Below are 112085 nucleotides of genomic sequence, written 5' to 3'. Positions count from 1 at the left end.
CGGTCAACCAGCCCGGCACGTCGATCGTGCTCCACCCGCCGGCCGCGGAGCCGGGCATCACCGACGACGAGCGCCGCACCATCCTCGAGCTGATCGCCAAGGGCAGCTACGGCGCCATCACCCTGGCGACGGACGACCTCGACGGCGTCTTCGACCGACTCCAGGCGAGCGACGCCGAGGTCGTGCAGGAGCCGACGGACCAGCCGTACGGCGTCCGCGACTGCGCATTCCGTGACCCGGCCGGCAACCTCGTCCGCATCAACGCCCTGACCTGAGCGGCCCGGTCGCGGCACCTGGTTGGATCGAGCGAGACGACGCCGCCGACGACCTCGGCGCGCCCGACAGACGGAGACACGATGAGCACGGACACCCGGACCGCCGCGGCGGCGCCGGCGCGGCATCCCGCCGACAGCCACGACCTGATCCGCGTGCAGGGCGCGCGGGTCAACAACCTCAAGGACGTGAGCGTCGAGCTGCCCAAGCGGCGGCTGACGGTGTTCACGGGCGTCTCCGGGTCGGGGAAGAGCTCGTTGGTGTTCGGCACGATCGCCGCGGACTCGCAGCGCATGATCAACGAGACGTACAGCGCGTTCGTGCAGGGCTTCATGCCGACGCTCGCCCGGCCGGACGTCGACGTGCTCGACGGGCTGACCACCGCGATCATCGTCGACCAGGAGCGGATGGGCGCCAACATCCGCTCGACCGTCGGCACCGCCACCGACGCGAACGCGATGCTGCGCATCCTGTTCAGCCGGCTCGGGCAGCCGCACATCGGCTCGCCCCAGGCGTTCTCGTTCAACGTCGCGTCGGTCTCGGGTGCCGGGGCGGTCACCTTCGAGCGCGGGGGACAGACCACGAAGGAGCGGCGGGAGTTCACCGTCACGGGCGGCATGTGCGCCCGGTGCGAGGGCACCGGCAAGGTCAGCGACATCGACCTCAGCCAGCTCTACGACGACTCCAAGTCGCTCAACGAGGGCGCGCTGACCATCCCCGGCTACAGCATGGAGGGCTGGTACGGCCGCATCTTCGCGGGCTGCGGGTTCTTCGACCCCGACAAGCCGATCCGCGAGTTCACGGAGCGGGAGCTGCACGACCTCGTCTACAAGGAGCCGACGAAGATCAAGGTCGAGGGCATCAACCTCACCTACGAGGGCCTCGTGCCGAAGATCCAGAAGTCGTTCCTGTCCAAGGACGTCGACGCGCTGCAGCCGCACATCCGCGCGTTCGTCGAACGCACCGTCGTCTTCGGCACGTGCCCGGACTGCGACGGCACCCGGCTCAACGCGGGCGCGCGGTCGTCCCGGATCGGCGACGTCAACATCGCCGACGCCTGCGCCATGCAGATCAGCGACCTGGCGGAGTGGGTCCGCGGGCTCGACGAGCCGTCCGTGGCGCCGCTGCTGGTCTCGCTGCAGGAGACGCTCGACTCGTTCGTGAGCATCGGGCTCGGCTACCTGTCGCTGGACCKGCCGTCAGGCACGCTGTCGGGTGGCGAGGCGCAGCGCATCAAGATGATCCGCCACCTCGGCTCGTCGCTGACCGACGTCACCTACGTCTTCGACGAGCCCACGATCGGCCTGCACCCCCACGACATCCAGCGGATGAACGACCTGCTGCTGCGCCTGCGGGACAAGGGCAACACCGTGCTCGTCGTCGAGCACAAGCCGGAGACGATCGTCATCGCCGACCACGTGGTCGACCTCGGCCCGGGCGCCGGCACGGCGGGCGGAACCATCTGCTTCGAGGGCAGCGTCGACGAGCTCCGGACCAGCGGGACCCTGACCGGCCGCCATTTCGACGACCGCGCCCAGCTCAAGAACGACGTCCGGACGCCGACCGGAGCGCTGCAGATCCGGGGCGCGACGGCGCACAACCTGCGCGACGTCGACGTCGACATCCCGCTCGGGGTGCTCGTGGTCGTCACCGGTGTGGCGGGCTCGGGCAAGAGCTCGCTCGTGCACGGGTCGATCCCGGGTGGCGCGGGCGTCGTCTCGATCGACCAGGGCGCGATCAAGGGGTCGCGCCGCAGCAACCCCGCGACGTACACCGGCCTGCTCGAGCCCATCCGCAAGGCGTTCGCGAAGGCCAACGGGGTCAAGCCGGCCCTGTTCAGCGCCAACTCCGAGGGCGCGTGCCCCACCTGCAACGGCGCGGGCGTCATCTACACGGACCTCGCGATGATGGCCGGCGTGGCCACCCCGTGCGAGGAGTGCGAGGGAAAGCGATTCCAGGCGTCCGTGCTCGAGTACAAGCTGGGCGGCCGCGACATCAGCGAGGTGCTGGCGATGTCGGTGGTCGAGGCCGAGGAGTTCTTCGGCGCGGGGGAGGCGCGGACCCCGGCGGCCCACACGATCCTCGACCGGCTCGCCGACGTCGGGCTCGGCTACGTGAGCCTGGGGCAGCCCTTGCCGACGCTGTCCGGCGGCGAGCGCCAGCGGCTCAAGCTGGCGACGCACATGGGGGAGAAGGGCGGCATCTACGTCCTCGACGAGCCGACCACGGGCCTGCACCTGGCCGACGTCGAACGCCTGCTCGCCCTGCTCGACCGGCTGGTCGACTCGGGCAAGTCGGTGATCGTCGTCGAGCACCACCAGGCGGTCATGGCGCACGCCGACTGGATCGTCGACCTCGGCCCCGGCGCGGGTCACGACGGCGGCCGCATCGTCTTCGAGGGCACGCCCGCGGACCTCGTCGCCGCCCGCTCCACGCTCACCGGCGAGCACCTCGCGGGCTACGTCGGCGCCTGAACCACCCACCCCGGGAGAGTGGTCCGCCACCCTCCACCGTCCGAGAGGCAGCGAGCCATGGCAGAGACGAAGAAGGGCACCACGTCCGAGGGGTTCTCGGCCGAGGAGCGTGCCGCGATGAAGGAGCGCGCCAAGGAGACGCGGGGCAAGAAGTCCGGCGACGGCGAGGCCGACCTGCTGCAGAAGATCGCCGAGATGGGCGACGCCGACCGCGCGATGGCGGAGCGGATCCACGCCGTCATCACCGAGGCCGCCCCCGGCCTCGAGCCCAAGACCTGGTACGGGCAGCCGGCCTACGCCAAGGACGGCAAGGTCGTCGTCTTCTTCCAGGCAGCCTCGAAGTTCAAGACGCGGTACGCGACCCTGGGCTTCAACGACGTGGCCAAGATCGACGACGGCACCATGTGGCCGACCTCGTTCGCGCTGACCTCGCTGACTGCCGCCGACGAGAAGAAGATCGCCGCGCTGGTCACGAAGGCGGTGAGCTGACCGCCACGGGCTCGATGGCCGCCGGGAAGCGCCGGGCGAGCTCGGTGCGGAGCTCGACGTAGCGCGCGAGGAAGGCGCGCTCGTCGAGACGCTTCCGGCGGATCCAGCCGGTGACCTCGTCGTTGCACTTGCTCGTGTTGCACGACCGGCACGCGGGGACGACGTTCTCCAGCGTGTAGCGACCGCCGCGGGAGATGGGCAGGACGCAGTCGCGCTGCATCGGTCCGTCGGTGGCGCCGCAGTACGCGCAGCCCGCCCAGGCCTCCTGCAGCGCGGCCCACTGTTCCGGCGTCAGGTCGTGCTCCACGCCGTCCATGCGGCGCTTCCGGCGCCGCGCCGCGCGGGCCTTGCGACTCCCACCGACAACCATGCCGGGAGCGTACGGTCGACCGGCCCCAGGTCGGAGCAGGCGCTCCGACCCCACGACGCAGACAGGGAGGACGATGAACCCCATCGAGCTGGAGACTGGCGCACACCTCGACGCGCTCGAGCCGTGGCGCGCGGCGGAGTTCGCCGCCCACATGGAACGCGCGCGCGAGCACATCCGTCCGTGGGTCGGACCGTCGTTCCTCAGCGACGACGTCGCCGGCGCGCACGCCACGCTGACCCGGTACGCCGGCCAGCTCGCGCTCGACGGGCAGCGCATCTACGGCATCTGGGCGGACGGCGTCCTGGTGGGCGGCGTGATGTTCGTGGCGTTCTCCGCGGCGGCCGGCGTCTGCGAGGTGGGCTGCTGGTCGGAGCCTGCGGGGGAGGGTCACGGGCACATCACCGCCGCCGTCACACACCTCCTGCGGTACGCGTTCGAGGTGCGAGGGCTCCACCGCGTGGAGTGGCGCTGCCGCAGCGACAACCTGCGCAGCATCGCGGTCGCGCGACGGCTCGGCATGGTGCACGAGGGTGAGCTGCGCGAGGCATGGCTGGTGGACGGCACGTTCCACCACAAGTCGGTCTGGTCGCTGCTGAGCCACGAGTTCGACGAGCAGAACCGTCCCCAGCGTGGCTAGGTCTCGCCAGAGTCAGAGCTCCCGGACGGTCAGCAGGCTCCGGCCGTGGATCGACGTGCGCGCCACGCGGCCCGTCTCGCGGAACCCGAGCTTGTCCAGGACTCGCCGCGACGCCACGTTCCAGTCCCAGACCGACGCCCACAACCGGGGAACGCCCGCCTCTGCCGCCGAGTCGACCACGGCGTGCCCTGCCTCGGTGGCGTACCCGACGCCGTGGACGGCGCGCAGCAGCTCGAAAGCGAGCTCGGGCTCGTCCAGCGAACCGCTCCCGTGTGCCGTGAGCCCGCAGTACCCGATGACGTCGCCCGTGTCCTTCCGCACCACCGCGAGGAGCCGCGGCCCCGGCTCGTCACCCTCGACGCGGATCTGCGCAGCGATGTCGCCGACCGTCGGCCGCCCCTCGGCATCGATCCGCCGGTGCACGGGCACCCGTGGGTCCCGCTCGGTCCACAGCCCGTGGTAGACGTCCGCCTGGCTGGCGCTCCGGGGCCCGAGGACCAGGCGATCGGTCTCCAGGGAGTCGGGAAGGCGGAAGCAGGGCATCCCTCGATTATGTCAGCCGAGGCGGCGATCTCGCGCTCGTCGGCGAGCCACGCGGCCGGGTTCCCGTCGTCACCGAGCTCGATCGCCCGAGCGCGAACGGCCCGCAACCTTCAAGGACACGAGTCGAGTGCGGGAGCCATCACGCCGCGCGGCCCATGATTGCCTCGTGGTGATCGTCTGGCGTGTGCCCGGGTCAGACGCGGATCAGCGTGAGAGACCTGACGTCGGGAGCATCCGCAGCCACTCGTGCAGCGTGGAACCGGGGCCGTCGCAAGGATCCTGAGGCGCAGTCCCGTGTATCCAACCCAGACATGGGTTCTACGCCGATAATGCACATTATGACATTCCACCGTTCGGAAGGCCCCCGAACGACTCTCCCGCACCCAGGGGGTCCACCGACCGCACTCGTGCTCCCAGGGCTCTCCCGCGCCAACCGGAGGCAGTCCGCGTAGCGTGCGCGTCGTGCGCTACGTGATCATCGGGACCGGAGCCGTCGGCGGCGTCATCGGCGGCTTGCTTGCGGCGGCCGGCCGGGACGTCGTGCTCGTCGCGAGGAACCGTCAGCTCGACGCGCTGACYACCGGCGGGCTCGAGGTCGCCACGGCGGACGGCGTCCTGCACGTCCATCCTCCGACGGCGCGCGTCCCGCAGGACGTCGACCTCAGCCCGGACGACGTGCTCGTCCTCACGGTCAAGAGCCAGGACACGGCCGCGGCGCTCGAGGCGTGGGCGGACCGCCCCGTGGCCGGCGGAGGGACCGCCGCGACCGTGCTGCCCGTGGTGTGCGCCCAGAACGGCATCGACAACGAGCGAGCCGCCTTGCGCAGGTTCGCCCACGTGGTCGGCATGTGCGTGTGGCTGCCGGCGACCCACCTCGAACCGGGACGCGTGTCGGCCGGCAGCACCCCGGTCCCCGGCGTGCTCCGGGTGGGCTCGGTGCCGATCGGCGGCCCCGCCCCGACGCAGGTCGCCGCGGACCTCGAGGCGGCGGGGTTCCGCGCTCCCGTGGTCGACGACGTCATGGCGTGGAAGGCCTACAAGCTGCTGACCAACCTGGGCAACGCGATCGAGGCGCTGTGCGGGACGGAGCGCGACGCCGCGGCCCGCGAGCTGGGCGCTCGCGCGGACGCCGAGGGCCGTGCCGCCCTCGCCGCGGCGGGCGTCCGTGTGGTGCCCGACGCCGAGCACGACGCAGCGAGGGCCGAGTTCCACATGGGCCGCCTGCCCGGCGACGAGGGCGGCGGGTCGTCGTGGCAGTCCCTCGCCCGCGGCACGGGGTCGGTCGAGGCCGACTACCTCAACGGCGAGATCGTGCTGCTCGGGCGCCTGCACGGCGTGCCGACGCCGGTCAACGCGATGCTCCAGCAGCTGGCCCGCCGGGCCGCTGCCGCGGGCTCCGCGCCGGGCTCCTTCGACGCGGCCGACCTGCTCGCGCGCGTGGGCTAGGAGGCCTCGGCAGCACCGAGCGTGAGCACGTAGCGCTCCTCGGTCTGCTCAGGGTCGCGCGGCACCACCTGCCGCTCCCCCGTCCGGGTGAACCCGGCGCGCACGTACAGGTCGCCCGCGGCGTTGTTCCCGTCGACCAGCCACAGCGACACCGTCCTGGCGTCCTGCGCCGCGGCGGCGTTGCGCACGGCGTCCAGGAGCGCCCAGCCGACACCGTGCCGGCGCGACTCCGGTGCCACCCACAGGGAGACGATGTGCCGGTCGTCGGTGGGCGATCCCGGCTCCTGCATCATGGTCACGATCCCGCGGCCGACTCCCCCGTCGTCCACGGCGATCCACGTGGTCGACGTGCGCAGGCGCATGCGCCAGTGCGACTCGACGAACCGCTCCTCCCGGGCCAGGGACGCCCCGAACACGTCCGGGTCCTCCCGCAGGGCGCGCAGACGCACCTCCTGGACCAGACGCCAGTCGTTCTCCCCCACCTGTTGGACGATCACGTGCACAGGATGCCTCACGTCCGGCGAAGTCGCCCTCAAGGCTCGTCGCGTGCCGTCCGGTCGTCCGGCGTGCCGCCGTGGCCCTCGGGGTCGGGAACCGCGCGCGCGACGTCGGCGATCTCCTCCTCCGGGCGCGGCGGGACGCTCTCGTCGTACTCCAGCTCGGGCACCTCGTGCCCCACGGGCTCCGTCACGGTGATCTCCTTCCGACACGTGCACGACGGCCGCCCGCGGTGTGCGGGCGCCGGAGAGCTCAGAGGTCGATGCCCTCGCCGGGGTCGAGGGACACCGGGTCGCCCGCGCCGCCGATCCGGCCGAGCAGGCCGATGGCCATCCCCTGCCCGATCGCGCTGAGCAGGGCGTCATGGATGACGACGAGCCGGCCGGGCTGCACGCTGCGCACGTAGTCCACCACCTCGCCCAGCTTCAGCCACGGCGCTCCGACCGGCGTGCAGAGGACGTCGACCTGCGCACCCGCCGGGTCGACGTACGCGTCGCCCGGGTGCAGCACGCCGGCGACGAGGTAGCCGACGTTGTGCACGCGCGGGACGTCCTGGTGGATCAGGGCGTGCCACTCCCCCAGCACGGCGACGTCGAATCCGCCCGCCGTGATCGCGTCGCCCGCGGCCACGACGTGCACGCGGTCGGCCGGCGCTCCCGCGGCGACCAGGATGTCCACCACGGGCTGCGGGGCCCAGACCTCGACGCCCGCCCGGACGGCCTCGGCGACGGGCTCCGTCGCCACGTGGTCGGCGTGCTCGTGCGTGATGAGGACGGCCGAGACGCCGTCGAGCGCTCCCGGCAGCTCCGAGAAGGCCCCCGGATCGATCACCAGCCGGTCGTCGCCGCGGTCGAGTCGGATGCAGGCGTGTCCCCAGCGGGTCAGTCGGGTGCTCATGGGTCCAGTCTGTCCTGACCAGGGCGGCCGTGCCCCCGGGACGGGCCGCCCGGGTGTCGGGGCGCCGGTTTTCGTCGTGGAGACCTCGCCCGGATACGGTGTCGCACGTGCTGGTGCTCGGGGTGTGCAGTCTCAAGGGTGGCGTGGGCAAGACGTCGATCACCCTCGGCCTCGCGTCGGCTGCGCTCGAGCGCGGCCTGCGCACGCTCGTCATCGACCTCGACCCCCAGGGCGACAGCACCATGGCGCTCGGCGCGCGCCCGCAGAGCGGGGACGTCGCGTCGGTGCTCGACGCCCCCAGCGCCGCGACCATGGCGGACGCGACCGTGCTCTCCTCGTGGGCCGACGACGGCCTGGACGTGCTGGCCGGGTCCGAGCGGTCCGCAGCGCACGACCGGCTCGACGGCGACGACGTCGACCGGCTGCGCTACGCGCTCTCATGGGTGCACGGCTACGACCTCGTGCTCGTCGACTGCCCGCCGTCCCTCGGCGGTCTCACGCGCACCGGCCTCGCCGCCTGCGACCGGGCGCTCGTCGTCACCGAGCCCGGGCTGTTCGCGGTCATGGCGGTGGGCCGGGCCATGCGCACCATCGACGAGCTCCGCCGCGGGGCCGCCCCGGCCCTCCAGCCGCTCGGCATCGTCGTCAACAGGGTCCGCGCACGCTCGATCGAGCAGGCGTTCCGGCTCGAAGAGCTGCAGACGCTCTACGGCCCGCTCGTGCTCACTCCCCCGGTGCCCGAGCGTGCGGCACTGCAGCAGGCTCAGGGCGCGGCCCAGCCCGTGCATGCGTGGCCGGGCGCCGCGGCCGCCGAGCTCGCCCGCACCTTCGACGCGCTGCTCGACCGCGCGCTGCGCGCTCCCCGCCACTGACAGCACGAGAGCGGCCACCCGTCGGGGCGACCGCTCTCGTCGAGGCGCTTCGTGCTCAGCCGGCCGTGCGTGCCTGACGCCGCATCGCGAGCTCGTCGTGCGGGGACGGCTCGCTCGTGAGCTCGTCCTCCTCGTCGGCGCGCTCGGAGGGCAGCTCGGCAAGGGTGCCCTCGACCTCGCGCCAGACGCGCCCGACGGCGATGCCGAACACGCCCTGGCCGCCCTGGACCAGGTCGATGACCTCGTCGGCCGAGGTGCACTCGTACACGCTGGCACCGTCGGACATGAGCGTGATCTGCGCGAGGTCGTCGACCCCGCGCTCGCGCAGGTGGCTCACCGCGGTGCGGATCTGCTGCAGCGAGACGCCCGTGTCGAGCAGCCGCTTGACCACCTTGAGGACGAGGATGTCCCGGAAGCTGTACAGGCGCTGCGTGCCGGAGCCGGTGGCCGGGCGGATCGACGGCTCGACCAGGCCGGTGCGGGCCCAGTAGTCGAGCTGCCGGTACGTGATCCCGGCGGCGCGGCAGGCCGTGGGGCCGCGGTAGCCCGTGGCGGTGTCGAGGTCGGGGAGGTCGTCGTCGAACAGCATGCCCTGAGCGCGCTGCGGGACTGCCCCGCCGACGCTCTCGGCACTCTCGATGCTGGTCACGAATCCTCCACTCGTTGCGAGCCGGTCGGCGGACGGCTCCCCCGGCTGCTTGTCAGACTAGGCCCGTGGCGCGGCGGACGCCATGACGCCCGCCGGGCGTGTCGCGACCGGCGAGTCTCACCTTCGACCTGAAGGCGAAGGTTTGTCCCGGGCAACCGGCGGCACGCCTCACGTGCCCGGCTCGTCGTCCGGTTCCGCCCCGGTGCTGAAGTCCTCGGGCGTGACGAGGTCGAGGAACCGGCGGAAGCGCTCGAGGTCCTGCTCCGACGTCGTCGTGCGCACCTCGACCCCGGCCACCGCGACGACCTCCGCGGAGCACAGCACCGGGCAGCCGAACCGCAGCGCCAGCGCGATCGCGTCGGATGCCCTGGAGTCGACCCGTGGCCCGGTCCGGAGCACGAGCTCCGCGTGGAACACCCCCTCTTCGAGGCGCGTGATCTCGACCCTGGTCAGCCCCGATCCCGTGGCGATCAGCACGTCCCGCAGGAGGTCGTGCGTCATCGGTCGGGGCGGCACGATGCCCGCCTGGGCGGACGCGATCGCGCTGGCCTCGGCCGGACCGATGAGGATGGGGACCAGCAGCTCCGAGTCCGGATCGAGCAGGAGCACGACGATCTCCTCGTCCGCCAGGTGCTGACGCACCCCGACGATCTCGACCGGCACGAGCTCGGCGTCCTCCCCCATGCCGCCCACGCTACGACCCCGACGCCGATCCGGCGCCCCTGGAGGGCGAGCAAGTGTGCCGACCGCGCTACGGGGCGAGGTCGGCGACCGCCGCGCGAACCAGGGCCGTGTGCATCTGGTTGCAGAGCTCGCCCACCTCGGCCGCGAGCGTGCCCGCGCGTGCCCGCGACGAGGCGCTGCGCTGGCCGCGCCAGGGGGCGACCACCTGCTCGACGAGGTCGGCCTGGCGCTCGGCGGCGGTGCGGAACTGCCGCAGGTGCCGCGCGTCGATGCCGTGCTCGGCCAGGGCGGCCGCCGCCACGACGATGTCGCGCGCCCACGGGTCGAACGACGACGACGCGCCGTGCGGGCGCAGCACTCCCGCGGCGACGAGGTCCTCCACGAACGTGGGCTCGACGCCGGCCTCGCGGGCCAGCGCGTCGACCGTCCAGCGGGTGCCGGCGGCCTCGCGCACGCCGTCGCGGGTGGCCAGCCGCGCTCGTGGCGCCGCCTCGTCCTCCTCGCCCGCGTCCAGCGCCGCCAGGCGGTCGCCGATGACCTTGAGCGGCATGTACCGGTCGCGCTGCTGGCGCAGCACGAACCGCAGCCGCTCGATGTCCGCCGGCGAGTACTGGCGGTAGCCGGCGGCCGTGCGCACGGGCTCGACGAGGCCCTGCTCCTCGAGGAAGCGCAGCTTGGACGTGGTGACCGCGGGGAACTCGATCTGCAGAGCCGCCAGCACGTCGGAGATGCGCATCGACGCGCGGCGCGAGATCCCGCGGGGCCACGGCTCGTGCTCGCCGGCCGGGGTAGCGCCCGCCGAGGAAGCGTCGGTCGCGGACGCGGGCAGCGCGCGCTGGGCGCGGGCGCCCGTCACGCCGCGCTGCCGGTCGGACTCGGCACCCGCTGCCCGTCGCGCGTCAGCTGCGCGCCGGTCACGCGCCGGCCGTGTCGCGGTGCGGGCTGGGGTGGAACGTCATCCGGTACTTGCCGATCTGCACCTCGTCGCCCGCCCGCAGCACCGACTGGTCGATCCGGGTGCGGTTGACGTAGGTGCCGTTCAGCGAGCCGATGTCCCGGACGACGAACGTCTGCCCGTCGCGCACGAACTCGGCGTGCTTGCGGGAGACCGTCACGTCGTCGAGGAAGATGTCCGCTGCCGTCGAGCGACCCGCGACGGTCCGCTCGGCGTCGAGCAGGAACCGGGCGCCGGCGCTGGCGCCCCGCTGCATCACCAGGAGCGCCGACGTCGGCGGCAGTGCGTGCACGGCCGCGACCTCGTCCGGAGTGAGCCCGACGGGCGCCGATGCCTCGATCTCGACCGGTCCGACCGCTCCGAAGCTCATCGTCGTGTCGGGTCCGCTGGCGGGACGTCCGACCTGCGGATCCTCGCCGCTCATGCCACCTCCCGGGCCCGTTCCTCGCGTCGACCACCGGCGTTCCTCGGGGTCAGGCACACCCTATGCGGACCGGGCCGGTCGGCGCAGCACGTCCCGGAGCGGGTTCGCGCTCGCGTCGGCACGGACGCCAGACAGACCGGGATCAATCGCCCTCGGGCGGCACCGGCGTGGCGTAGACCGGGTCCGGCACGTCGCGGATCGCGTCGACCTCGACCTTGTCCGAGCTGTCGACCGTGCCTCTGCCGCCGTTGTTGCGGACCTGCGCCATGGCGCCGCCGGGGATCTGCAGCGCCGGCGCGATGATGTCCGGGTCGCCGATCGCGATCCAGCGGTAGGGCGCGGTCAGCACGACCCCGTCGAGGACGACCGCCCCCGGCGTGCCGGTGAACGAGCTGCTCGCCGTGACCCGCTGGTCGTTGAGCTGCACGGCCTCCGCGCCGGCGTTGCGCAGCTCCTCGAGCATGTTGAGCATGGTGAAGGGTCGGATGGCGCCGTCCGGCTCCGTGAGCGTGATGATCACGCCGGGCCCCTCGGCCGGCAGCCTGCCCGTGAGGATGCCCTGGGTCTCCGCGCTGCGCCGCAGGGCGTCCAGCGCGGCCTGCCGGCGGTCGGACCCCGACAGCAGGTCGTCACGCTCGCGCGCCAGGTCGGCGGACTCCCGGGCCAGCGCGTCGCCGCGGTTGGTCGTCTCGTCGAGGATCCGCACCAGGTCGCCCTGGCGCATCCCCGCCAGGTCCGCTCCCGCGGACTGGCGCACCTGCGCCACGAGCGCGAAGCCCAGCACGGCGCAGAGGATGCCGGCCAGCACCTGCGCGGTCGTCAGCCGCGGCCGCAGCGCCCGGCCGAGCACCACCCAGCCGCTCGGCGGCTCGGCGGCGGTCGTGCCCTGTGGGACGCCGACCTCCTCGCCCGGTCCGGGCCCGTCGACACCGGCCGGGTCGACCTCCGGCTCGTCCCCCGCCGTCGGCGGCTCCGGCTCGTTCTCCCCCGACGGTTCGTTCTCGGCGGGCGGTTCGTTCTCGGCCGACGGTCCTGGCTCCGGCACGAACACCGTGGGGCCGGGCGCGTCGTCGCGAGCAGGGGGCCCGTCGTCGGTCGCGACGGCGTCGTCCTCCGGCACCACCGGCGGCAGGCTGAGCGGCTCGTCGGCGCGCGGCACGCTGAGGCGCTCGTCGTCGGGCACCACGGGCTGCGCACCGACCGGCTCGGCGTCGGACCGGACCGGGGGCACGGCCGAGGGCTCGCCGTCCGGAGTGGGGTGCGGCGCGTCCTGCGGTCCGTCGTGCGCGGGGGTCACGCTCATGCCTTGAAGAGGTGCCGGCGGATCGAGGCGGCGTTGGAGAAGATCCGGATGCCGAGGACGACCACGACGGCCGTCGACAGCTGCGTGCCCACGCCGAGCTGGTCGCCCAGGAACACGATCAGGGCGGCGACGACCACGTTGGAGAGGAAGGAGATGAGGAACACGCGGTCGTCGAAGATGCCGTCGAGCATCGCGCGGAGCCCACCGAACAGGGCATCCAGCGCGGCGACGACCGCGATGGGGAGGTACGGCTGGAGCTCGGTGGGGACGGTGGGCTGCAGGAGCAGGCCACCCACGACGCCGATGACCAGACCGATGACTGCGATCACGTGCCGTCCCTCCCTGTCGGACCTGCGGACTCTGTCATACCGGCCTCGTCCTGCACATCCTCCGACGGTGGCGCGTCGTCCCCGGACGTCGCGCTGTCGGACGGGACGGTCGCGGCGTGCAGGGCGACCAGGCCGGTGCCCGGCAGGTCGAGCGAGCTCTGCGAGGAGAGCTGGACGCCGATGCCGAAGTTGCTCCGCAGCGTGGCCAGCTGCTGCCCGGCACTCGACCGTGCCAGCGAGGTCTGCATGTCGACCGCATCGCCGATCGCCTCGACCGTGTAGGGGCTGCTGAGGGCCACCAGGTCCACGAGCACCGCGTCCCCGGCGCTGCGGATCGCGGTCATCGCGGTGAGGCGCTGCCCGTTGACCGCGATGGCCTCGGCCCCGGCGGCCCACAGCCCGTTCACCACGACCTGCAGGTCGGCGTCCTGCACGCGCAGCTCGGGGTCCTCGGTGTCGGGGTCGTCGGACGGTGCGTCGGTGAGGACGATGCGCAGTCCCCGGCCGGTCACGGGCATGACGCCGGACTCGACCGCGTCGGCCGCCACCTCGTCGCGGAAGGCCTGTCCCTCGTCGCCGAGCAGCTGCCCCTGCAGCGTGCCGATCTGCGTGGTCATCGCGGTGATGTCCGCCTGGGTCGCGTCCGCCTCGGCGCTGCGCTGCTTGATCTGCTCCTCGAGCAGCGAGCGCGCCGCCTGCACCGAGCCGGCCGGCTGCCGCAACGCGAGCGTGGCGGCGGTCGCGCCGAGCCCGAGGGCCATGGCGAGCAGGACGAGGCCGACGGTGGACCGGGCCGTCGGACGCGGGCCCGTGCCGGCGGCGGCCTCGGCGTAGCCCGGGTCGAGCGGGCGCCGGTAGAACTCGGTGATCAGCGTCATCGACGCGTCCGGCGGCCCCGCGACCGCCCGCGGGGGGCCGGAGCCGTGACGGGTGCTCATGCCGGCTCGCCCGCGTCGCGCAGCAGGTGGCGGGCCTGGGCGAGATAGAGCACGGCGGAGAACCAGTAGAGAGCGACGCCCCACAGCGCGAACGCCCAGCCCGCCACGCCGGCGACCGTGCCCACCCACGAGTCCCACTGCGCGAGCAGCAGCAGCGGGAAGGCGTACAGGAGCGCGAAGGTGCCGGCCTTCCCGGCCAGGTGGACCGGGAGCGGCGCGTAGCCGGCCCGGGCGAGCACGACGAGCATCACGGCGAGGACCACGTCGCGCAGCACGAGCACGCCGAGCAGCCACCAAGGCACGACGTCGCGCCACGCCAGGGCGACGAGCGTGACGATGATGAAGAGCCGGTCCGCGGCCGGGTCGAGCAGCTGGCCGAGGCGCGAGACCTGGCCGAGCCGGCGGGCCAGCACACCGTCCAACCAGTCGCTGGCCCCGGACACCGCGAGCACCACCACGGCCCAGCCGTCGTGCCCCTGCACGAGGAGCACCGCGAACACGGGGACCAGAAGCAGCCGCACGAAGCTGATCGCGTTGGGGACGGTCAGCACCCGCGTGGAGACGACGTCGTTGCTCGTCACTGCGTCCCCCGTCACCGTGCCGCCCTTCCGTCCTGGCGGCGTCGATCCTATGCGTCGCGCGGGACCACCCAGGACGTCGGCGCGCACATCCCCCGTCCGGGTGCCAGAGTGCGGGAGTGGCCCACAGCAACGACCCGGACGTGATCACCCGACTGCTGACCGCGCCCGGCCGGTGGGCGGTGGTCGGCCTCTCGGCCAACAGCGCCCGGGCCGCGTACGGCGTGGCCAGGTACGTGCAGTCGCTCGGCCACACGATCGTGCCGGTGCACCCCCGGGCGGACACCGTGCACGGCGAGCCCGGCGTCCGCACGCTCACCGAGGCCGGCAGCCCGATCGACGTGGTCGACGTCTTCGTGAACAGCGCTCTGGCGGGCGAGGTCGTCGACCAGGCGATCGCCGCGGGGGCCGGTGCGGTCTGGCTCCAGCTCGGCGTCGTGGACGAGGGCGCCGCCGAGCGCGCGCGTGCCGCGGGCCTCGACGTCGTGATGGATGCCTGCCCGGCGATCGAGGGTCCGCGCCGCGGTCTGTGACGGCGTTGTGCGCGACGTCACCCGCGCCCTCCCGCCACGGGACACGTCCGCCCGGTAGACTCCTCGGTGAATCTGGAGTTCGTCGCGTCCCCCTTCGAGGCGTCGCCACCACCGCTGAGCCGGTCGGGGCCCGCCTCGCGTCGTGTGGTCTAGGCATCCGCGTCAGCGGTTGCCACTGGGTGGTCCGGGGCTGCGACCCGCTGTTCGCCGACCCGGTGCACGGTTCAGGGCTCCGCCCCGCGATGATCGGTTCCCCCTCTTCATGAGTTCTGTTGCGCCTTCCGCCATGCCCGAGAACGGCACCTTCGACGAGCTGGGTCTTCCCCCGGCACTCCAGGCCGCGATCGCGGACCTCGGCTTCACCACTCCTTCCGCCATCCAGGCGCAGGCCGTCCCCGCCCTGCTGAGCGGCCGCGACATCGTCGGCGTCGCCCAGACCGGCACCGGCAAGACCGCCGCGTTCGGCCTGCCGCTGCTGGCCGCCATCGACTACGACCTCCCGGCCGTGCAGGCCGTCGTGCTCACCCCGACGCGCGAGCTCGCCATGCAGGTCGCCGACGCCATCCAGTCGTTCGCGACGCACCTGCCGGGGCTGAACGTGCTCGCGGTGTACGGCGGCTCGCCGTTCCTCCCGCAGCAGCGCGCGCTGTCGCGCGGTGCCCAGGTCGTCGTCGGCACCCCCGGCCGCGTGCTCGACCACCTCGACCGCCGCACGCTGAAGATGGACCAGGTCCGCTTCCTCGTGCTGGACGAGGCCGACGAGATGCTGCGCATGGGCTTCGCCGAGGACGTCGACAAGGTCCTGTCCGCCGCGCCCCGGGAGCGTCAGGTCGCCCTGTTCTCCGCGACGATGCCGCCGCAGATCCGCCGGGTCGCCGAGCAGCACCTCAACCGACCCGTCGAGATCACCGTCTCGCGTCAGGCCTCCACGGTCACCAGCGTCCGCCAGACGTACGCCGTCGTCCCGCACCGCCACAAGACCGGCGCGCTCGCCCGCGTGCTCGCCGTGTCCGAGGCCGACGCCGCCATCGTCTTCGTCCGCACCCGTGGGGCGGCCGAGGAGGTCGGCAGCGCGCTGATCGAGCGCGGCATCTCGGCGGCGTACATCTCCGGCGACGTCGCGCAGACCGAGCGCGAGAAGATCGTCGACCGCCTGCGGACCGGCGCGCTCGACGTGCTCGTCGCCACCGACGTCGCGGCGCGCGGCCTCGACGTCGACCGCATCGGCCTCGTCGTGAACTTCGACGTGCCGCGCGAGCCCGAGACCTACGTGCACCGCATCGGCCGGACCGGCCGCGCGGGCCGCGAGGGCGAGGCGCTGTCCTTCGTCACGCCGTCGGAGCAGTCGCGCCTGCGCCAGATCGAGCGCACCACGCGCCAGTCGCTCCAGCAGGTGGAGATCCCCTCGCCGGCCGAGGTGTCCGCGCACCGCGTGCAAGCGCTGCTGGCCCGCACGGGGGCCCGTGCCGAGCTCGGTCGCCTGGACCTGTACCGCGAGGCCATCGCGGTGCACCTGGCGCAGAACCCGGACGTCGACCCCGTCGACCTGCTCGCCGTCGTCACGGCGCTCGCGGTCGGCGACGAGGGTCCGCAGGCGGTCCAGCACGGTGACGACCTCGACGACGCCCTCTCGCGCGCCCACCTCACCGGTGGCGGCCGCGAGCGGGACGCCGAGCGCAGCTACGACCGTCCCGAGCGCGGCGAGCGTCGTCGCGCCGACACGCACATCGCCGGGGGCTCGCCGCGCTGGCGCGTCGCCGTCGGGCACCGCGACGGCCTCCAGCCGGGCGCCCTCGTGGGCGCGCTCACCGGTGAGGGCGGGCTGACCGGCAAGGACGTCGGCAAGATCGACATCTTCGGCAGCTTCGCGCTGGTCGACATCCCGGCCGGCCTCTCCGCCGACACGATCGACCGGCTGGCCCGCACCCGCGTCGCCGGCCGTCCCCTGCGGATCCGTCTCGACTCGGGCCCGCGCCCGGGCCACGGCGCCTCGCGCCCGACGCACGGCCCGGCCCGCGGCCGCAGCTGATCGCACCGCGTCTCGCCCCTGTCTCCCGTCCGGGAGGCAGGGGCGTCGTGCTACCTGAGCACCGATCCCGGCCTGGACTCCGGCCGGCCGGAGCGCGACGCCCCGCGCAGCAGGGTGATGTCCGCCTCGCGGAGCACCTCGCCGACGTCGCGGAAGCCCCGGATGCTCCCCAGCACCCCCACGGCGACGCGCTGCCCGAGCTCCTGGCGCAGCTGGTCCAGCAGCAGCGAGAGCCGCGCGGGCAGGCCGCCCGGCCCGACGTCGTCGAGGAGCACGACGAAGTCGTCCTCTCCGATGCGCGCCGGCGTGTCGCCCTCGCGCAGCGACCGCCGCAGCCGCCGGACCAGCTCGCGGTGCAGGTCCAGGCGCTCGTCGCCCTCGCCGCCGTGGTGGCCCTGGGTCGGGAGGGTCGGGCCGTCGAGCACCCGCACGAGGGCAAGCGCGCAGTCGTACCCCGGCGAGCGTCGGGTCCGCAGCACCGCCGCCCCGAGCCGGTCCAGGAAGAGCAGCCGGTTGACCAGGCCTGTCTCCGGGTCGCGCAGCGCGTCCCGCTGGAGTGCCATCTCGGCCTCCTTGCGCTCCGTGACGTCGACCAGGGCGCCGACGAGGCGCGCGGGACAGCCCGCGTCGTCCAGCACGGTCACGGCCCGGCACAGCATCCAGCGGTAGTCGCCGGACGACGTCCGGACGCGGTGCTCGAGCTCCAGCGGGGAGCCGGCGCCGGCCAGCTGTGAGGCGATCGAGGCCGAGAGCTCGTCGCGGTCGGCGGGGTGCACGCGCTCGAGCCACTCCCCCGGCGAGTCGCCGATGACGTCGTCCGCGTAGCCGAGCGTCTGCTTCCAGCGGGGCGAGTAGTAGACCGTCCCGGCGGAGACGTCCCAGTCCCACGTCCCGTCGTGGGCGGCCATCGACGCGAGCGCGTACCGCTCCTCGCTGGCCCGCACGGTGTCCGCGAGCGACCGCTCCCTGGCCGCGGCCTGCTCGAGGGCCCGACGCTGCTCGCGCAGGTTGGCCAGCAGCCGCTCCTGGTCGAGCGCCACGGCGAGCAGCGCCGCCCAGTGGTTGAACCGGTCGCGCGCGCTCGTCGCCCGCGTCTCCACCGTGCCGTCGATCGCGAGCAGCCCCCAGTCGCTGCCGCCGAACGTCACGGGCACGACGAACGTGAGCTCGTTCGAGCCGACGGTCCCGGCGCGGGTCAGGGCGGTCGGCGGGAACTGGCTCGCGGTGGTGCGCACGCCCACCAGGCGCGACAGCGTGCCCGACGTGTCGTGCACCCCGACGATCTCCATCTCCCGGTCGCCCGGGCCCCGGTCCGCGCCGAGCCACAGCCCCAGGCAGGCGTGCCCGCGGACGCCGCGCGGCAGCCAGCCGAGCGCGCGCGGGCTGGCGCCGTCACCGCGCAGCAGGTCCATGTCGACCTCGTACTGGTCGACGATGGTCCGCTCGAGCTGCCCGCTGCGCGCGAGCATCGACCGGGTGCAGCCCTTGGTCACGGCGAGCAGCACCTCGGTGACCGCGCGCCGCACCGCCATCTCGTGCTGGGGCCGAGAGAGCGCTTCCACGATGTCGCTCTCGACGGCCCGCAGGCAGATCACCAGCTGCTCGAGCGCCTCGGGGTGCGGCTGCATCGCGGCCGTCAGGTCGGCGAGCCGGCCCAGGGTCGGCCCGCCCGGCAGCGTGCCCCGCTCCGCCGCCGTCTCGATGGGCTCGACCACGGCGTGCCACCACGCCTCGCGCGGCGCGGCCCCCGGGCGACGCGCCCCGCCGACGCCGGACGGACCGACGAACGCGGTCTCGGCGAGCGCGCGCAGCACCTGGTAGCCGCCGCGACCGTCGGTACCCGCCGACGTGGCCGACGCCGACTGGACGGCCTCCGAGCACCCGCAGGACTCGCGCAGGACGAGCGTGGACGCGGCGCGGTACTCCCCGCCGGGCACCTCGTCGCCGCGCATGCGGGACAGCAGCAGCGAGACCGCCGTCTCGCCGACCCGGTCGTAGTGCGCGTCGACCGTCGAGAGCCGGGGAGTCACCCGGGCGCCCGAGTCGGCGTGGTCGAACCCGATGACCGCCTGGTCGCGCGGCAGGACGAGGCCGGCGGCCCGCAGCGCGCGCTGGAAGCCGATCGCGTTCCGGTCCGTCGCGGCGACGACCGCCGTCGTCGGGGTGCCGAGGGTGAGCATGCGCGCGGCCGCGTCGGCGCCGCCCTGCTCGTGGTTGTCGGACGCCTCGAAGATCCAGGCGTCGGGTGCCTCGATGCCGTGCTCGGCCAGCGTCGCGCGGTACGCGGCGAAGCGCTCGCGCATGTCCCGCTGCGTCAGGCACCCCACGAAGCCGATCGCGGAGTGCCCGTGCTCGAGCAGGTGCTCGACGGCAGCCTTGACGCCGCCGACGTTGTCCGGCAGGACGACGGCGTCGTCGGCGGACTGCGGCTCCTCGCTCACGAGCACCACCGGCAGGCCCCACTGCTGGACCGAGGCGAGCCGGTCGCTGCGCAGCGCCTTGCCGACCACGACCAGACCGTCCACGGCTCCCAGCGCGACCGGGGCGTCGAGGACGGACTCGTCGGGGTACCGCTCGCGGTCCAGGCCCGCCGGGTACGTCTGGACCGCGACCACCCGGTGCCCGGCGGCTCGCGCAGCCCGCGCCACCCCGGCGATCAGGGCCCCGAAGTAGAACCCGCCGACCACCGGCGAGAGGACGCCGATCGTTCGTCGTGCCGTCGGCGAGACCGGCCCGCGTCGCACTGTTCCCATGACCCCACATCCCTCGCCCACGTCGTCGGAGCCGAGATGATGCATTTCACCCGCATCGGGCGACACACTAGGTGATCGTGGTCACACCTGCATATGACTCTGGAGTACCCGGCTCTTCCGCGTCGCCCTCGACGCCGTCGTCCGGGCCGTCCTCCCCCGCCCCTGCGCCGGCCCCCGCGCGCCGCCCCACGATCACCGACGTAGCCCGCGCCGCCGGCGTCTCGATCGCCGTCGTGTCGTACGCGCTGAACGGTCGGCCGGGGGTCTCGGCGGCGACGCGGGAGCGCGTCCTGCGGGTGGCCGACGAGTTCGGCTGGCGGCCCAGCGCGGCCGCGCGGTCGATGCGCACGGGCCCGCGCGCGGTCGGCCTCGTCTTCGACCGCGGCGCCGCCGGTCCCGTGGCCCAGGCCACCGGCGTGCTCGAGTTCGTCATCTCGCTGCAGGAGGTGCTGGCCACCCGCAACCTCGCGCTGGTGCTCCAGATCGTCGACGGACCCGAGGCGGCCGTCGCGCTCTACGGCGAGTGGTGGGCGGAGCGCCGGTTCGACGTCATGGTCGTCACCGACATCCTCGCCGAGGACCCGCGCATCGACGCGCTCCGCCGGCTGCGTGCGCCCGCCGTGGTCGTCGGTGCAGGTCAGAGCGACGTGGACCTTGCTGCGGTGAGCCTGGACGACGGCGAGGCGTTCCGCCGCGTCGGCCGGTACCTGCTCGAGCTGGGGCACCGGCACGTGGCCCTGGTGAGCGGTCCGAAGGAGCTCGTCCGCACCCGCGCGCGTCTCGGCGCCCTCTCCGCGGTGCTCGACGCGGCCAGCGGAGTGCTCGTGCACGAGGCCACCGGAGGCACCGCGGAGGAGGCCGCGGTGGCCACCCGACGACTGCTCACGAGTGGTCGGGCGCCCACGGCGATCGTCTACGACTCGGACCAGATGGCGGTCGCCGCCCTCGACGTGGCCCGCCGGACGGGCCTCGCGGTGCCGTGGGACCTGTCGGTGGTGGCGGGCTCCGACTCGGCCCTGTGCCGCCTCGCGACCCCCTCGATCACGACCCTCCCGTCGGCCCAGCGCGACCTCGGCACGGCCACCGGCGAGGCGGTGCTGGCGGTGCTGGACGGCGACCTGCGCGCCCGCCGGGAGCTCCAGATCGGGGGCCTCGCGGTGCGCGGCAGCACCGGCCCGCGGTCGAGATGAGAACGCTCTCATGCGAGTCACAGTTTGGTAACGCACGGGGCCTAAACGATTCGCCCCGTGCCGCCCGGAAAGTCCTCGTGATGCTCTAGCGAACCAGTCGCCGTGGACTTCCCCGGGCGACCTGCGCCCGGGCGGGACGGCCGGCCGGGCACGCCGAACGACATCCGGAGGACTACGTGTCCACACACGGCAAGAGAGCGGTGAGGCAGCGTTTGCGCGCGGCGGCCACCGCAGCGGCAGCGATGGCGCTGATCGCAGCACCTCTGTGCATCACCACGAGCGCGAGCGCCGCGGAAGCGCACGTCGACAACCCCTACGCCGGCGCCACGCAGTACGTGAACCCCACCTGGGCAGCGTCTGTTGAGAGCGCTGCCACGCGTGCCGGCGACGCCACCCTGGCGTCCAAGATGCACACGGTGGCCAAGCAGCCGACCGCCGTCTGGATGGACCGGATCAGTGCCATCGCCGGCAACGCCGACGGCAACGGCCTGAAGTTCCACCTCGACAACGCGCTCGCCCAGAAGGGCTCCGGCCCCCTCGTGGTCAACCTGGTCATCTACGACCTGCCCGGCCGCGACTGCTTCGCCCTCGCGTCCAACGGCGAGCTCCCCGCCACCGACGCCGGGCTCGCGCGCTACAAGACCGAGTACATCGACGCCATCGCCGCCCTGCTCTCGGACAGCAAGTACCAGAACCTGCGGTTCTCGCTCACCATCGAGCCCGACTCGCTCCCCAACCTGGTCACCAACAACTCCGAGCCCCTCTGCCAGCAGGCCGGCCCGTACTACCGGGCGGGCGTGAAGTACGCGCTCGACAAGTTCCACGCCATCCCGAATGCCTACAACTACATCGACATCGGCCACTCCGGATGGCTCGGCTGGGACAGCAACGCCGGGCCTGCCGCCCAGCTGTTCGCCGACGTCGCCAAGAGCACGACGGCCGGGTTCGCGTCCGTCGACGGGTTCGTCTCCGACACGGCCAACAGCACCCCGCTGGTCGAGCCGAACCTGCCCGACTCCAGCAAGCAGGTGGGCAGCGGCCAGATCAAGTCGGCCGACTTCTACGAGTGGAACCCGGACCTCGACGAGGTCCACTTCACCGCCGACATGTACACGCGGCTCGTCTCGGCGGGCTTCCCGTCGTCGCTGGGCATGCTCATCGACACGTCGCGCAACGGCTGGGGCGGCCCGAACCGTCCGACCGCCGCGTCGACCAGCACCGACCTGAACACCTATGTCAACGCGTCCAAGGTGGACAAGCGCGTGCATCGCGGCGCGTGGTGCAACCCGCTCGGCGCGGGCATCGGCGAGCTGCCGCAGGCGAGCCCGTCCGGCTACACGGCGTCGCACCTCGACGCCTTCGTCTGGATCAAGCCCCCGGGCGAGTCCGACGGTGCGTCGACGGACATCGCCAACGACCAGGGCAAGCGGTTCGACCGGATGTGCGACCCGACCTTCGTGTCGCCCAAGCTCAAGAACCAGCTGACCGGGGCCACGCCCAACGCGCCGCTCGCCGGCCAGTGGTTCGAGGACCAGTTCAAGACCCTCGTCGCCAACGCCTACCCGGTCATCGGCGGCGGCACCACTCCCCCGCCCGACACGACGGCGCCCTCGGTGCCGGCCGGTCTGACGGCGGGCACGCCGACCTCGACGAGCGTCCCGCTGTCGTGGACGGCGTCGACCGACAACGTGGCCGTGACCGGCTATGACGTCTACCGCGGCACCACGCTGGTGGGCACGTCCACCTCGACGAGCTACACCGTGACCGGCCTGTCGGCCGCGACCGCGTACTCGTTCACGGTCCGCGCCAAGGACGCCGCCGGGAACGTCTCGGCAGCCTCCACGGCCGTCTCGGCCACCACGGCGTCCGGCTCGGTCACCGACACGACGGCGCCCTCGGTGCCGACGGGTCTGGCGGCGGGCACGACGACGACCACCACGGTCCCGCTGACGTGGAACGCGTCGACGGACAACACCGGCGGCTCGGGCGTCGCGGGCTACGAGGTCTACCGGGGCAGCACGCTCGTGGCGACCACCACCTCGACGAGCTACACCGTGACCGGCCTGTCGGCCGCGACCGCGTACTCGTTCACGGTCAAGGCCAAGGACCTGGCGGGCAACGTCTCGGCGGCGTCCGCGGCGGTCTCGGCCACGACCAAGACGTCCACGACGACGGACACGACGGCGCCCTCGGCACCGACCGCACTGGCGGCCGGCACGACGACGACGTCCACGGTCCCGCTGACGTGGGCCGCCTCGACCGACAACGTGGCCGTCACCGGCTACGACGTCTACAGCGGCAGCACGCTGGTGGGGTCCTCGACCACGACGAGCTACACCGTGACCGGTCTCGCGGCCGGGACCGCGTACTCGTTCACGGTCAAGGCCAAGGACGCCGCCGGGAACGTCTCGGCAGCCTCCGCGGCGGCCTCGGCCACCACCAAGACGTCGACGACCACCAGCAGCTGCTCGGTCAAGTACTCGGCCAACAGCTGGAACACCGGGTTCACCGGGTCGATCAGGGTGACGAACACCGGGACGGCCGCGATCAACGGCTGGACGCTCGGCTTCTCGTTCGCCAACGGTCAGGCCGTCACGCAGGGCTGGAGCGCCGACTGGGCGCAGTCCGGCGCGGCGGTCACCGCGAAGGGGCTGTCGTGGAACTCCACGCTGGCGCCCGGGGCGTCGACCGACATCGGGTTCAACGGCTCGCACTCGGGCACGAACAACGCGCCCACCGCCTTCACCCTCAACGGTGCCCCGTGCACCGTCGTCGCGTGAGCTAGGCGGCAGCACGACGGCGGGGGCCCTCCGGCMGGAGGGCCCCCGCTCGTCCGTCAGGAGACGGCGTCCTTCACGGCGACGACGAGCTCGTCGACGTCCGCCTCGGTGGTGTCGAACGAGCACATGAGCCGGACCTCGCCGGTCTCCACGATCCAGTCGTAGAACCGCCAGCGCCGGCGGAGCACGTCCGCGACGCCGGGCGGGAAGATCACGAAGATGCCGTTGGCCTGCGTCGGCCGGGTCACCTGCACGCCCGGCAGACTCTCGATCCCCGCACGCAGCCGGCCGGCCATGGCGTTCGCGTGCGCGGCGGACCGCAGCCAGAGGTCGCCCTCGAACAGCGCGACCAGCTGGGCGGAGACGAACCGCATCTTCGACGCGAGCTGCATGTCCATCTTGCGCAGGTACGTCAGGCCGCCGTCCGCGGTGGGGTCGAGCACCACGACCGCCTCGCCGAACAGCAGGCCGTTCTTCGTGCCCCCGAGCGAGAGCAGGTCGACGCCGGCGTCCGTGGTGAACGCCCGCAGCGGCACGCCGAGGCTCGCCGCCGCGTTCGAGATCCGGGCGCCGTCCAGGTGGAGCCGCAGGCCGAGCTCGTGGGCCTGGTCGGCCAGGGCGCGGACCTCGTCAGGCGTGTACACGGTGCCCAGCTCGGTCGCCTGGGTGATGGACACCACCCCGGGTTGCGCGCGGTGCTCGTCGCCGAAGCCCCAGGCCTGCGTGGCCACGAGCTCGGGCGTGAGCTTGCCGTCCGGCGTCGGGACGGTCAGCAGCTTCAGGCCGCCGACGCGCTCGGGGGCGCCGTTCTCGTCGGTGTGGATGTGCGCCGTCTCGGCGCACACGACCGCGCCCCAGCGCGGCAGCACGGACTGCAGCGACAGCACGTTGGCGCCCGTGCCGTTGAACACCGGGAACGCGGTGGCCTGGTTGCCGAAGTGCTGCTGGACGACCTCCTGCAGGCGGGACGTGTAGACGTCCTCGCCGTAGGCGGTCTGGTGACCGCCGTTGGCCTCCGCGATCGCGGCGAGCACCTCGGGGTGCGCGCCCGCGTAGTTGTCGGAGGCGAAGTCTCGGCGGTCGGCATCATGCAGTCGGGTCACGGGGAGCAGTCTCTCCCGACGCACCGCGGCGCAGCACGTGCGGGCGCGGCGTGCCGTGCGGCATGATCCCTGCAACCAGCGAGGAGGCGGACAGTGTCCGAGATCGACGCGAAGCCCGACGACGGTCGTTCGGAGACCCACAACGAGCGCGCGGACCGCAACTGGAACGAGCTGCTCCAGGAGCTGCGGGTCACCCAGACGGGCACACAGATCCTCACGGGTTTCCTGCTGACGATCCCGTTCCAGCAGCGCTTCGCCGACCTGGACGACTACCAGAAGGGCCTCTACCTGGTGCTGGTGGTCCTCGCGGTGCTGGCCACGGCGCTGTTCGTCGCACCCGTGAGCCTGCACCGCGCACTCTTCGGCCGGCGGCTCAAGCCCGAGCTGGTCGTCGCCGGGGGCCGGTTCGCCCGGGCCGGGCTCGTGGTCCTCGCCCTGGTCATGGCGGGCAGCGCGATGCTGATCTTCGACGTCGTGCTGTCGCGCGAGGCCGGCCGCGCGGTCGGGATCGGCTCGATCGTGCTCCTCATCGCGTCGTGGTGGGTGGTCCCCCGCCTCATCGCCCGGCGCGCGCGGACCTAGCCGGCTCGGTCAGGAGGCGGCGGCGGCCCGGCAGGCGGCGCAGGTGCCGACCAGCTCGATCGTGTGGTCGACGTCGTCGAACCCGTGCGCGGCACCCACCTGCGCGGCCCACGCCTCGGCCTGGCCCGCCTCGATCTCGACCGTCCGGCCGCAGACGCGGCAGACCAGGTGGTGGTGGTGGCTGCGCTGCTCGCAGCGCCGGTAGACCGACTCGCCGTCCTCGGTGCGCAGCACGTCGACGTCGCCGTGCTCGGACAGGCTCTGGACGGCCCGGTAGACGGTGGCCAGCCCCACGCTCGACCCGCGGGCCCGGAGCATCTCGTGCAGCTGCTGTGCGCTGCGGAACTCGTCGACGTCCTCGAGCAGGTCCAGGATCTCGGCACGCTGGCGCGTCTGTCGCGGCACCACCACCATGACCGGCCTCGCCTTCCTGAGAGTGGTTCCCACTATAACGCGGCAGAGCCCCCGGTCCCGAAGGACCGAGGGCTCTGCCTGTCGTACTGAGGTCAGCCCTGGACGGCGCGCTTGAGGGCGCTGCCGGCCGTGAGCTTCACGCGGTAGCCCGCGGGGATCTCGAGCTTCTCGCCCGTCTGGGGGTTGATGCCGGTACGGGCACCGCGCTCGGCGCGCGCCACGGCCAGGAAGCCGGGGATCGTGACGGCCTCGCCGGCGGCGAGGTTCTCGATGAGGACCTCCTGGAAGGCCTTGAGGGCCTTGTCCGCGTCGGTGTTGGTGAGGCCGGTCTTGGCCGCGACGGCCTGGACGAGCTCGGTGCGGTTCACGCTCACTGGATGTGCTCCTCTGTATTCACTCGGGACTTGCCGGCCCACGTCCGGGCCGTGTTCCCGGCGCGCGGCAGGACCGCGGCAACCGGGGACGATCGGCTGACACTAACCCGTGAAACCGTGGGATCCGTGCACCGGGCGTGTCGCGTCACGCGTGCGTACGGGCCAGGAGCTCGTCGACGGGCAGCGTGGTGATCACCCGGGACGGGTCCAGGTCGTGCTGAGCGGCCCGCGCGCAGCCGGCCATGAGCCAGTCGAGCTGACCGGGCGCGTGGGAGTCCGTGTCGATCGAGAAGTCGCAGCCCGCGTCGATCGCGACGGCCAGGAGCTCGTGCGGCGGGTCCAGGCGGTCGGGCCGGCAGTTGATCTCCACGGCGACGCCGTGCTCGGCGCACGCGTCGAACACGGCGCGCGCGTCGAACTCGCTCTGGGGGCGGCTCTTGCCCTTGATCTGGCGGCCCGTGCAGTGGCCGAGCACGTCGGTGCGCGGGTTGCTCACGGCGGCGATCATGCGCCGCGTCATCGGTCCGGACTCCATGCGGAGCTTGGAGTGCACCGAGGCCACCACCACGTCGAGCCGGTCGAGCAGGTCCGGGTCCTGGTCGAGGGTCCCGTCGTCGAGGATGTCGCACTCGATCCCGGACAGGACGCGGAACGGCCCGACCGCGCGGTTCAGCGCCTCGACCTGCTCCAGCTGGGCGCGCAGCCGAGCCGCCGACAGGCCGTTGGCCACCGTCAGGCGCGGCGAGTGGTCGGTGATCGCGAGGTACTCGTGGCCGAGCTCGAGCGCCGCCAGCACCATCTCCTGGATGGGCGTCGCGCCGTCCGAGGCCTCGGTGTGCGAGTGGAGGTCCCCGCGCAGCGCCTCGCGGAGGGCCACGGCGCGGGGGTCGGCGTCCGCGGCCGCCGACGAGGCGTACTCGGCCTCGAGCGTCTGCAGGTACTCGACGGGCTTCCCGCGCAGCACGTGCGCGACGACGTCCGCCGTCCGCGCGCCCACGGCCGGCAGGTCGGCCAGCGACCCCGACGCGGCGAGCGCCACGAGTCGGTCGGGGTCCTGACGCTCGACGCTGACGGCCGCCTTGCGGAAGGCCTCGGACCGGTACGGGCTCGCCTGCGCGCGCTCCAGCAGGAAGGCGATGCGCCGCAGCGCCGCGACCGAGCCCGCCTGCCTGTCGGCTGCCTCGCTCACGAGGCCTTGCGACGCGTCTTGCGCGGGGTCGGCTCGTCCTCGTCGGACTTCGGCTTCTTCGCCTTCGCCTTGGGCTTCTCCTTCTCGTCCTCGGCCGCCGGCGCGTCACCGCGCGCGCCGCGCGCCTTCTCCACGCTGCGCTGCAGGGCAGCGAGCAGGTCGACCACGTCGCCGCCGCCGTCGGCGCCGGCCTCCTCGCCGGGGGGCACCGGCACGGACCGGGTGTTGCCGGTGGAGACCTTCGCCTCGATCAGCTGCTCGAGCGCACCCGCGTACCGGTCCTCGTACTGCGACGGGTCGAAGTCCGCGGCCAAGGACTCGACCAGCGAGGCCGCCATCGCGAGCTCCTGGGGGCGCACGGACACGTCGTCGTCGAGCACCGGGAAGTCGGCCGCCCGGACCTCGTCGGGCCACAGCAGCGTCTGCATCACGATGACGTTGTCGCGCACCCGCAGGATCGCCATGGACTCGCGCTGGCGCAGCGCGACCTTCACCACGGCCACCCGGTCCGCCTGCTCGAGCGCCCCGCGCAGCAGCGCGTACGGCTTGGCCGCGGTCTTCTCCGGCTCCAGGTAGTACGTCTTCTGCAGCAGGATCGGGTCCACCTGGTCCACCGGCACGAACTCGAGCACCTCGATCTCGCGCTCCGTCGACAGGGGCAGCGACTTGAAGTCCTCGTCGGTGAGCACGACGAGCTCGCCGTCGTCGGTCTCGTAGCCCTTGGCGATGTCCGACATCTCCACGGGTTCGTTGTCGATGCTGCAGAACTTGCGGTACCGGATCCGACCGCCGTCCTCCTTGTGCACCTGGTGCAGCGTGACCTCGTGCTCCCCGGTGGCCGAGTACAACCGCACGGGCACGTTGACCAGCCCGAAGGCGACCGCACCCTTCCAGATCGCTCGCATGGTCGTGACCTCCGTGGGTCGTTCGTGGGCGTGTCGGCATCCGGCCGCGCCCCGCGCGGCCTTCCATGGGCAGGATGGACCCGTGGAGCCCATGCTCGCCACCCCTGCGACCGGTCCGGCGGAGCTTCCGCGCGGGCCCGAGTGGGCGTACGAGGTCAAGTGGGACGGCGTCCGTGCCCTCGCGGACACCAGGTCGGGCCGCCTGCGCCTCTGGAGCCGCAACGAGCGGGAGATCACCCTCGCCTACCCCGAGCTGACCGGCCTGGCCGCGGTGCCGGACGCGGTGCTGGACGGCGAGATCGTCCTGATGGCCGACGGGATCCCGTCGTTCAGCGCCCTCGCCGACCGGATGCACGTGCGCGATCCCCGCCGCGCCGAGGCGCTCGCCGCGCAACGCCCGGTGACGTTCCTCGTGTTCGACGTCCTGCGCCTCGACGGCGTCGACCTCACCCGGAGCAGCTACGACGAGCGCCGCGAGACGCTGTCCCGCCTCGCGCTGCCCGACCGTGTCGAGCTCTCCCCCGTCTACCCCGACGGCGCGGAGCTGTGGGGCATCACCAAGCAGCTGGGGCTCGAGGGCGTCGTCGCGAAGCGGCGGTCGTCGGTGTACCAGCCCGGCCGCCGGTCACCCGACTGGGTCAAGGCGCCGCACCGCAGCACCCGGGCGGCGCTCGTCGGCGGCTGGCGCGAGGAGACCAATGGCTCCGGCCGGCTGGGTGCCGTGCTGTTCGGCGCCCGGGACTCCGCCGGCGCCCTGCGCTACCTCGGGCGCGCCGGCAGCGGGCTGACGGGCAAGCGGGCCGCCGAGCTGGAGCGTCTGCTGCAGCCGCGGGCGGACTCCCCGTTCGACGACGAGGTGCCCGCGATCGACGCGCGCGGCACCCGGTGGGTGGAGCCGACCGTGGTCGTCGACACCCTGTACCTGACCCGGACGCCCACGGGCCGGCTGCGTCAGCCGGTGGTCCGGGGCGTGCGCACCGACACCGACGCCGACCCATGGGAGCAGCCGTGACACCCGAGCGACAGATGGTCGACGTGGGGGGCCGGCAGGTCCGGGTCAGCCACCTGGAGAAGGTCATGTACCCGTCGACGGGCACGACCAAGGCCGAGGTCATGAACTACCTCGTGCAGGTGGCGCCCGCGCTCCTGGCGCAGCTGAAGGACCGTCCGGTCACCCGGATCCGGTGGCCCGACGGCGTGGCGGGCGAGAAGTTCTTCGAGAAGAACACGCCGCGCGGCGCTCCCGACTGGGTGCGCCGCCAGACGCTGCGGGCCGCGCCCAACTCCGACGACGAGGGTGCCGAGCTGGAGCTGCCGTTCCTCGACGACCTGGCGGGGCTGGTGTGGGCGGCCAACCAGGGCGCGCTCGAGCTGCACACGCCCCAGTGGCGGGTGGGTCCGCGGGGCAAGGTGCACAAGCCCGACCGGCTCGTGGTGGACCTGGACCCGGGCGCGCCGGCCGGGCTCGCCGAGTGCGCGGAGGTGGCGCACCTCGTCGCGGACCGGCTCCGCGCCGACGGGCTCGGGACCACCGTGCCCGTCACCTCGGGCAGCAAGGGGATGCAGCTGTACGCGCCGCTGCCCGGCACGCAGACCGTCATGGAGGTCCGCCAGTACGCACGCGACGTCGCGTACGAGATCGCCGCGGCCAACTCACGGCTGGTGGTGGCCGTGATGAAGAAGGACCTCCGAGGCGGCAAGGTGCTCATCGACTGGTCCCAGAACCACCCGGCCAAGACGACGATCACGCCGTACTCCCTGCGCGGCCGCGACACCCCGCACGTCGCGGCGCCGCGGTGGTGGGACGAGATCGGCCCGGGGCTCACCCAGCTGGGGCCCGACGAGGTCGCGGCACGTTACGCCGAGCGCGGAGATCCCTTCGCGTGAGACGTCTCGGATGGCGAGGTGGTCCCACCTTTGGCAGCGTGGACGCCAGCCGGGAAGAACACCCCGCGGACCGCACAGGAGGAGCCGTCATGGCGCTGCCCAAGTACACCGTCCCGTCCCTCACGCCCAAGGAGGGTGCCGACGTCGCCGCGATCCTGCAGGAGCGCCTCGACGCGCTCAACGACCTCGCGCTGACCCTCAAGCACATCCACTGGAACGTGGTCGGCCCGCACTTCATCGCGGTGCACGAGATGCTCGACCCGCAGGTCGACGCCGTCCGCCTCATGGTCGACGCGATCGCCGAGCGCATTGCCACCCTGGGAGTCGCACCCGTCGGTACCCCCGGAGCGCTGGTGAAGAACCGCACCTGGGACGACTACTCGATCGGACGCGACAGCGCGATCGCCCACCTCGGGGCGCTCGACGTCGTGTACGTCGGGGTCATCGAGGCGCACCGCAAGGCCGCCAAGGACACCGAGGAGCTCGACGACGTCACCAACGACCTGCTGATCGGGCACCTGCACGAGCTCGAGCTGTTCCACTGGTTCGTCCGGGCCCACCTGGAGTCCGCCGGCGGCGCGCTCACCACGGGCGGCTCCGAGACCGAGAAGACCTCCGCGCGAAAGGCGTCCACCAAGGACGTCGCGTGACGGGTTCCCCTCACGCCCGGCCCGTCGTCGGCTCGTCCGGCGGCGGGCCGGTGCTCCGTACGGCGCGGCCGGCCGGCCCGGCGTCGTCCGTCCCCCGCACGCACCTCGCCGCCCGCCTCGAGGACGGGTTCGACCGTGCCGTGGCGTACCAGCTGCGGCGCCGCGGGTGGACCGTGCGGATCGAGCCATACGCCGGCTACGGCGCGCCGGGCTGGGTCAGGGTGCTCGCGCGCACCATGCTCGCTGCCCCGCACGTGGGCGACGAGGACCTGCCGGGCGCGGGCGCCGACGCCCAGGCKGGTACGCGGTCGGCCACCGCGCTGCGGGGCTGGCGCAGCTTCGCGACCGCCCAGGTGGCGGGCGCGGAGCTCGAGGTGCACGTCGGCGACCGGACCCACCACGTCGTCACCGACCGGGGTGGCTACGTCGACGCGGTCCTCGAGTCCGACCTCGCGCCGGGCTGGCACGACGTCCTGCTCACCACCGCCGACGGCAGGACGGCGACCGCGCCGGTGCAGGTCATCGGCCCGGAGACGCGCTACGGCATCGTCAGCGACATCGACGACACGGTGATGGTCACGCGCCTGCCGCGCCCGTTCGTCGCCGCCTGGAACGTCCTCATGCGCCACGAGAACGCGCGCGAGCCCGTGCCCGGCATGGCGCGGCTCTACGCGGAGCTCAGGTCCGGCGGCGCCGAGGTCCCCGTCGTCTACCTCTCGACCGGCGCCTGGAACGCCGCGCCCACGATCGCGCGGTTCCTGCGCCGCAAGCGCTACCCCGCGGGACCCCTGCTGCTGACCGACTGGGGACCGACGAACAGCGGCTGGTTCCGCAGCGGGCCCGCCCACAAGGTGGCCCAGCTGCGACGGCTCTTCACGGAGCTGCCCGACGTGCAGTGGGTGCTCGTGGGCGACGACGGGCAGCGGGACCCGCAGATCTACGCGGGCGCGGCGCAGCACTTCGCCGACCACGTCCGGGCGATCCTCATCCGTCAGCTGACGTTCAGCGAGCACGTGCTCGCGCACGGCGTGCCGGCGCCCACCACCGAGGCGCTGCGCGCCGAGCAGCAGGCGGCGCGGCGCCCGGACGGCATCACGGTGCTGCAGGGCCCCGACGGGCAGACGCTGCTGCAGCGGGCCCGGGAGTACGGCCTCGACCTGAGCTAGAGACGCTCCGGGTCGTCCCACTCGTCGTTGCTGGCGATGGCCTCGTCGTCGGCCGGGAGCTCGACGGCGTGCAGCGACCGCGGGCCGCGGTCAGGGTTCCCGCCGGAGCGGGCGTCGGCAGCATCGAGCTCGGCCTGCACGTGCTCGCGGTCGGCGAGGTGCTCGGCTGAGGGGTCGGACGTCAGGTCGCGGTCGCGGCTCATGCTCCGGTTCTACCGCCCAGGCTCCCCCGCCGCACGCGCGGACCAGCCCGTGGTCGCGCACGTCCCGCGGCGGCGAAACGATTCGCCCCCTGCTGCGGGTTCGAAGCGCTTCGATACGGTCGCGGCGATCGTCGCTCGGCGGCGGTCCCCAGGGTCCCGGCAACGCCGCCCGGAGCCCTCCACCGCCACCACGAAGGAGTGCAGCGGATGTCGCTCGCCACCCGCCCACCGGCCCGGCTCGCGGCGGTCGCCGCCGCGGGAGCGCTGCTCGCCGGCCCGCTCGTCGCCGTCGTCACCCAGGAACCCGCCCACGCCGCGGCGCCGCCCTACACCTGGGGGAACGTCGAGGTCGTCGGCGGAGGCTTCGTCCCCGGGATCGTCTACAACCAGTCCGAGAAGGGCCTGGTCTACGCCCGGACGGACATCGGCGGGGCGTACCGGCTCGACCAGACCACCAAGCGCTGGGCCCCGCTGCTCGACAGCATCGGCTGGTCCGACTGGGGCCACAACGGCGTCCTGTCCCTGGCCACCGACCCCGTCAACCCCAACAAGGTGTTCGTCGCCGCGGGCATGTACACCAACAGCTGGGACCCGAACAACGGCGCGATCCTGCGCTCGGCCGACCGGGGTGCCACGTGGGCGAAGACGACCTTGCCGTTCAAGGTGGGCGGCAACATGCCCGGCCGCGGCATGGGCGAGCGACTCCAGGTGGACCCCAACGACGACCGCGTCCTCTACCTGGGCACCGAGGGCGGCAACGGCCTGTGGCGCAGCACCGACTCGGGAGTGACGTGGGCGAAGGTCTCCACCTTCACCAACGTCGGCACCTACGTGGCCGACCCCACGGACGCGAGCGGCTACCAGACCACCAACCAGGGGGTCGTCTGGGTGACGTTCGACCCGACCAGCGGGACCAAGGGATCGCCGACGAGGACGATCTACGTGGGCGTCGCCGACAAGGACAACACCGTCTACCGGTCGACCGACGCGGGCGCCACCTGGGCGCGGATCGCCGGCCAGCCGACCGGGTTCATCGCGCACAAGGGCGTGTTCGACTCCGTCGGCAAGCAGCTCTACCTGGCGACGAGCGACACGGGCGGCCCCTACGACGGCGGCCACGGTGACCTCTGGCGGCTCGACACGGGGACGGGCACCTGGACGCAGATCAGCCCCGTGCCCTCCAGCAGCGGCGACAACTACTTCGGGTACAGCGGCCTGACGATCGACCGCCAGCACCCGAACACGATCATGGCCGTCACGCAGATCTCGTGGTTCCCGGACATCCAGGTGTTCCGGTCCACCGACCGCGGCGCCACCTGGTCGCGCATCTGGGACTGGAACGGCTACCCCGACCGGACCCTGCGCTACTCCTTGGACATCTCAGGGGCTCAGTGGCTCGACTTCGGCAAGCAGGCTGCTCCCCCGGAGCCGAGCCCGAAGCTCGGCTGGATGACGGAGTCCTTCGAGATCGACCCGTTCGACTCGGGCTCGTTCCTGTACGGCACGGGCGCGACGATCTACGGCGGCAGCAACCTCACCGCCTGGGACACCGGCGGCAAGGTGGCCATCGGGGTCAGGGCGCAGGGGCTCGAGGAGACCGCGGTGCTCGACCTCGCGTCGCCCCCCGGAGCCACCCAGCTGATCTCCGGGCTCGGCGACATCGGCGGCTTCGTGCACAGCGACATCACCAAGGTCCCGCCGGCGTACTCGTCGACGGCACCGGCGCTCGCCTCGGTCACCGGCGTGGACTTCGCCGAGAAGGCGCCCGCGACGATGGTCCGGGTGGGCAAGGGCGACGCCGGGGTCCCGCGCATCGGCATCTCCACCTCGGCCGGCAGCTCGTGGTGGGCGGGCCAGGAGCCCCCCGGCGTGACGGGTCCCGGCACGGTCGCGATGGGCGCCGACGGGAGCCGCATCGTCTGGAGCACCGAGGGCGGCGGCGTGTACACGTCCTCGACGCTGGGCTCGAGCTGGACCAGGTCGACGGGGGCGCCGACCGGTGCGCGCGTCGAGTCCGACCGCGTCAACCCGCTGAAGTTCTACGCGTTCTCGGGCGGCACGTTCTGGACCTCCGTCGACGGTGGCGTGACCTTCACGGCGTCGAGGGCGACGGGCCTGCCCGCGACCGGTCCGGCTCGCTTCTCCGCGGTCTTCGGGCGTGAGGGCGACGTGTGGCTGGCGGGCGGGGACGACAAGGGCGGCGCCTACGGGCTGTGGCACTCGACCGACTCGGGCGCGACGTTCAGCAAGATCGCCGCGGTGGAGCAGGGCGACACGGTCGGGTTCGGCAGGGCCGCTCCGGGTGCCTCCTACCCGGCGATCTACACGTCGTCGAAGATCGGCGGGGTCCGCGGGATCTTCCGCTCGATCGACGCCGGCGTCACGTGGGTGCGGATCAACGACGACGCCCACCAGTGGGGCTGGACCGGCGAGAACGTCATCGGCGACCCCGACGTGTACGGCCGGGTCTACGTCGCGACGAACGGGCGCGGCATCGTCGTCGGCAACCTCACGGGCACGGACCCGACGCCGACCGCGACGCCGACACCCAGCCCGACCACGCCGAAGCCGACGTCCACCCCGCCGCCGACGCCAACCGTCACCCCGACACCCACGGCMACCMCGACGACGCCGGTCGCGGCGTGCACCGTGACCTACACGACGTCGGACTGGAGCACGGGCTTCACCGCCTCCGTGAAGATCACCAACGGCTCGTCGTCGGCGGTCACCGGCTGGAAGCTGGCCTTCACGTTCGCCAACGGCCAGCAGGTGACCAACGGCTGGTCGGGCGTGTACAGCCAGACCGGGTCCGTCGTGACGGTGACCAACGCCGCGTGGAACGGCACGATCCCGGCGGGCGGGAGCGTGGAGCTCGGCTTCAACGGCTCCCACACGGGGACGAACGCCCGGCCGAGCGCGTTCACGGTCAACGGAGCGGCCTGCGCTCGGGGATGAGCCGCGGGGTGGGTGACGCGTGACACGGACCTGTCACCCACCCCGCCGACAACGGCCCGGAGCCCGGCCGGCACCGCATCGCCTCCCGGGCTCCGGGCCCGCGTGGGCAAGATCACACGCTGGCGGGCTGGAGGTATCTCGACGTCAACATACGATCGAAAACGTGCCAGAACGCGAAGAGATCGTCGACGTCGTCCTCGTCGGGGGCGGCATCATGAGCGCCACCCTCGCCGCGCTCCTCACCACCCTCGAGCCCTCGTGGACGATCGAGATCCACGAGCGGCGGCCCGCCCTCGCCGAGGAGAGCTCCAACGCCTGGAACAACGCGGGCACCGGGCACGCCGCGCTCTGCGAGCTCAACTACACCCCGGAGCGCGCGGACGGCACGATCGACATCGCCAAGGCCGTCGCGATCAACGAGCAGTTCGAGCTCTCGCGCGAGCTGTGGCACCACCTGTCGACGCACGACCGGCTGCCCGGCGGCGACGGCTTCCTGTCGACGACGCCCCACATGACCTTCGTGCGCGGCGCCGACAACGCCGACTACCTGCGGCGGCGGTTCGAGACGCTGCGCAAGCACCCCTTGTTCTCCGACCTCGAGTTCAGCACCGACCCCGCGCAGATCGCCCGCTGGGCGCCGCTGCTCGTCGACGACCGCGACCCGTCGGAGCCCGTCGCGGCGACGCGCGCCGCCGCAGGCACGGACGTGGACTTCGGTCGCCTGACCCGGGCGATGGTCGCCGACGCCGTCTCGCGCGGCGCGCGCCTGCACCTGGAGTCGGAGATCACGAAGCTCCGCCAGAAGAAGGACGGGACCTGGTCGCTGCGCGTGAAGGACCGGCGCTGGAACGGGCACCTGCGCAGCCGCAAGGTCGCGGCACGTTTCGTGTTCATCGGCGCGGGCGGCGGCGCCCTCAGCCTGCTGCAGAGCTCCGGCATCCCCGAGGCCAAGGGCTTCGGCGGCTTCCCGATCAGCGGCCAGTTCCTCAAGACCACGAACCCCGACATCGTCGCCCGGCACCAGGCGAAGGTCTACGGCAAGGCCGACATCGGCGCTCCCCCGATGTCGGTGCCGCACCTGGACACGCGCGTGGTGGACGGCGGCACGGCGCTCCTGTTCGGGCCCTACGCGGGCTGGAGCATGAAGTTCCTCAAGAACGGCTCGTGGACCGACCTGCTGCGCTCGATCCGGCCGGCCAACCTCGTCCCCATGCTCGCGGTGGGGATCCGCAACCTGGACCTCGTCAAGTACCTCGTCGGCGAGGTCACCGCCACGGACACCGACCGCCTGCGCACGCTGCGCGCGTTCATGCCGACGGCGCACCCGCGTGACTGGGAGCTCATCACGGCGGGCCAGCGCGTCCAGGTGATCAAGAAGGACAAGGCCCAGGGCGGCGTCCTCGAGTTCGGCACCGAGCTCGTCACGTCCGCCGACGGCTCGATCGCCGGCCTGCTGGGGGCCTCCCCGGGTGCGTCCACGGCCGTCGCCACGATGCTCGACCTGCTCGAGCGCTGCTTCCCGGAGCACGCCGCCGCCTGGCGGCCGCGCCTCCGCACGATGATGCCCAGCCTCGGCGGCGCCGAGTGGGACGAGTCGTTCGAGCTCGACCAGCTGGTCGACGACGAGCAGATCCGGGCCGACAGCTGAGCTCGAACCGCCAGGATGGGCTCATGGCCGATCCCTCGGAGAACACCGTCCTGCCCGTGAGCGCGGAGATGCGCCACGCGAAGGTCCGCGCCGCCACCGAGCACACGACGGTCGGTCAGGTCACGACCACCGCGGACGGCCGGGTGACCATCGAGTGCGCGTGCGGCATGCAGCTCACCAACGGACCCACCTGGTCCCTCGACGAGCACATCCGCCTGCACCGGGCCGAGGCTCGGTTTCTGGCGCTCGCGGCCGTCGCACCCGACGGCATCCCCCGCCTGGTGCGCTGGCCCCTCTAGACGCGCGCCGGCACGTGCACGTGCACGTGGTCGTCCTGCTCGTCGTCGTCGTGCTCGTGCGGCAGCCCCAGCTCGTGCGCCCGCTCGTGCGCCTCCCGGGCCGCGATCCTCGCCTGGACGTCAGCGCGGCGCAGCGGGGGTACCGTCGTCGGCGGCTGACGCCGGGCGGGCAGCTCGTCCAGCAGCCGCGCGGTGAGGGCGGCGACCTGGCGGACGGCGTCCTCGAACGGCTCCCGGGTGGCGTCGCTGAGCGACTGCACCCCGGTGACCTTGCGGACGTACTGCCGCGCCGCGGCCTCGATCTCCTCCGAGGTGGCGGGGGGCTCGAGCCCTCGGAGCGTGGTGATGTTCCGGCACATGACGACGACGCTACGCCGCAGCGCCGACGCGCGTCTCCAGGTCGAGCAGCGTCAGCTTCGCGTCGGCGCCGCCTGCGTACTGCCCGGGCGAGCCGTCGGAACGCACCACCCGGTGGCACGGCAGCACCAGGGGCAACGGGTTGAGCGCGCACGCGGTGCCGACCGCCCGGACGGCGCGCGGGCTGCCGGCGAGGGTCGCCATGGTGGCGTAGCTGGCGGTCCGGCCGTAGGCGATGTCGGGCAGGTGGAGCACCACGTCGCGGCGGAACCCGCGCAGGAGCTGCAGGTCGAGCGGAACGTCGAACGCGGTCCGTCGGCCCGCGAAGTACTCGTCGAGCTCGCGCGCCACGTCGTCCAGGCGTCCCGGTGCCTCCAGGATGCGCGGGCTCACCGACGCGGCGAGGGCGTCGAGCACCGCGGCGTGGTCCTGGACGGCGAACGCGACCCGGACCAGGCCGACCGGGGTGCGGGCCAGCAGGAGCGGGCCGACGGGGCTGTCGACGGTGCGGTAGGCGATGTCGAGCAGGCCGTCGGCGGCTGCCCGGGCGGCGAGGACGCCGTGCAGGCGCGCGAGGTCGTCGGCGCTCACGTCGGGAAGCTCGATCATGACTCCTCCTGGTCGGTCACGGTCCGCCGCAGGGTGGCGATCCCGTCGGCGGCGGCGCGGCGGGCGGCCGCGGCCGTGCCGCCCACGAGGGCGGCGACGTCGTCGTAGGGCAGGCCGCCGAGGTGGTGGTACGCCACCACCTGGCGCTGCTTGGTGGGCAGCGCGCCGACGGCGGCCCACAGATCCAGGTCCCGTCCGAGCGGGGCGGCGACCCGTTCCGGCACGTCCGCGACCGGCACGGCGTGCCGGGCGGCGCGGCGCACCACGTCGATCGCCTTGCGGTGCGCGATGGTCACCAGCCAGGCCTCGACGTTGGCGTCCGCCGGCAGGTCCGGGTAGGCGCGCAGGGCGGCCAGGAAGGTCTCCGACCAGGCGTCGTCGGCGTCGACGGGTCCTACCACCGCGCGGCACACCCGCAGCACGGTGGGGCCGTGGACGGCGACCACACGCTCGAAGGGTTCCTTCACGCTCACAGTGTGCAGACGCGCGGGGTCCCCCGGGTGTGAGGTCCGACTTCTAGGGTGGGGCCATGACCAACCTCGAGGTGCGGCCGGTGCCGGAGGTGTGCGACCTCGTGGCCTCGCACGGACCCGTCGTGGAGCTGCACGAGGCACGCGACGTGCCCCTGGGCGGGGTCCGCGCGATGCGCGTGCGCCGGACGCTCCCCCAGCGCGCCCTGCCGATGGTGGGCGCGTGGTGCTTCCTCGACGAGTTCGGACCGCAGCACGTCGACATGCGCGTGCTCCCGCACCCGCACACCGGCCTGCAGACGGTCACCTGGCCCGTCGTCGGCGAGATCCTGCACCGGGACAGCGTCGGGTCCGAGGCCGTCGTCCGGCCCGGGCAGCTCAACCTCATGACGGCGGGACGCGGGGTGGCGCACTCGGAGTTCTCGCTGGGCGCCGAGCCGCTGCTGCACGCGGTGCAGCTGTGGGTCGCGCTGCCCGACGGCGTGGCCGACGGCGCGGCGGGCTTCGTGCAGGTGGGCGACCTCCCGGTGTGGGAGGCGCCGCGGGCGCGGGCCACGGTGTTCATCGGCGACCTGGACGGGACCTGGTCCCCCGCGCGGGTGCACACCCCGCTGCTCGGCGCCGAGATCGTCCTCGACGCGCACGCCGACATCGAGGTCCCGCTCGTGCGCGGCTTCGAGCACGCCGTGCTCCTGCTCGGTGGGAGCGCGCAGGTGGCGGGGACGGAGCACACGACGAGCGGGCTGCTCTACCTCGGCGACGGCCGGGACTTCGTGCGGATCGCCTCACGCGACGGCGCCCGGCTCCTCCTGCTCGGCGGCGCGCCCTTCGCGCACGACCTCGTGATGTGGTGGAACTTCGTCGGCCGCACGCACGCCGACATCGCCCAGGCGCGCGCCGACTGGGAGTCCGACGACCGGGCCGCGCGCTTCGGGCTCGTCGCAGGCCACGACGGCGCCCGGATCCCCGCGCCCGCCCTGCCCAACGTCCGCCTCCAGCCGCGTCGCCGGCGCCCAGCGAAGGAGACCGAGTGACTGACCTGTCGCACCTGCCTGCCCGCTCCCGGGTCGTCGCCGCCGCGCTCGCCGAGGCGGGTGTGCACGGGCAGGTGGTCGAGCTGCCCGACTCCGCGCGGACGGCCGCGGAGGCCGCCGCGGCGGTGGGGGTCGACGTCGGCGCCATCGCCAACAGCCTGGTCTTCTGGGCGGACGACCGGCCGCTGCTCGTGCTCACCAGCGGGCGGCACCGCGTGGACACCCACGCGCTCGCGGTCGTGCTGGGCAAGGCGCACATCGGCCGCGCCACCCCCGACCAGGTGCGCGCCGCCACCGGGCAGGCGATCGGCGGCGTCGCCCCGCTGGGCCACCCGCAGCCGCTGCAGACCGTGGTCGACGTCGCCCTGGCCGACTACCCGCAGGTCTGGGCGGCGGGCGGCACGCCGCACACCGTGTTCCCGACGACGTTCGGCGAGCTGGTCCGGATCACCGGCGGCGCCGCCCTGGTGGTCGGTGACTGACGCGCGTCGGACGACGGATGCGGCGCGACGGGACACCGGCGCAGACTGGGCGCGACGAGAGGAGACCACGTGGTGCAGGTAGCGGGTGAGGCCGAGCGGAAGCCGGCGCTCCTGACGGTCGACGACGACCCGGCAGTCTCGCGGTCCGTCGCGCGCGACCTGCGGCGACGGTACGGCGACGCGTACCGCGTCGTGCGCGCGGACTCCGGCCCCGAGGCCCTCGAGGCGTTGCGCGAGCTCAAGCTGCGCGGCGACCAGGTGGCGGTCCTGCTGGCGGACCACCGGATGCCGGTGATGACCGGCATCGAGTTCCTCGAGCAGGCCATGGACATCTACCCGCAGGCCCGGCGTGTCCTGCTGACCGCGTACGCGGACACCGACGTCGCGATCGACGCCGTCAACGTCGTCGACCTCGACCACTACCTGCTCAAGCCGTGGGACCCGCCGGAGGAGAAGTTCTACCCGGTGATCGACGCGCAGCTCGAGGCCTGGGCCGCGAACCCCCCGAAGACCGTCGCGGAGACCAAGGTGGTCGGCCACCGGTGGTCGGCGCGCTCGTCGGAGGTGCGTGAGTTCCTCGCCCGCAACCAGGTGCCCTACCGGTGGTACGCGAGCGACAGCCCGGAGGGCCGCGTGCTGCTCGACGTCGCCGAGGCGGACGACGCGACGCTGCCGGTCGTCGTCACCACGGACGGCACGGTCCTCGTCGCCCCCACCGACGGCGACCTCGCCGCGCAGGTCGGGCTGTCGGTCAACCCGTCGGAGCGGTTCTACGACCTCGTCGTCATCGGCGGCGGGCCGGCGGGGCTGAGCGCCGCGCTGTACGGCGCGTCCGAGGGCCTGCGCACCGCGCTCGTGGAGCGGACCGCGACGGGCGGGCAGGCCGGGCAGAGCTCGCGCATCGAGAACTACCTGGGCTTCCCCGACGGCGTCTCGGGCGCGCAGCTCACCGACCGCGCCCGCCGTCAGGCGCTGAAGTTCGGCGCCGAGATCGTGATGACCCGGGACGCCGTGGGGCTCGAGGTGCACGGCGCGGGCCGGTCGGTGCGGTTCGACGACGGCAGCACGGTCGACGCGCACACGGTGATCGTGGCCAGCGGCGTCGCCTACCGCGAGCTCGACGGCCCCGGGATCGGCAGCCTCACGGGCCGCGGCGTGTACTACGGCTCGGCGCTCACCGAGGCGACCGCGTGCCTGGACCAGGACATCTACGTGGTCGGCGGCGCGAACTCCGCGGGCCAGGCCGCCATGTACCTGTCGCGGCACGCGCGGTCGGTGACGCTCGTCGTGCGCGCGGCGTCCCTGGAGCAGTCGATGTCCCGCTACCTGATCGAGCAGGTCGAGGCGAACCCGAGGATCCGGGTGCGCACGCGGTCCGAGGTGGTCGAGGCGGTCGGCGACGACCACCTCGAGCGCATCGTGCTGCGCGACGCCGACACGGGCGAGAAGGAATCCGTCGACACCGGTTGGTTGTTCGTGTTCATCGGAGCCGCCCCGCTGACCGCCTGGCTGGACGGCACCGTGACACGTGACCAGCACGGCTTCGTCCGCGCCGGTCACGACCTGCTGGTCGAGGGCAAGGTGCCGGACTCCTGGCCTCTCGACCGGCCCCCGTACCACCTGGAGACGAGCGTCCCCGGGGTCTTCGCGGCCGGCGACGTGCGCGCCGAGTCCGCCAAGCGCGTGGCCTCCGCCGTCGGCGAGGGTGCCATGGCCGTGATGCTCGTCCACCGCTACCTGGAGCAGCTGTGACCACCACCGAACCCGTCCTCGGACCGCTCGCCACCACCCGCACGCACCTGGCGTGCGACATCGACGAGCTGCGGACCATGTTCCTGTTCGAGCACCTGAGCGACGAACAGCTGCTCTGGCTGTGCGGGCACGGCCACGTCGAGCACGTCGAGCCGGGCGTGCTCTACCGGGAGGGCGACCCGGCGACGGACTTCTACGTCATGCTCGACGGCTCCCTGGCGCTGTACCGCCGCGTGGGCGTGGACGACGTCGAGATCGCCCGGACCTCGCAGGTGGGCGTCTACGCGGGGGCCTGGGCCGCCTATCTCGGGGACCGGGTGCCCCAGACGTACGCACAGACCCTGCGCGTCCTCGAGCCGTCCCGGTTCTACGTGCTGTCGGCCGACGACTTCGCGGCGTTCATGACCGACTGGTTCCCCATGGCGGTCCACCTGCTCGAGGGGCTGTTCTTCGGCCAGCAGAGCTCGCAGCAGGCGATCGGCCAGCGCGAGCGTCTGCTCGCGCTGGGTTCGCTCTCGGCCGGGCTCACGCACGAGCTGAACAACCCCGCCGCGGCGGCGACGCGGGCGACCGCGACGCTGCGCGAGCGGGTGGCGGGCATGCGCCACAAGCTCGCGATCATCGCCTCGGGCCCGTACGACCGCGCGCAGCTGGCGCAGATCATCCACCTGCAGGAGAAGGCCGTCGCCGCGCTGGCCACGGCTCACGCGTCCGAGAGCACGCCGTCGCCGCTCGAGGTGTCCGACCGCGAGGACGAGCTGGGCGACTGGATGGACGACCACGGCATCGCCGGCGGCTGGGAGCTGGCGCCCAGCTTCGTCGCGGCCGACCTGGGTCCGGCCTGGCTCGACATGGTCGCCTCGTGCGTCGGGGACGAGGTGCTCGAGGGCGCCGTGCGGTGGCTGGCGTACACGCTCGAGACCGAGTCGCTGATGAACGAGGTGGAGGACGCGACCGGACGGATCTCCAGCCTGGTCGGCGCGGCGAAGCAGTACTCGCAGATCGGCCGGGCGCCGGACCAGACCGTCGACGTCCACGAGCTGCTGGACAGCACGCTCACCATGCTCGAGCGCCAGCTGGGCGACGGGATCACGGTGGTGCGCGACTACGACCGCACGCTGCCGCCCATCCACGTGTTCGCCGCAGAGCTCAACCAGGTGTGGACCAACCTCATCGACAACGCCGCCCAGGCGATGGACGGCCACGGCACCCTGACGCTGAGCACGCAGCGGGTCGACGACTGGCTCGAGGTCGTCGTCGCGGATACGGGTCCCGGCATCCCCGACGCGGTCGTCGGGCGGATCTTCGAGCCCTTCTTCACCACCAAGCCCGTGGGCTCCGGCACCGGTCTGGGGCTCGACATCTCGTGGCGGATCGTCGTCGGCAAGCATCACGGCGACCTCTCCGTCACCTCCGAGCCCGGCGACACGCAGTTCCGTGTCCGCCTGCCGTACACCTCGACGGAAGGACCCACCCCGTGACCGAGACCGCCATCGACCCGTCCGTCCCGCCCAGCGGCACCGGCTGCGTGGAGTGCGACGCGACCGACGGCTGGTGGTTCCACCTGCGTCGCTGCGCCGCCTGCGGTCACGTCGGCTGCTGCGACACCTCACCGTCCCAGCACGCGACCGCGCACTTCCGCGAGACGGGGCACCCCGTCATGCGCACGTTCGAGCCGGGCGAGGAGTGGTTCTGGGACTACGCGGCCGACGACTACACCGACGGTCCCCCGCTCGCAGCCCCCGAGCACCGGCCCGTGGAGCAGACCGTCCCGGGCCCCGCAGGGCGCGTGCCCGACGACTGGCGGCGCCGGCTCCACTGAGCCGCCCGACGGGCCTCGCGGCGGTTCCTGACATATCCTGCGGCTCGCACGAAGGCGGCGCAGGGGCCGCCCGACACACCGGGTTCAGCAACGAGCCCACCAGCCAGCTCCCGCCCCGACCGGGGCGTCGCGGAGGACGCCGTGCACACGCCCACCCCTACCCCGGCGCAGGTCGGTCGCTTCCGGTACACGGCCCCGACGGGCCGCTGGTGGTGGTCCGACGACACGTTCCGGATCCATGGCATGGCCCCCGGCGAGGTGGTGCCCACGCTCGCCCTGATGTCGCGCCACGTGCACCCCGACGACCGCGGTCGCGTGCTCGACGCGCTGGGCAAGTGCGGTGTCGACGGCGAGCCGTTCGGGTGCCACTACCGGCTCCTCGACCTGCGCGGCGACGAGCGGTCGGTCACGCTGGCGGGGGCCGGCGAGGCGGGCGACGGCGGCGTGCGGACCGTCACCGGCTTCCTGGTCGACGTCACGGCGTCCCAGCGCGAAGCGGTGGCGCACCGGGTGAACGCGGAGCTCTCCCAGGCGCTGAAGTCGCACGCGGTCATCGACCAGGCCAAGGGCGCCTTCATGCTGGGGTACGGCATCGACGGCGACGCCGCGTTCGAGCTGCTGCGGTGGGGGTCCCAGCAGCGCAACGTCCGGCTGCTCACGCTCGCCGAGCGGCTGGTCGCGGCGGTCGAGGGCGGCGGCGGGCTCGGCTCCGACACCCGGCAGCGGCTGGACGACTTCTTCTTCGCCAGCCTCATGGACACGACCGACACCGTGCCGGCTCGCACGGGTCCGGGCCTCGAGGCCACGTTCGACACGATCGACGACGTGCCCGCGGTGCGCCTGCGCGGACCGGTCGACCTCGCGACCGCGCACGACCTCACCGCGGCGGTGACGCAGCTGATGCTGCGGGCTCGCGCGGTGGGCTCGATGGTGGTCGACCTGCGTGGCGTGTCGCACCTGGKGTCGGTCGGCGTCTCGGCGCTGACCGCCGCCCACCGGCGAAGTGCGGCCGCAGGTGTGAAGATGCGCATAGTGCTCTCTCCCGGCACCAGCCTCGGGCTGTCGGGAGCGCACGGGCTGGACGTGGTCAGCGCGCCGGCCGATGACGTGGACGAGCCTGCCGGGTGGGACCCCCAGCGGCAGGCGACCTCGACCAGCTGAGGAAGGAGCGCGATGGCGTCCGACGGGTACGTCGACCAGGACGCCGTCCTTCGCGCCTTCGACGACTCCCCCGGCATCCAGCTCATGGTGCGCGCGCCCGACCTGCGCGTCGTCGCCGCGAACCGCGGCGCCCGGGACGCCTTCCAGCGCGGCCCGCTGCTCGGCGTCAGCCTGACCGAGCTGCGCGATCCCGGCCTGCAGGGCGTGGTGACGGCACTGACCGAGGCGGTGCGCACGGGCACGGTGTTCCACGACGAGCAGCTGGCGCTCATCGCCGACTGGCCGAACCCGGCGTCCGGAATCTGGCTCGACCTGACCGTCACACCCTGGCGCGACGAGCACGGGGCGGTGGTGGGCGCGGTCGCCGCGGGCATCGACGTCACGACGCGCCTGCGCGCGGCGCAGCTGGAGCGCTCGGGTGCCGCGACCGCCGACCAGCGGCTCGCCCGTGCACGCGAGGTCGTGCTGCGGCTGCAGGGAGCGCTCCTGCCCTCGACGGTCCCGCTCCTGCCGCGCGTGGACGTGGCCGCGTCGTACCTGGTCGCCGGGCTCGAGCAGGCGGCGGGCGGGGACTGGTTCGACTCCGCCACGCTCCCCGACGGGCGCGTGTCCCTCACGGTCGGCGACGTGGTGGGCCACGGCGTCGAGGCGTCGGCGATCATGAGCCAGCTGCGGGCGGTGCTCGCCGCCCGCCTGCTGGAGGGCGCCGGGATCCTCAGCGCGCTCGAGGCCGTCGAGGCGTTCGCCGGGCGCGTCTCGGGCGCCTTCGCCGCGACGCTCTGCGTCGCCCTGCTGGACCCGCACACCGGCGACCTCGAGTACGCCACGCGCGGGCACCCCGCCCCGCTCGTGGTCGGCCCGGACGGCGCCCGCGTGCTGCCGACCACCGGCGACGGCCCGCTGGGCTCGCGCACCGAGGGGCGGGTCGCGTCCGCCAGCCTGCGCGACGGGGACGCGATCGTGCTGTTCACCGACGGCCTCGTCGAGAGCGTCCACCGGCCGCTGCTCGACGGTCTCGACGCGCTCGAGCGCACCGCACTCGACGCCTACCGCGACGCGTCGGAAGGCGCGTCCGTGGCGAGTCGCATCTGCCAGCAGGTGCCACCCGTGCTGATCGGCGACGGTTTCACCGACGACGTGACCGTGCTCGCCGCGCACCGCCGGCAGGCGCCCGCTCCCCTGGAGCTGAGCGTCGTCGCCGAGCCCGGGCAGCTGGCGCGGGTGCGGGCGGCGGTCGACACGTGGGGCCTGGGCATCGGGCTGGGCTCGCGCGACCGGTCGGCGCTCGTCCTCGGCGTGAGCGAGGTGATGGCGAACGCCGTGGAGCACGCGTACCGAGACAGCGACGGCAGCGGCGMCCGCCCGGTGGAGGTCCGTGCGACCATCCGCGACGACGCCATGGTCGAGGTGGTCGTGCGGGACCACGGGCGCTGGCGCGAGCCCGACCGCGACCCCGGGGAGCGCGGCCGCGGCTTCAGCATGATGGCGTCCGCCGGTCTGCAGGTCGCCGTCGAGACCGGTCCGGACGGCACCGTGGTCACGCTGGAGTGCCCCGCTCGTCGGCCGGCGCCCGTCGACCAGGCCGACGCGGTCTCCGACGCCGCGACCCGTGCCGACGCCCCGCTCGCCCTGCGCTCCGAGGCCGACGAGGGCCACGTGGTGCTCGTCGGTGGGGCGGTCGACCACCGGTCCGCAGCGGCCCAGGTCGAGGCGGAGATCCTGCGGCTGTCCCGCAACGGACTGGTCCCGGTGACCGTCGACCTGGGCGGCGTCGTGTACCTCGGCAGCGCCGGCGTGCGGGTGCTCGAGTCGTTGCTGCGGACCACGAGGCGGCTGCAGGTGGTGGCACCACCCGGCACCCCCGCGGCGCAGACGCTCGAGGTGGCGGGCACGCCGTTCCTCCCGTCACGGCCCTGATCCGCGGGGACCTTCGGGTATCCACGACCGTCCCGACGACTCCTTCGCAACGTGGCGAGGGGACGGAGGAGCTCAGATGGGTGACCAGACCGGCGGCAGGCTCCCGGTGATCTACGTGCGCGGGTTCGCTGGCGGACCCTCGGGCATCAACAGCGCGGTCGACGACCCGTTCTACGGGTTCAACGAGGGTTCGGTGCAGGTGCGGGTCGACGACACCGACCGACCCGCGTTCCACCAGTTCGAGAGCCCGCTCCTGCGGCTCATGATCGACCACGGGTACCAGCTGCTCGTGCAGGGCAACCAGGGGGCGTACCTCGAGCAGCGGCCCGACGGGTCGATCGACCCCACGACGATCTGGGTGCACCGGTTCTACGACGAGTTCGCGCCGAACCTCACCAAGGACCCCAACGCGTTCAGCATCGAGCGGGCCGCGGAGAGCCTGTTCGACCTGGTCAGGCTGGTCCGGCGCAAGACCGGCGCGCAGCGCGTCTTCCTCGTCGCCCACTCGATGGGCGGCCTCATCGTCCGGTCGATGATCCAGAAGGTCGCCCCGGAGCAGACGGACGGCTCGCCCGACGCGGCCAAGGACTTCGTCGACCGGGTCTTCACCTACGCCACGCCGCACGGCGGGATCGAGTTCGCCATCGGGTTCGGCGCCCTCGAGAAGCTTCGTGACCTCACGGGCCTGGCGGGCGCCGACATCTTCGGTCCGGCGCGCATGTACCAGTACCTGACGCCGGAGGGGTCGACCCAGGACCGCGTCCCGGACGGGTGGGACGCCACCGTCATGCCCGACGACGGGTTCCCCAAGGACAGGTTCTTCTGCCTGGTCGGCACGAACCCGACCGACTACACCTCCGCGTTCGGGCTGTCCGCGAAGGCGGTCGGTGCGCGCAGCGACGGTCTGGTCCAGATCGACAACGCCTACGTGCGCGGCACCCCGCGGGCCCTCGTGCACCGCAGCCACTCCGGCCGGTTCGGCATCGTCAACTCCGAGGAGGGCTACCAGAACCTCCAGCGGTTCCTGTTCGGGGACGTCGAGGTCCGGGCGCAGCTCACGGACGTCGTGGTGCCCGGGACCGCGGACGACGACACCGTGTGGCAGCTGGAGGCGTCCCTGTCGATCCGCGGGCTGCCCGTGGTGCTGCACGAGCAGAGCACCGCGCACCTGTGCCCCATCCAGCTCGAGCGCCCGACGGCCCCCGACACGACGAGCACGCCGATCCCGCTGGTCCGGACGTTCCTCTCGACGAAGGCGAGCCGGCCCGACGTCTCGACGATGCGGCACGTCCTGCAGCTCCGGCTCCTCTCGCTGCGGAAGAAGGACCACCTGCTGTCGTTCCTCGACCACCTCGAGCAGACCGCGGACTGGTCCGACGTGCTCGTCGTCGACATCGCGTTCCCGACGGACGGCACCCCGCCGCGCTCGTGGGCGGTCTGGAGCTCGTCGCTGGGCACGGCGATCCGGGACTGGGTGCCCGACCAGGCCACCGACGCCGAGCTGCAGGACCTGGACTCGGCGACGGGCAGCTGGCTGGCGCAGATCCAGCTGCCCGTCGCAGCGCGCAACCTGCTCGGGCCGCAGGCCGCGATCACCATCGCGGTGAACGGTCGGCAGCCGGCCTGAGCTCAGGTCTGCGCGGCCGCCAGGGGCGCGTCCGAGCCCTCGACGCGGATCTCCACCCGTCGGATGGTGTCGGTGGCGATGCTCGACGACGCCCCGAGCCCGCGGGCGCCGACGTTGCGGGCGAGCCACGTCGCCACGACGGTGCTCCGGCCGTCGGCGTCCACCAGCACCAGCTCGTACGTCGGGCCGTCGCCGTCGGGCCATGCAGCCACCGGGTAGCGGCACTCCCAGTCGATGCGCGTGCCCCAGCCCTTCTTCTCCAGCGTGAGGTCCGCGCTCACGGCGACGTCGCCGACCGGTTCCAGCTGCAGCGCGGTCACCTGGGCGGCGCTCGAGGACACGGTTGCCTCGGGTGTCCCGGCGGGCCGGTCGACGAACGACCCGGCCACGCCGCCCACCACCAGCAGCGCGGCCGCCGCGGCGACCAGCCCGGCCATCCGGCGTCGCCGGGACCGGTGCGCCGCCCGCGCCACCGACGCCAGCTCCACGACCTCCGCCTCCGCGCCCGCGGTGGTGCCGAGCGCCGCGGCGTCGTCGGGCGACACCGTGCGCAGCAGGCCGGGCATCCCGGCCAGCTCGGCGACAGCGGCCCGGCACGACGCGCAGTGCCGCAGGTGGGCCTCGAACGCCCGCCGGTCCTCGGGGTCCAGCGCCCCGAGCACGTACGCGGCGTCCCAGTCGCGGAACGCGTCGTCGTCGCGCAGCTCGTCGCCCTCGCGCCCGGTCATGACGACACTCCCCTCTCCTGCAGTGCGAGGCGCAGCGCGCGCAGCGCGTAGTGCATGCGCGACTTCACGGTGCCCTCGGGGATCTGGTGCTCGCGGGCGAGCTCGGCCACGGAGCGGCCGCCGTAGTAGGCGCCGACCACGACGGCCCGGTGCTCCGGCGTGAGCTGCTCCAGCGCGTCGGCCACGAGCCAGCTGTCGAGGACCGCCTGCGTCGCGTCCGGCTGCGGCGAGTCGGGCGCCTGGTCGGTGGTGCGCTCCCGCACGTGCCGGGCGCTGCGGCGGTCATCGATCACGAGGTTGCGGACCACCGTGTAGAGCCACGCCCGGGTGGCGCCCTCGTCGCGGGCCAGCACGTCAGGGTGCTTCCACGCGCGGACCATCGCCTCCTGGACCACGTCCTGGGCGAGCCCGTGGTCGCCCGTGAGCCGCACGACGTAGTGCTGCAACGGGCGCGCGTAGGCCTGGTGGAGGGCACGCAGGAGCGCGTCGGGTTCGTCGCCCACGCGTCCTCCCTCCCTCGCCCCGGTCGTCCTACTCCCTCAACGGCGCACGGAGCGTGCGGGTTCATCTCCCCGGTGAACCACGGCGCTGCCGGCTCCGTGGTCAAGGTAGCGGGGGCACACCGACCCGCACCGACCAGAGGAGATCATCGTGAGACGGACCATCCTGTTCTCGATCACCGCGCTGGTGGCTGCGGCCACACTGACGGCCTGCGGCAGCTCCGGGAACGACACCAGCGGGGGCTATGGCGACTCCACGCCGTCGAGCGAGGCGTCGAGCGCCGCAAAGACGCCGGCCGCGGCAGCCGCCTCGACCGACCTGGCCACCGCCGAGACGAGCCTGGGCACCGTCGTCGTGGACGGCAAGGGCATGACCGCGTACTACTTCCTCAAGGACACCAAGGGCTCGGGAGCGAGCGCGTGCTCGGGCGACTGCGCCGCGGCGTGGCCCGCCATCACGACGGAGAACGCGACCCCGACCGTCACCGGCGTGACCGGCGAGGTGGGCACCATCACCGGCACGGACGGCAAGCTCCAGGTCACGATCGACGGCCGGCCGATCTACACGTTCGCGCAGGACAAGGCCCCGGGCGACGTCAACGGCCAGGGGCTCAACAGCGTCTGGTACGTCATCGCCCCGGACGGCACGGAGATCGACACCGACTGACCACCGGCCGGGCGGCGGCCCGCGCCGCCGCCCGTACCCGATCAGCCCGAGTGCGACTCGACGTTGAGCACGTTGCCGTCGGGATCCGCGAACCAGACGGCGGTCATCCCGCCGCCGGACAGGACGCCGTCGTTCCAGGTGCCGTAGTCCGCGGGCACGTCGAACGTCTGGAACGTCACGCCCGCGCTGCGCAGCGCCGCGATCTCGTCGGCGAACGCCGCCTCCGGGACCTGGAACGAGATCCCGGTGGCCTTGTTCGTGCCGGCGTAGGCCGACGGGTACACGAGCATCCCGCCGTTCGCGGTGCCGTACATGACGCCCTCGGGGACGTCGCCCACGCTCGTGAGACGGAGCGTCCCCTCGTAGAACGCGCGGGCCCGCTCGAGGTCCGTGACCGCGAGGACGGGTATGGCGTTGTGGTCGGCGAGCATGAGGCCCTCCCGTGCGGGCCAGCCGTCCGTCGGCGGGCCGGCATCCTGACGCTAGGCCGCCGCCGGACAACCGTCCAGGGCATCTGCACATCCGTGCAGCACCTCACCCGTCACGTCCCGCCGTCGACATCCGTCAGGCTGGTGACGACCCCGCGAGAGGAGCTCCCGATGAGCGACGACGAGTACCTGGCCCGGCGCTTCGAGGAGAACCGGGGCCGGCTGCGGGCCGTCGCGTACCGCATGCTCGGCTCGACCAGCGAGGCGGAGGACGCCGTGCAGGACGCCTGGCTGCGGCTCGACCGCGCCGACGCGGACGGCGTCGACAACCTGGCCGGCTGGCTGACCACGGTCGTCGCGCGGCTGTGCCTCGATCGGCTGCGCAGTCGCTCGTCACGGCGCGAGGACGCCCTCGACGTCGACGTGCCGCACCCGCGTACGGGGGCGGAGTCGTCCGTCGTCGACCCCGAGCACGAGGCCGTGCTCGCCGAGTCGGTCGGCCTCGCGATGCTCGTCGTCCTGGAGACGTTGACCCCGGCCGAGCGGCTGGCCTTCGTCCTGCACGACATGTTCGGGCTCCCCTTCGACGAGATCGCGCCGATCGTCGGCCGCACCCCCGAGGCCACGCGCCAGCTGGCCAGCCGCGCGCGGCGCCGGGTGCAGGGCGCGCCGGCGGCGCCCGAGACCGACCTGTCCCGGCAGCGGGACGTCGTGGAGGCCTTCCTCGCCGCCTCGCGGGGCGGCGACTTCGAGGCGCTGCTCTCGATGCTCGACCCGGACGTCGAGCTCCGCGCCGACGCGGTCATCGCCCGGTTCGACGCGGCCGACGCCGACGGCGCCGACGCGGTCGCCCGGTACTTCACCGGGCGGGCGCACACCGCGGAGCTGGCCCTGCTCGGGGGCGCGGTCGGCGCCATGTGGGCGCCCGGCGGCATCGCGCGCTCCGCGTTCGCCTTCACCGTCGTCGACGACCGGATCGTCCAGATCCGGCTGATCATGGACCCCGCCGTGCTGCGTGAGCTCGATCCCGTCGCGCTCGGGTGGTGACCTCACGGCCGGCGCGGAGCACCATCGACGGGTGGGCACCGACGCGCGCCAGGTCGCTCGGCCGGCGCAGTGGGGACTGGCTGCGCTCGGCGCGGTCGGCCTCGCCGTGGCCGCAGCTCTGGCCGCGTACGCCCAGGTGCATCCCGGCGACGGGGCCGCGCTGACGACGTTCGGCTTCAGCGGGATGCTGCAGATGAAGGCGTGGCTCACCACCGCCGCCGCCGTGCTCGTCGTCGTCCAGGTCCTCTCCGCGCTCGCCCTGTGGGGCCGGCTGCCCGGCGTGACGGAGGCGCCCGGGTGGGTGGCCGGCCTGCACCGGTGGAGCGGGGTCGCCGCGTTCCTGCTCACGCTCCCGGTGGTCTTCCACTGCGTCTGGTCGCTGGGGTTCGAGGACGGGTCGACCCGGGTGCTCGTGCACTCGGTGGCCGGGTGCGTCTTCTACGGCGTCTTCGCGGCGAAGATGCTGGCGCTGCGCCTGCGCGGGTTGCCGTCGGCGACCGTGCCGGTGCTGGGGGGTCTTTTGGCGGCCGTCCTCGTGATCCTCTGGTTCAGCTCCGCGTACTGGTTCTTCGGCCAGTCCGGGTACGTGGGCTACTGACGTGGCCGCTCGCGAGGTCGGCCGCCGCGCGGTGCTCGAGGGCACCGGCGTCGCAGTCGTGGCCGGCGCGGCGGGGTACGTCGCCTTCGTCGCGCTGGGACCGCCGCCCCAGGACGACGACCACGGCGACAGCTCCGGCAAGGGATCGGGCCCGCTCGCCGCCGTCCAGGACGTCCCGGACGGCGGTGGGCTGGTGCTCCGTGACGAGAAGCTGGTGCTGACGCGCAGCGGCCAGACCGTCCACTGCTTCGACGCCGTGTGCACGCACCAGGGCTGCCTCGTCGGCGGCGTGAGCGGCGGCGTGATCCGCTGTCCCTGCCACGGGAGCGAGTTCGACGCGGCGACGGGCGCCGTGGTGCAGGGCCCGGCGACGGAGCCGCTCGAGACCGTCGACGTGGTGCTGACCGACGACGGCGAGGTGGTCCGCGCGTGAGGCCCTTCTGGCAGCGGCTGCCGACGCTCGTGTGGATCGCCGGTGCCGCCGTGACCGTCGGTGCGCTCCTCGCGGCGCTCCGCGGATAGGCGCGCTGGCCTGCGCAGGAGCCGATCCGGCGGGGTACTCACAGGTGGCCGGGCAATTGGGTCAGACCACCCACTGTCGGGCATCGGAACCCCCTGATACGTTCGCCTCGAAGGGCACGTCAGCAGCGGTGACACAGCCGCACGGGAGAGGACCAGCCGATGACCGAAGACCTGACCGGACTCGAGGAGACGGGCCCGATCGACTACCTGGTGGTGGCGTTCCCGGACGCCCATCTCAACGGAGAGGCGTTCCCGCTCCTGGTGGACCTGGTAGACCGAGGGATCATCCGCATCCTCGACCTCGTCTTCATCCAGAAGGCCGAGGACGGCTCGGTGTCCGCCCTCGAGCTGGAGCAGCTGAAGGACGGCGGCATCGACCTGACCATCTTCGAGGGCGCCTCGTCGGGCCTGATCGGCGACGACGACATCGCCGAGGCCGCGAACGCCCTCGAGCCCGGCGACGCGGCCGGCGTGGTCATCTACGAGAACGTCTGGGCCGCCCCGTTCGCTGTCGCACTCCGTCGTGCCGGTGGCCAGCTGGTCGCCAGCGGACGCATCCCCGTGCAGGCGATCATCGCCGCGCTGGACGCCGCCGAAGCCGTCGGCTGACACCGACCCCACCCCCATCGACAAAGGAGCACCCCCATGCCAGGACTGATCCGGGCGGTCGGACGCACGGCCGTCGTCGCCGGCACCGCCACCGCCGTCTCCAACCGCGTGTCGCGCCGCCAGGCGGGGCGCTGGGCGGCGCAGGAGGCACCGCCCGAGCCCCAGCAGGCGCAGCCCGTCTACGCCGCGCCGCCGCCCCCGCCGCCCGCCCCGGCCGCGCCGGCCCCCGCCGACATGGATGCCAAGCTGGCGCAGCTCGCGCAGCTCGGGTCCCTGCGGGACGCCGGCGTGCTGAGCGACATCGAGTTCGAGGTGCAGAAGAACCGCATCCTCACCAGCTGACGCACCTGAGCGTCCCGGGTCGACCCACGTCGGCCCGGGACGCTCAGTCGTCCTGCGCCGTCAGCTCGATGAGCGGGCTCTGCTCCATCATGAGCGCGACGTCGTCCCGGCCCCACCGCCGGGCCGCCGCCTCGATCAGCGGACGTCGCTCGTCCGGGTCGTCGACCGCCCGGGCCGTGGCTGCGACGTCGGCCGTCACGCCGTCCTTGAGATGCACCACCACGCGCGGGTCCGCCTCGACGTTGAGCAGCCACGCGCGCTTGTGCGGGTAGGGCGTGCCGGAGATGAACAGCCGGCCGTCCAGGTCGTGCAGGAAGATCTCGATCCGCCGCGGCTCACCGGACCGCCGGCCGGTGGTCGTCAGATCGATGATCTGGCTGCGGTGCAGGGCGCTGGCGAGTGAGGTGTCCACCCGCTCACTGTGCGCCGGCAGGTGCCGTGCGTGCAATCGACCTCGGTGGGCGTAGCGGCTCGCTCGTCCTGGGTCACGACGCCGACCCTGCCCGGCGAGCACGGTAGGCGGCGACGTGCGCCCGGTTGGCGCAGCCGTTCACGTCGCAGAACCGGCGCGAGCGGTTGCGCGACAGGTCGACCAGGACCGCGTCGCAGTCGTCCGCCTCGCAGCGCTGGACCCGGTCGTACTCGTCGCCGCGCACCACGTCCACCATCGCCATGGCCGTCTCCACGAGGATCACCGTGGCCAGCGGCGCGTGCGGCGCCGTCCCGTGCAGGTGCCAGTCGAACTGGTCGTGCCGGGCGAGCGAGGGGATCGCTCCCCCGCGCGCGAGCATCTGATTGAGCAGGCCGGCGGCCTCGTCGCGGTCCACGTCCCACAGCGCGGCGATCTGGTCGCGCGCGTCGCGTACGGCGTCCAGCTCCCCCGCGTCGCCGTCGTGCCGAGCCGTGTAGCCCCACCGCGCGTAGAACTCGGTGACGTCCTCGAGGGTCGCCATCGCGTCGTGCTGGTCGCGACGCCGCGCGGTGTTGACCAGCTCGACGGCGGCAGCGAGGTTCAGCTCCGTGTCAGGTGCGAAAACCACTTTGACTCCTGTTGCCGGATCGGGCTACTGTCATGAGTGTAGTCGGATTTCACTCATGACAAGCGGATGGAGCGCGGCGATGCGCACGACGAGCACGTCGACCCGCACCGCCGGCATCGCAGCCGGGCTGGTCGCGGCCGTCGCCTTCGCGACCAGCGGACCCGTGGTCAAGCCCTTGCTCGTCGCCGGCTGGTCGCCGGGGTCGGCGATCCTCGTGCGCCTGTCGGTCGCCGCCCTGCTCCTGGCCGGTCCCGCCGCGTGGGCGCTGCGCGGGCGCTGGTACGTCCTGCGCGACGAGTGGCGCACGGTCCTCGGGTTCGGTGTGCTCGGCGTGGCCACCGCGTCGACCATGTACTACCTGGCGGTCGACCGGCTCCCCGTCGCCGTCGCGCTGCTCATCGAGTACACCGGCCCGCTCCTGCTCGTGGGCTGGCGATGGGCACGCGAGCGGCAGGCACCGACCCGCGCCACCCTGGTGGGCGCGGCGTTGGCGACCGGCGGTCTGGTCCTCGTCCTCGACCTCACCGGGTCCCTGGAGCTGGACGCGGTCGGGCTCGTCTTCGCCCTGGTCTCCGCGGTCGGCAACGCCGCCTACTTCGCGCTCACCGGCCGGCGCACCGAGCTCCCCTCGATCAGCCTGGCGGGTGCGGGCATGGCCGTGGGCGCCCTGACGGTCGCGCTGGCCGCCGTCCTCGGGATCCTGCCGCTCGCAGCACCCGACGTGCGCGTCGACCTGCTCGGCGCCCAGGTGCACTGGATCGTGCCGCTCCTCGTCGTGGCGACCGTGCCGACGGCGTTCGCGTACGGCGTCAGCGCGGTGTCCGTGCGGCTGCTCGGTGAGCGGCTCGCGTCGTTCCTGGCCCTGTCCGAGGTGCTCGTCGCGGTGCTGCTCGCGTGGGCCCTGGTCGGTGAGGCGCCGCTGCCCCTGCAGATCGCCGGGATGGTGCTCGTGGTCGCCGGGATCGCGCTCGTCCGACGCGGCACCGACGTGCCGGAGCTGCCCACGCCCGTCCCGCTCCCCCGGCCCGTGGTCGACGCGACCGTCTGAGTCCTACTCGGACGGCCGCCCCTCCTCGAGCCACCGCGCGAGGCCGCCCAGGCCGACGGCGTACCGGCCGAGGTCGGTGCTGTCCGGGTGGTCGGTGATGACGGTCAGCAGCTGAGCCACCGCCGCGTCCGTGCGCCCCGCCTCCGCCAGCGACAGGGCGAGGAAGACCCGCACCGCGTCCGACTGCGGGAACCGCGCCCGGGCGCCCTCGAGCACCGCGACCGACTCCTCCAGCCGGCCGAGCCAGCGCAGCGTGCTGCCGTACTGGCACAGGCACTGGCGCAGGTGGTCCCCCTCCAGGCCGAGGGCCAGCGCCCGCTCGTACCGCACGGCCGCCTCGTCCTCGCGGCCGGCCGTGTCGTACGCACCGGCCACCTCGAGCACGAGCACCGGATGGTCGGGGTGCTCGGCCAGCAGCTGCTCGAAGTACGCGATGGTCGGCGCCATGTCGCTGCGGTCGCGGGCGGCGTACCCGGCGGCGATCGCGCCGCGCAGGTGATCGGTGAGAGGTTCCACCCGTGGATCCTGCCAGCCCGCGGCGGCTGTCGGCTCCGCCCGGTMGCGCGCCGCGGCCGGTCGGCTCCTACGGTGGGGCCATGCCTCGATCCATCGCCACCACCCAGACGGTCGACCTGCCCGGGCTGCTCGACTTCGTCCGCGACCGGCACCACTTCGTCCTGGCCACCACCCGCGCCGACGGACGGCCGCAGGTGTCGCCCGTGAGCGGCGGCGTCGACGACCAGGGGCGGCTCGTCGTCTCCACCTACCCCGGCCGCGCCAAGGCGCTCAACGTCGAGCGTGACCCGCGCGTCAGCGTCTGCGTGCTGTCCGACGACTTCGGCGGCGCGTGGGTCCAGGTCGACGGCGACGCGGAGGTGCTGCACATGCCGGAGGCAGAGGACGCGCTGGTGGACTACTACCGGTGCATCGCCGGCGAGCACCCCGACTGGGAGGAGTACCGCGCCGCGATGCGCGTGCAGGGCAAGTCGCTGATCCGCATCACCCCGACGCGGTGGGGGCCCGTCGCCACCGGCGGCTTCCCCGCCGACGTCGCGGCACGCCTCGACGGCTGACCTCGCCCGGCGGGTGGCGCGGCGGGAGACTCGGCACGTGCCCGAGAACGACCACGACGCCGAACCGCTCGCGGAGTACCGCGCCAAGCGGGACCCGGCGCGCACGCCCGAGCCCGTGCCCGCGCCCGGTACGGCGGTCCCGCCGGGCGAGGGTCGGACCTTCGTCATCCAGGAGCACCACGCGCGCGCGCTGCACTGGGACTTCCGCCTCGAACGGGACGGCGTCCTCGTCTCGTGGGCCGTGCCCAAGGGGCTGCCGCAGGACCAGAAGACCAACCACCTCGCCGTGCACACCGAGGACCACCCGCTCGAGTACGCCACCTTCGAGGGACGGATCGGGGCCGGGGAGTACGGCGGCGGTCAGGTCACGGTCTGGGACCACGGCACCTACGACCTGCTGAACTGGTCGGAGCGCGAGGTCCAGGTGGTGCTGCACGGCGAGCGCGTGCAGGGCCGGTACGTCCTGTTCGCCACGCGCCCGAAGGCGCGGCCGGCCGACGCCCCCGACGACGGCCGCAGCTGGATGGTGCACCGCATGGACCCGCCGAGCCGACCCGACTGGGAGGCCGTGCCCGCGCTCGTCCGGCCCATGCTCGCGGTCGAGGGCGCGCTGCCGGCGGAGGACGACGGCTGGGCGTACGAGATGCGGTGGGACGGCGTCCGCGCCGCGGCGTACGTCGACGGTGGGCGCGTCCGCGTCGTGTCGGGCGACGACCTCGACGTCACCCGCTCGTACCCCGAGCTCGCGGGGATGGGCGAGCAGCTCGGGTCGACGCCCACGGTGCTCGACGGCGTGCTCGTCGCTCTGGGCGCGGACGGCGCGCCGGACGGCGGTCGCCTGCGGCAGCGCGCGGACCTGAGCGGCGCGGCGGCGCGGCGCCTGGCGCGCACCGTCCCCGTGACGTACCTGCTCGTCGACGTTCTGCACCTCGACGGGCGGTCGACGACCGCGCTGCCCTACGACGAGCGTCGCCGGCTGCTGGAGGGTCTCGGCCTGGCCGGGCCGTCGTGGCAGGTTCCCCCGTCGTTCCCCGGACCCGGTCCGGACGTGCTCGCCGCCAGCCGCGAGAACCGCCTCGCGGGGGTGGTGGCCAAGCGGCGGGCATCGCCGTACCTGCCCGGCACCCGCTCGGCCGACTGGCGCGCGGTGAGCAACGGCCGCGCGGGTCGGTGACGCGCCGACGCGTCACTCGTCGCCGAGGTGCTCCTTGCCCCACAGGGCGGCGCTGGTCCGGTCGGTGACGCCGATCTGCCGGAACACGTGCCCGACGTGCACCTTGACCGTCCGTTCGCTGATCCCGAGCGCGCGCCCGATCTGCTTGTTGGCCATGCCCTGACCGATCAGGCGCAGCACCTGCCGTTCCCGCGCGCTCAACCGGTCCACCGGCGACTCGGTCCGCGTCGGCAGCAGGGACCGCGCCACGCGCGGATCGAGCGGGGCGTGACCTCGGGCGGCGGAACGCACGGCGGCCACGAGGTCGCGGGGGTCGCAGTCCTTGAGCAGGTACCCGATGGCGCCCGCCGCGAGGGCGTCGCCCACCCGCGCGGTGTCGGAGAACGACGTGAGGACGACGACGGCGGCGTCCGGCCGACCGGCGACGATCCGCCGGGTCGCCTCGATGCCGTCGAGCACCGGCATCGACAGGTCCATGAGCACGACGTCGGGTCGGAGCTCGTCCGCCAGCGCCACCGCCTGGACGCCGTCGGCGGCCTGCCCGACCACGCGCATCCCCGCCGCGCCGTCGACCAGCCCGGCCAGCCCCGAGCGGACCAGGTGGTGGTCGTCGGCCAGCAGCACCGTGACGTCGTCGTCAGCCATGCGTCGCGTCCGCCTCCTGCACCGTCAGCCGCCAGCGGCACCCTCGGCCGGGCGCCGATCCCACCTCGAGACGCGCACCGGCCGAGGACGCGAGGTCGCCGAGGATCCGCAGACCGAAGTGTCCCTCGGGCGGTGCGGCGAGCACGGCCGGCGCGTCGAACCCGACACCGTTGTCCTCGACCTGCAGGACGACCTCGCCGCGGTCGCGGGCGAGGCTCACCACCACCTGCGAGGCGTGCCCGTGCGCGAGCGCGTTGCGCAGCGTCTCCTGCACGACGCGGTAGACGAGCCGGTCCTGCTCGACCGTCAGGCGGCTGGTGCCCTCCGGCGGCAGCACCAGCCGGACGTCGACACCCCGCGCGGCCAGCCCCCCGACGAGGTCCGTCAGGGCCGCTCCCAGGCCGGCGGTCTGCAGGCTCGCCGGGTAGATGTCGACCAGCAGCGACCGCAGACCCTGGATGCTCGCGCGCACGGTCGCGGCGGCCTCCCGCAGCGGCTCGGCCAGCTCGGGGGCGCTCGAGCGGTCCGCCCGGTCCGCGGCACCGGCCAGCGCGAACGACGAGGCGACGAGCTCCTGGACCACACCGTCGTGCAGCGTGGCCGCGATCCGACGACGCTCCTCGTCCGACGCCTCGACGGCGCGCTGCAGCAGGACCTCCCGGTTCTGCTGCGCCCGGCGCAGGCGGTCGACCAGGGTCCACAGCACGGGCAGCATCAGCACCACGAAGAGCAGGAGGCTGGTCACCGTGATCCCGGCGAAGCCCCGCCACAGCGCCGTGGACCGCTCGGTGACCACGTCGTACCTGCTGTACGTCTCGAACAGCAGCGGGGTGCCGTCCGGCGTCCAGACGGGCCGGTACACCTCCAGCAGCTTGCCCTGCCCGCGCTCGTACACGTTCTCCGGCCGGTCCAGGTCGCTGACCTCGGCCTCGGTCGCGGGGTGCTCGAGCACGGCCGCCTCGTCCTCGCCCAACGGGAAGACGCGGCCCACGAGGCGGTCGTCGTCGGAGTAGACGATCCGGCCGTCGGCGTCCCAGAGCTTGACCCGCACGATGGCGTCCCCGAGCACCGCGTCGCGCACGGCCGCGTCGAGCGCGGCGACCGCGTCCGGGTCCGACGCGGCGACGGCGTCCTGCAGCACGGGCTGCACCACGGCGTCCACGACCAGGTCGGTGCGCCGCGCGGCGTCGTTCACGGACTCCTGCTCGGCGATCCGTCGGCTCGCCGTCAGGCCGAGCAGCACCACGACGACCAGCACGACGAGCGCGGCCGCGACGAGCTGACCGAAGACGCGCCACGTCCGCACCGGCGGCTGCGCACCGCCGTCGGCGGCCCGCCCGCCGCGGCCCACGTCGACCCAGGTCAGGTCGGAGAGCTCGTCGGCCGGTGGCACGTCGCCCACCCTAGGCGCACCGGCGGCCGGCCCCCGCGACGCGCCTCCGGGGCTCGCGCGGACCGGCTCCGTGGGCTCAGTCGTCGTCGCCATGGCCGCCGTGGTCGTCGCCGGCGTCGTGCCCGGAACCGTCGTCGGACCCGCCGCCGGACGACCCGCTGCCGGACGAACCACCGTGGTCGTCGCCCGCGTCGTGGCCCGAGTCGTCCGCGGTCGGTGCGGGTGCCGGGGCCGGTGCGGCACCACCACCGTTCTGGTCGCGGTCGTCACCCGGCTCGGTGCGCGCGTCGCGGTCGACGAGCCCGCCGTGGTCGTCGACCGTCGCGGCCGGTGAGGGCGTGTCCGCGACCGGCGACGGGCTGGTCGTCGTGCCGCCCTGGGTGGCGCGGTCGTCTCCCGGTTCGGTGCGCAGGTCGCGGTCGGTCGCGCCGCCGTGGTCGTCGACCACGACGGCCTGGCTCGGCGGGTCGACGGGGACCGACGGGCTCAGGCTCGGGTTGCCGGCGAGGCCCACGGCCGCCGGGACGGCGGCGAGCATCGCGGCTCCGGTGAAGAAGAGCAGGCGCTTCATGAGGACTCCTCGATCGACGTGTCGGTGACGACTCCTTTCTCCCGCGGGCGTGGTCCGCCCCGCCATCGGACCTTGGTACTAGTACCGATCTAGTCTGGTGGAGACGACCGACGACGAGAACGGGAGGGCGCATGGCGACGGGTGCGGTGACCGAGGCCTCCGTCGACGACGTGCTCGCTCAGCTGGCCGCGCTGGAGGACCCGAGGATCCGCGCGGTGAACGAACGGCACGGCGACGACCACGGCGTGAACCTCAGCCGGCTGCGCGCCGTGGCCAAGAGCCTGAAGACCGACCACGACCTCGCCGTCCGGCTGTGGGCGACCGGCGACACCGCGGGACGCCTGGTCGCCCTCCTCATCTGCCGGCCCAAGGCGTACTCGGCGGCCGAGCTGGACGCGATGCTGCGCGAGGCGCGCGTGCCCAAGGTGCACGACTGGTTGATCAGCTACGTCGTGAAGAAGAACCCGCACGTCGAGGAGCTCCGCACGGCGTGGTTCGCCGACGCCGACCCGGTCGTCGCCGGCGCGGGCTGGTCGCTGACCAGCGACCGCGTCGCCAGGTCCCCCGAGGGCCTGGACCTGCCCGGCCTCCTCGACGTGATCGAGGCGCAGATGAAGGACGCACCCGACCGCCTGCAGTGGGCCATGAACGAGTGCCTCGCGGCGATCGGGATCCACCACCCCGAGCACCGCGACCGCGCGATCCGCATCGGCGAGCGCCTCGAGGTCCTCAAGGACTACCCGACGCCGCCCGGGTGCACCTCGCCCTACGCGCCGACGTGGATCGCGGAGATCGTCCGCCGCCAGGGCTAGCCGCGAGGCCGGTTCGATGCACCGGTCGAGCGGCGCGAGCCCGTCGCCCGGCCCTGCGAGCGGTCGCTGGCTAGGGTGACGACAAGGTGCACGTGTCGGCGACCGAGCGGGAGAGCGATGAGCGACGAGCCGGACGGCCGCGGCCAGGGTCCGCCCCTGGAGGCGCTAGTGTCGCTGCTCCGTCGCACGCACCTCGCACCGCCCGACCTGATCCCGGACGCGGTCGACGCCGCCATCGCGCACCTTGACGTTCGGGGCGTGGTCTTCCTCGCGGACTACAGCGACACGGTGCTCGTCCCCATGGCGCGCGATCGTCGTGCCGAGCCCGAGACGCTCGCGGTCGACGCCACCCTCGCTGGGCGCGCGTACCGGCTGCTCACGGTGCAGACGACCCTGGGCGACGGGGTGCCGACCCTCTGGGTACCGATCATCGACGGGGTGGAGCGGCTCGGTGTGCTGCAGGTGACGGTCGGCGACGCCGGCCGCCTCGGCGACGAGGGGCTCCTGAACGACCTGTGGTCGTTCGCGCACTTCCTGGGGCACCTCGTCTCGGTGCTCGACGCGTACGGCGACGCCATCGACACGGTGCGTCGGCAGACGGCGAGGACGCTGTCGGCCGAGCTCATCTGGCAGCTGCTGCCGCCCCTCACGTCGGGGACCGCCAAGGTCGTGGTCAGCGGTCGCCTCGAGCCCTCGTCCGAGGTGGGCGGCGACGTCTTCGACTACGCGTTGTCCGCCGACCGGGCGCAGTTCGCCGTCTTCGACGCCACCGGGCACGACCTGCACTCGGGCCTCGCGGCGGCGACCGCGCTCGCGGCCTACCGCAACTCGCGCCGCGAGGGGCACGGGCTGTTCGAGCAGACCGAGGCCGTCCACCGGGCGGTCGGCGACGAGTTCGCCGGCCGGATGTACGCCACCGGCGTCCTGGGCGACCTCGACCTCGACACCGGCAGGCTGCGGTACATCGCCGCCGGCCACCCGTCGCCCCTCCTCCTGCGGCGCGGCCGCGTGGTCAAGACGCTGGACTCCGGCCGACGGCCGTTGCTGGGCCTCGACATGAAGGCCGCCAACGTGGCCGAGGAGTGGCTCGAGCCCGACGACGTGCTCGTGCTGTACACCGACGGGATCACGGAGGCGCGGAACACGGACCACCAGTTCTTCGGGGTCGACCGGCTCGTGGACTTCGTGGAGCGCGAGGCCGCCGACGGCGTGCCCCTGCCCGAGATCGTCCGCCGGGTGGGTCGGCGGATCCTCGAGCACCAGAACGGCGTGCTGCAGGACGACGCGACCATCCTGCTGATCCAGTGGACCTCCAGCGGCCAGGAAGCGCTGGAACCGATGCCGGAGCAGGGGCCTCCTCAGCCGCGCACCGGATAGCGCAGGTGCGTCACGCCGACGCCCTGGACCACCGTCGGGTTGCCCAGGACCGCGGGGGTGCCCGTCAGGTGGTCGAAGAGCCGCACCCCGGAGCCCAGCAGCAGGGCAGCGACGTCGACGGAGAGCTCGTCGAGCAGCCCGGCGTTCAGCAGCTGCTGGATGGTGTCGGCACCGTGGACCCCGACGTCCTTCCCTCCCGCGGCGGCCTTCGCCTGCCGCACGGCGCTCTCCAGCCCGTCGGTGACGAAGTGGACGGTCGAGTCGGGGCGAGGCCAGCCGTCGGGGACGTCATGGGCGAGCACGAACGCCGGCCCCCACGCGTGGTTGCCGCCCCACCCCTCGGCGACGTCGAACGTGCGGCGTCCCGTGAGCACCGCGCCGAGCCGGGAGGTCAGGGCGCGGACGTGCTCCGCGCTCTGCTCGGAGACCCGGAACGTCATCGGGTCCGACCCGCCCGTGCGGATCTCGACGTCCCCGGAGGTGTACCAGTTGAACACCTCGCCCACACCGTCCTCGGCGTCGGCGACGTAGCCGTCGAGCGACATGGACATGATCGCGACCAGCTTGGTCATGCGCTGCTCCTCACTCCGGGTGGTCCCGACGACCACCCTCCCCCAGTACGACGAACGGCACCACGCCGATCCGACACACCGGCTCGGCGTCCCTCGCGAGCGGGAAAATGCGGGTGCCGCGACGTGCCACCCGCGCCTACGGTCGGCGGATGGCCTGCCGGATGGACGCCGTGACGTTCGACGCTCTCGAGCCCGCGCGCGTGGCCGGTTTCTGGGCCGGCATGCTGGGCCGCGACCCGGTGGAGGATGCCCGGGGCGTCCTGCTGCCGGGGTCCGAGACGCAGCTCGGCCTACGGTTCGCGCCGAGCCCGGTGCGCAAGACCGGTCCCAACCCGGTGCACCTGCACCTGACCAGCAGCAGCCCGGACGACCAGCGGCAGACGGTCGAGCACGCGCTGCGGCTCGGTGCTCGCCACCTCGACGTCGGACAGCTCCCGGACGAGGGTCACGTGGTGCTGGCCGATCCCGAGGGCAACGAGCTCTGCGTGATCGAACCCGGCAACGCCTTCCTGGCCGGGTGCGGCGTCCTCGGCGAGCTCACCTGCGAGGGCACGCGAGACGTCGGGCTGTTCTGGGCCGACGCGCTGGGCTGGCCCCTGGTCTGGGACTGGCACGAGGAGACCGCGGTGCAGTCGCCGCGCGGCGGGACGAAGGTCTCGTGGGACGGTGAAGCGGCCGCCCGGCAGCGACCGCGGGACCGCCAGCGCTACGACCTGACCCTGGTCGACGGTGACCTCGATCCCGAGGTCGACCGCCTCGTCGCGCTCGGCGCCGCCCGACTCGACGGCCCACCGGACGGGTGGGCCCGGCTGGCCGATCCCGACGGCCACGAGTTCCTTCTCCACGGCGCTCGGTAGCCCAGCGGCCTCTCATTCCGGGGCCGGTCAGTCCCGCCTGGCACGACCATCCCGACGACGAAGTCGCCGTCGCGAACCCCGGACTCGAACGCGCCGCCGAGCAGCTCCGCGCGATGGCGCATGCCGGTGAGGCCCCGACCCGCGACGGGCGTGGCCGCCGGTGCGCCCGTGTTGACGGACTCCATCGCGACCTCGTCGGGAGCCCAGGTCACTGTGAGCGTGCGCTGGGCCGTCGTCCCGATCGCCTCGACGGGGGCCTCGGCGCGCGACGGGTCGCCGCGCAGCGCCGACTGCGCGGCACCACGCAACCTGCCCCGTCGCGGTGGTCCGCCCGGACCCGGCCGCCCGGCACCGATCCGGCCGTGGGACCTTCGGCCCTGGCGGCGGCGGCCGGAGCGCGGTGTGCTGGTGGCGCCCAAGGTGGGCACGCAGGGCGAGGAGGCCGGAGCGATGGTCGACACCACGGATCGCTGCTCCGAGCTGACGGGTCGAGGTGCCTGCGTGGTGACGCGGTACGACGACCAGTTGTGCGCACGGGTCCGCGTTCACGTCCAGGACGGGCTGCACGCTGCGAACAGCGGTGCGCGCCTGGTCCGCCAGGCCGTCCTCGACGCGGTGGCGGAGGGAGCCCGGAGCGTCGAGATGACGCTCGACGTCGGTTCGCCCGTCAGCGGCGCGGTCCTGGAGCAGCTGCGCGACCTCGCGGGCAACGGCGTCGCCGACCTCCAGGCACGACGTGCCGGCAGCACGGTGCTGGTGCACGCGCGCCTGGTCGCAGTGTCGCCGGGCGACCCCCGGGATGCCCGTCCCGATCCCGTGCGCGCCAGGTCGGGCCTGCGCGGGCCGGCGGATCGTCAGCTGTCACGTCGGCCCGCGATGTACACGCCGCCGGCCGACCTCCAGACTGCTCGGCGGGCGCAGCGTCGGCTCCGTGCCGAGCTCGCGGGGTGGGCGGGGGTGTGCGGCGTGGGCCTGGCGAGGACGGGCGACGGCTACGTGCTGCGGGTCAACGTCACGGATGCGGGCGTCCGTCTGCCGACGCGGGTCGACGGAGTGGCCGTCGAGACGCGCAGCACGGGTCCCGTCACTGCGGCTGTCGCCGCTGCTGCGCTGTAGGCGCGAGCGGCCCGGCACGGCCGCGCTCGGTGCCGGAGGGGACCTTCTGCCCTACCTCCGGCTCGTGCGCGGGGCGAAGCCTGKAGAGGTGGGCGGCTCCCGTCGGGGAGACGACAGCGACCCACCGAGCGGAAGGGAGCAGGTGCCATGACACACACCTGGAAGGTCGCGATCTACCTGTTCGACGCCGACGACGCGAGGCATGACACGGGAGTCACGAAGGCGCACGCGGTGCTCAGCACCTCGAGCGGCACCACGCTCGACGGGTACGGGCGTGCACGCCGCGCGCCTCGCGACGTCGACGTGCCGGAGATCGGCGAGGAGCTCGCCGCTGCCCGCGCGCTGCGCAACCTGGCGGACCGGCTGCTGTCGGCGACCTCGGACGACATCGAGGCCATCGAGCACGACGACGTGCAGCTCGTCCACCTCCGGCCATGACCAGCCGCACGGCGGTGCTCGGCAGCGACGGATGGTGCACAGTGGCGTCATGGCCCCCATCCGGGTGTTCCTGCTGGACGACCACGAGGTCGTCCGCCAGGGCCTGCTGCGCCTGATCGAGGCCGAGGCCGACATGACGGTCGTGGGCGAGGCGGCATCGGCCCACGAGGCCCTCGCGCGGATCCCGCGCGCGGACGCCGACGTCGCCCTGCTGGACGTGCGCCTGCCCGACGGCAGCGGCGTCGAGGTGTGCCGCGAGCTCGCGTCGCTGGCCCCCGGTGTGCGCTGCCTCATGCTGACCTCGTACGAGGACGACGAGGCACTCCTCGCCTCGATCACGGCCGGCGCGGCCGGCTACGTGCTGAAGGAGATCCGTGGCCCGCAGCTCCTCGACTCCATCCGGGTCGTCGCGGCGGGGCGGTCGCTGCTGGATCCCGCAATGACCAGCCGGGTCCTGGAGCGCGTCCGGGAGTCGCACCGCCACGACGCCCGGCTGGACCTGCTCACCGCGCAGGAGAGCGCGGTGCTCGACCTCATCGGAGAGGGACTGACCAACCGGGAGATCGCCGACCGGATGTTCCTCGCGGAGAAGACCGTGAAGAACTACATCTCCAGCCTGCTGGCCAAGATCGAGGTGCGCGGCAGGACGCAGGCGGCGCTGTTCATCGCCGAGCAGCACCGGGCGCAGCCGGCCGCGACCGATCTCAGACCGGCGGGACGGGACGAGGGTCGGTCATCCGGTGCGCACCGGGGCCCACCGGGTGCAGCCCCTCCAGGATCCCGCTGAGCCCGACCCCCCAGGCACGGGCGCGGTCGAGCTCTCCGTCGCGCAGCGGACCCTTGATCCCCGTCACCCAGAAGCTCTCCGACTCCGCCGTCAGCTGGAAGCCCGCACGTCGCAGGGCCCGCATGGCGCCGGCCGCCGCGGAGCCGGGGACGTGCGGCGAGTGGATGCGCGTGTCGAACGTCGCGGCGTACACCACGCGCTCGGGAGGGTCGAGAGCCGCGAGCCAGTCGCGCAGGCCGATCGTCGGCTCTGCCGGGGTCGTCCCGGCCTGCGCCTGTGCGTCGGCGCGCGTGGCCGGCCGGCTCATGCCGAACGCCTGGGTGGGGCCACCCACCACGAGCAGGTCGAGCTCGGGCGGCAGCAGGTGGGGTGCGCCCGTCACCTCCAGCAGGGCGACGTCGCGGACACGGCTGACGATGCCCTCCCAGACCGCGCGAGCCACCTGACCCGTGTTCCCGAACGACGACTCGAACACCACGAGTGCGCGCATCGCTGCCACCACCTTCGACTGGACGTGCCCCCATGCTCGTCGGTCGTCGTCCTCGGCCCCCAGGGCCGAAAGGCCCTACCTCCTCGGGGTGCCCGGCCGCGGTCCTATGCTCCGAGCATGGGTCTCGACGGGACCGACGCGACGACCGACGAGCGCCTCGACGCGCTGATGGGCGCGGTCGTGTCGATGTCCGCCGAGCTCGACATGGCGACCGTCCTCGACCGGCTCGTCGCGGCAGGGTGCCGCCTGACGGGCGCCCGCTACGGTGCGCTYGGCGTGCTCGCCCCGCACGGCGGGCTCCAGGAGTTCGTGCACCGCGGCATCGATCCCGAGACCGCGGAGCGGATCGGCCACCTGCCCGAGGGGCGAGGCGTGCTCGGGCACCTGATCTCGAGCCCGCAGCCGCTGCGCCTGCACGACCTGGCGCAGCACCCGTCGTCGGCCGGCTTCCCCGCGCACCACCCCCCGATGCACACGTTCCTCGGCGTCCCCGTGCGGGCGCGGGGGGTTGTCTTCGGCAACCTCTACCTCACCGACAAGGCCGGCCCGGGCGGCGAACCCGCCGACTTCACGGCACGCGACGAGCAGGTCGCCGTCGCTCTGGCCGCCGCCGCCGGTGTCGCCGTGGACCACACTCGCGCGTACCGGCTCGTCCGCGACCACGAGAAGTGGCTGGAGACAGCCGCAGCGTGCACAGGCACCCTGACCAGCGGGATACCTCGTGACGAGGCGGTCACCGCGGTGCTGGCACGCGTCCGGCAGAGCGCGGGCGCCCCCGTCGCCCGACTTCATGAGGACCTCGACGACCTCCCCGACGCCCTCTCGGCAGACCTCACCGCGAGCGGGGCGAACGTGCGCCGGCTGACCTCGCCGGACGCCCCGGACGCGGTCTGGGTCCTGACGCTGCCGCTGCGGGTCGGCGAGCGGTGGGTGGGCGCCCTCGAGCTCTCGTGGCCGGTCGAGAGCACACCCGGCGGTCCGCCGCTCAGCCTCCCGAGCGTCGTCGGCTTCGGCGAGCAGCTCGCGCTCGCGCTCGACGTCGCGGAGGCTCAGTCGGACCGCGCCCGCCTGGCGGTGCTGGAGGAGCGCGAGCGGATCGCGCGGGACCTGCACGACATGGTCATCCAACGGCTGTTCGCGATCGGGCTCGACGTGCAGCGCGCCGCCCAGGACGCGGTGCGGCCCGATGTGGCGCACCGGCTCGACGCGGCCGTCGACGACCTGGACGAGACGATCAAGGACGTGCGGACCACGATCTTCCGGCTGGGCGCGCGCGGGCGGTCGGCGGACATCGGCCTCCGGCAGCGGATCGACACCGAGGTCGTCAACGCCCGGCAGAGCCTCGGCTTCCTCCCTCACCTCCGGACCGACGGCGTCACGGCCACCGTCCCCGACGACGTGGGCGACGACGCCGTCGCCGTGGTCCGAGAGGCCCTCGCCAACGTCGCGCGGCACGCCCGCGCGCACGAGGTGGTGGTCCGCGTCTCGGTCGGCCCCGACCTGGTGGTCGAGGTGCAGGACGACGGCGTCGGCATGCCGGCGCAGGCCGCCGCGCTGAGCGGCCTGCGCAACCTGGAGCACCGGGCTGCGGTCCGTGGCGGCACGCTGCGCCTCACCGCGCTGCGGGACGGGGGCACGCACGTGCAGTGGTCGGTGCCGCTGCCGGGTCGGGACCATCGACCCTGACGGGCCGGCGCCGGCGGGGGCGACCGTGGAGGTGCGCGGGCAACCGTGCCCGACGCGGTCGAGGTGAGGAGTCACCATGAAGGCGCTCGTGTTCCACGGTCCCGGCAGCATCGCCTGGGAGGAGGTCCCGGACGCGCGCCTGGTCGAGCCGACCGACGCCGTCGTCCGGATCGACACCACCACCATCTGCGGCACCGATCTCCACATCCTGCACGGCGACGTCCCCGCGGTCACGGACGGCCGGGTGCTCGGGCACGAGGGCGTCGGCACGGTCGTCTCGGTCGGCGACGGCGTCCGCAGCCACGCGCCCGGCGACCGCGTGATCATCTCCTGCATCAGCGGCTGCGGCGTCTGCGCCTACTGCCGAGCCCAGAACCCGTCGCACTGTCTCGCTGCCGAGGGCGCGTCGGGCATCGGATGGATCCTCGGCCACCTCATCGACGGCACCCAGGCGGAGCTCGTGCGCGTCCCCTTCGCGGACAGCTCGCTGCACCACCTGCCGCCGGGCGTGCCGGACGAGCTGGCGGTGCTGCTGTCCGACATCCTGCCCACCGGGTTCGAGATCGGTGTGCGGTACGGCGGCGTCCAACCGGGCGACACCGTCGCCGTGGTCGGTGCTGGGCCCGTCGGGCTCGCCGCCATCGCGACCGCCGGGCTCTACGGCGCTGCTCAGGTGGTCGCGATCGACCGCGACCACCACCGTCTGGACGTCGCCAAGCGGTTGGGCGCGTCGCTCACCGTCGATCCCTCCGACCCGGACTGGAAGGACCAGGTCCTCGCGCAGACGGACGGCACCGGGGTCGACGTCGCGATCGAGTGCGTCGGCATCCCCGAGACGTTCACGATGTGCACCGAGCTGGTCCGCCCGGGCGGGCACGTCGCGAACGTCGGCGTCCACGGCCGGCCCGTCGAGCTGGCGCTGCAGGACCTCTGGATCCGGAACGTGACGATCACGACCGGCCTGGTCAACACGACGACGCTGCCGATGCTGCTGCGCCTCGTCGCGGCCGGCAAGCTGCCCGTCGACGCCTTCGTCACCCACCGGTTCGCGCTGTCGGACATCCTCGACGCGTACCGGACGTTCGGGCAGGCGGCGCAGACCCAGGCGCTCAAGGTCGTCCTGACCCGCTGACGACGCGCGAAGGGCCCGGCTCTCGTCGAGCCGGGTCCTTCTGCGTCGGCGACCTCGACACCCTGCCGATCGTCCAGGGCTCGGGTACCGACGCCAGGAGGCGATCCGTCACCTGCATCGCACCGGTGGCGGCCGCCCCGGGACACGTCGTGTCACCCGTCGTCGTGCACCACCATGACCGGGCACGTCGCCTCGCGCACCACGGCGGCGCTCACCGAACCCAGCAGCATGCCGCGGAAGCCGCCCAGACCACGTGACCCCACGACCAGCAGGGCGGCGCCGCGAGCCAGACCCGTCATCGCGTGGGCAGGGTCGTCGTCGACCAGCGCCAGCTCGACGCCGAGCCCGGGATTCTCGGCGCGCAGCGAGTCGGCGACCAGCAGGGCCGCCTTGTGGGTCGGGTCGTTCTCGTCGTCGGTCGCGAGCGGCGGCACGCTCCCGCGCCCGAACGGGTCCGGGATCATCGGGCGCGCGTGGACGACGGTGAGGGACCGGCCGCGCATCCATGCCTGGTGCGCGGCCGTGTGCGCGGCCGCGACGGACGACGACGAGCCGTCGACGCCGACCAGGACCGGTGCGCCCGGGTCGGTGGGGTGGGCGGGGTCGGACCGGACGACGGCGACCGGGCAGCGGGCGTGCGCCGCGACGTGCACCCCGGTGGACCCGGTCTGTCCTCGGCCGGACGGGAGGTTCGCGCCGACCACGACCAGCTGCGCGTCCTGGCTCATCTGCCGCAGGCACGGCACGACGTGCCCATGGGTCACCCGGACCTTCACCGCGAGCCGGGGATGACGCGCCTCGAGCCGAGCCCGCTGGTCCTCGAGGTACTGCTCGACCTCGCCGTCCGCCTCGATGCCGCCGACGATCGGGTACCAGCTCCAGGCCGTCGCCTGCCAGGCGTCGTCGACCGCGCGCACCAGCAGGACGTCCGCCCGGCGCCGGACCGCCTCCCCCACGCCCCACTCGAGCGTGTGCGGGCTACGGGACGAGCCGTCGAGTGCGACGACCACCGGTCCCTCGGTGCGCATGAGGCGCCTCCTCGCTCCTCGCGTCCGCGCCACAGCGTCGGCCGCGCTGGTTTCCAGCGTCGTCGGCCGCCGGCTCCCCGTCCTAGGACCTCGGTCCCTGATCAGGAGTGGCGACGCGGGACCTTCGGCCCTGTGTCGGCCTTCGCCGTGCGCGACACCGTGAACTCATCGGAGTTCCCCACCCGGTCCCCTTCGAGGGACCCGCACATGAAGGAGAGCAGGGCCATGGCCACCATCCATCCCGAGGCCAGGACCTCGGTGCATCCCGCCGTCCTCGTCGAGGACGACGTCGTGACGTCCGCGACGGGCCGCCGTTGGCTCGCCGCCACCCGCCTCGCTACGGGGTTCATCTTCCTGTGGGCGTTCCTCGACAAGACCTTCGGTCTGCACTACAGCACCGGCGCCGCCGTCGCGGGGGGCGACCCGAGCCTCGCGTGGATCAACGGCGGAGCCCCGAGCCAGGGCTTCATGCAGTTCGGCACGGTCGGGCCGCTCAAGGACACCTTCGCGTCGACCGCGAGCGTGGCGACGGACTGGTTGTTCATGCTGTGCCTGCTGGGCGTCGGCGTCGCCGTGATGCTCGGCATCGGACTGCGCATCTCGGCCGTGGCCGGCTCCGTCCTGATGGCCCTGATGTGGGCCGCCGAGTGGCCCCTCCTGCAGGGGTCCACCAACCCCCTGGTGGACTACCACGTGATCTACGCGCTGGTCCTCATCGTGTGCGCGACGCTGTTCGCGGGCGACACCTGGGGCCTGGGCCGACGGTGGGCGCGCCTCCCGCTCGTCCAGCGGTTCCGCTGGCTGCGTTGATCCGCACGACCCGGAGCGGCGTCTCGATCAGCGAGGCGTCGCTCCCGCACGTGCCGGCACCGTCGACGACCTCAGCCACCGGCTCGCCGCGGTCACCTCGGCCAGTCCGACGGTGAAGAACACCCACTGCACCGGGGACCCCCAGCCGATCATCGGCAGCTGGGCGAGGACCCAGCCCGTGAGGACGAGACCGACCCCGAGCGCGGCGCGCGGTGCTCGCGGGGATCGGCGCAGGCCCAGTACGAGCGCGGCAGCCTGCGGCACGGCCACGCACGACGCGAGGGCGGCCGCGGGCAGCAGCGGCCCCTCGACGAACGGCAGCTGGGCGACGAGCGGCTCGAACTGGCCCGACACGAAGCCCTGGACGCCGGCGACCGCCCCGGCCGCGGTCGCGCCCTCGAGGACCAGGCTCCAGCGTCGGGCGGCGGTGCTCTGTCGTGTCCTCACGTCTCGAGCCTGTGGCGGAACCGCGCGCTCGGGCCAGGGCACAAGGTCCTGGCGTGCCGGAGCCGTTCACGTGTGCCCGGCTAGAACGCGGTGTACCCGCCGTCGGCGACGAGGACGGAGCCCGTGACGAACGACGACGCGTCGCTGGCCAGGAACACGACGGCGGGCGCGAGCTCCTCGACGCTGCCGTAGCGCTGCATCGGCGCGTCGTCGATCCAGTTCTGCCGGTACGCCGGGTCGTCGACCGGGGACATCTCGGTCTTGATGTAGCCGGGCGCGAGGGCGTTGACCCGGACGCCGTACGGTCCCCACTCGGCCGCGAGGCTGCGGGTCAGGTGGTGCACGGCCGCCTTGGACGCGTTGTAGGCGGGCTGCCACTGCGGCCGGTTGACGATCAGGCCGGACATCGAGCCGATGTTGATGATCACGCCCGAGCGCTGGTCGACGAAGGTCCGCCCGAAGACCTGCGAACAGCTCCACAGCGCGTCGAGGTTCACGTCCATGACGCGCCGCCACTCCTCGGGCGTGACGTCGAGCGCGGGCGCGTGGACGCAGGTGCCCGCGTTGTTGACCAGGATGTCGACCCGGCCGAAGCGCGCCAGCGTGCTCTGCAGGACGTTCTCGACGTTCGCGCGCTCGGTGATGTCGGCGGCGAAGAACGCGCAGTCGATGCCGCGCGACTCGAGGTCGGCGACGACCCCAGCCGCCGCGTCAACGTCGCGGCCGACGAGAGCGATCGAGGCTCCGGCGTCACCGAGGGCACCGGCGAACCCCTCACCGAGCCCGCGCGTGCCGCCGGTGACCACCGCGACGCGTCCCTCGAGAGAGAACCGATCCATGGTGCTCATGGGCTTCGCCTTCCGGTCGTGAGTGTCCTGGCGGCGGAGTGGTCTCGCGCCGCTCGCACGACCTGAGTACACCCGCCAGGCGTCGTTCGGGGCGGTTTCCGACCACACGGACGACGACTCACCGGCGGCGAGCCGTCAGTCCCGTTCCTCGAGCACGGCCAGGTCGCGTTCGGCGTAGCTCCGGTGCCACCACTCCTCGTTGAGCACGACCCGGAGGCACTGTCGCGGGGTCAGGACCTCGCCCTCGTCGGGCCACCCCGGACCGACCAGCGGCTCGCCGGGCACGTCGAGCTGCTCGTCCGTCAGGCCGTCGACGACGCCCCGCACCAGGGCCATCGCGTCCAGGCGCACCGCGAGGGCGTCGTCCAGCGCCGGTCGCACCTCCCGGTCGTGCGGGACGCCGTCCCGGGGTTCCATCTGGTCCCACGGCAGGGACAACGGGTGCCACGGCCTCGGGTCGCCGACCACTCCCCGCCCGACCCACGCCTGAGAGGCGAAGGCGAGGTGCCGGAGCGTCTGGATGAAGGACCACTCGTCGGCGACCGACTCGTGGAGCTTCTCCTCGGGCAACGCGCGTGCCCGGACCACCGTCTCCGCCCACAGCCGCTCGTTCACGTCCCACGCCTGGCGAAAGCCGTCCGCCGTGATCGGGCTGAACAGCGCGCGCTCGGGATGTCGGCGATCGAGCTCGGCCTCGACCAGAGGCACCACGTCGACCCCGTTGACCACCAGGCTCTCGATCTCGCCGTCGATCGTCGTGCCCGAGACCTCGATGTCCCGCATGACCACGCCGTGCAGCGCGACCGCACGGAACGTGGAGCCCGTGAAGTCGACCCTGCTGAACCGGGAGCCCGTCATGTCGACGTTCTCGAGCACCGTCCCCTGCTGATCGTCGAAGTCCATGCCTCGCACCGTAGGACCGAGGTACGACACGCGGCCCCTGCAGCGTCGACGACAGAGCCCCTGCGGTCGCGAGCCCCTGCCAGCGGGCGGATCATCGACGACAGGCGTGCGGAGCCGATGCGACGTCCCGCCTCACGGACTCAGGCAGCGGGGCCCTCGGCGCCACATCTCGAGGTGCGCGATGAGCGAGTCCCTACCTGACCAGACCGGCACCCCCTCGGGTGCGGAGCAGGACACCGACGTCGAGGAGCTCGCGGAGCACGGCGGCGTCGGCATCTCGGCCGGAGAGCCGTCCACGTTCGAGCCGGAGGAGGACCCCGACGCGGTCGAGGACGCCGAGCCGGGGTCCTGAGCGGCGCGCGATGATCACCTCCGAGGTCGCCGACCGCGTCTACCGGCTCGATCACGCGTTCGTGAGCTGCTACCTGGTCGAAGAGGAGGGCCGGGTGCTGGTGGTCGACGCGGGGCTGCCCGCGATGTGGCCGCTGCTCGCCGGCGCCCTGCGCGAGCACGGCCTGCGCCCCGAGTCCGTCGCCGCCGTGGTGCTGACGCACGCCCACTTCGACCACCTGGGCTTCGCGGCGCGCGCGCAGACCGCACGCGGGGTCGCCGTCTGGGCGCACGTCGACGACTTCACGATCGCCGAGCACCCGTACCAGTACGCGCACGAGAATCCTCGGGCCGCGTACCCGATCCGGCACCCGCGCGCCTTGCGGATCCTGACCGCGATGGCCGTCGCGGGCGCACTGCGCGTCCCCGGGGTCCGGGGGCTGAAGCCCTTGCCGCCGGGCCGGGAGCTCGACCTTCCCGGCTCCCCCGTCGTCGTGCCGACGCCCGGGCACACGGCCGGCCACTGCGCCCTGCACCTCCCGGGCCGCGACACCGTGCTCAGCGGCGACGCGCTGGTCACACTCGATCCYTACACCGGCGCGCGAGGCCCGCAGATCGTGGCGGGCGCCGCGACGGCCGACAGTCGCCAGGCGCTCGCCTCGCTCGACGCATTGGCCGCGACCGGGGCGAGGTCGGTCCTGCCCGGCCACGGCGAGCCGTGGACCGCGGGCGTCGCGTCGGCGGTCGACGAGGCTCGTCGTCGGGGAGCGCACTGAACCCGCACCACGCGCTGCGTGCCGGCCGCCGTCGTGTGATCCCGGCTGTGAGGCTCGAGCGGGCGGCCAGGGCTCGTCGAGCGGAGGCGCTGTGACGACCGACCTCATCATCGGCACCGACTGCGCCCGGGATCCCACTCACCGTCTGGCACCCGTTCCTGCGCGCGGCCTGCTAGCTGCGGCACGGCGAGCTCGCCGTGCGGTCGCTGTCGCCCGGTGTCGGCGTGCGCGGCAAGGCCCGGTGGGGTGACGTGCGGTACAGCGTGACCGTCCACGTGCTGCCGAACGGAGTCGGTCGCCGAGCTCGGGCTCGCGGCCGACCTGGCACGTAGCGCGTGAGCACGGTCCGCCTACTGGCGCGCCATCGCGACCCGCATCCGCTCGTCCGGATCGATGACGTGGTCGTGCTCGTCGTCCCCGAGGTCGATCTGCACCCAGTGGATCTTCCCCGTGAAGCGGCTGGTGGCGGCCGTGTAGTCGGCGCTGACCGTCGTGCCGGACTCGTAGCCGATGTCGGTCGTCTCGTCGGCCGAGAAGACCATCGGCTGCGTCATGGCGACGCGCCCGCCGCCCACCGGCTCGCCGTCGTGGAAGAGAGTGACGTCCCCGCCCTTGGCGAGGCCTCCCCCGTCGTAGGCGAACTCGACCCGCACCTGGTGCGTGCCGGCCGGGACGGGCCGGTCAGCGACCACCGAGAACTCATGGATGCCGAGGACGTTGTACAGGAACGTGAGGCTGCCGTCCTTCACGTAGAAGCTCCAACCCCCGAACCGGCCCCCCTGCGCGATCACGACGCCCTGTGCCCCGGCCTCGGGCACCTCGACCTCGGCAGTCACGGAGAACGACTTGTTCTTGATGCTGACGACGCTGTTCTCCGACAGCCGTCCCATGCCGGGGAAGAACCGCTGGGAGCTCCCATGGATCAAGGTCGGCCGCCCGGCCATCGAGGGCTCGAGGCGCTCGCCGGTGCGGTCGTCCAGCGGGAGGACGTTGTACTTGGTGGCCTCGATCAGCCACAACCGCTGCAGCGTCGCCAGCATCTCCGGATGCTCCGCGACGACGTCGCGCGCCTGGCTGAAGTCGGTGCTGCCGTCGTAGAGCTCCCAGACGTCGTCGTCGAATGCCGCCAGGTTCCCCCCGACCATGACCCAGGGTGTCTTGTGCTTGGTCACGGCACTCCAGCCGCGGTGGTAGATCCCGCGGTTCCCGAACATCTCGAAGTACTGCAGGTCGTGCCGCTCCGCGGTGTCGGGCTCGTTGAACGTGTAGAGCATCGACGTGCCCTCCATCGGAGACTGCTGCACGCCGTTCACCGTGGTCGGCTCCGGCAGTCCCGCCGCCTGCAGGATGGTCGGGGCGATGTCGATGACGTGCGTGAACTGCGTCCGGAGCCCCCCGGTCTCGGTGATCCCCGCCGGCCAGTGCACGACCGTCCCGTTGCGCGTGCCGCCCCAGTGCGACGCCACCTGCTTGGTCCACTGGAGGGGCGAGTTCATCGCCCAGGCCCAGCCCACGGCGTAGTGGTTGTACGACGAGGGCGACCCGAGCTCGGCCATCTTGCTCAGCAGGAACTCGGGCGTCTCCAGGGCCGCCATGCCGTTGAAGTTGGCCATCTCGTTGAACGCGCCGTTGACCGTGCCCTCCGCCGACGCCCCGTTGTCGCCGATGATGTAGTAGACGAGCGTGTCGTCGAGCACCCCCAGGTCCTCGAGCGCGTCGATCAGCCGACCGACGTGGTGGTCGGTGTGCTCGAGGAAGCCGGCGTAGACCTCCATCTGGCGCGCCAGCACGGGCTTGAGCTCGTCGGGCATGTCGTCCCAGGCCGGGATCTCTGCGTGCCGCGCGGTCAGCTCGGTGCCCTCCGGGACGACGCCGAGCTCCTGCTGCCGGGCGAACGTCCGCCCGCGCTGCACGTCCCACCCGTCGTCGAACTGCCCGGCGTACTTCTCGATCCACTCCGGTGGGACGTGGTGCGGCGCGTGCGTCGCGCCCGGGGCGAAGTAGACGAAGAAGGGCTTGTCCGGCATGAGGGCCTTCTGCTGGCGCACCCAGCTGATGGCGTGGTCGGCCAGGTCCTCGGTCAGGTGATAGCCCTCCTCGGCCGTCGCAGGTGGCTCGACCGGCGTGGTGCCCGAGTACAGCGCCGGGTCCCACTGGTTGTTCTCCCCGCCGATGAACCCGTAGAACGTCTCGAAGCCCCCACCGCCGGACGGCCATGCGTCGAACGGACCCATCGGCGACGACTGCCAGACGGGGACCTCGTGGCACTTGCCGAACTGCGCCGTGGAGTACCCGTTGAGCTTGAGCGTCATGGCCAGCGGAGCCTTGGTGTTCGGGCGCAGCGAGCTGTTGCCGGGCGCCGACGTCGCCGTCTCGGTGATGCTCCCCATGCCGACCGAGTGGTGGTTGCGCCCCGTGAGCATCGCCTGCCGGGTGGGAGCGCACAGCGCGGTGGTGTGGAACCGGTTGTACCTCAACCCTCCGGCGGCGAGCCGCTCGGCCGTCGGCGTCGCGCACGGGCCACCGAACGCGCTCGAGGCACCGAAGCCGACGTCGTCGAGCAGCACGATCACGACGTTGGGCGCACCCTCGGGGGGCCGCAGCGGCTCGATGGGCGGGAACGACGTGTCGGGATCCTTCGCGTCGTACGTGGTGAGGCCGGGAGCCGGCCGGTCCGGGATGGGCAGCGTCCCACGCGCGTGTCGGTCGACAGTCATGACGGGTGTGCTCCTCCAGGCGGGGCGGGACAGATGTGCCCGCGGGGCGACGAACGGTCTCCTTCCGCTCATGCTGTGTCGTCGCCGGGTCGCCAGGCTCACCCGGGCGACGGCTCACCCGGGTGATCCCGCCCCCGTCAGGTGACGCAGCGGAAGCCGACGTTGCCTGCGGAGGAGTCGGGCGAGCTCGAGCTGCGGGAATCGACGCGGTACCGGAAGCAGTACGACTCGTGGCACAGGTACGACCCGCCTCGCATGACGCGCTGGGTGCCGTCCGAGGGTCCCACCGGGTCGGTGACCGGCGACTTGCGATAGGAGTCGACGGCGAACCAGTCGTGGCACCACTCCCAGACGTTGCCCGTGGTGTTGTGCAGCCCGTACCCGTTCGGAGGAAACGCGCCCGCAGGAGCCGTCCCCAGGTAGCCGTCGTCGAGCGTGTTCCGACCGGGGAACACCCCTTGCCACACGTTCATCCGGTGCTCTCCACCGGGCTCGCGCTCGTGACCCCACGGGTAGTGCGCGCCCTCGCGGCCGCCGCGGGCCGCCCGCTCCCACTCCGCCTCGGACGGCAGGCGGGCGCCGGTCCAGGCGGCGAACGCCGAGGCGTCGGACCAGCTGACGTGCACAACCGGGTGGTCCGAGCGGTCGCGGACGTCCGACTGCGGTCCCTCCGGATGTCGCCAGTCCGCGCCCTCGACCAACCGCCACCACGGCGCCGCGGCGACGCCCTGCGTGGGTGGGAAACCGTCCGGCAGCAGACCCGCGAAGACGAAGGACGAGCCGAACGCCTCCGCCTCGGTCCGGTAGCCCGTCGCGTCCACGAACCCCGCGAACTGCTCGTTGGTCACCGCGGTGCGCATGATCCGGAACGGCCGCAGATCGACGACGTGAGCCGGTCCCTCACTGTCCGACGCGTAGCCGTCAGGACCGTCGTGCCCCATCACGAACTGTCCGCCGGGAACCTCGACCATGCTGTCCAGGACGGACGTACGGAGAGCGGCCGTGCCCTCCCGCGAGACGCGGGGAGCACCCAAGGTGAGCGACGTCGGGACGTGGGAGTGCGGGGCGCCCGGAGCGCAGCACGGATGCTCGATGGTCACGGCCCTATCCTTGCGGCAAGCCGCCCCGAGCGGGTCGATGGCGGCTCACCGGCGCCCGGCGGCCTCCAGAACGTCGTGGACCTGGCCGAGGAGCTCCGAACCCCTGCATCCAGCCCGCACCCTCGACCGATCGGTGGAGGCACAGGTCCACCGGCACAGCGGCCGGCTGGTCGATGTGGGCCGGGCACGCCCTTGGGCACCGTGGACGCATGACATCAGTGATCGAGGTGCAGCAGCTGCACAAGAGGTACGGCGACATGGTCGCCGTGGACGACGTCTCGTTCGCGGTCGACGAGGGCGAGATCTTCGGGATCCTGGGCCCGAACGGCGCGGGCAAGACGACCACCGTCGAGTGCGTCGAGGGTCTGCGGCAGCCGGACGGCGGGTCGGTCCGGGTGCTCGGGCTCGTCCCGGGTCGGGACCGGGCGGAGCTCACGCAGCAGCTCGGGGTCCAGCTGCAGGACGCAAGGCTGCAGGACCGGCTGCGCGTCGACGAGGCGCTCGAGCTGTACCGGTCGTTCTACCGCGAGCCCGCTGATGCGGACGACCTGCTCCACGCCCTCGGGCTGTACGAGGTCCGTCGCACGAGGTTCGGCAAGCTCTCGGGCGGCCAGCGCCAGCGGCTGTCCATCGCTCTCGCGCTCGTCGGCAACCCGCGGGTCGCGGTGCTCGACGAGCTCACGACGGGCCTCGACCCGCGGGCCCGCCGCGAGGCGTGGCGGCTGATCGCGCAGGTGCGGGCGCGCGGCGTCACCATCGTCCTCGTCACCCACTTCATGGAGGAGGCCGAGCGGCTCTGCGACCGCGTGGCGGTGATCGACCGCGGCCGCGTGGTGACCGTCGACAGCCCGGCCGCGCTGGCGGCGCGCGCCGCGCGGGACCTCGGCGTCGAGCGGGCCAGCCTCGAAGACGCGTTCGTGGCGCTGACGGGACAGGGTTCCGATGTCGACTGAGGCCGTCCGGCGGTTGACCGCCACCGAGCTCGTCCTGTTCCTGCGCGACAAGACCGGCCCCGTCTTCGGGCTCGCGTTCCCCGTCGTGCTGCTGTCGATCTTCGGCAACCTCGACTTCTTCACCGACCCCTCCCACGGGTTCGACGGCCAGCCCCTGCTCGTCGTGTACGTCCCGATCCTCGTGTGCTTCGTCGTCGCCATGCTCTCGCTCAACACGGTCCCGCCGACGCTTGCCGGCTACCGGGAGCAGGGCGTCCTGCGCCGCCTGCGGACGACTCCCGTCGGCCCGGCACGCGTGCTCATTGCGCAGCTCGTCGTCTGCTTCGGGTCGGCGCTGGTCGCCGTCGCGCTGCTGCTCGCGGTCGCGCGCATCGCGTTCGACGTGCCGCTGCCCCGCGACCCCGTCGCGTTCGCGCTGACCACGGTGCTCGCCGCGCTCGCGCTCATCGGGATCGGGCTGCTCGTCGCCGCGGTCGCGCCGACCGCCAAGGCCGCGAACGCCGCCGGGTCGCTGCTCTTCTACGTGCTCACCTTCTTCGCCGGGCTCTGGTTGCCGCTCGCCGCGATGCCGGAGACGCTTCGACGTGTCAGTGAGGCGACGCCGCTGGGCGCGGCGGTCCAGGCTCTGAGCGAGGCGACCCAGGGAGAATGGCCGTCATCCGGGCAGCTCGCGCTGCTGGCGGGCTACGCGGTGGTCAGCGCCGCGCTCGGGATCCGGCTGTTCCGATGGGAGTAGTGATGCGGCACCCCATGCCCATGGAGGTCATGGACGACACGGCGAGACGACTCCTGCCGGTCGTCAGCGTGGCGCCGTACGCGCTGCTGGCGGTTGTGGGGGCCGTCACGTCCCTGCCCCATCCCGACGACGCCGCCCGCGCCAACCTCGGCCTGTGCCTGCTCGCTGCGCTCTGGGTCCTGTGGTTCTACACGCTGCACCCGTCGTGGCGGGTCCGGCGTGTGCCGATGGCGATCTTCTTCACGGGCTTCGTCGCGATCCTGCTCGTGCTCGTGCTGCGACAACCGGCGTTCGGTTTCGTCACGCCGGCCGCCTACCTCTTCGCGTTCGGTCTGCTGCCGTGGCCCTGGCGGCTGGTCGGCGTCGGATCCGTCGCCTTCGTCGCGGGTGTCGCCCAGGCATCGGGCATCCCCGCGTCGGACGCCGCGGGCTGGGCGCTGCACGCGGGGATCATCGCGATCAACGTGGTGCCGTTCTGCGCGTGGGCCTGGCTCGACTGGCGCAACGACGAGGCACGTGACCAGCGGGAACGGACGGTGGCACAGCTGGAGGCGTCCCATCGCGCGCTCGAGGTGACGCTCGCGGAGAACGCCGCGCTGCACGACCGCCTGCTGGCCCAGGCCCGTGAGGCAGGGGTGCGCGACGAGCGGCAACGGATGGCCGGCGAGATCCACGACACCCTCGCGCAGGGCCTGATCGGCATCGTCACCCAGCTGCAGGCCGCGGAGCAGGCGGCCGACGACCCCGATCGGTGGCACCGCCACGTCACGGCCGCGACCCGGCTGGCCCGTGAGAGCCTGGTCGAAGCCCGCCGATCGGTGGAGGCGCTGCGTCCCGAGGCCCTGCGCGAGGCCCGGTTGGGCGACGCCCTCGAGTCCGTCGTCCGCACCTGGTCGAGCCGGGAAGGCATCCCGGTCGAGGTGACGACCACGGGTGACGAACGGCCGCTGCGTCCCGCGACCGAGCTCGCGCTCCTGCGCACCGCTCAGGAGGCGTTGGCCAACGTCGCCGCCCACGCCGACGCCGGCCGGGTCGGCGTGACGCTCTCCTACCTCGACGGCCAGGTCGCGCTCGACGTCCGCGACGACGGCCGCGGGTTCGACCCGGTCCGTCCTCCCGCGTCGGCCGGAGGCTTCGGACTGGTCGCCATGCGACAACGGATCGAGGCGCTCTCCGGCACCCTGCAGGTCGAGTCCGAGGCCTGCACCGGCACGGCCATCTCCGCGGCAGTCCCCGCATGATCACGCTGCTGGTGGTCGACGACCATCCGGTCGTCCGCAACGGGCTCACGGGCATGTTCGCCAGCGACCCTGAGTTCGAGGTCGTCGGGGAGGCCGGCGACGGCGCCGAGGCCGTCCGCCTGGCCGTCGCCCTCGACCCCGACGTCATCCTCATGGACCTGCGGATGCCCGACGGGGACGGCGTCACCGCGATCGGCGAGCTCACGCGCCGCAAGGTGGCGAGCCGCGTCCTCGTGCTGACGACGTACGACACCGACAGCTACGTCGTGCCCGCGATCGAGGCCGGTGCGACCGGCTACCTGCTCAAGGACGCGCCGCGCGACGAGCTGCTCCGCGCCGTGCGCGCCGCCGCGCGCGGCGAGTCGGTCCTCGCGCCCGCCGTGGCGGGACGCCTGATGAACCGCGTGCGGACGCCGGCGGCCGGCCCGCTCAGCCCGCGGGAGCTCCAGGTGCTCGAGCTGGTCGCCGGGGGTCGCACCAACCAGGAGGCCGCGGCGGAGCTGTTCATCAGCCAGGCGACCGTCAAGACGCACCTGCTCACCATCTACGCGAAGCTCGGCGTCGGCGACCGGGCCGCCGCGGTCGCGGAGGCGTTCCACCGGGGACTGTTCACGCCGAAGGGGTGACCGGGCCCGCAGGGCCGCGCCGCTCTGACATTCTCTGGCTGAGCCGGGCCGGGTAGTTTGCCGGGATGAAGCCGATCCACGTCGGCCTGATGGCCGACCCCGCGGCGCCCACCGACATCGCCCGCCCGATGAGCGACTTGAGAGCGCCATCGGGGAACGGCCAGGGCCCGTGGGACGTCGAGGTCGTGAGCGAGCCGTTCACCACGGGGTCCGAGGACGTCGCCACCGCTATCGAGCGGCTGCAGGACCACGCGCGGCAACGCGGGTGGGATCTGGTGGTCGGGCTGACCGAGCTGCCGATCCGCGACGACGAGGGCACGTACATGCTGGTCATGACGGATCCGGGCCGACGGACGGCGGTGCTGTCGCTGCCGGCGCTCGGCGGGCTCCGGATGCACGCACGCACGCGCCACGCGGTTCGCGAGCTCGTGAGCGGGATGGCGGACACGGCGACTCCCGAGGAGCACCGTCTGCCGCTCCCCCGCCGCACCGGCCGCTCGCGACTTCTTCTGGGCATGGTGCTCGCCAATCGCCCGTGGCTCCTCGTGCCGGGGCTCAAGTCCGCGCTCGTCGCGGCCCTCGCGACCGGCGCCGTCGCGACGATCAACTCCACCGTGTGGCTCCTCGCGGGCTCCCTGTCGTGGTGGCGTCTGACGATCGCGACCATCGTCTCCATCGCGGCCGTCGTCGGGTGGCTGGTGATCGACGCCGGTCTGTGGGACCGCCCGGAAGACGGCTCGGCCGAGGCCCGGGAGAGGTCCCGGCTCTACAACACGTCGACCGTCATGACCCTGACGGCCGGAGTCCTGATCTGCTACGTCGGCCTCTACCTGGTGAACCTCGTCTGGGCACTGTTCGTCCTCGACCCGGGCGTGATGAGCGGCTACCTCGACTCCTCGCTCGGATACGGCGACCTCTTCGTGCTGGCCTGGTTCGTCGCGTCGGCGGCGACCGTCGGCGGCGGCCTCGGCAGCGGCCTGGAGTCGGACGAAGCGGTCCGAGCAGCCGCCTACTCGAAGCGCGAGGAGGAACGCCGCAACCGCCTCGCAGGCGACCGGACCTAGGACGCGTTCTCTTCGACCGAGCTGTCGATTTCGGCGAGGCTCGTCCGTCACAGTGGTGACAGGCACACGGAGCAGCCGCACAGGAGGAGCGACATGACGCAGTACGCCATCTACTTCCAGCAGCAGTGGGTCGGAGACCACTCGGCCGAGTGGTTCCAGACGCGCGTGGAGCCCAGCACCGCAGTCGTGCGTGACATGGAGGCCGCCGGGGTGCTGGTCTTCGCCGGCGGGCTCGACGAGGACATGGCGGACGCGTTCAGCGCCGACGCCACGAGCGGGACCGTCGTGATCACCGACGGCCCCTACACCGAGACCACCGAGTACCTGGGCGGGATCACCGTCATCGACGTGCCCGACCTGGAGACGGCCAAGATGTGGGCGGGCAGGGTCGCCGAGGGGTGCGGCTGGCCCCAGGAGGTTCGGGTCGTCAGGTAGGTCCCCGAGGTCTGACGCGTCGGCCGCACGGGTCGGCCGACGCGTCAGACGGCTGGACACGGACGGGCGGGACCGGTCCCGCGGGAGTTCGTTCGGCGCCTGCGTCCCGAGAGGCGCCCGACGGTGCACGGTGGCAGGCTCTATGGAGCGTTCAGCAGCGCGGCGCCCCCGGCTCCCCCCTCGAGGAGGTGCGCCCGTGCGAGCGATGGTCTACCGAGGTCCCTACAAGATCCGCGTCGAGGAGAAGGACGTCCCGCGGATCGAGCACCCGAACGACGCCATCGTCCGGGTAACGCTGGCCGCGATCTGCGGCTCTGACCTGCACCTTTATCACGGAATGATGCCCGACACCCGCATCGGGCACACGTTCGGGCACGAGTTCATCGGCGTCGTCGACCAGGTCGGCCCGTCCGTGCAGAACCTGTCGGTCGGCGACCGCGTGATGGTCCCGTTCAACGTGTACTGCGGATCGTGCTTCTTCTGCGCGCGGGGCCTGTACTCGAACTGCCACAACGTGAACCCGAACGCCACGGCGGTCGGCGGCATCTACGGCTACTCGCACACGACGGGCGGGTACGACGGAGCGCAGGCCGAGTACGTGCGGGTGCCGTTCGCGGACGTCGGCCCGCAGCGGATCCCGGAGTGGATGGACGACGAAGATGCGGTGCTGCTGACCGACGCGCTCTCCACCGGGTACTTCGGCGCACAGCTCGGCGACATCCACGAGGGTGACGTCGTCGTCGTCCTCGGCGCCGGCCCGGTCGGGCTGTTCGCCGCGCGGTCGGCCTGGCTGATGGGAGCCGGGCGGGTCATCGTCGTCGACCACCTCGACTACCGCCTGGAGAAGGCCAGGACCTTCGCGTACGCGGAGACGATCAACTTCGCGGAGCACGACGACCTGGTCGTCCTGCTCAAGAAGATGACCGACTATCTCGGCGCCGACGTCGTCATCGACGCCGTCGGTGCCGAGGCGGACGGCAACCTGGTGCAGCACGTCACGAGTGCCAAGCTCAAGCTGCAGGGCGGATCGCCCGTCGCGCTCAACTGGGCCATCGACTCGGTGCGCAAGGGCGGCACCGTCTCCGTGATGGGTGCCTACGGCCCCCTCTTCAGCGCCGTGAAGTTCGGCGACGCCATGAACAAGGGCCTGACGATCCGCACCAACCAGGCGCCGGTGAAGCGCCAGTGGCCGCGACTGTTCGAGCACATCCAGAACGGCTACCTGAAGCCGTCCGACATCGTGACTCACCGCATCCCCCTCGAGCACATCGCCGAGGGCTACCACATGTTCTCCGCGAAGCTCGACGGGTGCATCAAGACGCTCGTCGTGCCCGACGCGGCCTGAGGAGGCACGTCATGGCCTACACGTCCGAGAAGCCGCCGCTGGCCGAGTCGACCGACCAGCTGCGGGCCCGCATCCCCGGCTGGGGCGCCGACCTCGACCCCGCCGACCGCCCGGCGGTCCCCCGGGAGAGGTTCGACCTGGAGACCGGCGCCCACTGGGACTTCCCCGAGCGGCAGGAGGAGCTCGCCCCGCGGGAACGGTCGATCGAGCACGAGTTCCTGACGCCGGTGTTCGGCACGGCCCAACCCCTGCGCGGGCTGTCGGGCACGGTCCGCTCCTACGCGTACGAGCGGTACAGCGAAGGGCGCGCGGCGCACTGGCTGCTGCTGGTGCTCGGGGACCGGATCGACGCCCTCGAGCACCACGCGTCCTCGCTGCTCACCACGCGCCCCGACAACCCGGTCACCGAGACCGGTGTGCTCAGCGAGCGCCGTCGGCACGGTCTGCAGTCCCGGACGGAGGGCCACCGGGTCGACCGGGTGCACCAGCCGCTCGACCCGATCCTCGTCGGCGGCCCGTGGGTGCTCGCGGCGGTCGGAGGCATCGCCGCCGCGATGCTCGCCGGTCGGGCCGTGCGGGCGCTGCGCGTGCCGGGTCGGTGAACCCGGAGGGCGGGCTCGCCCGCTCCGCCCGGTCGACGGGCACGCGGCGCCAGGGCAGTCCGGACCCGCTCTGGCGGGGAAGCTCACCGCCGGTACTGCACGGGCGTCGAGGGAGAGGCGACAGCACTATGTCCGAGGCCGTCGGCCCTGTGGGACCACCGCACGCCGCCGCCGTGGACCGGGTGCCCGATCAGGGGCCGCGTCTCCACGGTCCCGGCCCCAGCGAACCTCGGTCCGGGAGCCAGTCACGTCGGCTTCGTGACGCCCTCGTCGGGCCGGGACTCCTCCCCCGCCCCTTCGGGACCTGGCCGTCCCGCGGCGCTGGTCCCCGTGCGCGTGGGCAGATGCGCTCGCTGCTGACCACGGTKCGGCTGGTCCGGGGCGTGACGGCGGGGACCCTTCTTCGCAGCGACGGGCGGACCCAGCCGTTGCCGGGCGTGGACGGCGACCCGCTGCTCGACGTCGGCTCGCCCGTGCTCGGCCTGGCCGGCGTGCGGATCGCCGGCGGCCAGGTGTACTCGTCCTTCCTCTGGCCACGGGGCGGCTGGCACGCGCCCGGCGGCCACTCGCGAGTCACCATCCTGGCCGCACCCGAGGACGCGCCCGTGCGGGTTACGGGCGTCGTTCTCCTCTCTGACGTGCCCGACCTGCACGGACTGACGCCGCGTGAGCTCGAGGTGCTCGGTCTCGTCGTCGACGGCTGCTCGAACCAGGAGATCGCTCGGACGATGGTCGTGGCGCAACGCACCGCCGCGGCCCACATCGAGCACCTGCTCGTGAAGCTCGGCGCGCCGACGCGGACGCTCGCGGCGGTACGCGCCGAGCGGGAGGGTCTCTATGTCCCGCGGTACCGGGGTTCGGGTGCGGCCAGCCGGCCCAGGTCCACAGCGGCCTGCTGAGCGGGCTCGATCCGACCCGAGATGGGCATGTCTACCGATACCGAGCGACGGTCGGCTCCGGGTGGACTGGACGGGAACCCCCGCCCCGACGGCGGGGCCAACCGTGACGAGGAGGCACCATGAAGGCGGTGGTCTACGAAGGGCCGCGACAGGTCAGCGCCAAGGACGTACCCGACGCACGGATCGAGCGGCCGACCGACGTGCTGGTGAGGATCACGTCGGCGAACATCTGCGGCTCCGATCTGCACATGTACGAAGGCCGGACCGACTTCGAGCCTGGCCGCTGGTTCGGGCACGAGAACCTGGGCCAGGTCGTCGAGGTGGGCGACGGTGTCGACAAGGTGCAGGTCGGCGAGTACGTCGTGCTGCCGTTCAACATCGCGTGCGGGCACTGCAAGAACTGTGAGCGCCAGCTGACGAACTACTGTCTGACCGCCCAGCCGGAGCCCCAGATGGCCGGCGCGGCGTACGGCTTCGCCGACATGGGCCCGTACGGCGGGGGTCAGGCCGAGCTGCTGCGTGTGCCGTGGGGCGACTTCAACTGCCTGCGGCTCGGGGAGGACGCCGAGCAGCGCCAGACCGACTACGTGATGCTCGCCGACATCTTCCCGACCGGATATCACGCGACCGAGATGGCCGGTGTGAAGCCCGGCGACCAGACGGTGATCTACGGCGCTGGACCCGTCGGGCTCATGGCCGCCCTCTCGGCGACCATCCGTGGGGCCAGCAAGGTGATGGTCGTCGACCGGCATCCCGACCGTCTGCGGCTCGCCGAGTCCATCGGGGCGATCGCCATCGACGACTCGAAGGTCGACCCGGTCCAGGCCGTCCTCGACCAGACGATGGGGCTCGGGGCCGACAACGGGTGCGAGTGCGTCGGGTACCAGGCCCATGAGCCCGACGGCGAGGAGCACGCCAACCTGACGATGAACCGGCTGGTCGCCTCCGTGCGGTTCACCGGGACGATCGGTTGCGTCGGGGTCTTCGTGCCTGAGGATCCCGGCGCCAGCGACGACCTGGCGAAGCAGGGCAAGCTCGCCTTCGACTACGGCATGTTCTGGTTCAAGGGCCAGCACATCGGCAGCGGCCAGGCGCCGGTCAAGAAGTACAACCGACAGCTGCGCGACCTGATCGCGGCGGGTAAGGCCGAGCCGTCGTTCATCGTGAGCCACGAGCTGCCCCTGGACCGGGCGCCGGAGGCCTACGAGCACTTCGACAAGCGGGACGACGGCTGGACCAAGGTCGTCCTGCACCCCACGATGGCGGGAGCGGGTGCGTGACATGGCAGATGTGCTGGACGGACGTCGGGTCGCCATCCTCGCGGCCGACGGTGCGGAGCGGGTCGAGCTGGAGCAGCCGCGCCAGGCGTTGCAGGACGCGGGCGCCCGCACCGTGCTCGTCTCCCTGCGCGGCGGCGAGATCCAGGCGCGCAACCACGACCTCGAGGACGCCGGCAGCTTCGGGGTCGACGAGGTCATCGACGCGGTGTCGGTCGACGACTTCGACGCGCTGCTCCTGCCCGGCGGGACCGTGAACCCGGACAAGCTCCGGATGGACGCCGGCGCGGTGCAGTTCGTCCGCAGCTTCGTCGAGTCCGGCAAGCCGGTGGCCTCCATCTGCCACGGCCCGTGGACCTTGGTCGAGGCCGGCGTGGTGCATGGTCGCCGGCTCACCTCGTGGCCCAGCGTGCGCACGGACCTGCGCAACGCCGGGGCCGAGGTCGTCGACGAGGAGGTCGTCACGGACGGCAACCTCACGACGAGCCGGTCCCCCGACGACCTGCCCGCCTTCTGCAACCGCATCGTGGTGGAGTTCGCCGGGGTGCCGCAGGCGGCCGGCTCCGGAGGTCGCGGATGATCCCTGGCCTCCCGGGCGCCGGAGGGGCATCCCTCTGGTGAGGGTCGACGACGGCGCGGCGGAGCGCCTGGCCAGCACGCGGACCACGATCCTGTCGTGGCGCCGCGTGCTGACCTGTCTCGGCGGTGGCCTCGTCGCGGCGACCCTCAGCGCCGTAGCCGGCGCGCCCGAGATCGCGGTGCTCGTCGGCTGGGTGGTTGCCGCGGGCGGCTTGCTGTTCTGGGCGTGGCGCGTCAGCTGGCCGCTCGACGCTCGCGGGACGAAGCGGCTGGCCGAGGAAGAGGGGCGCACGAGGGCCACCGACGCCGCCGTGCTCGGAGCGGCGGTGGTCAGCCTGGCGGCAGTCGTCGAAGCGCTAGTCCGACCTCGGACCGCAGGCGCCACCGAGGTGCTGGTCATCCTGCTCTGCCTGCCGGTGGTGACGCTGTCGTGGGCACTGGTCAACACCGTCTTCGCTCTCAAGTACGCGCGCCTGTACTACTCGGGCGGGGACGGGGGCATCGACTTCGGGCAGGAGGGACCGCCTGCTTACAGCGACTTCGCCTACGTGGCGTTCACCGTCGGGATGAGCTTCGCGGTACCTGATACGTCGCTCGGAGAGACATCGATCCGCAAGGTCGGTCTCGGCCACGCCCTGCTGTCGTACCTGTTCGGCACGGTCGTCATCGCGGTCGCCGTGAATCTCGTCACGAACCTGGGACGGTGACGACCGAGGACTCTCACGTGTCACAACCGGTGCGGCTCGGCGGTCGGGGAGGAGGACACCACTCCCCGCCCGGTGAATCGCACCGGCGGCGCACCCACTGGAGAGACCATGCGACCCGACATCGTCCCTGGCGCGACGTTCCCGGACTACGAGCTGCCCGACCACACGAACACCGTGCGGCGACTCAGTGAGATCCAGGGCGCCGACCCGATGATCCTCACGCTCGCCCGCGGTGCCTATTGTCCGAAGGAGCACCAGCAGCACCTGGACCTGGCCGCCTTCTTTCCCAAGATCGCGGTGGCCTACACCCGGATCGTCACGATCACGCCGGACGCTCCGCGCGGCGCCCAGGAGTTCCGCGACGCGGTCGGGGCGCGGTGGCCGTTCCTCTCCGACCCCGGACGGACCGTGCAGCGTGACCTGGACATCCAGGAGTACACCGACCTCGCCGACGACCCGATGATCCCGCACACGCTCGTGCTCAAGCCCGGCCTCGTCGTCCACTCGATCTACAACGGCTACTGGTTCTGGGGCCGGCCCTCGACCGTCGACCTCTGGCACGACCTGCGCGAGGTGACGCGGGAGATCCGCCCGGACTGGGACCTCACCGCCCCGGGTCTGCGGGAGCGGTGGGACGCCGGCGACCGCACGCCGTTCTACGGCTGGAGCAGTCCCGTCTGACACCTCGACGCCCGCACGACTGCAGGCCCCTGCGCACGTGGTGCGCCGGGGCCTGCGGCACGCGCCCGCCACTACGCGAGTGCGCCGAGCCGTACTACGTGGTCGACCACGTGCGCGCGGGACGCGACGCCGTGGCGTCGAGAGCGACGGTGCTCGTGGGCGCCACGGGACGCCCGACCGACGAGCAGAAGGCGGCCCGACATGACCACCACGTGTGAGCTGGAGGAGGCGGCCKAGGTGCTCGGCTCGCAGCGGCATCGGCTGTTCGGGATCGCTCGGCGCATCCTGAACGACGCGGGTGACGCGGAGGACGTCGTCCAGGACGTGTGGATCCGCTGGCAGCGAGCCGACCGGGCGCAGGTCCGGAACCCCGCGGCATTCCTGACCACCGCGACCACCCGGACGGCGATCAACGTCCTGCAGTCGGCCAGGGTGAGGCACGAGGCTGCGGCGAGCTCGTGGCTCGACGACCTCGCCGGCACCCTGGTCGACCCGGAGTCGGAGCCGCTCCTGGCGGCCGAGCGCTCCGACGACGTGGACCGGGCGATCCGCATCGTCGTGGAGCACCTGAACCCGGCCGAACGAGCGGCGTTCGTCCTTCGCCGGTGCTTCGACTATCCGTACCGGACGATCGCCGACCTGTTGGACCTCAACCTCGCCCACGTCCGGCAGCTGGTCAGCCGAGCGCAGGCGCGTCTGCACACGACTCCCCCGAAGTCCCTGGACGCGGACGCGCACCGCCGCCTGGTGTCAGCGTTCGTCACTGCTGCTCGGTCGGGCGACCTGCGCGAGCTCGAGCAGGTGCTCGCCGCGGACGCAGCCGTGGGTGCGGCGACGAGACGGGTCGCCTAGGACACAGCCTCAGCGCCGTCGTCGTCACCCATCGCCTCCGAGAGCTCCGACCGTGACCGGATGTCGAGCTTCGCGAACACCTTGCGGAGGTGGTAGTCCGCCGTGTGGGCGCTGACGAACAGTCGCGCGGCGATCTCCCGGTTCGTGAGCCCGTCACGCGCGAGCCGCGCGACGGCGAGCTCCTGGTCGGTCAGCGGGTTCGACAGCTCCGCCGCGCGCCCGCGCACAGTCTCTCCGGTCGCCCTCAGCTCTCGGAGCGCTCGGTCGGCGAAGCCGCTCATCCCGAGGGCGACCAGCCCGTCGTAGGCGGCACGCAGCTGCACGCGCGCGTCGACCCGCCGGTTCGCGCGGCGCAGCATCTCCCCGTACAGCAGCTGGCTGCGCGCCACGAGCATCGGGACCCGTATCCGCTGGAAGCGCTCGATCGCGTCCCGGTAGAGCTCCTCGGCCCTCGCACCTTCCCGCAGCTGGGCCTGGGCCATCGCCATGAAGGCGAGCGCCCAGTCGCTGTCGCCGACGGGACGGGTCACGCTCGCCAGCCGCTCGACCGCCTCCTCCGCGACGACGAGTTCACCGGTCCGCGTCGCCGCCTCGACGATCTCGAGCAACGTCCGCATCGCGTGGCCGAGCTCGTGCGTGTACGGCATCTCGCCGAGCGCCGCGGCGAGCGCCTCGCGGTAGCGCCCGGCACCGTTGTAGACCAGTGCTTCGGCCAGGTTGGCGACCGTCAGCGCATATCCCTCGCCCCGAGTGTTCGCGTCGACGCGCAGGTCCTTCGCGCGCCGCTCGACCTCGTCGACCTGGCCGCGGTACGCCGGGACGAAGATCCGACCGAACTTCGGCAGCGGCTGACCGGTGACGGACAAGATGGCATCGATCTCGTCGCAGATGGCCTCGGCCTCGTCCAGGTGCCCGTCGAACGTCCGCGCCACCATCAAGAGGCTGAGGGCCATCGGGAGCACGGTCAGGACGCCGCCGGCCCGTGCCAGCTCGACCTGCCGGTACGCGAGGGTGCGGAAGCCCTCCGCGTCCCAGAGGTCTTGCGCGGCCCGGCCACCGAACCACATCCAGTGCAGCTCGAACGCCTGGGGAGGGTGCTCGACGAAGGCGCGGATCGCACGTCGCACGGTCGGCAGCGCCGCCTCCTGCCCTGCGGCGGAGAGCAGTGCCTGGCCGCGCAGGATCAGGTCCTGCGCGCGGTCGGAGTCGTCCTGCTCGGTCGCCCGGAGGATGGCCTCCGCGACCTCGGCGACCGCACCGGGCTCGCCCAGGCGGCCGGCGTACAGAGCGGCGGACAAGGCCTCCATGTAGGTCAGGCGCGCCAGGTCCCGGTCGTGCGGCTCGAGCTTCTGTGCGGCGGCCAGCAGCTGCCGCGGCGCGCTGCGATCGCGGCGCAGCGCGTACCCGGCCCGGGCGCGCAACCGACCGATCAGCGCCTCCTGGAGCGCGGTCGTCGGCTGGTCCCGGACGCTGTCCAACAGTCGCAACGCGGTCTCCGGAGCGCCGGCATCGAGCTTCCCTTCCGCCGCCGCGACCAGGCGCTCTGCCCGCCTCGCCGGCGCCACGGACAGCTCGGCCGCGCGCTCGAGGAACGCGGCTGCCGCGGCCACGCCGCCGCGCGTGCGGGCCCGCTCCGCGACCGCCTCGAGGTCGGCTGCCACGTCGTCGTCAGGACCGGAGGTCGCGCTCGCCCGGTGCCACGCGCGCCGGTCCGGGTCGCGGTCGGCATCCGTGGCGTCGGCCAGTGCCGCGTGGGCTGCTCGCCTGTCCTCCGCCGACGCGGCGCGGTAGACCGTCGACCGGATGAGCGGATGACGAAACTCGACCCTCGCCCCGACCACGAGGGCGTCGGCTCGCTCGGCACGATCGAGGTGCTCCGGACCGAGCCCGAGCTGCCGGCTCGCCCGCCAGAGCAGGGCGGGGTCGCCCGTGGGGTCGGCCGACGCGAGCAGGAGGAGCATCCGGGTCTGCTCGGAGAGCGGCTCGAGCTGCGCGAGCAGGCTCTGCTCGATGCGGCGCTCGACCGGGAGCGCGCTGGCCAGCGCGAACCCGCCGGCCAGCTCGGTCGGGCTCAGACCCCGCGGCAGCTCCCGCAGCGCCAACGGGTTTCCTCGCGACTCGGTGATCAGCTGGTCGCGGACCCGGTCGTCGATGGCGCCGGGAAGCGAGAGCCGGAGCACCTCACGCGCGTCCTGGTCACCGAGGCCCTCGACGACCAGCTGCGGAAGGTCCGAGAACTGCTCGTCCACCTCCCTCATCGCCAGCACGATGGCGATCCCCTCGTCGCCGAGCCGGCGCGCGACGAAGGCGACGGCACGCGCCGACGCGTCGTCGAGCCACTGCGCGTCGTCGACGATGCACACCAACGGCCCCTCGGCGGCCGTCTCGGTGAGCAGGCCGAGGACGGCCAGACCGACGAGGAACGGGTGCGGCGCGCTGGCGGCGCGCAGACCGAACGCGGTCTCCAACGCCTCGCGCTGCGCGACCGGGAGCCTCGCCGCGGCCGGCATCATGCGTCCGCACAGCAGCTGCAGGCCGGCGTAGGCCAGGTCGATCTCGTTCTCGGAGGCGGCGATCCGCTCCACCCGGATGCTCTGCCCGGCCAGGGCGGCGGCACGATCGAGGACGGCTGTCTTGCCGATCCCGGCGCCCCCGGAGACGACGAGCGCTCCGCTGTGGCCCTCACGTGCTCGGGTGACGAGCGTCAGGAGCCGCGCGAGAACCGCGTCGCGGCCGAGCAGCGGCATCGCCCGGACGGGTGACGTGCGCGCGATCTCGCCCGCGCTCAAGGGACGGACTCTCGGGACTGGCGTGGCATGCGCATCTTCCTGCCGGACCTGTGCGGCACGAACGAGCCTAGAGCGACCGCGGCCGGCTGAACACGCGTTCGTGCACCTCCGATGGGCCTCCGTGTCACAACGGCCCGCGCGGCCCGGTCGTCCGTGACGTCAGTGCCCCGGCACCGCGCGTGCCTGGGCGCTCCGGTCGAGTCGCGACGTAGGAGCGGGAGCACCGGGTTTCAGATGACCTCCTCGGAGGTACGCATCAAGCAGAACGCGACTGGTCCCACCCGCCGCCGGAACCGGGTCTCGGGTCCCGTCCCGTCCGGGACGGGCTCGGGACCCGGCGCGCCGGGCGCTGTGACGCTCGCCACCCCGGGCGCCCGAATTGTCACAACGTCGTCATCGGCTCGGTCGGTCCTGCAGACCCACCGCCACCCAGGTCGGGTCCTCGCCACTCGAGCAGAAGGACGACCACCATGAGCAGACACATCCTCGAACCCGCGGCACAGGCGTTCGCCGACGCCACCTCGACGCCTCCGTTCCTCTACGAGCTGGGTCCGGAGGGCGCCCGCAAGGTCCTCGACGACGTCCAGGCGGCGGCCGTCGAGAAGGCGCCCGTCTACGACCGGTGGATCGACGTCCCCGCCGAGGTCGGCGACGTCCGCGTACGGATCGTCAAGCCGATCGGCGCACCCGCGTTCCTGCCGGTGATCCTGTACGTCCACGGCGGCGGTTGGGTCCTGGGCAACGCCGGCACGCACGACCGTCTCGTCCGCGACCTCGCCGTGGGCGTCGGCGCCGCCGTCGTCTTCGTCGAGTACGACCGCTCCCCCGAGGCGCGGTACCCGGTCGCGATCGAGCAGGCGTACGCCACGGCCCAGTGGATCGTCCGGCACGGCCTGTCCGAGGGTCTCGACCCCGACCGGATGGCCGTCGCGGGCGACTCGGTCGGCGGGAACATGACCGCGGCGCTGACGCTCCTGGCCAAGCAGCGCGGGGACGTCACCTTCGTCCACCAGTCGATGTACTACCCCGTCACCGACGCGGCGCAGGACACGGACAGCTATCGCGAGTTCGCCGACGGGCCGTACCTCACCGCGAAGGCCATGGCGTGGTTCTGGGACTGCTACGCGCCGGACCACGAGGTGCGCTCGCAGATCACCGCGTCGCCGCTGCGCGCCACGCTCGAGGAGCTGGCGGGCCTGCCGGAGGCGTTCCTGATCGTCGACGAGAACGACGTGCTGCGCGACGAGGGCGTGGCCTACGGGCGCCGGCTCGTGCAGGCCGGTGTCCGCACCACCTCGGTCGGCTACAACGCGACCCTGCACGACTTCATGATGCTCAACCCCCTGCGCGAGTCCGCACCCAGCAGCGGCGCCATCGAGCAGGCGATCCAGGTCCTGCGCAAGGCACTCAAGGTCGCCTGAACACCCACACCCACACCCACGAAGGAGAACTCTCATGAGCACGAAGAAGCCCACGGTCGTCCTGGTCCACGGCGCGTTCGCCGAGTCCAGCAGCTGGCAAGGCGTCGTGGAACGGCTGCAGGCCCAGGCCGTTCCCGTGGTCGCCGTCGCCAACCCGCTGCGCAGCGTCGCGGGTGACGCCGCCTACATCCGCGACGTGGTCGCCGACATCGCCGGTCCCGTCATCCTCGTCGGCCACTCCTACGGCGGCATCGTCATCACCGAGGCGGCCGCCGACAACGACTCCGTCGTCGGCCTGGTGTACGTGAACGCGTTCGCCCCCGAGCATGGCGAGAACGCGTTCGACCTGTCGGCCAGGTTCCCGGGCAGCACCCTCGGCGCCGCGCTCAAGGCCTACCCGGTCGCCACCGGTGGCAACGAGCTCGCGATCCGGCCCGACGTGTTCCGGCAGCAGTTCGTCGCCGACGTCCCGGCCGCCGTGGCGGACGTGCTCGCGGCGACCCAGCGGCCCGTGACGCAGGCGGCGCTGGTCGAGGGGCTGGCCGCCGAGAAGCCTGCCTGGGCGACGCTCCCGTCGTGGTTCGTCTTCGGCGACGCCGACCGCAACATCCCCGTCGCGCTGCACCGGTTCATGGCCGACCGTGCCGGTGCCCGCAAGGCGACCGAGGTGGCCGACGCCTCCCACGCGATCTCGGTCTCCCGCCCCGACGCGGTGACCGCCACCATCCTCGACGCCGTCGAGCACTGGGACGACTGACCCCAGCACCCCACCACCCCACTCAGAACGGAGACAGCAGTCATGAAGATCCTCATCATCGGAGGCACGGGCCACATCGGCTCCAACCTCACCGGCCTCCTGCGCGCGCAGGGCCACGACGTCACACCGGCCGCACCCAGCACGGGTGTCGACACCATCACCGGGCAGGGCGTCGCCGAGGCGGTGGCCGGCCAGGACGTGGTCGTCGACGTCAGCAACGCCCCGGCGTGGGACGACCAGGCCGTGCTGCACTTCTTCACCACCTCGACGAGCAACCTCCTGGCCGCCGAGCGGGCGGCCGGGGTCCAGCTGCACGTCGCACTCACCATCGTGGGTGCGGAGCGCGCTCCGGACAGCGGCTACCTGCGCGCCAAGGTCGCGCAGGAGAAGCTCATCAAGGAGTCCGGGCAGCCGTACACGATCGTGCGCTCCACGCAGTTCTTCGAGTTCGTGCGCGGCATCGCCGACGCCGCAGCCGACGGCGACACCGTCCGGCTGCCGGGGGCCACCCTCCAGCCGATCGCCGGCGACGACGTCGCGCAGCTCTTGTGCGAGATCACGACGTCCCCGGCGGCCAACGGCGTCATCGAGATCGCGGGACCCGAGGCCATCGGGCTCGACAACCTGGCCCGCCGGGCGCTCGAGCGGGACAACGACCCTCGCGTCGTCGTGACGGACGCGGATGCCCGCTACTTCGGCACCCGGCTCGAGGACTCGACCCTGACACCGGGTGAGGGCGCGCGCCTCGCGCCCACCCACTTCGGCGACTGGCTCGCGGCGCACCCCCGCGTCTGAGCCCTGACGGCTGACGGCGGGCGGTCCGCACCGCCCGCCGTCACGACCAGCGAAGGACCCTCATGTTCGACGGCTTCAGCGCACAGCTCCTGCAGACCGACCGTGGACCGGTGTTCGCACGGGTCGGCGGAGACGGACCACCCCTCCTGCTGCTGCACGGCTACCCGCAGTCCCACCTGATGTGGCACTCGACCGCACCCTTGCTCGCCGAGCACGTCACCGTCGTGGCCGTGGACCTCCCCGGGTACGGCGCCTCCTTCCGTCCCATGGTCGCGAACGATCACGCTCCGCACTCGAAGCGCGCGCTCGCCGGCGACCTGGTCCAGGCCATGGCCGACCTCGGCCACGACCGGTTCGCCGTGGCCGGGCACGACCGAGGCGGACGCGTCGCCTACCGGATGGCGCTCGACCACCCGGCGCGCGTCACCGGCGTCGCCGTCCTCGACGTCGTCCCCACCGGCGAGGTCTGGGCACGGGCGGACGCCCTGCTCGCGCTCACCTACTGGCACTGGGGCTTCCTCGCGCAGCCGGCCCCGCTTCCCGAGCGCCTCATCGGCGCCGATCCCGACGCCTTCTTCGACCTCCACGTCAGACGCCTCGGCATCGGCGGCGCCGACGGTCGCTACCCACCGGCACTCCTCGCGAGCTACCGCGCGCTCCTCGACGACCCGAGCACCGTCGAGGCCATCTGCGAGGACTACCGCGCAGCCGCCACCGTCGACCGCGCCCACGACGACGCGGACGCCCGCGCAGGCCGACAGATCGAGGCTCCGCTGCTCGCGCTGTGGAGCGCCCGGGGCGCCCTCCCCCGGCTGTACGGGGACGTGCTCGACGTCTGGCGGCCCTGGGCCGCACGGGTGTCGGGCCGCGGGCTGGACACCAGCCACTTCCTCGTCGAGGACGCGCCGGACGAGGTCGCTCGCGAGCTTCTCGGCCTCGTCGGCTGAGCGTTCCAGGGAGGGGCCCCGGTTCAGTCCGACCGGTGTGCCAGCCGTCGTTGGAACACCCGGACGTTGAGATACCACCCCACGGCGCCGCACACGAGGACGAGCACGAACAACGCGGTGAACCCGAGGATCTCCAGCACGGGTGCCAGCGCCAGGACCAGGACCGACGACACCCACGTCTGGCGGCCGGCGTTCTCGTCGAGACCCGCGGCCCTCCACCACCAGTCCCACTGATCGCGGCGACCGCGGCGGCCCAGGAGCTTGCCCGTCGGGCCGGCGAGCCCGTCGCTGACGTGGGCGCCGCGCTCCTCCCCTGGGCGCCCGTAGGAAAGTCGGGCGCCCAGGGGGCGACGCTCAGCCGATCGCCCGGGTCACGAGCGCCGTGATCTGCTCCTCCGCGGCGCGGGTCAGCCGGGCCAGGGCGAACTCCGCCGGCCACATCGGGCCGTCGTCGAGTGCCGCGGCGTCGCTGAAGCCGAGCGTCGCGTACCGGTTCTTGAACTTGGCCGCCGGCTTGAAGAACAGCACGACCTTGCCGTCCTTGGCGTAGGCCGGCATGCCGTACCAGGTCTTCGGCTCGAGCTCCGGCGCGGCGTCCGTGACGAGGACGTGCAGCCGCTCGGCCATGGCCCGGTCCGCGTCCTCCATCTCGGCGACCTTCTCGAGCAGGTCGGTCAGCCCGTCGGCCTTCTTGCCCTTGGCGCGCACCTCCTTGGCGCGGTCCTTGATGGCGGCGCGCTCGGCGGCGGTGAAACCCTCGGTGGTCTCGGTCGTGCTCGTCATGGCGATTCCTTTCCTGGGGAAGCTGTCACCGACCTGACGTTCGCCGCCGGGACGGTGTGACAGCACCGGGTCAGGAACCTTCTGGGCGGAGCCCGCCCTACGCCGGGCGGAGCCCGTCCGCGGGCACCCACGCCCACCAGTGCCGGTCATGCCGGCGGACGCGGGTCGCCGATGATCCCCCACTCATGGACGAGCGATTCCCGACGCGACGATGAGGACGGTGCGACGATCAGCCCATGGCCGAGCCCAAGCCCAACGCCACGACGCCTGTGCTGCCGCTCTGGACCCCGTCCCTTCCAGCACTCTGGGCGCTCACCGGCTTTGCGGTGGCCGCCGTCCTGTTCGCGATCCTCACGCGGACGGTCGCGTCCTGGTTCGTCGCCGCGTCGTTCGTCATGACGACCACGTCGGTCTGGGTCCGCAGACGCGGCGCGAAGAGCGAGTCCTGACGAGCCGCGCCGTCGGGGGCTCGGAGAGTGGAGCGAGACACATCAGCCCCGGCGGAGTCTCGCGACTTCCGGCCGGGGCCGATGGTGGACGGTCCGCGACTCACGTGTCGCTCGCGCCGGGAACCTCGTTGGTGACGTCGTCGTAGCCGGCCGCGCGAGGGAGCTCGCTCGGTGCGTAGATCAGCCGAACCACACCGGACGGGAAGACCTCGGAGCGTAGGAGGGTCAGCGGGTAGATGGGCTCGCCCTCGTCGAAGAGCCGCTCGCCGGTGCGCGCCGCTACGGGGTGGACCAGGAGGCGCAGCTCGTCGAGGAGCCCCGCCGCCAACAGCTGGCGCACCACCGAGATCGACCCTGGCACGAGGACCTTGCTGATGCCGTCGTCGGCCCGCAGCGCGGAGGCGACCGCCAGCAGCTCGCCCTCCAGGCGTTCGGCGTTGCGCCAGCCAAGGTCCTGCGACCCACCGGTCGCGACGATCTTTCGGAGGACCCCGAGCTGCTTCGCCAACGTCGCGTCCGGGCCGCCGGCGGTCTCCCGGTCGGGCCAGGCGCCGGCGAAGCTGTCGTACGTCACGCGCCCGAAGAGCAGGACGTCGACGTCGGCGTAGTCGTCGCCCACGGCCGCGCCCATGCTGGCGTCGAAGTAGGGGAAGTGCCAGGTCGGGTCGATCTCGACGACCCCGTCGAGCGATATGAACAGCGTAGAGACGATCTGTGCCATCAGTACTCCTTGTCGTGGTCGATATCCCGGCCGCGCCGGGGAGCTGCCCACCGACCGAACCGCTTCCGGTCGCCGGGCCGGGTCGCTTCCGTGCTCACGTCAGCGGCCCTTCGCGGCGCACCGCGAACGGCGCGAGCGAGACGGCACCGCCGCGGCCGCCGTCGCGACGATCGGGCGCCATCGACGCCGCGCTCACGCGTAGACCTTGGCCAGCCAGTCCGACCAGTCGGCCGTGGTCGTCTCGCTCGCGGTGGCGTCGTCGGCGAAGTCATGGACGGCGATGCCGACCGGCGCGCCGAACGCGTTGCGACCGAAGAACCGGACGAGAGCGCTCTGCGTGCGCAGGCCCAGGAAGTTCGGCTGCGCGTAGTCGACCACCACGGCGGCGTCCCCGCCCGGGAGGCTGACGGTTGCCTCGGTCCCGACGGCGACATCGTCGGCCAGGCCGAGCGCGGCACGAAGCCTCGCGAAGCCGTCCCGGGTGTTCGAGGCCGCGGGGGCATCCGTCGAGGAGTAGGTGACGGGGCGCCGCGAGAAGTGCGCGAGGTACGAGCTCAGCGTGGCGAGGTAGAAGTCGGTGTGCTGGCCGGCGCCGTCGTACTGGTTGTCCCAGTCGTCGACGAAGACACCGGAGTGCACGTACCGCAGGTGGGTGCGGCCGTCCGGAAGCGGCGTCAGCACCTCCTCGACCTGGTTGAACCAGCCGTGCGGACCGTCGTTCCGGCCGACCAGGTGGTGCGGCGGGTCCCAGGCAGCGACGACCCCGTCGAACGGCGCCTTGCCACCCGTGCGGGGCTCGTACTCCATCGGCCAGAGCCAGCCGCCGATGCCGGTGGTCAGGGCGTCCCAGACCTCCTCCGGCGGGGCGTCGACGTCGTGCTCGCGGACGATCTCGAACTCACGGGACATGTCAGTGCTCCTGATGGGTGGCTGTGGTGGTGGCGATCGTGCGCGCGTCGTCCGGGAGTGCGTCGGGAGCCGGCTTGAGCGCCGGATGCAGCGCGACGACCAGCCGGTGCTCCCGACCGCCGGGTGCTGCGGGGTCGTCATACTTCTCAACAAGGTCGCCGAGCGTCACGGACAGCTCGTCGGCGAAGGCCGCGCGCGAGGTTGCCGACGAGAAATGCACGGTCCCGTCGACCGCGTAGGTGGCCAACCGCTGTCCCGCCTGCTGGGCGCCGGCCAGCAGGGTGCCCACCTCGTGCACCATGCGGGCGCCGAGCGCGAGCATCCACTGCGCGGACAGCTGGTCGCGCAGGCGGTCGGGGTCGGGCGCGACGGCGGGCAGCGCGACCGGCGAGATCACGTACGACGCCGCAGTCGCCTGCAGCACGCGCTCGGTCATGTTGCCCTTGCGGCGCTCCTCGACCAGCACGACCAGCCCGTGCCCCTCGAGCATGCGCAGGTGGTAGTTCGCCTGCTGCCGGGACAGCCCGAGCGGCTCCGCCAGCGACGATGCAGATCCCGGTGTGGCCAGGGCGGCCAGGATGCGCGCGCGGATCGGGTCCAGCGCCGCCTCGGCGACGGCCGGATCCTCGATGACGGTGACATCCAGCATGCGCCCACCGTCGCATTGAAAAGAATCCGTGTCAAGAAACCAAACACTGTCGGGAGTGTCCCGTGCTCGCTCTCGCGACCGCCCGCGCCGCAGACGAGAACGACAGCGCGTCACGAACGCGACAGTCGTGGCGAACGCGCCCGCTGACACTGCCGCTCAGCCAGGTCCTCGGGCTGCTCGCGCGCGGCGACCTGCCCGGCCGATAACCGACCGTCCTGCCAGGGTCGGGTCGCCGGGTGACTCCTCAGCGCGCGTCGTAAGCCACGCGGGCCAAGTCCACCTCGTGCATGTGCTGCTCGGCCCATCCATGCAGGACGCTGATCGTCTCGACCAGTGAATGACCCAGGGGTGTGAGCTCGTAGTCGGTGCGCACAGGCACCGACGGTGTCACCGTGCGGGTCAGCAGCCCGTCTCGTTCCAGGTGGTGCAGGGTCTGCGTGAGCATCTTCTGGCTGACGCCCGCGATCCGTCGGGAGAGCTCCGTGTAGCGCAAGGGGCCTTCCAGTCCGAGCGCCACGATGGCGAGGCTCGCCCACTTGTCACCGATCGTGTCGAGCAGACGGCGGCTCGGGCAGTGCGCATCGAACACGTCGTACCCGCGTTCGCGCTGCTCAGCAGGCATGGCTTACCTCGAGGTTCGGTACCGACTTTGTCGTGCCTTCTTCCGGTTGGAGAGTAACTCTCCAATAGTGAGTGGCGTCAAGCACCTACGCCCGGAGGCATCACATGAAAGCGATCGTTTCTCGTCACGACTCGAATCAGCCCGAGCTCGTGCAGGTCGACCGACAGCCGCTCGACGAGGGCCACGTGCGCGTCGCGGTCGCCGCGGCGGCGTTCACCTACTTCGACGCGTTCGTCGCGCGCCACCACGACGTGCTGGGGCTGCCGGAGCAGGTCGGCCTCGGCTTCGACTTCAGCGGCACCGTGATCGACGTCGGCAGCGAGGTCAGCGTGCTCGCCGTCGGCGACCAGGTGGCAGGGCTCGTGGTGGACATCACGGCGCCCGTGCGAGCGCACGCGGAGGAAGTTGTCGTGGCCGCGACATCGGTCGCCGTCGTGCCCCAAGGACTAGACCTGGAGGCTGCTGCTGCGGTGCCGTTGAGCGCGCTCACGGCCCGGCAGTCGCTCGACCTGCTCGGGCGTGAGCGCGGGACGCTACTGATCACGGGTGCGGCGGGCGCGGTCGGCGGGTGGCTGGCCGAGCTGGCGGAACGGGACGGGTGGTCGGTGACAGCGCTGGTCCGGCCAGGCACCGAGTCGGCGACGAGGGCAGTGCGGGTCGTCGACGAGCTCGCTGGAACCTATGACGCGGTGCTCGACGCCGCCGCGCTGCACGGGCCGGCGCTGTCCGCCGTTCGTGATGGCGGGCGGTACGTCGGCTTCAAGCCGGCGCAGGAGCAGGCACCTGAGCGAGGCATCACGGTCCACACCGTGCTCGTCCGCGCGGACGGCGCTGGCCTGGCCCAGCTCCTCCCGCTGGCCGGCACGGGCCACGTCCCCGTCCGGATCGCCGGCAGGTCGCGGTTGGCGGACGTGGCGGCCGCCTACCGGAGTGCCGAGAGGGAGTCGGGATCTCGAGGGCGCTGGCTTCTCGTACCGTGACCGGGACCCGTGCGGGTCGCGCGCACCACGACCGCGTCTGCACCGCGGCTGCCGGCGCCGTCAGCTCCGGGGCTCGAGGTACACGGCAAGGACCGCGACGTCGTCGTCCGCCTCGCTCTCGGGGACCAGCCGCCGCAGCAGCTCGTCGACGAGGCCGTCCAGGTCGAGCCCGGCGCGAGCCGCCCCGTCGGCTCGCGTGAGCTCGGCGACCTGGGCGACGAGCCGGTCCAGCCCGACGCGCAGGTGCTCGCGCCGGCGCTCGACGAGGCCGTCGGTGTAGAGCAGCACCGTCGAGCCGCGAGGCACACGCATGACGTGGTCGGTGCGCAGCGTCCCGGCGCGCAGGCCCAGCAGGAGCTCCGCGGGGGCGTCGAGCTCCGTCACCGTGCCGTCGGGCGCGATGAGCAGCGGCGGCAGATGGCCGGCGTTCGTCCAGCGCAGCGTCATGACGCCGACCTGGTCGTCGGCCTCCTCGAGCCGCAGGACGACGGCTGTCGCCATCGCGTCGATGCCCAGCGCGCGGGCGGCGTCCTCGAGCGACGTGAGCACCTGCGCGGGCGTCCCGCCGCCGGTGTGCGCGATGCCGCGCAGCAGCGTGCGCAGCTGGCTCATCGCGGCGGCCGCGGGCGTGTCGTGCCCCATCACATCCCCGATGACGACCACCGTCTCGCCCGACGGCTGCGTGAACGCGTCGTACCAGTCGCCGCCCACCTGCGCCGCCTCCGCGGTCGCGACGTAGCGCACGACGACGTGCAGGTCCTCCGACGGCGTCGGTGACGAGAGCAGCAAGCGCTGCAGAGCCACCGCGATCTCACGCTGACGCCCGAAGAGCCGCGCGTTGTCCAGGGCCATGCCCGCCCGGTCCGCCAGCTGCACCAGGAGTGCCACGTCCTGCGGCGCCAGCCCTGGCTGCCCCTCGTCGAGGAACACGGTGATGGCACCGACCGTGCGATCACGCGCGCGCATCGGGATGGCGTACGCGGTGCTCGGCGCGAGCTCGCGCAGCACGTCGCGGGCGCGGCCCGACAGCACGCCGCTGATCGACTCGGTCGCGTCGTGGATGACGATCGGCTCGCCCGTTCGCATCGTGCGGAACAGGTACGCGTCCGGCGCGAGCGCGTCGATGCGCAGGGCCGCGTACGTGTTCACTGTGTCGCGCATCGCGGGGTCGGTGTGCCAGGCAGCGATGTCGCGCAGCTGGCGGTGGTCCTCGGACATGGTGACGAGGCACCATGCGCCGAACGTCGGGACGAGGTGGGCCGCCAGGCGGCGGACCGCCTCCTCCGTCTCGAGCGTCGAGCTCAGGTCGTCACTCACCTGGGCGAGCAGGCCCAGCCGTCGCGACGAGTCCTCGGCCGCGGCGCGTGCCGTGCGCACCTCGTCCTGCGCGCGACGACGCTCCGAGATGTCGTCGAGGTACACCGACAGGCCGTCGGGGCCCGGCCATGCCCGAACCTCGCACCAGCGGTCGACCGGATCGGCGACGAATGTCTCGAAGAGGCCCGGCGCCCGGGCCGCGACGGCCTCGCGGCACTCGCGCTCGAGGTCCGAGCTCATCCAGTGCGGGTACGCGTCCCAGACGACGACGGACAGCAGCGCGTCCCGCGTGCTGCCGAGCAGGTGCTCCGCGGCGGCGTTGACGTAGGTGAACCGCCACTCGTCGTCGAGCAGGAAGAAGGCGTCCGGCATCGTCTCGAGGATGCGGTCGACCCGCGCCTCGGCATCCCGCTCGGCGGTGGTGTCGTACGCGGCCCCCATGAGCCGCACGGCCGTCCCGTCCGGACCGGCCAGCGCCATGCCCCGCGCCTTGACCCACCGCACGGAGCCGTCGCCCCGGATCACGCGGTACTCGGCGACGTACTGCGTGCACGTGGCGATCGCGGCCTGGAGCGCGTCACTCACCCGCGGCAGGTCGTCGGGGTCGAGCGCGGCGTTGAACGCCTCGATCGTGGACCCGAAGTCCTCCCGCGCGATGCCGAAGATCTCGAGCAGCTGATCGTCCCAGTCGAGCCGGCCGGAGACGAGGTCCCAGTCGAAGCTCCCGACCCCCCCGGCGCTGACGGCGAGCTGCCAGCGCATGCGGTCCGCCTCGTACCGCGCCGCGAGCTCGGCCAGTGCCGCCTCGGGATCCGCGGGCGCGACGGAAGGCAGGTCTCCGGCGTCGACGTCCGTCATCGGCCTGCCTCTCAGGGTGCTGTAGGTCCGCACGATACGGGTTCGGCCCGTTCCCGGCGGGAATACGACCCCGCAGCGGCGAGCGTCCGGCATGACGGCCGGGTTCGTGCGGTCGGTCGGCTCGCCTGCCGGCGGGGCCTCCGCGCGCTCGCGGGGCGCCGGGTTGTCGCCGCCACGGCTGCCAACAACCCGGCCGCGGACCAGCCCGTCGCTGATCCAGGAACGCGGACATCCATCTGCCTCCGCGGCGAGATGTTCCCCGAGATGCTTCCCGCCGGGCCAAAAAGAGAAGGTCAGGGGCTTGCTAGGACGACCCTAGAAGCCCCTGACCTGCGCTTTCACTGTCGGGCTGACAGGATTTGAACCTGCGACCCCTTGACCCCCAGTCAAGTGCGCTACCAAGCTGCGCCACAGCCCGATGGCCTCCGCAGAAGCCTCGGAAACTCTACCCCACGGGCGAGGTGCTCCTGTCACCGGCGATCACGTCGAGCTCGGCGGCGACGACCGCCAGGATGGCGAGGTCGACCACGAGGCCGATCGTCGCGTCCCACGGCGACAGCCGGAACAGGAAGATCTGCGTCACCAGCAGGGCCACCAGCACGGCGCGGCGGAACCACCGGTAGCCCGCCTCGCGGTCGGTGCGGACGCGGACCAGGCCCACCACGGCGAACGCGGTCGAGGCGAGGCCGCTGAGCAGGATGCCGACCACGAGCCAGGCCGGTTCGTCGTCGGAGGCGGTCCAGCCGTAGATGCCCCGCCCGAGCGTCACCGCGGAGGTCAGCACCAGCACGGCGACGGTGACCCACGGCACCCAGCGCGCCCGCACCAGCCAGCGGGACGCGCGCACGATCCACTGGGACGTGGCGCCGATGGGGTCCGGGAGCTCGACGGCGTCGTGCTCCACCGAGTCGAGCAGCGCGCGCACCTCGTCGGCACCCGGGACGTCGCCCGCGCGGGACAGGTACCAGCGGGCCCGGGTCCGCTCGCGGGCGCTGAAGCCGCCGGCCAGGCCCGCGACGGCCTGGTCCGCCGCGGCCGCGAGGAACTCGGCGGGGTCACGGGGGTGCCGGCGCTGCAGGACGTCCGCGAACAGGCCGAGGCCGATGACGACGAGGTAGATCATGGCGGCCGTCGGCGCCCAGAAGTAGTCGTAGTCGGCGGTGACGAACTTGCCGATCTCGTCGATGAACAGGCCGAAGCCCACGCCGGCGAGCAGGACGGCGAACCGGCGCACCACCGGGCCGATGAACGTCATCAGCACGATGAACGCCAGCGCCATCAGCAGGCCGCCCCACAGCACGTGGGAGACGTGCACTCCCCCGCCGCCCAGCTGCGGGAACCCGGTCAGGTCGAGCAGCAGGCGGGTGAGGATGACCGTCGCGAGGGTGATCACCAGGAAGCCGGTGATGTGGCTGCTGGACGCGGGGTCGCGGGGCAGCCCGAGCCTCAGCAGTGGCCGTCGCCGCCGCACGGGCCCCTCGGCGGTCACCGCTTGCGCTTCTCCCGGACCCGCACCGAGATCGAGATGGGCGTGCCCTCGAAGCCGAACGTCTCGCGCAGGCGGCGCTCGATGTACCGGCGGTAGCCGGGGTCGAGGAAGCCGGTCGCGAAGATGACGAAGCGCGGCGGCCGCGTGGACGCCTGCGTGGCGAACAGGATGCGGGGCTGCTTGCCGCCGCGCAGCGGGTGCGGGTGGGCCGCGACCAGCTCGCCGAGGAACGCGTTGAGGCGCCCGGTCGAGATGCGGGTGTCCCACGAGTCCAGCGCCCGCTCGAGCGCGGGGACCATGCGGTCGGTGTGCCAGCCGGTCTTGGCGGAGATGTTCACGCGCGGCGCCCACTGCACCTGCACGAGGTCCTGCTCGATCTCGCGCTCGAGGAACGGGCGACGGTCCTCGTCCATGAGGTCCCACTTGTTGTACGCGATGACCAGGGCGCGGCCCGCCTCGATGACCTGCGTGATCACGCGCGTGTCCTGCTCGGTGAGCTTCACGGAGGCGTCGACGAGCACGACCGCCACCTCCGCCTTCTCGATCGCGGCCTGGGTGCGCAGCGAGGCGTAGAAGTCGGCGCCCGACGTCTGGTGCACGCGGCGGCGGATCCCAGCGGTGTCGACGAACACCCACGGCTTGCCCTTGAGCGCGACCAGCTCGTCCACCGGGTCCCGCGTGGTGCCGGCGACGGAGTCGACGACGACGCGCTCGGCACCGAGCACCTTGTTCAGCAGCGAGGACTTGCCGACGTTCGGCCGGCCCACCAGGGCCACGCGGCGGGGACCGTCGGGGATCGGCGTGCCGTGCGCGGAGACCTCGGGCAGCGCCTCGATCGCGGCGTCGAGCAGGTCGCCCGTGCCGCGGCCGTGCAGCGCGGAGACCGGGAACGGCTCGCCCAGGCCGAGCGACCAGAGGTTGGCGGCGTCCGCCTCGCCCGCGGGGCCGTCGACCTTGTTGGCGCAGAGCACCACCGGCTTGCCGGCCTTGCGCAGCAGCCGGACCACCTGGGTGTCGGTCTCGGTGACGCCCACGGTGGCGTCGACCACGAAGATCACGGCGTCGGCCAGGGAGATCGCGACCTCGGCCTGCTGGGCCACGCGCGCCTCGATGCCGGCGACGTCGACCTCCCAGCCGCCGGTGTCGACGAGCGTGAACCGCTTGCCGGACCAGTCGGCGGGGTAGCTCACGCGGTCGCGGGTGACACCCGGTTTGTCCTCGACGACGGCCTCGCGGCGGCCGAGGATGCGGTTGACCAGGGTCGACTTGCCGACGTTCGGGCGGCCGACCACGGCGAGCACCGGGAAGACGATGACCGGCTCCTCGCCGAGCTCGCCGACGTCACCGGCGTGCAGGAGCGCGAGGTCCTCGTCCTCCAGCTCGTAGTCGGTGAGACCCGCGCGCAGCGCCCGCTCGCGGTCGGCGTCGCCGGTCTCGTCGGGCAGCACCAGGGCGGGATCGGGCTCAGTCATGCTCCCATTGTCCCCTGTGTACCGACCGCGAGGCGACGACCAGGGCGAGAGTCCCGTCACGGCCGCCAGATGACGAGCTCGACGTCCCTCGTGCGCTCCGCGAACGGCCCCGCGCCCAGCACGTCGCGCAGGTCGTCGACGAACGCGCCGAGCCGGTCGCCGAACAGGTGCGGCGCTGACCCGGACAGCGACAGGACGGCGTCGACGACATCATCGGTGGTCCGCTCGACCACCTCGCCCCGCGGGACGACGATGCGCTGCGGCCCGCGGTACCCGGCGGCGCGCATGACGTCCTCCTCGCCGCCGCGCGTCCCGTCGGGCAGCGTCCCGGCGCCGGCGCGCCGCACGGGACCGAGGTACGAGGCGACGAGCGCGTCGATCCGGTCCCACGGGGGCCTCGGGAACGGGAGCGCCCGGGCGTCCTCGACCCCGCGGTGGGTCGTCGCGCCCACGTGCACCCAGGCGCCGTCCTCCTCGAGCATCCCCCGGACGCGGTCCGCGACCAGGGGCTGGTCCATCCAGTGGAACGACTGCGCGAAGACCACTGCGCGGAAGATGCCCAGGTCGGCCGGCAGCTCCTCGCCGCGCAGCCGGCGCCACTCGATCGACGGCTCCGCCCGGCGCGCCTCCGCGACCATCTCGGGGTCCGCGTCGACGCCCACCGCCTCGGCGAACAGCGGCGCCAGGAGGATGGTCAGCGAACCGGGGCCGCACCCGACGTCGAGCAGCCGGCCGGTGCCGTCCAGCCCGAGCGCGTCACGGACGGCGTCCACGAGTGCGGGCGGGTAGGGCATGCGACCGACCGCGTAGTGCGCAGCCGTCCCGGCGAACAGCGACTCGTCCCACTCCCAGGTCACCGGGCACCTCCGTCAGAGCGTGCGTTCGCGGTTCGGGTCGTCCGTCGGCAGCACCAGCCCGGTGCGGGCGACGGCACTGTCGACGAGCTCGGCGAGGGCCACCCGGATCGCCTCGTTGGCCTCCACCAGGGCCACCTTGCCCGATGTGCCGGGGGCGCGCTCGATGACGAGCGGCTGCCCGAACTCGATCGCGAGCCGGCGCCGCAGACCGGGCACGTGGTTGACCGACTCCCCCGTGCGCCGGGTGCCCAGCACGGCCACGGGCACCACCACCGCGTGGCCGTTCAGCGCGAGCCAGGCGATCCCGGCACGGGCGCTCGTCGCGTCGCCGCGGCCACGGTTGCCCTCCGGGAAGACGCCGACGAGCCCGCCGCGGCGGAGCACCGCCAGCGCGCTGGTCAGCGCCGTGCGTCCGCCCTCGCGGTCCACGGGGATCTGACCGGCGGCCCGCAGCACCGTCCCGACCGGCCCCCAGAACATCTCCTCCTTGACCAGCACGTGCGACGGCCGCGGCGCGACACCGTGCAGGATCGGGCCGTCGACGATGCCCGTGTGGTTCGCAGCGAGGAGCACCGGACCGTCCTGCGGCACGTGCGAGGCGCCCACGACCTCCGTGTTCCAGACCACCCGGGCCAGGAACCGGCCGATCCAGCGCGACCAGCGTGGCCCGCGCGGCGACGGGCCGTCGGTGCTCACGCGCGCGGGCCGACGACCGACTCGACGACGTCGAGGACCGCCTGCACGGTCTGGTCGAGGTCGAGGTGCGACGAGTCCACGGTGACGACGCCGTCGGCGGCGACGTGGAACTGGACGACCGTCGAGTCGTCGGCGTCGCGCCGCAGCACCTGGTCGCGCGTCGCCTCCACGGCGTCGGCGTCGGCGGAGCCGTGCAGCTCCCGCGCGCGGCGGGCCAGCCGAGCGTCCTCGCTCGCGGTCAGCAGCACCCTCACGTCGGCGTCGGGCGCGACCACCGTCGTGATGTCGCGGCCCTCGGCGACGATCCCCGCCCCCGAGCGCGCCTCGTCGATGGCCGCCCGCTGCAGGCGCCCCAGCTCGGCGCGCACGTCGAGGTTGGTCGCGACGGCGCTGACGGCGGCCGAGATCGCGGTCTCGCGGATGGCCGCACCGACGTCGACCCCGCCGACGTGCACGGTCGGGCGGGCCGGGTCCGTGCCCATGACCAGCGGCAACGCCCTGACCTCCGTCGCGACCGCGTCGTGGTCCGTGAGCGGCACGCCGCGCTGCACGCACCACCAGGTGGCCGCGCGGTACATCGCCCCGGTGTCCAGGTACGCGAGCCCGAGCGCGGTCGCCACCCCGCGCGAGACGCTCGACTTGCCGGACCCCGAGGGTCCGTCGATCGCGATGACGATCGCCGTGCTCAACTCACCAGTCTCCATCCGCGGGCCGTGAGCTCCGCCTCGAGGTGCTCCACGCTGCCGGGCAGCACCGAGATCTGCGCCATGCCGACCGGCCGGCCGGCGGCGTGCTCGAGGACCAGGTCCTCGAGGTTGACGCCCGCCTCGCCCACCTCAGTGAGCAGCCGCGCCAGCTCTCCCGGCGCATCCGGGACGAGCACCGTGACCACGGCGTAGGTGCGCTGCGCGCCGCCGTGCTTGCCGGGGATCCGGGCGACGCCGGCGTTCCCGTCGGCGATCGCCTGCGCGAGCGTGGCCAGGGCGCCGAGCTCCACCGTCTCCGGGCCGTCCGCCGCGGCCGCCTGGCCGAGCGCGGTGATCACGCCGTCGAGGTCCGCGCGCAGGTCCACCAGCACGTCGCGCACCGCGGCGGCGTTCGCCGCGAGGATCGAGGTCCAGAGCGCGGGGTCCGAACCGGCCAGCCGGGTCACGTCCCGCAGGCCCTGGCCTGCCAGGCCCAGCGCGGCGTCGTCGGCACCCCGGAGGCGGGCCGCGACCAGGCTCGCGGCGACCTGCGGCACGTGCGAGACCGCGGCGACGGCGGCGTCGTGCGCGTCCGCGTCCATGGTCACCGGCACGGCGCCGAGGTCGACGGCGAGCGATCGGACGGCCAGGACGGCGTCCGGGCTCGACGCGCCCGAGTCCGTGATCACCCACGGCCGGCCCAGGAACAGGTCCGGGACCGCCGCCGACGGGCCCGACCGCTCGCGGCCAGCCATGGGGTGGGAGCCCACGTACCGCGCGAGGTCGGCGCCGGCGGCCTTGAGCTCGGCCAGCACGTAGCCCTTGACGCTCGCGACGTCGGTGACGACGGCGTCGGGGTAGGCCTCGAGCTCGGCGCGGACCACGTCGGCGGTCACGTCCGGCGGTGCGGCGACGACGACGAGGGTCGGCGGCACGTCGTCCGGCCGCGCCGGCCGTCCGGCGCCGACGTCCCGGGCGAGCGCCAGCGCGGTCCGCGACGGGTCGTGCAGGACGACGTCGACGCCGTTCGTCGTGAGCGCGAGGCCCACCGACGTGCCCAGCAGGCCGGTGCCGACGATCCGCACCGGCCCTCGCGTCGCCAGCGTCACATGCCCACCCGCGCCATGAGGGAGCCCACCTCGGTCTTCGACAGCACGCGCGTCCGGCCCGGCTTGAGGTCGCCCAGGCGGATCGGCCCGATCTGCGTGCGGACCAGCTGCGTGACCGGGAAGCCGACCTCGTCGAAGATCCGTCGCACGATCCGGTTGCGGMCCTCATGCAGCTCGATCTCCACCAGGCTGGCCTGCGGGGTGGTCTGCACGATCTGGAACTTGTCGATCTTGGCCAGGCCGTCCTCGAGCTCCACGCCCTTGATCAGCCGGGTGCCCAGCGACGGGGTCACGCGCCCGTCGAGCTGGACCAGGTAGACCTTGGTAACGCCGTGCGACGGGTGCGACAGCCGGTTGGCCAGGTCGCCGTCGTTGGTCAGCAGGATCAGTCCCTCGGTCTCCGCATCGAGGCGCCCGACGTGGAACAGCCGCTCCTCGCGGTCCGCGACGAACTGCCCGATCGACGGCCGGCCCTCCGGGTCGTGCATCGTCGAGACGACGCCCTTGGGCTTGTTCAGCGCGATCGTGATGATCGACGAGTCCAGCTGCACGCGCATGCCGTCGACGTGGATCACCGCCGTGAGCGGGTCGACGCGCACGCCGAGCTCGAGCACCTTGTTCCCGTCGACGGTCACCCGGCCGGCGGCGATGAGGTTCTCGCAGGCACGACGAGACCCGAGGCCCGCCGCCGCCAGCACCTTCTGCAGTCGCGTGCCGTCCGGGTCGTGGACGTCGATCGTGACCTCGGGCGTCCGGCTCGGCTTCGACGGCCGGCTCGACGCACCGTCGCTGCGCGGTCGACCGGCGCCGCCGCTGCGGGGGTAGCCGCCGCCGGTCTTCGGACGCGAGGCGCCGCTGCGCGACGAACCGCCGGGACCTCCACGCGAGGCGCCGCCGGTCGTGCCGCGCGAGGCGCCACCC

At 73.0% G+C, this 112085-nt stretch carries 121 protein-coding genes and 1 tRNA gene (1 of these 122 running past the window's edge); 66 read left to right on the top strand and 56 right to left on the bottom strand.

The genetic code is table 11. The features are described from left to right. From AC1DQC_RS07135 to AC1DQC_RS07125, 3 genes are all read left to right on the top strand, one after another. A protein-coding gene (locus tag AC1DQC_RS07135) for a VOC family protein (protein WP_477050525.1) crosses the window boundary here: on the top strand, positions 1-275 show its 3' portion. Its footprint begins 136 nt before the window's first position; 275 of the gene's 411 nt are visible here — the last part of the coding sequence; its start codon lies beyond the left edge, outside the window; the stop codon is at positions 273-275. An 81-nt stretch (positions 276-356) separates the two neighbouring features. Then, complete coding sequence (locus tag AC1DQC_RS07130; RefSeq protein ID WP_477050524.1) at positions 357-2747, top strand: ATP-binding cassette domain-containing protein; 2391 nt, start codon at positions 357-359, stop codon at positions 2745-2747. A 57-nt stretch (positions 2748-2804) separates the two neighbouring features. Continuing rightward, positions 2805-3236 carry an iron chaperone gene (locus AC1DQC_RS07125; protein WP_477050523.1) on the top strand — a complete coding sequence of 144 codons (432 nt, stop codon included), beginning with the start codon at positions 2805-2807 and terminating at the stop codon, positions 3234-3236. On the opposite strand, the gene AC1DQC_RS07120 is transcribed toward AC1DQC_RS07125, so the two are convergent. Beyond that, complete coding sequence (locus AC1DQC_RS07120) at positions 3217-3606, bottom strand: HNH endonuclease (protein WP_477050522.1); 390 nt, start codon at positions 3604-3606, stop codon at positions 3217-3219. The genes AC1DQC_RS07125 and AC1DQC_RS07120 overlap by 20 nt on opposite strands. A 73-nt stretch (positions 3607-3679) precedes the next feature. On the opposite strand from AC1DQC_RS07120, the gene AC1DQC_RS07115 reads away from it, so the two are divergent. Beyond that, positions 3680-4243: a GNAT family N-acetyltransferase gene (locus tag AC1DQC_RS07115; RefSeq protein WP_477050521.1), complete on the top strand. Its 564-nt coding sequence runs from the start codon at positions 3680-3682 to the stop codon at positions 4241-4243. Between the two features lie 12 nt (positions 4244-4255). Here the strand turns inward: AC1DQC_RS07115 and AC1DQC_RS07110 are convergent, their stop codons facing one another. After that, entirely contained in the window at positions 4256-4786 is a 531-nt protein-coding gene (locus AC1DQC_RS07110) for a GNAT family N-acetyltransferase (protein ID WP_477050520.1), read from the bottom strand. Between the two features lie 462 nt (positions 4787-5248). On the opposite strand from AC1DQC_RS07110, the gene AC1DQC_RS07105 reads away from it, so the two are divergent. Continuing rightward, positions 5249-6232 (top strand): ketopantoate reductase family protein, encoded by a 984-nt coding sequence (locus tag AC1DQC_RS07105; RefSeq protein ID WP_477050519.1) that lies wholly within the window; start codon positions 5249-5251, stop codon positions 6230-6232. Here the strand turns inward: AC1DQC_RS07105 and AC1DQC_RS07100 are convergent. The 3 genes from AC1DQC_RS07100 to AC1DQC_RS07090 are packed head-to-tail and all read right to left on the bottom strand — an operon-like array spanning position 6229 to position 7627. Then, positions 6229-6729: a GNAT family N-acetyltransferase gene (locus tag AC1DQC_RS07100; protein ID WP_477050518.1), complete on the bottom strand. Its 501-nt coding sequence runs from the start codon at positions 6727-6729 to the stop codon at positions 6229-6231. The genes AC1DQC_RS07105 and AC1DQC_RS07100 overlap by 4 nt on opposite strands. 35 nt (positions 6730-6764) lie before the next feature. Next, on the bottom strand, positions 6765-6923 hold the full coding sequence (locus tag AC1DQC_RS07095) for a hypothetical protein (RefSeq protein WP_477050517.1): 159 nt from the start codon (positions 6921-6923) through the stop codon (positions 6765-6767). Positions 6924-6982: 59 nt separating this feature from the next. Then, positions 6983-7627, bottom strand: a complete 645-nt coding sequence (locus tag AC1DQC_RS07090) for an MBL fold metallo-hydrolase (RefSeq protein WP_477050516.1) — start codon at positions 7625-7627, stop codon at positions 6983-6985. A gap of 107 nt (positions 7628-7734) precedes the next feature. Here AC1DQC_RS07090 and AC1DQC_RS07085 point away from each other — a divergent pair, with 107 nt between their 5' ends. Then, a complete protein-coding gene (locus AC1DQC_RS07085) occupies positions 7735-8499 on the top strand; it encodes a ParA family protein (protein WP_477050515.1) in 765 nt (254 codons plus the stop codon). Positions 8500-8554: 55 nt separating this feature from the next. Here the strand turns inward: AC1DQC_RS07085 and AC1DQC_RS07080 are convergent, their stop codons facing one another. The 8 genes from AC1DQC_RS07080 to clsA all read right to left on the bottom strand — a co-directional run bounded on the left by AC1DQC_RS07080 (position 8555) and on the right by clsA (position 14362). Next, on the bottom strand, positions 8555-9148 hold the full coding sequence (locus AC1DQC_RS07080) for a MerR family transcriptional regulator (RefSeq protein ID WP_477050514.1): 594 nt from the start codon (positions 9146-9148) through the stop codon (positions 8555-8557). A 168-nt stretch (positions 9149-9316) separates the two neighbouring features. Continuing rightward, entirely contained in the window at positions 9317-9832 is a 516-nt protein-coding gene (locus AC1DQC_RS07075; protein ID WP_477050513.1) for a bifunctional nuclease family protein, read from the bottom strand. A gap of 67 nt (positions 9833-9899) precedes the next feature. Beyond that, positions 9900-10688, bottom strand: a complete 789-nt coding sequence (gene ftsR / locus AC1DQC_RS07070; protein WP_477050512.1) for a transcriptional regulator FtsR — start codon at positions 10686-10688, stop codon at positions 9900-9902. Between the two features lie 58 nt (positions 10689-10746). Then, positions 10747-11211, bottom strand: a complete 465-nt coding sequence (locus AC1DQC_RS07065) for an FHA domain-containing protein (RefSeq protein WP_477050511.1) — start codon at positions 11209-11211, stop codon at positions 10747-10749. Positions 11212-11353: 142 nt separating this feature from the next. Then, the gene (locus AC1DQC_RS07060) at positions 11354-12514 is read right to left on the bottom strand and encodes a DUF881 domain-containing protein (protein ID WP_477050510.1); all 1161 of its coding nucleotides are present in this window, start codon (positions 12512-12514) and stop codon (positions 11354-11356) included. Further along, positions 12511-12843, bottom strand: coding sequence for a small basic family protein (locus tag AC1DQC_RS07055; protein ID WP_370503069.1), 333 nt, complete (start codon positions 12841-12843; stop codon positions 12511-12513). Before AC1DQC_RS07055 ends, AC1DQC_RS07060 begins: the two co-directional genes overlap by 4 nt. Then, positions 12840-13781 carry a DUF881 domain-containing protein gene (locus tag AC1DQC_RS07050; protein ID WP_477050509.1) on the bottom strand — a complete coding sequence of 314 codons (942 nt, stop codon included), beginning with the start codon at positions 13779-13781 and terminating at the stop codon, positions 12840-12842. Before AC1DQC_RS07050 ends, AC1DQC_RS07055 begins: the two co-directional genes overlap by 4 nt. Next, positions 13778-14362 carry a cardiolipin synthase ClsA gene (gene clsA, locus AC1DQC_RS07045; protein WP_477050508.1) on the bottom strand — a complete coding sequence of 195 codons (585 nt, stop codon included), beginning with the start codon at positions 14360-14362 and terminating at the stop codon, positions 13778-13780. The genes AC1DQC_RS07050 and clsA overlap by 4 nt, the downstream gene beginning before the upstream one ends. Before the next feature lie 116 nt (positions 14363-14478). On the opposite strand from clsA, the gene AC1DQC_RS07040 reads away from it, so the two are divergent. After that, positions 14479-14892 carry a CoA-binding protein gene (locus tag AC1DQC_RS07040; RefSeq protein ID WP_477050507.1) on the top strand — a complete coding sequence of 138 codons (414 nt, stop codon included), beginning with the start codon at positions 14479-14481 and terminating at the stop codon, positions 14890-14892. Positions 14893-15178: 286 nt separating this feature from the next. After that, complete coding sequence (locus AC1DQC_RS07035; RefSeq protein WP_477050506.1) at positions 15179-16921, top strand: DEAD/DEAH box helicase; 1743 nt, start codon at positions 15179-15181, stop codon at positions 16919-16921. A 50-nt stretch (positions 16922-16971) separates the two neighbouring features. Here AC1DQC_RS07035 and AC1DQC_RS07030 read toward each other — a convergent pair whose 3' ends face one another. After that, positions 16972-19674, bottom strand: a complete 2703-nt coding sequence (locus AC1DQC_RS07030) for a substrate-binding domain-containing protein (RefSeq protein ID WP_477050505.1) — start codon at positions 19672-19674, stop codon at positions 16972-16974. Positions 19675-19865: 191 nt separating this feature from the next. On the opposite strand from AC1DQC_RS07030, the gene AC1DQC_RS07025 reads away from it, so the two are divergent. Together AC1DQC_RS07025 and AC1DQC_RS07020 are read left to right on the top strand one after the other, a co-directional pair. Then, positions 19866-20864, top strand: coding sequence for a LacI family DNA-binding transcriptional regulator (locus AC1DQC_RS07025; RefSeq protein WP_477050537.1), 999 nt, complete (start codon positions 19866-19868; stop codon positions 20862-20864). 176 nt (positions 20865-21040) lie between these two features. Continuing rightward, the gene (locus AC1DQC_RS07020; protein ID WP_477050504.1) at positions 21041-23644 is read left to right on the top strand and encodes a glycoside hydrolase family 6 protein; all 2604 of its coding nucleotides are present in this window, start codon (positions 21041-21043) and stop codon (positions 23642-23644) included. A gap of 56 nt (positions 23645-23700) precedes the next feature. Here the strand turns inward: AC1DQC_RS07020 and AC1DQC_RS07015 are convergent, their stop codons facing one another. Further along, positions 23701-24747 carry a threonine aldolase family protein gene (locus AC1DQC_RS07015; RefSeq protein ID WP_477050503.1) on the bottom strand — a complete coding sequence of 349 codons (1047 nt, stop codon included), beginning with the start codon at positions 24745-24747 and terminating at the stop codon, positions 23701-23703. Positions 24748-24840: 93 nt separating this feature from the next. On the opposite strand from AC1DQC_RS07015, the gene AC1DQC_RS07010 reads away from it, so the two are divergent. Beyond that, complete coding sequence (locus AC1DQC_RS07010; protein WP_477050502.1) at positions 24841-25329, top strand: DUF6328 family protein; 489 nt, start codon at positions 24841-24843, stop codon at positions 25327-25329. Positions 25330-25338: 9 nt separating this feature from the next. Here AC1DQC_RS07010 and AC1DQC_RS07005 read toward each other — a convergent pair whose 3' ends face one another. From AC1DQC_RS07005 to ku, 4 genes are all read right to left on the bottom strand, one after another. After that, positions 25339-25743 carry a Fur family transcriptional regulator gene (locus AC1DQC_RS07005; protein WP_477050501.1) on the bottom strand — a complete coding sequence of 135 codons (405 nt, stop codon included), beginning with the start codon at positions 25741-25743 and terminating at the stop codon, positions 25339-25341. A gap of 92 nt (positions 25744-25835) precedes the next feature. After that, positions 25836-26117, bottom strand: a complete 282-nt coding sequence (locus AC1DQC_RS07000; protein WP_056027540.1) for an HU family DNA-binding protein — start codon at positions 26115-26117, stop codon at positions 25836-25838. A 145-nt stretch (positions 26118-26262) separates the two neighbouring features. Beyond that, a complete protein-coding gene (locus tag AC1DQC_RS06995) occupies positions 26263-27306 on the bottom strand; it encodes a PHP domain-containing protein (RefSeq protein WP_477050500.1) in 1044 nt (347 codons plus the stop codon). After that, positions 27303-28211, bottom strand: coding sequence for a non-homologous end joining protein Ku (gene ku, locus AC1DQC_RS06990; protein WP_477050499.1), 909 nt, complete (start codon positions 28209-28211; stop codon positions 27303-27305). The genes AC1DQC_RS06995 and ku overlap by 4 nt, the downstream gene beginning before the upstream one ends. 91 nt (positions 28212-28302) lie before the next feature. Between ku and ligD (AC1DQC_RS06985) the strand changes: the two genes are divergently transcribed. From ligD (AC1DQC_RS06985) to AC1DQC_RS06970, 4 genes are all read left to right on the top strand, one after another. After that, positions 28303-29223: a non-homologous end-joining DNA ligase gene (gene ligD, locus AC1DQC_RS06985; protein WP_477050536.1), complete on the top strand. Its 921-nt coding sequence runs from the start codon at positions 28303-28305 to the stop codon at positions 29221-29223. Further along, positions 29220-30098 (top strand): non-homologous end-joining DNA ligase, encoded by an 879-nt coding sequence (gene ligD / locus AC1DQC_RS06980; protein ID WP_477050498.1) that lies wholly within the window; start codon positions 29220-29222, stop codon positions 30096-30098. The genes ligD (AC1DQC_RS06985) and ligD (AC1DQC_RS06980) overlap by 4 nt, the downstream gene beginning before the upstream one ends. Before the next feature lie 89 nt (positions 30099-30187). Then, positions 30188-30748: a Dps family protein gene (locus AC1DQC_RS06975; RefSeq protein WP_477050497.1), complete on the top strand. Its 561-nt coding sequence runs from the start codon at positions 30188-30190 to the stop codon at positions 30746-30748. Continuing rightward, complete coding sequence (locus AC1DQC_RS06970; protein ID WP_477050496.1) at positions 30745-31914, top strand: App1 family protein; 1170 nt, start codon at positions 30745-30747, stop codon at positions 31912-31914. Before AC1DQC_RS06975 ends, AC1DQC_RS06970 begins: the two co-directional genes overlap by 4 nt. Here AC1DQC_RS06970 and AC1DQC_RS06965 read toward each other — a convergent pair. Next, positions 31911-32117: a hypothetical protein gene (locus tag AC1DQC_RS06965; protein WP_477050495.1), complete on the bottom strand. Its 207-nt coding sequence runs from the start codon at positions 32115-32117 to the stop codon at positions 31911-31913. The two genes, AC1DQC_RS06970 and AC1DQC_RS06965, sit on opposite strands and share 4 nt — an antisense overlap. A 207-nt stretch (positions 32118-32324) precedes the next feature. Here AC1DQC_RS06965 and AC1DQC_RS06960 point away from each other — a divergent pair, with 207 nt between their 5' ends. The 3 genes from AC1DQC_RS06960 to AC1DQC_RS06950 are packed head-to-tail and all read left to right on the top strand — an operon-like array spanning position 32325 to position 37019. Continuing rightward, complete coding sequence (locus AC1DQC_RS06960; protein ID WP_477050494.1) at positions 32325-35072, top strand: cellulose binding domain-containing protein; 2748 nt, start codon at positions 32325-32327, stop codon at positions 35070-35072. 19 nt (positions 35073-35091) lie between these two features. After that, complete coding sequence (gene mqo / locus AC1DQC_RS06955; RefSeq protein ID WP_477050493.1) at positions 35092-36720, top strand: malate dehydrogenase (quinone); 1629 nt, start codon at positions 35092-35094, stop codon at positions 36718-36720. Positions 36721-36743: 23 nt separating this feature from the next. Next, a complete protein-coding gene (locus AC1DQC_RS06950) occupies positions 36744-37019 on the top strand; it encodes a hypothetical protein (RefSeq protein ID WP_477050492.1) in 276 nt (91 codons plus the stop codon). Here the strand turns inward: AC1DQC_RS06950 and AC1DQC_RS06945 are convergent. Genes AC1DQC_RS06945 through AC1DQC_RS06935 form a run of 3 tightly spaced genes read right to left on the bottom strand, consistent with a single transcriptional unit; the run spans position 37016 to position 38452 of the window. Beyond that, on the bottom strand, positions 37016-37378 hold the full coding sequence (locus AC1DQC_RS06945; protein WP_477050491.1) for a DUF2277 domain-containing protein: 363 nt from the start codon (positions 37376-37378) through the stop codon (positions 37016-37018). The two genes, AC1DQC_RS06950 and AC1DQC_RS06945, sit on opposite strands and share 4 nt — an antisense overlap. 10 nt (positions 37379-37388) lie before the next feature. Continuing rightward, on the bottom strand, positions 37389-37985 hold the full coding sequence (locus AC1DQC_RS06940) for a methylated-DNA--[protein]-cysteine S-methyltransferase (protein ID WP_477050490.1): 597 nt from the start codon (positions 37983-37985) through the stop codon (positions 37389-37391). Continuing rightward, entirely contained in the window at positions 37982-38452 is a 471-nt protein-coding gene (locus AC1DQC_RS06935) for an RNA polymerase sigma factor (RefSeq protein WP_477050489.1), read from the bottom strand. The genes AC1DQC_RS06940 and AC1DQC_RS06935 overlap by 4 nt, the downstream gene beginning before the upstream one ends. A 62-nt stretch (positions 38453-38514) precedes the next feature. Between AC1DQC_RS06935 and AC1DQC_RS06930 the strand changes: the two genes are divergently transcribed. From AC1DQC_RS06930 to AC1DQC_RS06895, 8 genes are all read left to right on the top strand, one after another. After that, complete coding sequence (locus tag AC1DQC_RS06930; protein WP_477050488.1) at positions 38515-39489, top strand: pirin family protein; 975 nt, start codon at positions 38515-38517, stop codon at positions 39487-39489. Further along, entirely contained in the window at positions 39486-39971 is a 486-nt protein-coding gene (locus AC1DQC_RS06925) for a YbaK/EbsC family protein (RefSeq protein WP_477050487.1), read from the top strand. Before AC1DQC_RS06930 ends, AC1DQC_RS06925 begins: the two co-directional genes overlap by 4 nt. 69 nt (positions 39972-40040) lie before the next feature. Continuing rightward, on the top strand, positions 40041-41723 hold the full coding sequence (locus AC1DQC_RS06920; RefSeq protein WP_477050486.1) for an NAD(P)/FAD-dependent oxidoreductase: 1683 nt from the start codon (positions 40041-40043) through the stop codon (positions 41721-41723). Further along, a complete protein-coding gene (locus AC1DQC_RS06915) occupies positions 41720-43204 on the top strand; it encodes an ATP-binding protein (protein WP_477050485.1) in 1485 nt (494 codons plus the stop codon). Before AC1DQC_RS06920 ends, AC1DQC_RS06915 begins: the two co-directional genes overlap by 4 nt. After that, the gene (locus AC1DQC_RS06910; RefSeq protein WP_477050484.1) at positions 43201-43545 is read left to right on the top strand and encodes a UBP-type zinc finger domain-containing protein; all 345 of its coding nucleotides are present in this window, start codon (positions 43201-43203) and stop codon (positions 43543-43545) included. The genes AC1DQC_RS06915 and AC1DQC_RS06910 overlap by 4 nt, the downstream gene beginning before the upstream one ends. A 141-nt stretch (positions 43546-43686) precedes the next feature. Continuing rightward, positions 43687-44706 (top strand): ANTAR domain-containing protein, encoded by a 1020-nt coding sequence (locus tag AC1DQC_RS06905; RefSeq protein ID WP_477050483.1) that lies wholly within the window; start codon positions 43687-43689, stop codon positions 44704-44706. A gap of 12 nt (positions 44707-44718) precedes the next feature. Beyond that, positions 44719-46623 carry a SpoIIE family protein phosphatase gene (locus AC1DQC_RS06900; RefSeq protein ID WP_477050482.1) on the top strand — a complete coding sequence of 635 codons (1905 nt, stop codon included), beginning with the start codon at positions 44719-44721 and terminating at the stop codon, positions 46621-46623. Between the two features lie 76 nt (positions 46624-46699). After that, on the top strand, positions 46700-48250 hold the full coding sequence (locus AC1DQC_RS06895; protein WP_477050481.1) for an esterase/lipase family protein: 1551 nt from the start codon (positions 46700-46702) through the stop codon (positions 48248-48250). Between the two features lie 2 nt (positions 48251-48252). Here AC1DQC_RS06895 and AC1DQC_RS06890 read toward each other — a convergent pair whose 3' ends face one another. Next, complete coding sequence (locus AC1DQC_RS06890) at positions 48253-48978, bottom strand: anti-sigma factor family protein (protein ID WP_477050480.1); 726 nt, start codon at positions 48976-48978, stop codon at positions 48253-48255. Continuing rightward, positions 48975-49481, bottom strand: coding sequence for a sigma-70 family RNA polymerase sigma factor (locus AC1DQC_RS06885; RefSeq protein ID WP_477050479.1), 507 nt, complete (start codon positions 49479-49481; stop codon positions 48975-48977). Before AC1DQC_RS06885 ends, AC1DQC_RS06890 begins: the two co-directional genes overlap by 4 nt. Positions 49482-49629: 148 nt before the next feature. On the opposite strand from AC1DQC_RS06885, the gene AC1DQC_RS06880 reads away from it, so the two are divergent. After that, the gene (locus AC1DQC_RS06880; RefSeq protein ID WP_477050478.1) at positions 49630-50145 is read left to right on the top strand and encodes a COG4315 family predicted lipoprotein; all 516 of its coding nucleotides are present in this window, start codon (positions 49630-49632) and stop codon (positions 50143-50145) included. Positions 50146-50186: 41 nt separating this feature from the next. Here the strand turns inward: AC1DQC_RS06880 and AC1DQC_RS06875 are convergent, their stop codons facing one another. After that, positions 50187-50576, bottom strand: coding sequence for a VOC family protein (locus AC1DQC_RS06875; RefSeq protein ID WP_477050477.1), 390 nt, complete (start codon positions 50574-50576; stop codon positions 50187-50189). Positions 50577-50744: 168 nt separating this feature from the next. On the opposite strand from AC1DQC_RS06875, the gene AC1DQC_RS06870 reads away from it, so the two are divergent. The 5 genes from AC1DQC_RS06870 (at position 50745) to AC1DQC_RS06850 (ending at position 53691) form a co-directional block, all read left to right on the top strand. Continuing rightward, a complete protein-coding gene (locus AC1DQC_RS06870; protein WP_477050476.1) occupies positions 50745-51620 on the top strand; it encodes a sigma-70 family RNA polymerase sigma factor in 876 nt (291 codons plus the stop codon). 31 nt (positions 51621-51651) lie between these two features. Further along, a complete protein-coding gene (locus AC1DQC_RS06865; RefSeq protein ID WP_477050475.1) occupies positions 51652-52218 on the top strand; it encodes a DUF6529 family protein in 567 nt (188 codons plus the stop codon). A gap of 1 nt (position 52219) precedes the next feature. Beyond that, positions 52220-52651, top strand: a complete 432-nt coding sequence (locus tag AC1DQC_RS06860; protein WP_477050474.1) for a Rieske (2Fe-2S) protein — start codon at positions 52220-52222, stop codon at positions 52649-52651. 248 nt (positions 52652-52899) lie between these two features. Further along, a complete protein-coding gene (locus tag AC1DQC_RS06855; RefSeq protein WP_477050473.1) occupies positions 52900-53349 on the top strand; it encodes a DUF6325 family protein in 450 nt (149 codons plus the stop codon). Positions 53350-53385: 36 nt separating this feature from the next. Next, positions 53386-53691 carry an SHOCT domain-containing protein gene (locus AC1DQC_RS06850; protein ID WP_477050472.1) on the top strand — a complete coding sequence of 102 codons (306 nt, stop codon included), beginning with the start codon at positions 53386-53388 and terminating at the stop codon, positions 53689-53691. 43 nt (positions 53692-53734) lie between these two features. Here AC1DQC_RS06850 and AC1DQC_RS06845 read toward each other — a convergent pair whose 3' ends face one another. Together AC1DQC_RS06845 and AC1DQC_RS06840 are read right to left on the bottom strand one after the other, a co-directional pair. Continuing rightward, the gene (locus AC1DQC_RS06845) at positions 53735-54103 is read right to left on the bottom strand and encodes a nitroreductase family deazaflavin-dependent oxidoreductase (protein WP_477050471.1); all 369 of its coding nucleotides are present in this window, start codon (positions 54101-54103) and stop codon (positions 53735-53737) included. Between the two features lie 73 nt (positions 54104-54176). After that, positions 54177-54731, bottom strand: coding sequence for a CGNR zinc finger domain-containing protein (locus AC1DQC_RS06840; RefSeq protein WP_477050470.1), 555 nt, complete (start codon positions 54729-54731; stop codon positions 54177-54179). Positions 54732-54810: 79 nt separating this feature from the next. On the opposite strand from AC1DQC_RS06840, the gene AC1DQC_RS06835 reads away from it, so the two are divergent. Next, positions 54811-55779: an EamA family transporter gene (locus tag AC1DQC_RS06835; RefSeq protein ID WP_477050469.1), complete on the top strand. Its 969-nt coding sequence runs from the start codon at positions 54811-54813 to the stop codon at positions 55777-55779. 3 nt (positions 55780-55782) lie between these two features. Here AC1DQC_RS06835 and AC1DQC_RS06830 read toward each other — a convergent pair whose 3' ends face one another. Next, a complete protein-coding gene (locus AC1DQC_RS06830; protein WP_477050468.1) occupies positions 55783-56295 on the bottom strand; it encodes a tetratricopeptide repeat protein in 513 nt (170 codons plus the stop codon). An 80-nt stretch (positions 56296-56375) separates the two neighbouring features. Here AC1DQC_RS06830 and AC1DQC_RS06825 point away from each other — a divergent pair, with 80 nt between their 5' ends. Beyond that, positions 56376-56852 carry a PPOX class F420-dependent oxidoreductase gene (locus AC1DQC_RS06825; RefSeq protein ID WP_477050467.1) on the top strand — a complete coding sequence of 159 codons (477 nt, stop codon included), beginning with the start codon at positions 56376-56378 and terminating at the stop codon, positions 56850-56852. Positions 56853-56889: 37 nt separating this feature from the next. Next, positions 56890-58026 carry a DNA polymerase ligase N-terminal domain-containing protein gene (locus tag AC1DQC_RS06820; protein ID WP_477050466.1) on the top strand — a complete coding sequence of 379 codons (1137 nt, stop codon included), beginning with the start codon at positions 56890-56892 and terminating at the stop codon, positions 58024-58026. Between the two features lie 12 nt (positions 58027-58038). On the opposite strand, the gene AC1DQC_RS06815 is transcribed toward AC1DQC_RS06820, so the two are convergent. From AC1DQC_RS06815 to AC1DQC_RS06805, 3 genes are all read right to left on the bottom strand, one after another. Beyond that, the gene (locus AC1DQC_RS06815; protein ID WP_477050465.1) at positions 58039-58671 is read right to left on the bottom strand and encodes a response regulator; all 633 of its coding nucleotides are present in this window, start codon (positions 58669-58671) and stop codon (positions 58039-58041) included. Next, entirely contained in the window at positions 58664-60064 is a 1401-nt protein-coding gene (locus tag AC1DQC_RS06810) for a sensor histidine kinase (RefSeq protein WP_477050464.1), read from the bottom strand. The genes AC1DQC_RS06815 and AC1DQC_RS06810 overlap by 8 nt, the downstream gene beginning before the upstream one ends. A gap of 76 nt (positions 60065-60140) precedes the next feature. Continuing rightward, positions 60141-60635 (bottom strand): hypothetical protein, encoded by a 495-nt coding sequence (locus tag AC1DQC_RS06805; RefSeq protein WP_477050463.1) that lies wholly within the window; start codon positions 60633-60635, stop codon positions 60141-60143. 131 nt (positions 60636-60766) lie between these two features. Here AC1DQC_RS06805 and AC1DQC_RS06800 point away from each other — a divergent pair, with 131 nt between their 5' ends. Continuing rightward, on the top strand, positions 60767-61447 hold the full coding sequence (locus AC1DQC_RS06800) for a DNA alkylation repair protein (RefSeq protein ID WP_477050462.1): 681 nt from the start codon (positions 60767-60769) through the stop codon (positions 61445-61447). A gap of 117 nt (positions 61448-61564) precedes the next feature. Beyond that, a complete protein-coding gene (locus AC1DQC_RS06795) occupies positions 61565-62824 on the top strand; it encodes a PP2C family protein-serine/threonine phosphatase (RefSeq protein WP_477050461.1) in 1260 nt (419 codons plus the stop codon). Here the strand turns inward: AC1DQC_RS06795 and AC1DQC_RS06790 are convergent. Next, positions 62806-63396 (bottom strand): dihydrofolate reductase family protein, encoded by a 591-nt coding sequence (locus tag AC1DQC_RS06790; protein WP_477050460.1) that lies wholly within the window; start codon positions 63394-63396, stop codon positions 62806-62808. The genes AC1DQC_RS06795 and AC1DQC_RS06790 overlap by 19 nt on opposite strands. Positions 63397-63545: 149 nt before the next feature. Between AC1DQC_RS06790 and AC1DQC_RS06785 the strand changes: the two genes are divergently transcribed. The 4 genes from AC1DQC_RS06785 to AC1DQC_RS06770 all read left to right on the top strand — a co-directional run bounded on the left by AC1DQC_RS06785 (position 63546) and on the right by AC1DQC_RS06770 (position 66594). Further along, complete coding sequence (locus AC1DQC_RS06785) at positions 63546-64253, top strand: VOC family protein (protein WP_477050459.1); 708 nt, start codon at positions 63546-63548, stop codon at positions 64251-64253. A 408-nt stretch (positions 64254-64661) separates the two neighbouring features. Further along, positions 64662-65369, top strand: coding sequence for a hypothetical protein (locus tag AC1DQC_RS06780; protein WP_477050458.1), 708 nt, complete (start codon positions 64662-64664; stop codon positions 65367-65369). Between the two features lie 147 nt (positions 65370-65516). Further along, positions 65517-65807, top strand: coding sequence for a dsRBD fold-containing protein (locus AC1DQC_RS06775; protein ID WP_477050457.1), 291 nt, complete (start codon positions 65517-65519; stop codon positions 65805-65807). Positions 65808-65856: 49 nt separating this feature from the next. Continuing rightward, positions 65857-66594, top strand: a complete 738-nt coding sequence (locus AC1DQC_RS06770; RefSeq protein ID WP_477050456.1) for a response regulator — start codon at positions 65857-65859, stop codon at positions 66592-66594. Here the strand turns inward: AC1DQC_RS06770 and AC1DQC_RS06765 are convergent. Further along, entirely contained in the window at positions 66512-67084 is a 573-nt protein-coding gene (locus AC1DQC_RS06765) for a flavodoxin family protein (protein ID WP_477050455.1), read from the bottom strand. The genes AC1DQC_RS06770 and AC1DQC_RS06765 overlap by 83 nt on opposite strands. A 117-nt stretch (positions 67085-67201) precedes the next feature. On the opposite strand from AC1DQC_RS06765, the gene AC1DQC_RS06760 reads away from it, so the two are divergent. Together AC1DQC_RS06760 and AC1DQC_RS06755 are read left to right on the top strand one after the other, a co-directional pair. Then, positions 67202-68770 carry a GAF domain-containing sensor histidine kinase gene (locus AC1DQC_RS06760; RefSeq protein WP_477050454.1) on the top strand — a complete coding sequence of 523 codons (1569 nt, stop codon included), beginning with the start codon at positions 67202-67204 and terminating at the stop codon, positions 68768-68770. 76 nt (positions 68771-68846) lie between these two features. After that, positions 68847-69902, top strand: coding sequence for a zinc-dependent alcohol dehydrogenase family protein (locus tag AC1DQC_RS06755; RefSeq protein WP_477050453.1), 1056 nt, complete (start codon positions 68847-68849; stop codon positions 69900-69902). A 152-nt stretch (positions 69903-70054) separates the two neighbouring features. On the opposite strand, the gene AC1DQC_RS06750 is transcribed toward AC1DQC_RS06755, so the two are convergent. Next, the gene (locus tag AC1DQC_RS06750; protein WP_477050452.1) at positions 70055-70930 is read right to left on the bottom strand and encodes a universal stress protein; all 876 of its coding nucleotides are present in this window, start codon (positions 70928-70930) and stop codon (positions 70055-70057) included. A 207-nt stretch (positions 70931-71137) separates the two neighbouring features. Between AC1DQC_RS06750 and AC1DQC_RS06745 the strand changes: the two genes are divergently transcribed. Then, positions 71138-71740: a DoxX family protein gene (locus tag AC1DQC_RS06745; RefSeq protein ID WP_477050451.1), complete on the top strand. Its 603-nt coding sequence runs from the start codon at positions 71138-71140 to the stop codon at positions 71738-71740. A 27-nt stretch (positions 71741-71767) separates the two neighbouring features. Here the strand turns inward: AC1DQC_RS06745 and AC1DQC_RS06740 are convergent, their stop codons facing one another. The 3 genes from AC1DQC_RS06740 to AC1DQC_RS06730 form a co-directional block, all read right to left on the bottom strand. Then, positions 71768-72187 carry a hypothetical protein gene (locus tag AC1DQC_RS06740; RefSeq protein ID WP_477050450.1) on the bottom strand — a complete coding sequence of 140 codons (420 nt, stop codon included), beginning with the start codon at positions 72185-72187 and terminating at the stop codon, positions 71768-71770. Between the two features lie 80 nt (positions 72188-72267). After that, on the bottom strand, positions 72268-73035 hold the full coding sequence (locus AC1DQC_RS06735) for an SDR family NAD(P)-dependent oxidoreductase (RefSeq protein WP_477050449.1): 768 nt from the start codon (positions 73033-73035) through the stop codon (positions 72268-72270). Between the two features lie 135 nt (positions 73036-73170). Next, on the bottom strand, positions 73171-73938 hold the full coding sequence (locus tag AC1DQC_RS06730; protein WP_477050448.1) for a DinB family protein: 768 nt from the start codon (positions 73936-73938) through the stop codon (positions 73171-73173). A 181-nt stretch (positions 73939-74119) separates the two neighbouring features. Here AC1DQC_RS06730 and AC1DQC_RS06725 point away from each other — a divergent pair, with 181 nt between their 5' ends. Together AC1DQC_RS06725 and AC1DQC_RS06720 are read left to right on the top strand one after the other, a co-directional pair. Beyond that, a complete protein-coding gene (locus tag AC1DQC_RS06725; protein WP_477050447.1) occupies positions 74120-74290 on the top strand; it encodes a hypothetical protein in 171 nt (56 codons plus the stop codon). A gap of 10 nt (positions 74291-74300) precedes the next feature. Beyond that, the gene (locus tag AC1DQC_RS06720; RefSeq protein ID WP_477050446.1) at positions 74301-75044 is read left to right on the top strand and encodes an MBL fold metallo-hydrolase; all 744 of its coding nucleotides are present in this window, start codon (positions 74301-74303) and stop codon (positions 75042-75044) included. Between the two features lie 350 nt (positions 75045-75394). Here AC1DQC_RS06720 and AC1DQC_RS06715 read toward each other — a convergent pair whose 3' ends face one another. Together AC1DQC_RS06715 and AC1DQC_RS06710 are read right to left on the bottom strand one after the other, a co-directional pair. Further along, entirely contained in the window at positions 75395-77761 is a 2367-nt protein-coding gene (locus AC1DQC_RS06715) for a sulfatase-like hydrolase/transferase (RefSeq protein WP_477050445.1), read from the bottom strand. A gap of 137 nt (positions 77762-77898) precedes the next feature. Next, positions 77899-78861: a formylglycine-generating enzyme family protein gene (locus tag AC1DQC_RS06710; protein WP_477050444.1), complete on the bottom strand. Its 963-nt coding sequence runs from the start codon at positions 78859-78861 to the stop codon at positions 77899-77901. Positions 78862-79070: 209 nt separating this feature from the next. Between AC1DQC_RS06710 and AC1DQC_RS06705 the strand changes: the two genes are divergently transcribed. The 14 genes from AC1DQC_RS06705 (at position 79071) to AC1DQC_RS06640 (ending at position 90858) form a co-directional block, all read left to right on the top strand. After that, positions 79071-79814: an ABC transporter ATP-binding protein gene (locus tag AC1DQC_RS06705; protein WP_477050443.1), complete on the top strand. Its 744-nt coding sequence runs from the start codon at positions 79071-79073 to the stop codon at positions 79812-79814. Then, positions 79804-80550, top strand: coding sequence for an ABC transporter permease (locus AC1DQC_RS06700; RefSeq protein ID WP_477050442.1), 747 nt, complete (start codon positions 79804-79806; stop codon positions 80548-80550). The genes AC1DQC_RS06705 and AC1DQC_RS06700 overlap by 11 nt, the downstream gene beginning before the upstream one ends. Positions 80551-80552: 2 nt before the next feature. Continuing rightward, the gene (locus AC1DQC_RS06695) at positions 80553-81791 is read left to right on the top strand and encodes a sensor histidine kinase (protein WP_477050441.1); all 1239 of its coding nucleotides are present in this window, start codon (positions 80553-80555) and stop codon (positions 81789-81791) included. After that, positions 81788-82417 carry a response regulator gene (locus AC1DQC_RS06690; protein ID WP_477050440.1) on the top strand — a complete coding sequence of 210 codons (630 nt, stop codon included), beginning with the start codon at positions 81788-81790 and terminating at the stop codon, positions 82415-82417. The genes AC1DQC_RS06695 and AC1DQC_RS06690 overlap by 4 nt, the downstream gene beginning before the upstream one ends. A 65-nt stretch (positions 82418-82482) precedes the next feature. Beyond that, a complete protein-coding gene (locus AC1DQC_RS06685) occupies positions 82483-83481 on the top strand; it encodes a hypothetical protein (RefSeq protein ID WP_477050439.1) in 999 nt (332 codons plus the stop codon). A gap of 93 nt (positions 83482-83574) precedes the next feature. Beyond that, complete coding sequence (locus AC1DQC_RS06680) at positions 83575-83916, top strand: YciI family protein (RefSeq protein WP_477050438.1); 342 nt, start codon at positions 83575-83577, stop codon at positions 83914-83916. A gap of 196 nt (positions 83917-84112) precedes the next feature. After that, positions 84113-85261, top strand: coding sequence for a zinc-dependent alcohol dehydrogenase (locus AC1DQC_RS06675; protein WP_477050437.1), 1149 nt, complete (start codon positions 84113-84115; stop codon positions 85259-85261). 11 nt (positions 85262-85272) lie between these two features. Beyond that, positions 85273-85863, top strand: a complete 591-nt coding sequence (locus AC1DQC_RS06670) for a hypothetical protein (RefSeq protein ID WP_477050436.1) — start codon at positions 85273-85275, stop codon at positions 85861-85863. A 344-nt stretch (positions 85864-86207) separates the two neighbouring features. Then, positions 86208-86762: a response regulator transcription factor gene (locus AC1DQC_RS06665; RefSeq protein WP_477050435.1), complete on the top strand. Its 555-nt coding sequence runs from the start codon at positions 86208-86210 to the stop codon at positions 86760-86762. Positions 86763-86881: 119 nt separating this feature from the next. Next, on the top strand, positions 86882-88042 hold the full coding sequence (locus tag AC1DQC_RS06660; RefSeq protein ID WP_477050434.1) for a glutathione-independent formaldehyde dehydrogenase: 1161 nt from the start codon (positions 86882-86884) through the stop codon (positions 88040-88042). A 1-nt stretch (position 88043) separates the two neighbouring features. Continuing rightward, positions 88044-88619, top strand: coding sequence for a type 1 glutamine amidotransferase domain-containing protein (locus AC1DQC_RS06655; RefSeq protein ID WP_477050433.1), 576 nt, complete (start codon positions 88044-88046; stop codon positions 88617-88619). A gap of 37 nt (positions 88620-88656) precedes the next feature. Beyond that, positions 88657-89325 carry a DUF1345 domain-containing protein gene (locus AC1DQC_RS06650; protein ID WP_477050432.1) on the top strand — a complete coding sequence of 223 codons (669 nt, stop codon included), beginning with the start codon at positions 88657-88659 and terminating at the stop codon, positions 89323-89325. 108 nt (positions 89326-89433) lie between these two features. Further along, on the top strand, positions 89434-90006 hold the full coding sequence (locus tag AC1DQC_RS06645) for a redoxin domain-containing protein (protein WP_477050431.1): 573 nt from the start codon (positions 89434-89436) through the stop codon (positions 90004-90006). Positions 90007-90207: 201 nt separating this feature from the next. Beyond that, positions 90208-90858 (top strand): sigma-70 family RNA polymerase sigma factor, encoded by a 651-nt coding sequence (locus tag AC1DQC_RS06640; protein ID WP_477050430.1) that lies wholly within the window; start codon positions 90208-90210, stop codon positions 90856-90858. Here the strand turns inward: AC1DQC_RS06640 and AC1DQC_RS06635 are convergent. Then, on the bottom strand, positions 90855-93647 hold the full coding sequence (locus AC1DQC_RS06635; protein WP_477050429.1) for an AAA family ATPase: 2793 nt from the start codon (positions 93645-93647) through the stop codon (positions 90855-90857). The two genes, AC1DQC_RS06640 and AC1DQC_RS06635, sit on opposite strands and share 4 nt — an antisense overlap. A gap of 470 nt (positions 93648-94117) precedes the next feature. On the opposite strand from AC1DQC_RS06635, the gene AC1DQC_RS06630 reads away from it, so the two are divergent. From AC1DQC_RS06630 to AC1DQC_RS06615, 4 genes are all read left to right on the top strand, one after another. Beyond that, positions 94118-95068, top strand: a complete 951-nt coding sequence (locus AC1DQC_RS06630) for an alpha/beta hydrolase (protein WP_477050428.1) — start codon at positions 94118-94120, stop codon at positions 95066-95068. 34 nt (positions 95069-95102) lie between these two features. Further along, positions 95103-95825, top strand: coding sequence for an alpha/beta fold hydrolase (locus AC1DQC_RS06625; RefSeq protein ID WP_477050427.1), 723 nt, complete (start codon positions 95103-95105; stop codon positions 95823-95825). 42 nt (positions 95826-95867) lie between these two features. Next, positions 95868-96620 carry an SDR family oxidoreductase gene (locus AC1DQC_RS06620; protein WP_477050426.1) on the top strand — a complete coding sequence of 251 codons (753 nt, stop codon included), beginning with the start codon at positions 95868-95870 and terminating at the stop codon, positions 96618-96620. A 62-nt stretch (positions 96621-96682) separates the two neighbouring features. Next, positions 96683-97567: an alpha/beta hydrolase gene (locus tag AC1DQC_RS06615; protein WP_477050425.1), complete on the top strand. Its 885-nt coding sequence runs from the start codon at positions 96683-96685 to the stop codon at positions 97565-97567. Positions 97568-97590: 23 nt separating this feature from the next. Here AC1DQC_RS06615 and AC1DQC_RS06610 read toward each other — a convergent pair whose 3' ends face one another. After that, positions 97591-97740 (bottom strand): hypothetical protein, encoded by a 150-nt coding sequence (locus AC1DQC_RS06610; protein WP_477050424.1) that lies wholly within the window; start codon positions 97738-97740, stop codon positions 97591-97593. A gap of 181 nt (positions 97741-97921) precedes the next feature. Then, entirely contained in the window at positions 97922-98350 is a 429-nt protein-coding gene (locus AC1DQC_RS06605; protein ID WP_477050423.1) for an iron chaperone, read from the bottom strand. Between the two features lie 236 nt (positions 98351-98586). On the opposite strand from AC1DQC_RS06605, the gene AC1DQC_RS06600 reads away from it, so the two are divergent. Continuing rightward, complete coding sequence (locus tag AC1DQC_RS06600) at positions 98587-98799, top strand: hypothetical protein (RefSeq protein ID WP_477050422.1); 213 nt, start codon at positions 98587-98589, stop codon at positions 98797-98799. 100 nt (positions 98800-98899) lie between these two features. Here AC1DQC_RS06600 and AC1DQC_RS06595 read toward each other — a convergent pair whose 3' ends face one another. The 4 genes from AC1DQC_RS06595 to AC1DQC_RS06580 all read right to left on the bottom strand — a co-directional run bounded on the left by AC1DQC_RS06595 (position 98900) and on the right by AC1DQC_RS06580 (position 101700). Beyond that, the gene (locus AC1DQC_RS06595) at positions 98900-99520 is read right to left on the bottom strand and encodes a dihydrofolate reductase family protein (protein WP_477050421.1); all 621 of its coding nucleotides are present in this window, start codon (positions 99518-99520) and stop codon (positions 98900-98902) included. Between the two features lie 192 nt (positions 99521-99712). Then, positions 99713-100429 carry an SRPBCC family protein gene (locus tag AC1DQC_RS06590; protein WP_477050420.1) on the bottom strand — a complete coding sequence of 239 codons (717 nt, stop codon included), beginning with the start codon at positions 100427-100429 and terminating at the stop codon, positions 99713-99715. A gap of 1 nt (position 100430) precedes the next feature. Then, positions 100431-101078, bottom strand: coding sequence for an ArsR/SmtB family transcription factor (locus AC1DQC_RS06585; RefSeq protein ID WP_477050419.1), 648 nt, complete (start codon positions 101076-101078; stop codon positions 100431-100433). 244 nt (positions 101079-101322) lie between these two features. After that, positions 101323-101700, bottom strand: a complete 378-nt coding sequence (locus AC1DQC_RS06580; RefSeq protein WP_477050418.1) for a winged helix-turn-helix transcriptional regulator — start codon at positions 101698-101700, stop codon at positions 101323-101325. Positions 101701-101849: 149 nt separating this feature from the next. Between AC1DQC_RS06580 and AC1DQC_RS06575 the strand changes: the two genes are divergently transcribed. Continuing rightward, positions 101850-102680, top strand: coding sequence for an alcohol dehydrogenase catalytic domain-containing protein (locus AC1DQC_RS06575; RefSeq protein WP_477050417.1), 831 nt, complete (start codon positions 101850-101852; stop codon positions 102678-102680). A 60-nt stretch (positions 102681-102740) separates the two neighbouring features. Here the strand turns inward: AC1DQC_RS06575 and AC1DQC_RS06570 are convergent, their stop codons facing one another. The 9 genes from AC1DQC_RS06570 to AC1DQC_RS06530 all read right to left on the bottom strand — a co-directional run. Next, the gene (locus AC1DQC_RS06570; protein ID WP_477050416.1) at positions 102741-104855 is read right to left on the bottom strand and encodes a SpoIIE family protein phosphatase; all 2115 of its coding nucleotides are present in this window, start codon (positions 104853-104855) and stop codon (positions 102741-102743) included. 344 nt (positions 104856-105199) lie between these two features. Further along, positions 105200-105273, bottom strand: a tRNA-Pro gene (locus AC1DQC_RS06565). A 27-nt stretch (positions 105274-105300) separates the two neighbouring features. Beyond that, the gene (locus AC1DQC_RS06560) at positions 105301-106344 is read right to left on the bottom strand and encodes a hypothetical protein (RefSeq protein WP_477050415.1); all 1044 of its coding nucleotides are present in this window, start codon (positions 106342-106344) and stop codon (positions 105301-105303) included. After that, complete coding sequence (der, locus tag AC1DQC_RS06555) at positions 106341-107816, bottom strand: ribosome biogenesis GTPase Der (protein ID WP_477050414.1); 1476 nt, start codon at positions 107814-107816, stop codon at positions 106341-106343. The genes AC1DQC_RS06560 and der overlap by 4 nt, the downstream gene beginning before the upstream one ends. Before the next feature lie 56 nt (positions 107817-107872). Continuing rightward, complete coding sequence (locus AC1DQC_RS06550; protein ID WP_477050413.1) at positions 107873-108673, bottom strand: class I SAM-dependent methyltransferase; 801 nt, start codon at positions 108671-108673, stop codon at positions 107873-107875. A 12-nt stretch (positions 108674-108685) separates the two neighbouring features. Continuing rightward, a complete protein-coding gene (locus AC1DQC_RS06545) occupies positions 108686-109369 on the bottom strand; it encodes a lysophospholipid acyltransferase family protein (RefSeq protein ID WP_477050412.1) in 684 nt (227 codons plus the stop codon). Further along, positions 109366-110073, bottom strand: coding sequence for a (d)CMP kinase (gene cmk / locus AC1DQC_RS06540; RefSeq protein WP_477050411.1), 708 nt, complete (start codon positions 110071-110073; stop codon positions 109366-109368). The genes AC1DQC_RS06545 and cmk overlap by 4 nt, the downstream gene beginning before the upstream one ends. After that, on the bottom strand, positions 110055-111164 hold the full coding sequence (locus AC1DQC_RS06535) for a prephenate dehydrogenase (protein ID WP_477050410.1): 1110 nt from the start codon (positions 111162-111164) through the stop codon (positions 110055-110057). The genes cmk and AC1DQC_RS06535 overlap by 19 nt, the downstream gene beginning before the upstream one ends. Further along, positions 111161-112085: pseudouridine synthase (locus AC1DQC_RS06530; RefSeq protein WP_477050409.1), on the bottom strand; the 925-nt coding region annotated here is incomplete at its 5' end. The genes AC1DQC_RS06535 and AC1DQC_RS06530, both read right to left, overlap by 4 nt.

The organism is Cellulomonas sp. P4_H12 (assembly GCF_056400905.1).
This window is presented reverse-complemented; position numbering and strand designations above follow the sequence as displayed.

Coding starts and splice junctions, on each gene's coding strand:
- AC1DQC_RS07125 (WP_477050523.1), top strand. CDS start 2,805: ATGGCAGAGACGAAGAAGGGCACCACGTCCGAGGGGTTCTCGGCCGAG.
- AC1DQC_RS06580 (WP_477050418.1), bottom strand. CDS start 101,700: ATGCCTGCTGAGCAGCGCGAACGCGGGTACGACGTGTTCGATGCGCAC.
- AC1DQC_RS06645 (WP_477050431.1), top strand. CDS start 89,434: ATGCGACCCGACATCGTCCCTGGCGCGACGTTCCCGGACTACGAGCTG.
- AC1DQC_RS06730 (WP_477050448.1), bottom strand. CDS start 73,938: ATGGACTTCGACGATCAGCAGGGGACGGTGCTCGAGAACGTCGACATG.
- AC1DQC_RS06850 (WP_477050472.1), top strand. CDS start 53,386: ATGCCAGGACTGATCCGGGCGGTCGGACGCACGGCCGTCGTCGCCGGC.
- AC1DQC_RS07075 (WP_477050513.1), bottom strand. CDS start 9,832: ATGGGGGAGGACGCCGAGCTCGTGCCGGTCGAGATCGTCGGGGTGCGT.
- AC1DQC_RS06975 (WP_477050497.1), top strand. CDS start 30,188: ATGGCGCTGCCCAAGTACACCGTCCCGTCCCTCACGCCCAAGGAGGGT.
- AC1DQC_RS06870 (WP_477050476.1), top strand. CDS start 50,745: ATGAGCGACGACGAGTACCTGGCCCGGCGCTTCGAGGAGAACCGGGGC.
- AC1DQC_RS06725 (WP_477050447.1), top strand. CDS start 74,120: ATGAGCGAGTCCCTACCTGACCAGACCGGCACCCCCTCGGGTGCGGAG.
- AC1DQC_RS06670 (WP_477050436.1), top strand. CDS start 85,273: ATGGCCTACACGTCCGAGAAGCCGCCGCTGGCCGAGTCGACCGACCAG.
- AC1DQC_RS06715 (WP_477050445.1), bottom strand. CDS start 77,761: ATGACTGTCGACCGACACGCGCGTGGGACGCTGCCCATCCCGGACCGG.
- AC1DQC_RS06945 (WP_477050491.1), bottom strand. CDS start 37,378: ATGTGCCGGAACATCACCACGCTCCGAGGGCTCGAGCCCCCCGCCACC.
- AC1DQC_RS06595 (WP_477050421.1), bottom strand. CDS start 99,520: ATGGCACAGATCGTCTCTACGCTGTTCATATCGCTCGACGGGGTCGTC.
- AC1DQC_RS07110 (WP_477050520.1), bottom strand. CDS start 4,786: ATGCCCTGCTTCCGCCTTCCCGACTCCCTGGAGACCGATCGCCTGGTC.
- AC1DQC_RS06950 (WP_477050492.1), top strand. CDS start 36,744: ATGGCCGATCCCTCGGAGAACACCGTCCTGCCCGTGAGCGCGGAGATG.
- AC1DQC_RS07120 (WP_477050522.1), bottom strand. CDS start 3,606: ATGGTTGTCGGTGGGAGTCGCAAGGCCCGCGCGGCGCGGCGCCGGAAG.
- AC1DQC_RS06655 (WP_477050433.1), top strand. CDS start 88,044: ATGGCAGATGTGCTGGACGGACGTCGGGTCGCCATCCTCGCGGCCGAC.
- AC1DQC_RS06775 (WP_477050457.1), top strand. CDS start 65,517: ATGACACACACCTGGAAGGTCGCGATCTACCTGTTCGACGCCGACGAC.
- AC1DQC_RS06805 (WP_477050463.1), bottom strand. CDS start 60,635: ATGAAGCGCCTGCTCTTCTTCACCGGAGCCGCGATGCTCGCCGCCGTC.
- AC1DQC_RS06680 (WP_477050438.1), top strand. CDS start 83,575: ATGACGCAGTACGCCATCTACTTCCAGCAGCAGTGGGTCGGAGACCAC.
- AC1DQC_RS06570 (WP_477050416.1), bottom strand. CDS start 104,855: ATGACGGACGTCGACGCCGGAGACCTGCCTTCCGTCGCGCCCGCGGAT.
- AC1DQC_RS06690 (WP_477050440.1), top strand. CDS start 81,788: ATGATCACGCTGCTGGTGGTCGACGACCATCCGGTCGTCCGCAACGGG.
- AC1DQC_RS06630 (WP_477050428.1), top strand. CDS start 94,118: ATGAGCAGACACATCCTCGAACCCGCGGCACAGGCGTTCGCCGACGCC.
- AC1DQC_RS07005 (WP_477050501.1), bottom strand. CDS start 25,743: ATGGTGGTGGTGCCGCGACAGACGCGCCAGCGTGCCGAGATCCTGGAC.
- AC1DQC_RS06765 (WP_477050455.1), bottom strand. CDS start 67,084: ATGCGCGCACTCGTGGTGTTCGAGTCGTCGTTCGGGAACACGGGTCAG.
- AC1DQC_RS06590 (WP_477050420.1), bottom strand. CDS start 100,429: ATGTCCCGTGAGTTCGAGATCGTCCGCGAGCACGACGTCGACGCCCCG.
- ligD (WP_477050536.1), top strand. CDS start 28,303: ATGCTCGCCACCCCTGCGACCGGTCCGGCGGAGCTTCCGCGCGGGCCC.
- AC1DQC_RS06875 (WP_477050477.1), bottom strand. CDS start 50,576: ATGCTCGCCGACCACAACGCCATACCCGTCCTCGCGGTCACGGACCTC.
- AC1DQC_RS06790 (WP_477050460.1), bottom strand. CDS start 63,396: ATGACCAAGCTGGTCGCGATCATGTCCATGTCGCTCGACGGCTACGTC.
- AC1DQC_RS07090 (WP_477050516.1), bottom strand. CDS start 7,627: ATGAGCACCCGACTGACCCGCTGGGGACACGCCTGCATCCGACTCGAC.
- AC1DQC_RS06685 (WP_477050439.1), top strand. CDS start 82,483: ATGAAGCCGATCCACGTCGGCCTGATGGCCGACCCCGCGGCGCCCACC.
- AC1DQC_RS06750 (WP_477050452.1), bottom strand. CDS start 70,930: ATGCGCACCGAGGGACCGGTGGTCGTCGCACTCGACGGCTCGTCCCGT.
- AC1DQC_RS06755 (WP_477050453.1), top strand. CDS start 68,847: ATGAAGGCGCTCGTGTTCCACGGTCCCGGCAGCATCGCCTGGGAGGAG.
- AC1DQC_RS07060 (WP_477050510.1), bottom strand. CDS start 12,514: ATGAGCGTGACCCCCGCGCACGACGGACCGCAGGACGCGCCGCACCCC.
- AC1DQC_RS06745 (WP_477050451.1), top strand. CDS start 71,138: ATGAAGGAGAGCAGGGCCATGGCCACCATCCATCCCGAGGCCAGGACC.
- AC1DQC_RS06695 (WP_477050441.1), top strand. CDS start 80,553: ATGCGGCACCCCATGCCCATGGAGGTCATGGACGACACGGCGAGACGA.
- AC1DQC_RS06835 (WP_477050469.1), top strand. CDS start 54,811: ATGCGCACGACGAGCACGTCGACCCGCACCGCCGGCATCGCAGCCGGG.
- AC1DQC_RS06770 (WP_477050456.1), top strand. CDS start 65,857: ATGGCCCCCATCCGGGTGTTCCTGCTGGACGACCACGAGGTCGTCCGC.
- der (WP_477050414.1), bottom strand. CDS start 107,816: ATGACTGAGCCCGATCCCGCCCTGGTGCTGCCCGACGAGACCGGCGAC.
- AC1DQC_RS07050 (WP_477050509.1), bottom strand. CDS start 13,781: ATGAGCACCCGTCACGGCTCCGGCCCCCCGCGGGCGGTCGCGGGGCCG.
- AC1DQC_RS06785 (WP_477050459.1), top strand. CDS start 63,546: ATGGCCTGCCGGATGGACGCCGTGACGTTCGACGCTCTCGAGCCCGCG.
- AC1DQC_RS07115 (WP_477050521.1), top strand. CDS start 3,680: ATGAACCCCATCGAGCTGGAGACTGGCGCACACCTCGACGCGCTCGAG.
- AC1DQC_RS06940 (WP_477050490.1), bottom strand. CDS start 37,985: ATGATCGAGCTTCCCGACGTGAGCGCCGACGACCTCGCGCGCCTGCAC.
- AC1DQC_RS07065 (WP_477050511.1), bottom strand. CDS start 11,211: ATGAGCGGCGAGGATCCGCAGGTCGGACGTCCCGCCAGCGGACCCGAC.
- AC1DQC_RS06625 (WP_477050427.1), top strand. CDS start 95,103: ATGAGCACGAAGAAGCCCACGGTCGTCCTGGTCCACGGCGCGTTCGCC.
- cmk (WP_477050411.1), bottom strand. CDS start 110,073: ATGGAGACTGGTGAGTTGAGCACGGCGATCGTCATCGCGATCGACGGA.
- AC1DQC_RS06600 (WP_477050422.1), top strand. CDS start 98,587: ATGGCCGAGCCCAAGCCCAACGCCACGACGCCTGTGCTGCCGCTCTGG.
- AC1DQC_RS06705 (WP_477050443.1), top strand. CDS start 79,071: ATGACATCAGTGATCGAGGTGCAGCAGCTGCACAAGAGGTACGGCGAC.
- AC1DQC_RS06965 (WP_477050495.1), bottom strand. CDS start 32,117: ATGAGCCGCGACCGCGACCTGACGTCCGACCCCTCAGCCGAGCACCTC.
- AC1DQC_RS07035 (WP_477050506.1), top strand. CDS start 15,179: ATGCCCGAGAACGGCACCTTCGACGAGCTGGGTCTTCCCCCGGCACTC.
- AC1DQC_RS06800 (WP_477050462.1), top strand. CDS start 60,767: ATGGCGACGGGTGCGGTGACCGAGGCCTCCGTCGACGACGTGCTCGCT.
- AC1DQC_RS06660 (WP_477050434.1), top strand. CDS start 86,882: ATGAAGGCGGTGGTCTACGAAGGGCCGCGACAGGTCAGCGCCAAGGAC.
- AC1DQC_RS06895 (WP_477050481.1), top strand. CDS start 46,700: ATGGGTGACCAGACCGGCGGCAGGCTCCCGGTGATCTACGTGCGCGGG.
- AC1DQC_RS06615 (WP_477050425.1), top strand. CDS start 96,683: ATGTTCGACGGCTTCAGCGCACAGCTCCTGCAGACCGACCGTGGACCG.
- AC1DQC_RS06735 (WP_477050449.1), bottom strand. CDS start 73,035: ATGAGCACCATGGATCGGTTCTCTCTCGAGGGACGCGTCGCGGTGGTC.
- AC1DQC_RS06605 (WP_477050423.1), bottom strand. CDS start 98,350: ATGACGAGCACGACCGAGACCACCGAGGGTTTCACCGCCGCCGAGCGC.
- AC1DQC_RS06890 (WP_477050480.1), bottom strand. CDS start 48,978: ATGACCGGGCGCGAGGGCGACGAGCTGCGCGACGACGACGCGTTCCGC.
- AC1DQC_RS07030 (WP_477050505.1), bottom strand. CDS start 19,674: ATGGGAACAGTGCGACGCGGGCCGGTCTCGCCGACGGCACGACGAACG.
- AC1DQC_RS06620 (WP_477050426.1), top strand. CDS start 95,868: ATGAAGATCCTCATCATCGGAGGCACGGGCCACATCGGCTCCAACCTC.
- ku (WP_477050499.1), bottom strand. CDS start 28,211: ATGCGAGCGATCTGGAAGGGTGCGGTCGCCTTCGGGCTGGTCAACGTG.
- AC1DQC_RS06855 (WP_477050473.1), top strand. CDS start 52,900: ATGACCGAAGACCTGACCGGACTCGAGGAGACGGGCCCGATCGACTAC.
- AC1DQC_RS06795 (WP_477050461.1), top strand. CDS start 61,565: ATGAGCGACGAGCCGGACGGCCGCGGCCAGGGTCCGCCCCTGGAGGCG.
- AC1DQC_RS06700 (WP_477050442.1), top strand. CDS start 79,804: ATGTCGACTGAGGCCGTCCGGCGGTTGACCGCCACCGAGCTCGTCCTG.
- AC1DQC_RS06825 (WP_477050467.1), top strand. CDS start 56,376: ATGCCTCGATCCATCGCCACCACCCAGACGGTCGACCTGCCCGGGCTG.
- AC1DQC_RS06585 (WP_477050419.1), bottom strand. CDS start 101,078: ATGCTGGATGTCACCGTCATCGAGGATCCGGCCGTCGCCGAGGCGGCG.
- AC1DQC_RS06930 (WP_477050488.1), top strand. CDS start 38,515: ATGACCAACCTCGAGGTGCGGCCGGTGCCGGAGGTGTGCGACCTCGTG.
- AC1DQC_RS06815 (WP_477050465.1), bottom strand. CDS start 58,671: ATGGCTGACGACGACGTCACGGTGCTGCTGGCCGACGACCACCACCTG.